At 70.9% G+C, this 105,852-nt stretch carries 90 protein-coding genes, 1 tRNA gene and 2 pseudogenes (1 of these 93 cut by a window edge); 48 read left to right on the top strand and 45 right to left on the bottom strand.

Going from position 1 to position 105,852, the window contains the following annotated elements; genetic code table 11:
- From ACIOHP_RS43005 to ACIOHP_RS42995, 3 genes are all read left to right on the top strand, one after another.
- Positions 1-374: CoA transferase (locus ACIOHP_RS43005; protein WP_401896126.1), on the top strand; the 374-nt coding region annotated here is incomplete at its 5' end.
- 101 nt (positions 375-475) lie between these two features.
- Positions 476-1,012, top strand: coding sequence for a beta-class carbonic anhydrase (locus ACIOHP_RS43000; RefSeq protein WP_401896123.1), 537 nt, complete (start codon positions 476-478; stop codon positions 1,010-1,012).
- A gap of 31 nt (positions 1,013-1,043) precedes the next feature.
- Positions 1,044-1,277: a hypothetical protein gene (locus ACIOHP_RS42995; RefSeq protein WP_401896122.1), complete on the top strand. Its 234-nt coding sequence runs from the start codon at positions 1,044-1,046 to the stop codon at positions 1,275-1,277.
- A gap of 93 nt (positions 1,278-1,370) precedes the next feature.
- On the opposite strand, the gene ACIOHP_RS42990 is transcribed toward ACIOHP_RS42995, so the two are convergent.
- The gene (locus ACIOHP_RS42990; RefSeq protein ID WP_401896119.1) at positions 1,371-2,063 is read right to left on the bottom strand and encodes a GntR family transcriptional regulator; all 693 of its coding nucleotides are present in this window, start codon (positions 2,061-2,063) and stop codon (positions 1,371-1,373) included.
- A gap of 218 nt (positions 2,064-2,281) precedes the next feature.
- On the opposite strand from ACIOHP_RS42990, the gene ACIOHP_RS42985 reads away from it, so the two are divergent.
- Positions 2,282-3,070, top strand: a complete 789-nt coding sequence (locus ACIOHP_RS42985) for an acyl-CoA dehydrogenase family protein (RefSeq protein WP_401896118.1) — start codon at positions 2,282-2,284, stop codon at positions 3,068-3,070.
- A 42-nt stretch (positions 3,071-3,112) separates the two neighbouring features.
- Here the strand turns inward: ACIOHP_RS42985 and ACIOHP_RS42980 are convergent, their stop codons facing one another.
- On the bottom strand, positions 3,113-3,802 hold the full coding sequence (locus ACIOHP_RS42980) for a GntR family transcriptional regulator (protein ID WP_401896116.1): 690 nt from the start codon (positions 3,800-3,802) through the stop codon (positions 3,113-3,115).
- 295 nt (positions 3,803-4,097) lie between these two features.
- On the opposite strand from ACIOHP_RS42980, the gene ACIOHP_RS42975 reads away from it, so the two are divergent.
- From ACIOHP_RS42975 to ACIOHP_RS42955, 5 genes are all read left to right on the top strand, one after another.
- Positions 4,098-4,571: an NAD(P)H-dependent oxidoreductase subunit E gene (locus ACIOHP_RS42975; protein WP_361543771.1), complete on the top strand. Its 474-nt coding sequence runs from the start codon at positions 4,098-4,100 to the stop codon at positions 4,569-4,571.
- 2 nt (positions 4,572-4,573) lie between these two features.
- Entirely contained in the window at positions 4,574-6,253 is a 1,680-nt protein-coding gene (locus tag ACIOHP_RS42970) for a formate dehydrogenase beta subunit (RefSeq protein WP_401896114.1), read from the top strand.
- Positions 6,250-9,066, top strand: coding sequence for a formate dehydrogenase subunit alpha (gene fdhF, locus ACIOHP_RS42965; RefSeq protein ID WP_401896111.1), 2,817 nt, complete (start codon positions 6,250-6,252; stop codon positions 9,064-9,066). The genes ACIOHP_RS42970 and fdhF overlap by 4 nt, the downstream gene beginning before the upstream one ends.
- Position 9,067: 1 nt before the next feature.
- Positions 9,068-9,280 carry a formate dehydrogenase subunit delta gene (locus ACIOHP_RS42960; protein WP_401896109.1) on the top strand — a complete coding sequence of 71 codons (213 nt, stop codon included), beginning with the start codon at positions 9,068-9,070 and terminating at the stop codon, positions 9,278-9,280.
- Between the two features lie 168 nt (positions 9,281-9,448).
- A complete protein-coding gene (locus ACIOHP_RS42955; RefSeq protein WP_361494170.1) occupies positions 9,449-10,381 on the top strand; it encodes a LysR family transcriptional regulator in 933 nt (310 codons plus the stop codon).
- A 21-nt stretch (positions 10,382-10,402) separates the two neighbouring features.
- Here ACIOHP_RS42955 and ACIOHP_RS42950 read toward each other — a convergent pair whose 3' ends face one another.
- A complete protein-coding gene (locus ACIOHP_RS42950) occupies positions 10,403-11,983 on the bottom strand; it encodes a FadD7 family fatty acid--CoA ligase (protein ID WP_401896107.1) in 1,581 nt (526 codons plus the stop codon).
- Between the two features lie 257 nt (positions 11,984-12,240).
- On the opposite strand from ACIOHP_RS42950, the gene oxc reads away from it, so the two are divergent.
- Positions 12,241-13,989 carry an oxalyl-CoA decarboxylase gene (oxc, locus tag ACIOHP_RS42945; RefSeq protein WP_401896106.1) on the top strand — a complete coding sequence of 583 codons (1,749 nt, stop codon included), beginning with the start codon at positions 12,241-12,243 and terminating at the stop codon, positions 13,987-13,989.
- A 29-nt stretch (positions 13,990-14,018) separates the two neighbouring features.
- Positions 14,019-15,275, top strand: coding sequence for a formyl-CoA transferase (gene frc / locus ACIOHP_RS42940; protein ID WP_401896104.1), 1,257 nt, complete (start codon positions 14,019-14,021; stop codon positions 15,273-15,275).
- 72 nt (positions 15,276-15,347) lie between these two features.
- Here the strand turns inward: frc and ACIOHP_RS42935 are convergent, their stop codons facing one another.
- Entirely contained in the window at positions 15,348-15,773 is a 426-nt protein-coding gene (locus ACIOHP_RS42935; protein WP_401896102.1) for a PAS domain S-box protein, read from the bottom strand.
- 259 nt (positions 15,774-16,032) lie between these two features.
- A complete protein-coding gene (locus tag ACIOHP_RS42930) occupies positions 16,033-17,004 on the bottom strand; it encodes a 2-dehydropantoate 2-reductase (protein ID WP_401896100.1) in 972 nt (323 codons plus the stop codon).
- A 303-nt stretch (positions 17,005-17,307) separates the two neighbouring features.
- Here ACIOHP_RS42930 and ACIOHP_RS42925 point away from each other — a divergent pair, with 303 nt between their 5' ends.
- Positions 17,308-17,982: a GntR family transcriptional regulator gene (locus tag ACIOHP_RS42925; RefSeq protein ID WP_401896135.1), complete on the top strand. Its 675-nt coding sequence runs from the start codon at positions 17,308-17,310 to the stop codon at positions 17,980-17,982.
- Positions 17,983-18,200: 218 nt separating this feature from the next.
- A tRNA-Leu gene (locus ACIOHP_RS42920) sits at positions 18,201-18,288 on the top strand.
- Positions 18,289-18,451: 163 nt separating this feature from the next.
- Here the strand turns inward: ACIOHP_RS42920 and ACIOHP_RS42915 are convergent.
- From ACIOHP_RS42915 to ACIOHP_RS42900, 4 genes and pseudogenes are all read right to left on the bottom strand, one after another.
- Positions 18,452-19,153 (bottom strand): annotated as a pseudogene (locus ACIOHP_RS42915) (EamA family transporter); the annotation flags it as partial.
- A 62-nt stretch (positions 19,154-19,215) separates the two neighbouring features.
- A complete protein-coding gene (locus ACIOHP_RS42910) occupies positions 19,216-20,550 on the bottom strand; it encodes a hypothetical protein (protein ID WP_401896098.1) in 1,335 nt (444 codons plus the stop codon).
- 4 nt (positions 20,551-20,554) lie between these two features.
- Complete coding sequence (locus ACIOHP_RS42905; RefSeq protein WP_401896097.1) at positions 20,555-21,520, bottom strand: hypothetical protein; 966 nt, start codon at positions 21,518-21,520, stop codon at positions 20,555-20,557.
- A gap of 45 nt (positions 21,521-21,565) precedes the next feature.
- Positions 21,566-22,618 carry a zinc-binding dehydrogenase gene (locus ACIOHP_RS42900; RefSeq protein WP_401896095.1) on the bottom strand — a complete coding sequence of 351 codons (1,053 nt, stop codon included), beginning with the start codon at positions 22,616-22,618 and terminating at the stop codon, positions 21,566-21,568.
- Between the two features lie 706 nt (positions 22,619-23,324).
- Between ACIOHP_RS42900 and fusA the strand changes: the two genes are divergently transcribed.
- From fusA to ACIOHP_RS42865, 7 genes are all read left to right on the top strand, one after another.
- Positions 23,325-25,376 carry an elongation factor G gene (gene fusA / locus ACIOHP_RS42895; protein WP_401896092.1) on the top strand — a complete coding sequence of 684 codons (2,052 nt, stop codon included), beginning with the start codon at positions 23,325-23,327 and terminating at the stop codon, positions 25,374-25,376.
- Between the two features lie 191 nt (positions 25,377-25,567).
- Entirely contained in the window at positions 25,568-26,884 is a 1,317-nt protein-coding gene (locus tag ACIOHP_RS42890) for an ABC transporter substrate-binding protein (RefSeq protein ID WP_401896090.1), read from the top strand.
- Positions 26,884-27,861, top strand: a complete 978-nt coding sequence (locus ACIOHP_RS42885; RefSeq protein ID WP_361543726.1) for a sugar ABC transporter permease — start codon at positions 26,884-26,886, stop codon at positions 27,859-27,861. The genes ACIOHP_RS42890 and ACIOHP_RS42885 overlap by 1 nt, the downstream gene beginning before the upstream one ends.
- 7 nt (positions 27,862-27,868) lie before the next feature.
- Complete coding sequence (locus tag ACIOHP_RS42880; RefSeq protein ID WP_361494545.1) at positions 27,869-28,708, top strand: carbohydrate ABC transporter permease; 840 nt, start codon at positions 27,869-27,871, stop codon at positions 28,706-28,708.
- Positions 28,709-28,728: 20 nt separating this feature from the next.
- Positions 28,729-30,087: a GH1 family beta-glucosidase gene (locus ACIOHP_RS42875; RefSeq protein ID WP_401896133.1), complete on the top strand. Its 1,359-nt coding sequence runs from the start codon at positions 28,729-28,731 to the stop codon at positions 30,085-30,087.
- A gap of 135 nt (positions 30,088-30,222) precedes the next feature.
- Positions 30,223-31,062, top strand: a complete 840-nt coding sequence (locus ACIOHP_RS42870; RefSeq protein ID WP_401896087.1) for an alpha/beta fold hydrolase — start codon at positions 30,223-30,225, stop codon at positions 31,060-31,062.
- Between the two features lie 36 nt (positions 31,063-31,098).
- A complete protein-coding gene (locus ACIOHP_RS42865) occupies positions 31,099-33,426 on the top strand; it encodes a DUF4132 domain-containing protein (RefSeq protein WP_401896084.1) in 2,328 nt (775 codons plus the stop codon).
- 48 nt (positions 33,427-33,474) lie between these two features.
- Here ACIOHP_RS42865 and ACIOHP_RS42860 read toward each other — a convergent pair whose 3' ends face one another.
- The gene (locus ACIOHP_RS42860) at positions 33,475-33,867 is read right to left on the bottom strand and encodes an SCO5389 family protein (protein ID WP_266820594.1); all 393 of its coding nucleotides are present in this window, start codon (positions 33,865-33,867) and stop codon (positions 33,475-33,477) included.
- A gap of 55 nt (positions 33,868-33,922) precedes the next feature.
- On the bottom strand, positions 33,923-34,867 hold the full coding sequence (locus ACIOHP_RS42855) for an ATP-binding protein (RefSeq protein ID WP_401896081.1): 945 nt from the start codon (positions 34,865-34,867) through the stop codon (positions 33,923-33,925).
- Between the two features lie 141 nt (positions 34,868-35,008).
- Between ACIOHP_RS42855 and ACIOHP_RS42850 the strand changes: the two genes are divergently transcribed.
- From ACIOHP_RS42850 to ACIOHP_RS42835, 4 genes are read left to right on the top strand one after another with little or no spacing between them, the layout of a single operon-like run.
- Positions 35,009-35,545: a GNAT family N-acetyltransferase gene (locus ACIOHP_RS42850; RefSeq protein ID WP_401896079.1), complete on the top strand. Its 537-nt coding sequence runs from the start codon at positions 35,009-35,011 to the stop codon at positions 35,543-35,545.
- Between the two features lie 5 nt (positions 35,546-35,550).
- Entirely contained in the window at positions 35,551-37,041 is a 1,491-nt protein-coding gene (locus ACIOHP_RS42845; RefSeq protein ID WP_401896077.1) for an ABC transporter substrate-binding protein, read from the top strand.
- Positions 37,042-37,044: 3 nt separating this feature from the next.
- Positions 37,045-38,832, top strand: a complete 1,788-nt coding sequence (locus ACIOHP_RS42840; RefSeq protein WP_401896074.1) for an ABC transporter permease subunit — start codon at positions 37,045-37,047, stop codon at positions 38,830-38,832.
- On the top strand, positions 38,829-40,058 hold the full coding sequence (locus ACIOHP_RS42835) for an MDR family MFS transporter (RefSeq protein WP_401896072.1): 1,230 nt from the start codon (positions 38,829-38,831) through the stop codon (positions 40,056-40,058). The genes ACIOHP_RS42840 and ACIOHP_RS42835 overlap by 4 nt, the downstream gene beginning before the upstream one ends.
- Before the next feature lies 1 nt (position 40,059).
- On the opposite strand, the gene ACIOHP_RS42830 is transcribed toward ACIOHP_RS42835, so the two are convergent.
- The gene (locus ACIOHP_RS42830; RefSeq protein WP_266885840.1) at positions 40,060-40,818 is read right to left on the bottom strand and encodes a CDP-alcohol phosphatidyltransferase family protein; all 759 of its coding nucleotides are present in this window, start codon (positions 40,816-40,818) and stop codon (positions 40,060-40,062) included.
- Between the two features lie 107 nt (positions 40,819-40,925).
- Between ACIOHP_RS42830 and ACIOHP_RS42825 the strand changes: the two genes are divergently transcribed.
- The 5 genes and pseudogenes from ACIOHP_RS42825 to ACIOHP_RS42805 form a co-directional block, all read left to right on the top strand.
- Positions 40,926-41,909 carry a dehydrogenase gene (locus tag ACIOHP_RS42825; protein ID WP_401896069.1) on the top strand — a complete coding sequence of 328 codons (984 nt, stop codon included), beginning with the start codon at positions 40,926-40,928 and terminating at the stop codon, positions 41,907-41,909.
- Between the two features lie 116 nt (positions 41,910-42,025).
- Positions 42,026-42,424, top strand: a complete 399-nt coding sequence (locus ACIOHP_RS42820; RefSeq protein WP_266820580.1) for a 6-pyruvoyl tetrahydropterin synthase family protein — start codon at positions 42,026-42,028, stop codon at positions 42,422-42,424.
- Positions 42,421-43,611, top strand: a complete 1,191-nt coding sequence (locus tag ACIOHP_RS42815) for a glycosyltransferase family 4 protein (protein WP_361543698.1) — start codon at positions 42,421-42,423, stop codon at positions 43,609-43,611. Before ACIOHP_RS42820 ends, ACIOHP_RS42815 begins: the two co-directional genes overlap by 4 nt.
- 80 nt (positions 43,612-43,691) lie before the next feature.
- Positions 43,692-44,660: a class I SAM-dependent methyltransferase gene (locus ACIOHP_RS42810; RefSeq protein ID WP_401896066.1), complete on the top strand. Its 969-nt coding sequence runs from the start codon at positions 43,692-43,694 to the stop codon at positions 44,658-44,660.
- A pseudogene (locus ACIOHP_RS42805) lies at positions 44,657-45,874 on the top strand (lysylphosphatidylglycerol synthase transmembrane domain-containing protein); the annotation flags it as partial. The gene ACIOHP_RS42810 and the pseudogene ACIOHP_RS42805, both read left to right, overlap by 4 nt.
- A 38-nt stretch (positions 45,875-45,912) precedes the next feature.
- On the opposite strand, the gene ACIOHP_RS42800 reads toward ACIOHP_RS42805, so the two are convergent.
- Positions 45,913-46,683: a creatininase family protein gene (locus tag ACIOHP_RS42800; RefSeq protein ID WP_361543692.1), complete on the bottom strand. Its 771-nt coding sequence runs from the start codon at positions 46,681-46,683 to the stop codon at positions 45,913-45,915.
- Positions 46,684-46,724: 41 nt separating this feature from the next.
- Between ACIOHP_RS42800 and ribA the strand changes: the two genes are divergently transcribed.
- The 4 genes from ribA (at position 46,725) to ACIOHP_RS42780 (ending at position 50,799) form a co-directional block, all read left to right on the top strand.
- On the top strand, positions 46,725-47,384 hold the full coding sequence (gene ribA / locus ACIOHP_RS42795) for a GTP cyclohydrolase II (RefSeq protein WP_266820573.1): 660 nt from the start codon (positions 46,725-46,727) through the stop codon (positions 47,382-47,384).
- 64 nt (positions 47,385-47,448) lie between these two features.
- Positions 47,449-48,594, top strand: a complete 1,146-nt coding sequence (locus tag ACIOHP_RS42790; RefSeq protein ID WP_401896064.1) for an NAD(P)/FAD-dependent oxidoreductase — start codon at positions 47,449-47,451, stop codon at positions 48,592-48,594.
- Complete coding sequence (locus tag ACIOHP_RS42785) at positions 48,591-49,652, top strand: saccharopine dehydrogenase (RefSeq protein WP_401896062.1); 1,062 nt, start codon at positions 48,591-48,593, stop codon at positions 49,650-49,652. Before ACIOHP_RS42790 ends, ACIOHP_RS42785 begins: the two co-directional genes overlap by 4 nt.
- Complete coding sequence (locus ACIOHP_RS42780) at positions 49,645-50,799, top strand: saccharopine dehydrogenase family protein (RefSeq protein WP_401896061.1); 1,155 nt, start codon at positions 49,645-49,647, stop codon at positions 50,797-50,799. The genes ACIOHP_RS42785 and ACIOHP_RS42780 overlap by 8 nt, the downstream gene beginning before the upstream one ends.
- Here the strand turns inward: ACIOHP_RS42780 and ACIOHP_RS42775 are convergent, their stop codons facing one another.
- The 3 genes from ACIOHP_RS42775 to ACIOHP_RS42765 all read right to left on the bottom strand — a co-directional run bounded on the left by ACIOHP_RS42775 (position 50,800) and on the right by ACIOHP_RS42765 (position 53,956).
- Positions 50,800-52,026 (bottom strand): serine hydrolase domain-containing protein, encoded by a 1,227-nt coding sequence (locus ACIOHP_RS42775; protein WP_361543680.1) that lies wholly within the window; start codon positions 52,024-52,026, stop codon positions 50,800-50,802.
- A 65-nt stretch (positions 52,027-52,091) separates the two neighbouring features.
- Positions 52,092-53,384 (bottom strand): MFS transporter, encoded by a 1,293-nt coding sequence (locus ACIOHP_RS42770; protein ID WP_401896058.1) that lies wholly within the window; start codon positions 53,382-53,384, stop codon positions 52,092-52,094.
- Positions 53,381-53,956: a TetR/AcrR family transcriptional regulator gene (locus ACIOHP_RS42765; RefSeq protein WP_401896056.1), complete on the bottom strand. Its 576-nt coding sequence runs from the start codon at positions 53,954-53,956 to the stop codon at positions 53,381-53,383. Before ACIOHP_RS42765 ends, ACIOHP_RS42770 begins: the two co-directional genes overlap by 4 nt.
- 86 nt (positions 53,957-54,042) lie before the next feature.
- On the opposite strand from ACIOHP_RS42765, the gene ACIOHP_RS42760 reads away from it, so the two are divergent.
- Together ACIOHP_RS42760 and ACIOHP_RS42755 are read left to right on the top strand one after the other, a co-directional pair.
- Positions 54,043-54,492, top strand: a complete 450-nt coding sequence (locus tag ACIOHP_RS42760; protein WP_401896055.1) for a PPOX class F420-dependent oxidoreductase — start codon at positions 54,043-54,045, stop codon at positions 54,490-54,492.
- Between the two features lie 449 nt (positions 54,493-54,941).
- Positions 54,942-55,352 carry a VOC family protein gene (locus tag ACIOHP_RS42755; RefSeq protein ID WP_401896053.1) on the top strand — a complete coding sequence of 137 codons (411 nt, stop codon included), beginning with the start codon at positions 54,942-54,944 and terminating at the stop codon, positions 55,350-55,352.
- Positions 55,353-55,664: 312 nt separating this feature from the next.
- Here the strand turns inward: ACIOHP_RS42755 and ACIOHP_RS42750 are convergent, their stop codons facing one another.
- Complete coding sequence (locus tag ACIOHP_RS42750) at positions 55,665-58,052, bottom strand: ATP-binding cassette domain-containing protein (RefSeq protein ID WP_401896050.1); 2,388 nt, start codon at positions 58,050-58,052, stop codon at positions 55,665-55,667.
- 99 nt (positions 58,053-58,151) lie between these two features.
- Positions 58,152-58,559, bottom strand: a complete 408-nt coding sequence (locus ACIOHP_RS42745) for a VOC family protein (RefSeq protein ID WP_361543662.1) — start codon at positions 58,557-58,559, stop codon at positions 58,152-58,154.
- Positions 58,560-58,669: 110 nt separating this feature from the next.
- Here ACIOHP_RS42745 and ACIOHP_RS42740 point away from each other — a divergent pair, with 110 nt between their 5' ends.
- On the top strand, positions 58,670-59,011 hold the full coding sequence (locus tag ACIOHP_RS42740; protein WP_401896048.1) for a VOC family protein: 342 nt from the start codon (positions 58,670-58,672) through the stop codon (positions 59,009-59,011).
- A 68-nt stretch (positions 59,012-59,079) separates the two neighbouring features.
- On the opposite strand, the gene ACIOHP_RS42735 is transcribed toward ACIOHP_RS42740, so the two are convergent.
- Both ACIOHP_RS42735 and ACIOHP_RS42730 read right to left on the bottom strand, forming a co-directional pair.
- Positions 59,080-60,420, bottom strand: coding sequence for an MFS transporter (locus ACIOHP_RS42735; protein WP_361543657.1), 1,341 nt, complete (start codon positions 60,418-60,420; stop codon positions 59,080-59,082).
- A 197-nt stretch (positions 60,421-60,617) separates the two neighbouring features.
- Entirely contained in the window at positions 60,618-61,283 is a 666-nt protein-coding gene (locus ACIOHP_RS42730) for a TetR/AcrR family transcriptional regulator (protein ID WP_361543654.1), read from the bottom strand.
- A 146-nt stretch (positions 61,284-61,429) separates the two neighbouring features.
- Between ACIOHP_RS42730 and ACIOHP_RS42725 the strand changes: the two genes are divergently transcribed.
- Both ACIOHP_RS42725 and ACIOHP_RS42720 read left to right on the top strand, forming a co-directional pair.
- On the top strand, positions 61,430-62,308 hold the full coding sequence (locus tag ACIOHP_RS42725; RefSeq protein ID WP_401896045.1) for a shikimate dehydrogenase: 879 nt from the start codon (positions 61,430-61,432) through the stop codon (positions 62,306-62,308).
- A gap of 117 nt (positions 62,309-62,425) precedes the next feature.
- The gene (locus ACIOHP_RS42720; protein WP_401896043.1) at positions 62,426-64,219 is read left to right on the top strand and encodes a bifunctional sugar phosphate isomerase/epimerase/4-hydroxyphenylpyruvate dioxygenase family protein; all 1,794 of its coding nucleotides are present in this window, start codon (positions 62,426-62,428) and stop codon (positions 64,217-64,219) included.
- A gap of 74 nt (positions 64,220-64,293) precedes the next feature.
- Here ACIOHP_RS42720 and ACIOHP_RS42715 read toward each other — a convergent pair whose 3' ends face one another.
- The 7 genes from ACIOHP_RS42715 to tkt are packed head-to-tail and all read right to left on the bottom strand — an operon-like array spanning position 64,294 to position 73,178.
- A complete protein-coding gene (locus ACIOHP_RS42715; RefSeq protein WP_401896041.1) occupies positions 64,294-64,881 on the bottom strand; it encodes a histidine phosphatase family protein in 588 nt (195 codons plus the stop codon).
- 6 nt (positions 64,882-64,887) lie between these two features.
- Entirely contained in the window at positions 64,888-65,766 is an 879-nt protein-coding gene (gene gnd / locus ACIOHP_RS42710; protein WP_327722668.1) for a phosphogluconate dehydrogenase (NAD(+)-dependent, decarboxylating), read from the bottom strand.
- Between the two features lie 10 nt (positions 65,767-65,776).
- The gene (gene pgi, locus ACIOHP_RS42705) at positions 65,777-67,423 is read right to left on the bottom strand and encodes a glucose-6-phosphate isomerase (protein ID WP_401896039.1); all 1,647 of its coding nucleotides are present in this window, start codon (positions 67,421-67,423) and stop codon (positions 65,777-65,779) included.
- Positions 67,423-68,349, bottom strand: coding sequence for a glucose-6-phosphate dehydrogenase assembly protein OpcA (opcA, locus tag ACIOHP_RS42700; RefSeq protein WP_401896037.1), 927 nt, complete (start codon positions 68,347-68,349; stop codon positions 67,423-67,425). The genes pgi and opcA overlap by 1 nt, the downstream gene beginning before the upstream one ends.
- Positions 68,346-69,941 (bottom strand): glucose-6-phosphate dehydrogenase, encoded by a 1,596-nt coding sequence (zwf, locus tag ACIOHP_RS42695; protein WP_401896034.1) that lies wholly within the window; start codon positions 69,939-69,941, stop codon positions 68,346-68,348. The genes opcA and zwf overlap by 4 nt, the downstream gene beginning before the upstream one ends.
- Entirely contained in the window at positions 69,938-71,083 is a 1,146-nt protein-coding gene (gene tal, locus ACIOHP_RS42690) for a transaldolase (RefSeq protein WP_401896032.1), read from the bottom strand. The genes zwf and tal overlap by 4 nt, the downstream gene beginning before the upstream one ends.
- A gap of 19 nt (positions 71,084-71,102) precedes the next feature.
- Entirely contained in the window at positions 71,103-73,178 is a 2,076-nt protein-coding gene (gene tkt, locus ACIOHP_RS42685) for a transketolase (protein WP_401896030.1), read from the bottom strand.
- A gap of 146 nt (positions 73,179-73,324) precedes the next feature.
- Between tkt and ACIOHP_RS42680 the strand changes: the two genes are divergently transcribed.
- Complete coding sequence (locus tag ACIOHP_RS42680; RefSeq protein WP_401896028.1) at positions 73,325-74,230, top strand: helix-turn-helix domain-containing protein; 906 nt, start codon at positions 73,325-73,327, stop codon at positions 74,228-74,230.
- A gap of 39 nt (positions 74,231-74,269) precedes the next feature.
- Here the strand turns inward: ACIOHP_RS42680 and ACIOHP_RS42675 are convergent, their stop codons facing one another.
- Complete coding sequence (locus tag ACIOHP_RS42675) at positions 74,270-75,655, bottom strand: glycoside hydrolase family 16 protein (RefSeq protein WP_401896026.1); 1,386 nt, start codon at positions 75,653-75,655, stop codon at positions 74,270-74,272.
- A 249-nt stretch (positions 75,656-75,904) separates the two neighbouring features.
- Between ACIOHP_RS42675 and ACIOHP_RS42670 the strand changes: the two genes are divergently transcribed.
- Positions 75,905-76,654, top strand: coding sequence for a helix-turn-helix transcriptional regulator (locus ACIOHP_RS42670; protein ID WP_361543621.1), 750 nt, complete (start codon positions 75,905-75,907; stop codon positions 76,652-76,654).
- 6 nt (positions 76,655-76,660) lie between these two features.
- Here the strand turns inward: ACIOHP_RS42670 and ACIOHP_RS42665 are convergent, their stop codons facing one another.
- From ACIOHP_RS42665 to ACIOHP_RS42655, 3 genes are all read right to left on the bottom strand, one after another.
- Complete coding sequence (locus ACIOHP_RS42665; protein WP_401896024.1) at positions 76,661-77,896, bottom strand: Ig-like domain-containing protein; 1,236 nt, start codon at positions 77,894-77,896, stop codon at positions 76,661-76,663.
- 124 nt (positions 77,897-78,020) lie between these two features.
- Positions 78,021-78,179 carry a hypothetical protein gene (locus tag ACIOHP_RS42660; protein WP_401896022.1) on the bottom strand — a complete coding sequence of 53 codons (159 nt, stop codon included), beginning with the start codon at positions 78,177-78,179 and terminating at the stop codon, positions 78,021-78,023.
- Between the two features lie 71 nt (positions 78,180-78,250).
- Positions 78,251-80,353, bottom strand: coding sequence for an MMPL family transporter (locus tag ACIOHP_RS42655; protein ID WP_401896129.1), 2,103 nt, complete (start codon positions 80,351-80,353; stop codon positions 78,251-78,253).
- A 199-nt stretch (positions 80,354-80,552) separates the two neighbouring features.
- Here ACIOHP_RS42655 and ACIOHP_RS42650 point away from each other — a divergent pair, with 199 nt between their 5' ends.
- Complete coding sequence (locus tag ACIOHP_RS42650) at positions 80,553-80,963, top strand: VOC family protein (protein ID WP_327720618.1); 411 nt, start codon at positions 80,553-80,555, stop codon at positions 80,961-80,963.
- Here the strand turns inward: ACIOHP_RS42650 and ACIOHP_RS42645 are convergent.
- From ACIOHP_RS42645 to ACIOHP_RS42625, 5 genes are all read right to left on the bottom strand, one after another.
- Positions 80,960-81,628, bottom strand: coding sequence for a response regulator transcription factor (locus tag ACIOHP_RS42645; RefSeq protein ID WP_361543615.1), 669 nt, complete (start codon positions 81,626-81,628; stop codon positions 80,960-80,962). The two genes, ACIOHP_RS42650 and ACIOHP_RS42645, sit on opposite strands and share 4 nt — an antisense overlap.
- Positions 81,625-82,806: a sensor histidine kinase gene (locus ACIOHP_RS42640; protein ID WP_401896020.1), complete on the bottom strand. Its 1,182-nt coding sequence runs from the start codon at positions 82,804-82,806 to the stop codon at positions 81,625-81,627. Before ACIOHP_RS42640 ends, ACIOHP_RS42645 begins: the two co-directional genes overlap by 4 nt.
- A 95-nt stretch (positions 82,807-82,901) precedes the next feature.
- Entirely contained in the window at positions 82,902-83,672 is a 771-nt protein-coding gene (locus ACIOHP_RS42635; protein WP_361543609.1) for an IclR family transcriptional regulator, read from the bottom strand.
- Positions 83,669-85,042: an alpha/beta hydrolase family protein gene (locus ACIOHP_RS42630; RefSeq protein WP_401896017.1), complete on the bottom strand. Its 1,374-nt coding sequence runs from the start codon at positions 85,040-85,042 to the stop codon at positions 83,669-83,671. The genes ACIOHP_RS42635 and ACIOHP_RS42630 overlap by 4 nt, the downstream gene beginning before the upstream one ends.
- A gap of 89 nt (positions 85,043-85,131) precedes the next feature.
- Complete coding sequence (locus ACIOHP_RS42625) at positions 85,132-85,557, bottom strand: MarR family transcriptional regulator (RefSeq protein WP_361543817.1); 426 nt, start codon at positions 85,555-85,557, stop codon at positions 85,132-85,134.
- A gap of 220 nt (positions 85,558-85,777) precedes the next feature.
- Between ACIOHP_RS42625 and ACIOHP_RS42620 the strand changes: the two genes are divergently transcribed.
- The 4 genes from ACIOHP_RS42620 to ACIOHP_RS42605 are packed head-to-tail and all read left to right on the top strand — an operon-like array spanning position 85,778 to position 89,577.
- Entirely contained in the window at positions 85,778-86,695 is a 918-nt protein-coding gene (locus ACIOHP_RS42620; RefSeq protein WP_401896015.1) for an SDR family NAD(P)-dependent oxidoreductase, read from the top strand.
- A 29-nt stretch (positions 86,696-86,724) separates the two neighbouring features.
- Positions 86,725-87,600, top strand: coding sequence for an amidohydrolase family protein (locus ACIOHP_RS42615; protein ID WP_401896127.1), 876 nt, complete (start codon positions 86,725-86,727; stop codon positions 87,598-87,600).
- Between the two features lie 10 nt (positions 87,601-87,610).
- The gene (locus ACIOHP_RS42610; RefSeq protein ID WP_401896013.1) at positions 87,611-89,125 is read left to right on the top strand and encodes a long-chain fatty acid--CoA ligase; all 1,515 of its coding nucleotides are present in this window, start codon (positions 87,611-87,613) and stop codon (positions 89,123-89,125) included.
- Positions 89,122-89,577 (top strand): MaoC family dehydratase, encoded by a 456-nt coding sequence (locus tag ACIOHP_RS42605; RefSeq protein WP_046256236.1) that lies wholly within the window; start codon positions 89,122-89,124, stop codon positions 89,575-89,577. Before ACIOHP_RS42610 ends, ACIOHP_RS42605 begins: the two co-directional genes overlap by 4 nt.
- Here the strand turns inward: ACIOHP_RS42605 and ACIOHP_RS42600 are convergent.
- From ACIOHP_RS42600 to ACIOHP_RS42560, 9 genes are read right to left on the bottom strand one after another with little or no spacing between them, the layout of a single operon-like run.
- Complete coding sequence (locus tag ACIOHP_RS42600; protein ID WP_401896011.1) at positions 89,568-90,398, bottom strand: PaaX family transcriptional regulator C-terminal domain-containing protein; 831 nt, start codon at positions 90,396-90,398, stop codon at positions 89,568-89,570. The two genes, ACIOHP_RS42605 and ACIOHP_RS42600, sit on opposite strands and share 10 nt — an antisense overlap.
- Positions 90,399-90,421: 23 nt before the next feature.
- On the bottom strand, positions 90,422-91,273 hold the full coding sequence (locus ACIOHP_RS42595; protein ID WP_401896009.1) for a hypothetical protein: 852 nt from the start codon (positions 91,271-91,273) through the stop codon (positions 90,422-90,424).
- Positions 91,273-92,940 (bottom strand): histidinol-phosphatase, encoded by a 1,668-nt coding sequence (locus tag ACIOHP_RS42590; RefSeq protein ID WP_401896006.1) that lies wholly within the window; start codon positions 92,938-92,940, stop codon positions 91,273-91,275. Before ACIOHP_RS42590 ends, ACIOHP_RS42595 begins: the two co-directional genes overlap by 1 nt.
- A 19-nt stretch (positions 92,941-92,959) precedes the next feature.
- On the bottom strand, positions 92,960-94,783 hold the full coding sequence (locus ACIOHP_RS42585; RefSeq protein ID WP_401896004.1) for a LamG-like jellyroll fold domain-containing protein: 1,824 nt from the start codon (positions 94,781-94,783) through the stop codon (positions 92,960-92,962).
- Between the two features lie 36 nt (positions 94,784-94,819).
- The gene (locus ACIOHP_RS42580; RefSeq protein ID WP_401896003.1) at positions 94,820-97,753 is read right to left on the bottom strand and encodes a glycoside hydrolase family 2 TIM barrel-domain containing protein; all 2,934 of its coding nucleotides are present in this window, start codon (positions 97,751-97,753) and stop codon (positions 94,820-94,822) included.
- Positions 97,750-98,589, bottom strand: coding sequence for a carbohydrate ABC transporter permease (locus ACIOHP_RS42575; RefSeq protein WP_401896000.1), 840 nt, complete (start codon positions 98,587-98,589; stop codon positions 97,750-97,752). Before ACIOHP_RS42575 ends, ACIOHP_RS42580 begins: the two co-directional genes overlap by 4 nt.
- Before the next feature lie 12 nt (positions 98,590-98,601).
- Positions 98,602-99,552, bottom strand: a complete 951-nt coding sequence (locus ACIOHP_RS42570) for a carbohydrate ABC transporter permease (protein WP_401895999.1) — start codon at positions 99,550-99,552, stop codon at positions 98,602-98,604.
- Complete coding sequence (locus ACIOHP_RS42565; protein ID WP_401895997.1) at positions 99,552-100,838, bottom strand: ABC transporter substrate-binding protein; 1,287 nt, start codon at positions 100,836-100,838, stop codon at positions 99,552-99,554. The genes ACIOHP_RS42570 and ACIOHP_RS42565 overlap by 1 nt, the downstream gene beginning before the upstream one ends.
- Positions 100,839-100,888: 50 nt before the next feature.
- Complete coding sequence (locus ACIOHP_RS42560; RefSeq protein WP_361543539.1) at positions 100,889-101,908, bottom strand: carbohydrate kinase family protein; 1,020 nt, start codon at positions 101,906-101,908, stop codon at positions 100,889-100,891.
- A gap of 152 nt (positions 101,909-102,060) precedes the next feature.
- Here ACIOHP_RS42560 and ACIOHP_RS42555 point away from each other — a divergent pair, with 152 nt between their 5' ends.
- From ACIOHP_RS42555 to ACIOHP_RS42545, 3 genes are all read left to right on the top strand, one after another.
- Positions 102,061-102,825, top strand: a complete 765-nt coding sequence (locus ACIOHP_RS42555; protein ID WP_361543536.1) for a DeoR/GlpR family DNA-binding transcription regulator — start codon at positions 102,061-102,063, stop codon at positions 102,823-102,825.
- Positions 102,822-104,159, top strand: coding sequence for a 6-phospho-beta-glucosidase (locus tag ACIOHP_RS42550; RefSeq protein WP_401895993.1), 1,338 nt, complete (start codon positions 102,822-102,824; stop codon positions 104,157-104,159). The genes ACIOHP_RS42555 and ACIOHP_RS42550 overlap by 4 nt, the downstream gene beginning before the upstream one ends.
- Before the next feature lie 92 nt (positions 104,160-104,251).
- Positions 104,252-105,852, top strand: the 5' portion of a protein-coding gene (locus ACIOHP_RS42545; protein ID WP_401895992.1) for an alpha-mannosidase. 1,450 nt of this gene lie beyond the right edge of the window; the window shows 1,601 of its 3,051 coding nt (coding positions 1-1,601); it begins with the start codon at positions 104,252-104,254; its stop codon lies beyond the right edge, outside the window.

Raw genomic sequence — 105,852 nt, 5'->3', positions numbered from 1 at the left:
AATGGGCCACCCCCGAGGCCCGCCTTCCCAAACTCGCCAAAATGTTCCAGCTGATCGAGGAATGGACCGCCACCCAGCCCAAATGGCAGGTCCTGCACCAGCTGAACGCCCACGACATTCCGTGCGGGCCGATCCTGTCCACCAAGGAGATCATCGAGGACCCCTCGCTGTCCGCGAACGAGATCGTCGTCGAGGTCGAACACCCCCAACGCGGCACCTTCACCACCGTCGGCAACCCCCTCAAACTCTCCGACTCCCCCACCCACATCACCCCCTCCCCCCTCCTGGGCCAACACACCGAAGAAATCCTCATCGGCGAACTCGGCATCGATGAAGCCGAGTTGCCGCTGCTCAAGGCACAGGGCGTGATCTGACCGACGGCGGCCCACGCCGCTTCCACTCCGTCCCGGGCGAGCCGCGACCGCTCCCCGGGACGGTTTCCGTGAGTACCCGAACCGGAGTGAGGTAGCCCAGCATGTCGACACACGCACCCCGTATCGCCCCGCCCGTCGGCGACTCCGTCATCGACCGGCTCGTGGAGTCCAACCGCGCCTACGCCGCAGGGTTCGTGGACCCGGGCATGGGAGCCCGTCCGGTCCTGCGCGTGGCCGTCGTGGCCTGCATGGACGCCCGTATCGATCTGCACGCCGCGCTCGGCCTGCGACTCGGCGACTGCCACACCGTCCGCAACGCCGGCGGTGTGGTCACGGACGACACCATCCGTTCCCTGACGATCAGTCAGCGGGCCCTGGGCACCCGCAGTGTCGTCCTCATCCACCACACCGGCTGCGGTCTGCAGACGCTGACCGAGGAGTTCCGGCACGAGCTGGAGATGGAGGTGGGGCAGCGCCCGGCGTGGGCGGTGGAGGCCTTCCGGGACGTCGACCAGGACGTACGGCAGTCCATACGGCGCGTGCGCACCTCCCCGTTCCTGCCCCGCACCGACGATGTGCGCGGTTTCGTCTTCGACGTGACGTCGGGACTGCTCCGGGAGATAGAAGCGGGGGCCTGATCCGGCTCAGGGGCCATGGGAGTATCTCGGCATGCGCCTGACAGCTGACGGGGCCACGCCGATCCCGCGGTCGGTATGGGCGGAGGATCTCGAGACCGACGACGGCCATGCCTTCGAGCTTGTGCGCCCGCTCTTCCTGACCGCGGGTGACCGCATCGGGTTCGAGGGCGACGGCCTCGTCGTCGTGCGGTCCTGCGGAGCGCGGCTGACGGCGGAGGGCAGCTGGTCCACTCGTTGCGGACCGGGCGTCGGAGTCCGCCAGTAGGCGCTCGGGGGAGGCCCGTCCCGGTCCGCCCACCGGTCCTCCCGGCTCGCTCCTGCTCTCGAAGCCGGGTCGGCCTTGACCCTCGCCTGGTCGTCACCCGCCCCGGCCGGCCATCGCGGCGATCTGCTCGCAGTAGAAGTCGGTCGTGTTCGCGGTGTGCCGGCGCATGAGCTCCTCGGCGTCGCCGGGGTCGCCGTCGGCGATGGCCTCGATGATCAGGGCGTGCTCGTTCCAGGCGTCCGTGCCGCGGGGCTTGGCGATGGGCATGTAGTACCAGCGCACACGCCGGTCCACCTGGGGGATGAGTTCGGCGAGGACCGCGTTGCGCGAGAGGTGGGTGATGTGGGCGTGGAGGGCGGCGTTCGCCTCCACGATGGCCCGGGCGTCACCGGCAGCGAGCGCGGTGAGGCCGGTCCGCTGCAGTTCCCGCAGCCGGGCGACGTCGGCGGGAGTGGCGTGCTGGGCGGCCCCGCGCGCGGAGTGGGTCTCCAGGACGGCCCGGACGCTGAGGAGTTGGGCGCACTCCTCGGCGGTGGGGCAGTGGACGAAGGCGCCCTGCGAGGGGCGCAGATCGACCCAGCCGGCGGTGTGGAGCCGTTGGAGAGCTTCGCGGATGGGCTGACGGCTGACGCCGAGGTGCTCGGCGAGGTCGGCCTCGACGAGGTGCTGGCCGGGCTTGAGGGAGCCGTTGATGATCAGCTCGGTCAGGGCGTCGTAGACCGCCTGGCGCAGCGGGGCGGGCCGGGTGATCGGGCCGCGGGCTGCCACGGTGGGTGTGTCGGGCATGGACCCTCTCCCTCGTTCGACTGCGGACGGCAAGCATCGACTACGGGATACTGAGTTTAGTATGCAATAGCCATTCCTGTGTCGCCTGCGTCGCTGACTCCCGGGAATTGCCTCGGCGCCACCCCTGGCGTCGACCGGTCGAGGGATGCAAAATACTGTATGCAATCTTCGTCGCCGCCTGACAGCGGACCGGACACCGCTCCCGAGGGGGTCACTCCGTGTCGTACCGCACCACGCTCGCTGAAGTCCTCGCCCGCGCCGTCGCACCCTGCGCCGAACTGACCGGTGCGGAAGGCAGGTTCCCCCGTGGCGCCGTAACGGCCTTCGGGGCCACCGGACTGCTGGGACTCACCGTCGCCACCGAGTTCGGCGGCGCCGGTCTCGGGCTGCCGGAAGCCGCCGAGGTGGTGGCGCGGACCGCGTGCGTCTGCCCCGCCACGGCGACCGTGCTCCAGGCCCACTACACGGCGGTCGCCGTCATCGAGGCGTACGGCAGCCCCTGGGTGCGCGGAGAGATCGCCGCCGGACGCCACCTCGGCAGCCTCGCCCTCGCCGAGGATGACACGGGCGGGTACGGGGAGGAGGCCCAGCTCCTCACGCCACGCTGCACCGCGGTCCGTTCCGGTGGCGTGGTCGCGCTGCGTGCGCGCAAACGCCAGGTGGTCGCGGCGGGGGAGGCGGACAGCTACCTCTGGTCCTCCCGCCCGCTCGGCGCGCGGGACGGCCTCAGTCTCTGGGGGGTTCCGGCGCACGCCCCGGACCTGTTCGTCCCGGCCCGGCCGGACGCCGTGGGGCCGTCCGGCAGCGCGACCTCCACCGTGCTCGCCGATCCGGTGCTGGTGCCCGCCGACGCGATGCTCGGCGAGGACGGCGGTGGGCTCGACATCGTGCTGCGCACGGTCCTGCCCTGGCTGCTGGAGCTGCGGGCCGCCGCCGGAGAGGAGGGGCTGCGCCTCGCGGCCGCCGACGTGGTGCGCCGGCCCGCCGGCTCGCTCGCCCCGTCCTGAACTCCCGCCCGGGCAAGGCCTGTTCAGCGGTGGCCCGTGCGGTCAGGCCTGGCTCGAGCCGGACGCGATCTGCTTGCGGTAGAAGTCGCTCGTGCGCTCGGTGTGCTTGCGCATCACCTCGCCCGCGCGGTCCGCGTCCCCCTTGGCGATGGCCTTGATGAGCTGGGTGTGCTCGTTCCAGGCCTCCTTGCCGCGGGGCTTGGCGATGGGGGTGTAGTACCAGCGCACCTTCTGGCCCACCTGCGCGAGCAGTTCGGCCAGGACGTCGTTGGCGGCCATGGAGGTGACGAAGGCGTGCAGGGCGGTGTTGGCCGCGACGAGGCGTTCGACGTCGCCCTCGGCGAGCGCGTCGACGCCTTCCTGCTGGAGCTCACCGAGACGTTCGATGTCCTCGGGTCGGGCGTTCTGTGCGGCGAGCTGGGCCGAGTAGGTCTCCAGTACCGAGCGGACGCCGAGGAGTTGGGCGGCCTCCTCCTCGGTGGGGGAGTGCACGAAGGCGCCCTGGGCGGGGCGCAGGTCGACCCAGCCGGCCGTCTGCAGTCGCTGCAAAGCCTCGCGGACCGGCTGGCGGCTGACGCCGAGGTGTTCGGCGAGTTCGGCCTCGACCAGGTGCTGGCCGGGCTTGAGGGAGCCGTTGATGATCAGCTCGGTCAGGGCGTCGTACACGGCCTGGCGCAGTGGTGCCGGGCGGGCGACGCGCCGGGACGCTGCGGCCGTGAGTGCCTCGCGCATGGTTGTCCCGTTCTGCCGCCGGGCCGACGGCTTTGCCAAGTGGTGGCCGCCGAGTGGGTTGCCGACGGCGGCTTCAGCATACAGGTTTTGGTATGCAACATGGTGTCGGCTGTTGACTGTGAGGTCGGGCTCGACCGAGGCTCCGGGTCTCATCCGTGTACCTCGTGTGCCTCGTGGGCGGAACCGGCACGGGCATCTTTACGACTGTCGTCTGTATACAGAAGCCTGTATGGGGTATTGTCTCAGTCTCCTGCAACCCTCGCCGGGGACCCGTGTGACGGAAGGCGAAGCGATCATGACGACCAGCGGGAGCGATGTGACGGTCGAGAGCGTGGTCCGGAGGGTGGTGGCCGATCACCGGGGTCAGCGCGGCGCGCTGCTGCCCGTACTGCACGCCGTACAAGCCGAGTTGGGCCATGTGCCGCAGGAAGCGGTCCCGGTGCTCGCCGACGAGCTCAACCTCTCCAGGGCGGACGTCCATGGAGTGGTGACCTTCTACCACGACTTCCGCCGTGAGCCCGCGGGCCGCACCACGGTCCGCATCTGCCGCGCCGAAGCCTGCCAGGCGCTGGGCGCCGACCGCCTGGTGAGCTACGCACGCGAGGCCGGACTCACCCTGGGCGAGACGGCACCCGACGGTTCCGTGACCGTCGAGCAGGTCTTCTGCCTGGGCAACTGCGCGCTGGGGCCGTCGGTGGAGGCGAACGGGCGGCTGTACGGACGAGTGGGCCCGGCCCGACTGGGCTCGATCCTCGACGGGACGGTCTGATCATGAACAACTCCTCCCCGGCCGACGCCTCGGCCGGCATTCCGACCGGCGACCCGGCGGACATCCCGGTCGGCGCCCCCTCGCACTCCACGACGACGGTCTACGTCCCCCGCGACTCGGCGGCCAGGTCCGTCGGCGCCGACGAGGTCGCCACCGCCCTCCAACGCGCCGCCACCCGCGGAGACTTCGCCATCGACGTCGTACGCAATGGATCGCGCGGCATGCTCTGGCTGGAGCCGATGGTCGAGGCCGTGACGCCGCGGGGCCGTGTCGGTTACGGCCCGGTGACCCCCGAGGACGTCGACGGCCTCCTGGCCGCCGGCCTGCTCGACGGGGCGGACCACCCGCTGCGGCTCGGCCTCGTGGACGAACTGCCCTGGCTGGCCCGCCAGAACCGGGTCACCTTCGCCAGAGTCGGCGTCACCGACCCCCTCTCGCCCCAGGACTACGTCGAGCACGGCGGCCTCGCCGGACTGCGCGCCGCCCTCGAACTCGCCCCCGCGGACGTGGTCGCCGAGGTCACCGAGTCCGGACTGCGCGGGCGCGGCGGCGCCGGATTCCCGGCCGGTGTCAAGTGGAAGACGGTGCTGGACTGCGCTGACGAGCTGAAGTTCGTCTGCTGCAACGCCGACGAGGGCGACAGCGGGACCTTCGCCGACCGCATGGTCATGGAAGGCGACCCGTTCCTGCTCATCGAGGGCATGACCATCGCCGCGCACGCGGTCGGCGCGAGCGAGGGGTACGTCTACATCCGCTCCGAGTATCCGGACGCGATCGCCACGATGCGCGAGGCGATCGAACTCGCCCGTGGGCGAGGCTGGTTGGGCAAGGGCGTCCTCGGCTCCGCGCTCGACTTCGACCTGCACGTACGCGTCGGGGCGGGCGCGTACATCTGCGGCGAGGAGACCTCCATGCTGGAGAGCCTGGAGGGCAAGCGCGGCATGGTCCGCGCGAAGCCGCCGATCCCGGCGATCGAGGGCCTGTTCGGCAAGCCGACCGTGGTGAACAACGTACTGACCCTCACCACCGTCCCCACGGTCCTCGCGAACGGCGCCAAGGCGTACCAGGACCTCGGCATCGGCCGCTCCCGCGGCACCCAGGTCTTCCAGCTCGGCGGCAACATCGCCCGCGGCGGCATCGTGGAGACGGCCTTCGGCATCACCCTGCGCGAGCTGATCGAGGAGTACGGAGGCGGCACCCACACGGGCCGACCGGTCCGTACCGTGCAGGTAGGCGGACCGCTCGGGGCGTATCTGCCCGACTCGCTGTTCGATCTGCCGATGGACTACGAGGCGTTCGCCGAGGCCGGCGCGATGCTCGGGCACGGCGGGATCGTGGTCTTCGACGACACCGTCGACATGGCGGCCCAGGCCCGCTTCGCGATGGAGTTCTGCGCCGAGGAGTCCTGCGGCAAGTGCACTCCGTGCAGGGTCGGTTCGGTCCGCGGTGTCGAGGTGATCGACAAGATCGTCGCGGGCACGCACCGGGACGAGAACCTGGCCCTGCTGGAAGACCTCTGCGACCTGATGACCGACGGCTCGCTGTGTGCGATGGGCGGACTGACTCCGATGCCCGTGCGCAGCGCCCTCACCCACTTCCCCGACGACTTCCACGGCGGCCGCCGGCTCCTGGAGATCCAACCCGTGAACGCCACTGGCATGAGGACGGAGGGCACGGCATGAGCCTTCTCAAGGAACCCGACTACGGAACCCCGGAACGGCCCGGCCCGGCAACGGTGTCGGTGGAGATCGACGGCCTGCCGGTGAACGTCCCCGCGGGCACCTCGGTGATGCGCGCGGCGGCACAGGCCGGCGTCGAGATACCCAAGTTGTGTGCCACCGACAGCCTGGAGGCGTTCGGCTCCTGCCGCCTGTGCGTGGTGGAGATCGACGGGCGGCGCGGTACTCCGGCGTCGTGCACCACCCCGTGCTCCGACGGGATGAAGGTGAGCACCCAGACACCGAAGGTGGAGAAGCTCCGCCAGGGCGTCATGGAGCTCTACATCTCCGACCACCCCCTGGACTGCCTCACCTGCCCCGCCAACGGCGACTGCGAACTCCAGGACATGGCGGGCGTGGTGGGCCTGCGGCAGGTCCGCTACGGCTACGAGGGCGAGAACCACCTCGACGCCGAGAAGGACACCTCCAACCCCTACTTCGACTTCGACCCCGCCAAGTGCATCGCCTGCTCCCGCTGCGTCCGCGCCTGCGGCGAGGTCCAGGGCACCTTCGCCCTCACCATCGAGGGCCGCGGCTTCGACTCCAAGGTCTCGGCCGGCGCCGGTGAGTCCTTCATGGACTCCGAGTGCGTCTCCTGCGGCGCCTGTGTCCAGGCATGCCCGACGTCCACGCTCCAGGAGCGCTCGGTCGTCGAACTCGGCATGCCGACGAGGTCGGTCGTGACCACGTGCGCGTACTGCGGAGTCGGCTGCTCCTTCAAGGCCGAGCTGCGCGGCGACGAACTCGTGCGCATGGTGCCGTACAAGGACGGCGGTGCCAACGAGGGGCACTCCTGTGTGAAGGGCCGCTTCGCCTTCGGCTACGCCACCCACCCCGACCGCCAACTCAAGCCCATGGTCCGCGAAAGGATCACCGACCCCTGGCGCGAGGTCGAGTGGGACGAGGCGATCGGCACCGTCGCCCGGCGGATGCGTGAGCTCCAGGACCGGTACGGCACGAGCTCCGTCGGCGCCATCACCTCCTCGCGCTGCACCAACGAAGAGGTCTACGTCGTCCAGAAGATGGTCCGCGCTGCCTTCGGCAACAACAACGTCGACACCTGCGCCCGCGTCTGCCACTCCCCGACGGGGTACGGCCTCAAGCAGACCTTCGGTGAGTCGGCGGGCACCCAGGACTTCCGTTCGGTCGCCGAGGCCGATGTCATCATGGTGATCGGCGCCAACCCCACCGACGGGCACCCGGTGTTCGCCTCCCGGATGAAGCGCCGGCTGCGCGAGGGCGCCAAGCTGATCGTCGTCGACCCGCGCCGCATCGACCTCGTGCGCTCGCCGCACGTCGAGGCCCGGCACCACCTTCAGCTCAGGCCCAGCACCAACGTCGCCGTGGTCAACGCGATGGCCCACGTGGTCGTCACCGAAGGCCTGGTCGACCGCTCCTTCGTGGACGCCAGGTGCGAAGGCTTCGACGACTGGGCGGAGTTCATCGCCCGGCCGGAGAACAGCCCGGAAGCGGTGGAACCCGTCACCGGCGTCCCGGCCGGCGAACTGCGCGCCGCAGCAAGGCTGTACGCCGAGGCCCCCAACGGCGCCATCTACTACGGACTCGGCGTCACCGAGCACAGCCAGGGCTCCACCATGGTCATGGGAATGGCGAACCTGGCGATGGCGTGCGGCAACATCGGCCGCGACGGCGTCGGCGTGAACCCGCTGCGCGGACAGAACAACGTCCAAGGGTCCTGCGACATGGGCTCCTTCCCGCACGAGCTGCCCGGCTACCGGCATGTCTCCGACGACGCGGTACGCACCGTCTTCGAGAACCTCTGGGGCGGAACCCTCCTCGCGGAGCCGGGACTTCGTATCCCCAACATGTTCGACGCGGCCATCGACGGAACCTTCCGCGGACTCTTCGTCCACGGCGAGGACATCGCCCAGTCCGACCCCAACCTCCAGCACGTCACCGCCGCGCTGAAGGCCATGGAACTCGTCGTCGTACAGGACCTGTTCCTCAACGAGACGGCCAAGTTCGCCCATGTCTTCCTGCCTGGCGCCTCCTTCCTGGAGAAGGACGGCACCTTCACCAACGCCGAACGCCGTATCAACCGCGTCCGTGCGGTCATGAAGCCCAGGACGGGCAAGCACGAGTGGCAGATCGTCAGTGAGATCGCCACCGCCATGGGGTATCCGATGGCCTACGACCATCCGAGCCGGATCATGGACGAGATCGCCTCGGTCACACCGACGTTCACCGGTGTCTCCTTCGACCTCCTCGACAAGCTCGGCAGTGTCCAGTGGCCGTGCAACGAGGAGGCTCCGGAGGGAACGCCCATCATGCACGTGGACGAGTTCGTGCGCGGCAAGGGCAAGTTCGTGGTCACTTCCTATGTGCCGACCAACGAGCGCAGCACCCGACGCTTCCCGCTGGTCCTCACCACCGGACGGATCCTCAGCCAGTACAACGTCGGCGCGCAGACCCGGCGCACCGGCAATGTCGCCTGGCACCCCGAGGACATCCTGGAACTGCACCCCCACGACGCCGAGGACCGCGGGATCAAGGACGGTGACATGGTCACCCTGGCCAGCCGCGTCGGGCAGACGACCCTGCGCGCGGAGATCTCCGACCGGATGCCGACCGGCGTCGTCTACACCACCTTCCACCACCCGGTGACCGGGGCCAACGTGGTGACCACGGAGAACTCCGACTGGGCCACCAACTGCCCCGAGTACAAGGTGACCGCCGTCCAGGTGGGACTGGCCCGCCCGGACCGGGCCGACGAGGGTGAAGGCGCCGAGAACGATCTCGTGACGGTGGTGGACTGAGATGACAGCGACCGTGCCGTCCGAGCTCCGGATGGCGAACGACATCGCCCGCAACCTCGGCCATCTGCCGGGGGAGCGGGCCGCCGAGGAGATCGCTGGCCACATCGGCAGGTTCTGGGACCCGCGGATGCGCACCAGACTGTACGAGTACGTGGACGCCGGCGCGGAGGGCCTCGATCCCCTGGTGGTGGCCGCGGTGCAGCTCCTGCGCTGAACAGACCGCGCCTGCGCCCGCTGCGGGGACGTGCAGCGGGCGCAGGCGCTCTCATGCCGGACGGCATACAGTTCGTGCACCGGGCACGACTCCCTCCCCTGTACATATCCCAAATACTGCATACAGTATGGAGCTAGTGGGGCGGCCTCGGGCAGAGAGGAGTCGTTCATGCTGTTCCGGCAGCTCGAGTACTTCGTGGCGGTGGCGCGGGAACGCCACTTCGCCCGGGCGGCGGAAGCCTGCTACGTCTCCCAGCCCGCGCTCTCGGCGGCGATAGCCAAGCTGGAGCGGGAGCTGAACGTCACGCTCATCAATCGCGGGCACAACTACCAGGGCCTCACCCCCGAGGGCGAGCGGCTCGTCGTCTGGGCCAAACGGATCCTCGCCGAGCAGGACGCGTTCAAGGCGGAGGTGGCCGCCGTGCAGTCCGGCATCACGGGCACGCTGCGGCTCGGCACGGACCCCACGGCGTCCACGACCCTGGCGCTCCCCGTGGCCGCGTTCTGCGCCGCCCATCCCCTCGCCAAGGTGCAGGTGCGCTCCCGGCTGTCGACGAAGGAGCTCCACCGTCAGCTGCGCGACTACGAACTCGACGTGGCGATCGCCCACTTCGACCCCGGCGACCAGGAGGGCCTCCAGGTCGTACCCCTCTACCAGGAGCGCTACATGCTGCTGGTGTCGGACGACCATCTGGCGGCGCAGTCCTCGACCGTGACCTGGGCGGACGCCGCCCAGTTGCCGCTCGCGCTGCTGACGCCCGACATGCGGATCCGGCAGATCGTGGACACCGTGTTCGCGGAGAAGGGGTTCGTGGTCACCCCGCAGGTCGAGACGGACTCCATCGCCTCCCTCTACGCGCACGTCGGCGGCGGCGAGTGGGCCAGCATCGTGCCGCACACCTGGCTGCGGGCGATGCCCGTCATCGGCCGCACCAGAGCGCTGCCCCTGGTCGACCCGGAGGCCGGCGCACAGGTGTCCGTGGCGATCCACGCCGCGACCCCCGGCTCGGTGGCCGCCCGCGCCTTCGTCAACGCGGCGACCGGCCTGTCCCTGGACGACTTCTTCGCCCGCCCGCTGCCCAGCGAGCACCGCGTGCGCTGAGCCCGCCGTCCGGAGCCGGTGTCAGGGTGCGTAGCGCGCCTGCACCGCCTTCCGGTCCAGTCCGCCCTTCGCGGTGTACGGCAGCGCGGTGACCAGCTCGAGCCGGTCCGGCACCTCGAACGCGGCCAGCCGGTCACGGCAGTACCGCAGGATCTCCCCGGGCCCCACGCCCTCGCCCTCCCGCACCACCACGGCGGCGCCCACCCGCTGCCCGTACACCGTGTCGGGCACGGCGAACACGGCCGCGTCGGCGACCCCCGGGCACCCGGTGAGGATGTCCTCGACATGCTCGGGCGAGATCTTCTCGCCGCCGCGGTTGATGAGGTTCTTGATACGCCCGGTCAGGGACAGGTACCCGTCCGCGTCCAGAGTGCCCAGATCGCCGGTGCGCAGCCAGCCGCCGACGAAGGTGTACGCCGTCTCCTCCCGGTCGCCGAGATAGCCGCGCGCGACGGTGGGACCGTGCACCCACAACTCGCCCTCGACACCCACCGGACAGGCCCGCCCGCCGCGGTCGAGCACCCGGATCTCGACACCGGTCGGCCGCCCGACCGAACCGTGCTTCAGCGCACCCCGCCCCGGCAGCGGCTCGCTGGCCGCCTGGTGCGAGGACTCCGTCATCCCGTACGCGGACAGCAGCGGCGCCCCGAACGTGCGCTCCAGCGCCCGCTGTGTCGCCGGGTTGAGAGGAGCGCTGCCACTGCGCACGAACTTCAAAGCCGGCACGTGCGGGCCCGGGTACTCCCGTTCCGACCGCTCCAGCAGGATCTCGTGGATGGCCGGGGCCGCGGTGAACCAGGTGGCGCCCACGGCGCGCATGTCGTCCCAGAACGTGCCTGCCGTGAACCGGCCCCGCTCGGGCAGCAGCACACAGCCGCCGCTGGCGAGGGAGGCCAGCAGTGCCGCGAACAGCCCGTGACCGTGGAAGAACGGCATCACCGCGACCGTGGCGTCGCCGGGCCCCAACTCGTAGGTGGCGCAGAGGCAGTGGACGGACGCGGCCACGTTGGCGTGGGTGAGCGGGACCATCCTCGCTCGCTCGGTGGTACCGGCGGTGAAAAGAACGAGCGCGTCCTGGACCGACAACTCGCCCGCCGCACCGCCGACTTGGGACGCGGCACACGCGCCGGGTTCGAACGTGACGGCCGCCGTCCCCGCACGGGAGACGTCCACACGCAGCGGCCAGGCCGGAACCGGCAGCGGGGCACCCGTCGCGGCCGGGCCCAGCAGGACCGCCCGGGCCCCCAACGCGTGGACGCGTGACGAGAGTTGGGTCGCGGGCAGCGCCGGGTCCAGGGGAGCGACCACCAGTCCGGCCCGCGCCGCTCCCAGCAGCGCGACGACGAACTCCGCGGAGTTGGCGCAGATCAGGCCGACCGCGTCACCGCGGCGCAACCCCGTACCGCCGAGCCGTGCCGCCACGCCGTCCGCCAGGGCCGCGAGACCCCGGTAGGACAGATGCACCCGCTCCCCGGTGACCACCAGGGCCCGGGCGTAAGGGCGGTCACGCACCTGCGCGTCGAGAAGATCGACGAGGCCCGTGACCGTCACAGGCCGGTACCGGTTCGCGTCGCGCACGGATGCCGCGGCCGGAACGGCCATGACCCCACCCCCTCGCGCCCAGGTCCGTTGCTTCGGTCCTCTGCGAGCCTGCGGTGACCTGCGACGCACGTCCAATACCCACTGGCGAACGGCCGATAGCAGGCGTCTATCAAGGCAGTTGCGAGGGCCCTGAGCGGCCGTCGATAGAAGTTGCTTATCGGCTGGTCGCCGATGGGTCTTGGACGCCGGCGGACGCGCTGCGGATGGTGAGAGCAGTAGCCGCTCCGGCAGGACCTGCCCAAGGAGGACCTCGGACCATGACCGCCCCCTCGCCACTGGAGACCGCGGCAGCAGCCGACGTTGCGACCGAGCTCACCGACGGGTATCACCTGGTCGTCGACGCGCTCAAGATGAACGACGTCGACACCATCTACGGCGTGGTCGGCATCCCGATCACCGACCTGGCCCGCCTCGCCCAGGCCCAGGGAATCCGTTACATCGGGTTCCGTCACGAGAGCAACGCCGGACACGCGGCGGCCATCGCCGGCTACCTCAACAAGAAGCCCGGCGTCGCCCTGACGGTGTCCGCCCCCGGCTTCCTCAACGGCCTGGTCGCGCTGGCGAACGCGACCACCAACTGCTTCCCCATGGTCCAGATCTCCGGCTCCAGCGAGCGCCATCTCGTCGACCTCAAGCAGGGCGACTACGAGGAGATGGACCAACTCTCCGCCGCCCAGCCCTTCGTGAAGGCCGCCTACCGGGTCAGCCGTGTGGAGGACATCGGCCGCGGTATCGCCCGCGCCCTGCGCACCGCGATCTCCGGGCGCCCCGGCGGTGTCTACCTCGACATCCCCGCCGCGGTGCTCGGCGCCATCATGCCCAAGGCCGAGGGCGACCGCACCCTGAGCCGTCTCGTCGACCCCGCGCCGCGCCAACTGCCCGCGCCGGAGGCCGTGGACCGCGCGATCGAGCTGCTGGCCGCCGCCGAACGCCCGCTGGTGGTGCTCGGCAAGGGCGCGGCGTACGCCCAGGCGGACGCCAAGGTACGGGAGTTCGTCGAGTCGACCGGCATCCCCTACGTACCGATGTCGATGGCGAAGGGCCTGCTGCCCGACGACCACCCGCAGTCGGCCGCCACCGCCCGTTCCCTGGCGCTGAAGAAGGCCGACGTCGTGATGCTGATCGGCGCCCGCCTCAACTGGCTGCTGGGCCACGGGCAGACGGGGTGGAACCCCGACGCCAAGTTCATCCAGATCGACATCGACCCCAAGGAGATGGACAGCAACCAGCCCATCTCCGCCCCCCTCGTCGGAGACATCGAGTCGGTGCTCGACGTGCTCGCCGAACGGACCAAGCCCGGCCAGATCCAGGCCCCTTCGGCCTGGCGCGACGAACTGGGTGAGCGCTCGGCGCAGAACGTCGCCAAGATGGCCGAGCGCCTGGAGGCCGACCCGCACCCCATGCAGTTCATGGGCGCCCTCAAGGCCGTACGCGACGTCGTGCGCCGGCACCCGGAGACGTACATCGTCAACGAGGGCGCCAACGCCCTGGACATCGCGCGCAACGTCATCGACATGCACGTGCCGCGCCACCGCCTGGACAGCGGCACCTGGGGCGTCATGGGCATCGGCATGGGGTACGCCATCGCCGCCGCCGTCGAGAGCGGCGCACCGGTCGTCGCCATCGAGGGCGACAGCGCCTTCGGGTTCAGCGGCATCGAGATCGAGACGATCTGCCGCTACCGGCTGCCCGTCGTCACCGTGATCATGAACAACGGCGGTGTCTACCGCGGCGACGACGTCAACCCGTACGACGACGCGCCCTCGCCCACCACCCTGATGTCGGCGGCCCGCCACGACCTGCTCATCGAGTCGTTCGGCGGCAAGGGCTACCGCGCCACCACCCCCGCCGAGGTCACCGCCGCTCTGACCGAGGCCCTCGCCTCAGGCGGCCCGGCGCTCATCGATTGCGTGATCGACCCGTCGGCCGGCACCGAGAGCGGCCACATCTCCCACCTCAACCCCAAGGGCATCACCGTCGGCAACATCACGCCGGCCAAGAAGTGACCACGCAACTTCACGAAAAGGAAGCACACATGAGTGAAAAGCCGCTCGCCGGAATCAAGGTGATCGACTTCACCGGGGTCCAGGCCGGCCCCGCCTGCACCCAGATGCTCGCCTGGTTCGGCGCCGACGTCCTGAAGGTGGAGCGTCCCAACGGCGGCGATGTGACACGCCGCCAGCTCCGGGACATCGAGGACCTCGACGCGCTCTACTTCACGATGCTCAACAGCAACAAGCGCTCCCTCGCCATCAACACCAAGACCGCCGAGGGCAAGGAGGTCCTGGAGAAGCTCATCGAGGGCGCCGACGTCCTGGTGGAGAACTTCGCCCCGGGCGCCCTGGACCGGATGGGCTTCACCTGGGAGCGCATCCAGGAGCTCAACCCGCGCCTGATCTTCGGCTCGGTCAAGGGCTTCAACGACCAGTCGTCCTGGAACGACCTCAAGGTCTACGAGAACGTCGCCCAGTGCGCGGGCGGCGCCGCCTCCACCACCGGCTTCTGGGACGGCCCGCCGACCATCTCCGGCGCCGCCCTCGGCGACACCAACACCGGGATGCACCTGGCGATCGGCATCCTCACCGCGATCATTGACCGGGGCAGGACCGGCAAGGGCCAGAAGGTGTCCGTCTCCATGCAGGACGCCGTCCTCAACCTCTGCCGGGTCAAGCTGCGCGACCAGCAGCGGCTGGAGCGGGTCGGCTACCTGGAGGAGTACCCGCAGTACCCGAACGGCGAGTTCACCGACGTGGTGCCGCGCGGCGGCAACGCGGGCGGCGGCGGCCAGCCCGGCTGGGTGCTCAAGTGCAAGGGCTGGGAGACCGACCCGAACGCGTACATCTACTTCACGGTCCAGGAGCAGAACTGGAAGCGCACCGCCGAGGTGATCGGCCGCCCCGAGTGGGCCGAGGACCCGGAGTACGCCACCGCGCGGGCTCGCCAGTCGCACATCTTCGAGATCTTCGAGGAGATCGAGAAGTGGCTCGCGGACAAGACCAAGTACGAGGCCGTCAACATCCTGCGGGAGTGGGAGGTGCCCTGCGCCCCCGTGATGAGCATGAAGGAGATCGCCTACGACGAGGACCTGCGCCGCAGCGGCACCGTCGTGGAGGTCGAGCAGAAGGAGCGCGGCACCTATCTGACGGTCGGCAGCCCGGTGAAGTTCTCCTCCTTCAAGCCGGACGTCACCGGCGCCCCGCTGCTCGGCGAGCACAGCTCCGAGGTCCTGGTCGAGCTCGGCTACGACGAGGAGACCATCGGCCGGCTGAAGGAGAGCGGCGTCATCGTCTGACCTGAGTCCGACGACGCGGAAGCGGCCGTGGCCCGAAGGCCACGGCCGCTTCCGTATGCGGTCCGCCGGGGCTCAGACCGAGGCCTCGGCCCGTCGCCGCATCAACTCCCGCTCCCGCTCACGGCGAGCGGTCACGTCCCGGATGACCGCACCGACGTACGTGCTGCCGTCGGGTCCCGGCAGCAGCACCACGCTGAACTCGATGGACAGCTTGCGGCCGTCCGCCGCCAGTGCGGGCACGTTCAGCACATCCGCGTCCCCGTACTTGCTGTACCCCCGCTCCATGGCCTCCTCGAAGCCCTCCTGGTGCCGCTTCCGGTGTCGCTCGGGAATGATGACGTCCAGGCTGCGACCGTCCACGTCGGCCGCCGGGAACCCGAAGATGCGCTCCGCACCCCGGTTCCAGTAGCGGATCAGTCCTTCGCCGTCGACGATCACGATGCCGTCGGGCGCCTGGGCGGCCATTCCCAGCACCACATCGGGATTCAGGTCTTCCATGTCGCCTCCGAGCCGGGGCCGTTGGATGCTGAACGAATACAAGTCGGCAGTATACAGAGGATCGTATACAGGATCCAGGCCTCAAACGACTGAGGCGGGACCCCTCCGGCGCAGGGGGCGCTCCCCGCCGGTAGAGGCCCCGCCGTCGTGCAGCGGAGGGCCGGTCAGCCCTGGGTGGCCGCGCCCCGCAGGGTGATGCGGTCCGCTTCCGCGTGCACGTTCATGGAAGTGCCGTCCCGTGGCGGCGAGTCGGGCCGTCTCATGCGGCGGTCCGGTGGGCGAGGAGGTCACTGATGGCGTGGACGGTTCTCAGCGTGGGCACGTCGACGCCCGTGATGTCGGCCAGCTCCGCGACCGCGGCGAGGAGGACGTCGAGTTCGAGAGGCTTGCCCGCCTCCAGGTCCTGGAGGGTGGAGGTGCGGTGGTCGCCGACGCGTTCGGCGCCGGCCAGCCGTCGCTCGATGGAGATCCCGATGTCGCAGCCGAGTGCTTCGGCGACGGCCAGGGTCTCCCGCATCATCGTCTCGATGACTTGGCGGGTGCCGCCGTGGTGGCACATCTGGCGCATGGTGGCGCGGGCCAGGGCGCTGATCGGGTTGAAACTGATGTTGCCGAGCAGCTTGAGCCAGATGTCGTTGCGCAGGTCCTTCTCGACGGGGCACTTGAGTCCGCCGGCCTGCATGGCCTCGCTGAAGGCCTGACAGCGCTCGGAGGCCGACCGGTCGGGTTCGCCGATGGAGAAGCGGGTGCCTTCCAGGTGGCGGACGACGCCGGGACCCTCGAGTTCGGTGGCGGCGTAGACGACGCAGCCGATGGCGCGTTCGGGGGCGAGCACCGCACTGACCGCCCCGCCCGGATCGACGCTCTCGATGCGCTGTCCGTCGTGGGGTCCGCCGTGGTGGTGGAAGTACCACCAGGGGATGCCGTTCTGGGCCGCGATCACGGCCGTGGTGTCGTTCAGGAGTGGCTCGATGAGCGGCCCGCACGCCGCGTACGAGTTGGCCTTGAGCCCGAGGAAGACGTAGTCGACGGGCCCGATCTCCTGTGGGTTGTCGGTGGCGTGGGCGTGGGCGGTGAAGTCCCCGCGGGGGCTGAGGACCTGTACGCCGTTGCGCCTCATGGCCGCGAGGTGCGGTCCACGGGCGATGAGGTGGACGTCGGCGCCCGCGCGGTGCAGGGCGGCGCCGACGTAGGCGCCGATGGCTCCGGCGCCGAGGACTGCGACTTTCACTGGGTGGCGCTCCGTTCGGTCGAGGGTGTACCGCGGAACTGTCGAAATCTGTCGACGAAATATTGTCTACAGGATGGAACGTGCGCCAGCAAGAGTTTGGGACGGCACCCGGACGGCCGTCCGTGGCGTGTGGGAAGCACGGGCTGTTTGCTCATCCGCGCTCGTGAGCTGCTGGTACGGCCTGCCGGGAAAGGCCCAACTCCCGGGTGTCCAGCGGTTTGTGCGCCGTAGACTGTAGGCGAAAGCCAATCCATACTTGGCTCTCGCATACAGCGATGACGCTGCTGAGGAGGGCCCGTGATGTTGTCGACGACAGGACTGCCGCAGGGTGCGGTGCCCAAGCTCGAACGCCCCGGCCCGCTGCGCGACCGTGTCTACGAGGCGCTGCTCGAACTCATCACCACCCGTGCTCTGCAGCCCGGCCGGCATCTGGTCGAGAGCGAGCTCGCCGGCCACCTCGGCGTCTCCCGCCAGCCCGTGCGCGAGGCACTGCAGCGCCTCAGCACCGAGGGGTGGGTGGATCTGCGGCCCGCGCAGGGCGCGTTCGTGCACGAGCCCACCGAGGAGGAGGCCGACCAGCTCCTCACCGTCCGCACGCTGCTGGAGGCCGAAGCCGCCCGGCTCGCCGCGGCCGACGCGTCCAGGGCCGCCATCGGCGTGCTCGAGGAGATGTGCGCGGAGGGCGAGCGCGCGGTAGCCGCCGACGACGTGGACCGCGCGGTCGCGATGAACGCCCGGCTCCACGCGAAGATCATGGAACTGGCCGGCAACGCCGTCCTCGCCGAACTGGCGGCACAGGTCGACCGCCGGGTCCGCTGGTACTACACGCCGGTCGCCCGGCAGCGCGGACAGCAGTCCTGGATCGAGCACCGCGAGCTGATCGCGGCGATCGCGGACCGCGACGAGCAGCGCGCCACGGCGGTCATGCGGGCCCACACGGAACACACGCGGAAGATGTACCACGAGCGCGACAAGTAGGGGTCCGACCGGCCCCGGGTACAGGTCCCCGCATGTCCGACGATCAGAGACCCCGCGTAATCAATCCGTAGCTCCTGGTGAGTCGCCGGGAACGCCCCGCACCGGGGCCCGGCAGCGCCGCCCGAGGCACGGATATGCAGGTGAAAGGCACTCCCAAAGCTTGGTATTGTTGTCCATGTCGCCGCGGGGAACACCCCCGGCCAGGCGGCAGACACCTCGTCCGGGTGGCGGAATGGCAGACGCGCTAGCTTGAGGTGCTAGTGCCCTTTATCGGGCGTGGGGGTTCAAGTCCCCCCTCGGACACCAGCTGGGACCCCTGTTCATCAGGGGTCTTTTGCTTTGGCCCGGAACTCTCGTGGCCGATGTCGCCCGCGGTCTGCCGGGCCTCGCTGCGCACCGCCCCCATCCCGGCGACGGTCACCAGCACGATGCCCGCGCTCTGGGCCCACGAGGGCTGTTCGGCAAGGAGTGCGAAGCCGACGACGGTCCCGATGGCGGGTTCCAGGCTCATCAGGGTGCCGAAGACCGTCGTGGGCAGATTGCGCAGGGCGACCATCTCGGCGGCGTACGGCAGGATCGGCAGCAGCAGCGCCGCCAGGGCGGACAGGGCGAAGGCCCGCGGGTCCATGTGACCGACGATGTGACCGGCGCCGGCGAACGGCAGGGTCACCGCGGAGGCCGCCGCCATGGAGACGGCCAGGCCGCCGAGGCCGGTGAACTGGGCGCCGACCCGTTTGGTCAGCAGGATGTAGCCGGCCCAGCCCGCCGCCGCCCCGAGCGCGAAGCCGACTCCGGCCAGATCGACCTCACCGCTCCAGGGCCGGGTCAGGGCGACCACGCCGGCCGCCGCGGTGAGCGGCCACAGGACGTCGATCCGGCGCCGCAGGCCCGCCACGGCCACCCCCAGCGGGCCGAGGAACTCCAGGGCCGTGGCGGTGCCGAGCGGGATGCGGACCACGGCCTCGAAGTAGAGCAGGGTGAGCAGCCCGCTGACCGCACCGAGCAGCAGGGCGGTGCCCACCTCGCGACGGTCGCGGCCGCGCAGGCGGGGCCGGGCGATGAGCCACAGCACGACTGCCGCCCAGGTCAGGCGCAGCCAGGCGGTGCCCGCGGGCGTGAACTTGTCGAAGAGGTGACTCGAGGTGCCTGCCCCGGTCTGCACGCTGGCCATGGCCACGAGGGCGAGCGCCGTCCCCCGGTAGCGGGAACCTGTGTCCGGGTGGTGCGGGAGCTTCATGAGGCGCGCGCTCCGTCGGCTGGGAGACCTGCCGGGTCGGCGGGGTCGGCGGGGTCCGGCAGGTGGGCGATCAGGGCGGCGACCGGGTGCGCGCCGGCGTCCCCGAGGCCCGCCAGGGCCACCTCGTGGCGGCCCTCGGCGAGGGCGAGCAGCCACGCGCCGACCTCGGGGACCCAGGGCACGCCCAGTGCCTCGGCGTCGCGCCGCACGCGCTGCGGCCGGGTGGCCGCCTGCCGGGCGAGGTAGAGCTGTGCGCGATCGGGGTCGACGGCGGGCAGCGTGGTGAGCCGGGCGGCGACGAAGTCGAGCCACGGGGCGTCGCCGTCCTCCAGGGCGTCGCCGAGCAACCCCCGCGCGTCCTCGGTGCGCAGCGGCAGTCCGCCGCGCTCGCACGCCAGCCTGACCAGGAGACGGTCGCCGGACGAAACGCCCAACGCATAGGCGTCCGGAGCCTGTCGGGCGAGCAGGTCGGCGTCGTCGCAGCGCTCGAAGGCGAAGCGTACGGCGGGTGCGCTGCCCGACGTCAGCAGTCGGCGCCACATGCGGGCATCGAGAGCCTGCCAGTCGGCATCCGCGAACACCGTGAACAGGGGCGGGAGTTCGGCGAAGCGTGCCTCGGACGCCAGGCGTCGGAACACCGCGGTGAAGCCCTCGATGCGAGGTGAGGGGCGCAGACAGGCGAGGGCCGCGGCCAGGTCGTGCAGGGTGCCGTCGGTGACGGCAGCGGCGACGGCGCGGTGGATCTCCCGGGCGTCGAGGCGGACCTCGACGTCGGCGAGACGGGCCAGCTTGCGCAGCGGACCGTGGCGGCCGCTCGCCAGGAGCGCGCGGATGCCGGTGGCCGCGGCGTCCGCGTCGAACCGCACGGGCACGCCGGAGAGCTGACGCATGTAGTCCACGGCGCCGAGGCGGCCGGCGGCCACCAGGACGTTGTACGACCGCAGGACCGTCTCCTCGTCGAGAACGGGGCGCACTCCGGTCGCCCCGATGATCTGCTCGATGCCGCCGGCGTTGCCGCGGCGCGCCAGACGGGCACAGGCCCGGTCGATGCGGGCGGCATCCGGACGCCCGTCCGACGGCAGGTGCGCGTACAGGAAGCAGAAGTCGTCGACCACACCCCGCTCCAGTGCCCGGTCGGCCGCGCGGGCCACGGCCTCCGTGGCCAGTGCGGCCATGACGGGAACGTATTTGTTCACCTGCTCGAGGACGTATATCTCATCCCTTTCGAGCAGCCATCGCGTCTGCTCGGCGAGGAATTCCGCGGGCAGCCGGGTGAGCTTCTCCGGGGCGTCCTCGGACAGTTGCTTGAGGAGATTACGGTACGCGCGCACAGCCCTACCCCGCCAGCGCCAACTGCGCCGGCGCGAAAGGCAGCAGGTGGCTGAAGTCGTGGTCGCGGTTGAAACGGACCATGGCCTTGCGCAGTTCGGGGTCGTAGCCCTCGCGGCCGCGGAAGTCGGTGCTCTCGTCGGCGAGTTCCTCGCTCCACAGGCCCGTGTAGACGGGCAGCCCCAGGGAATGTCCGGCCACCACGACATCGAAGATTCCCTGAATGGTGGGCGGGGTCCAGTCGCCCGGCTGTGTGGTCTGCTGCAGATAGGAGCCCTCGGCCACATAGGTCGGCGTCAGATAGATCACCAATTCGGTGCCGTGACGGTCGCAGAGCTCCTTCAGGTACTCCATCGTGGCGACGGCCTCGCGCACCCCGTGTTCGTCCGTCATCCGCGGCGCCGGCTTGATCAGGACGTACGAGGTGAGCCGGATCCCCAACTCGCCGAGGAGCGCGACCCGGTCCTCCATCACCCGGCGGGAGATCTTCTTCCTCAGGACCGTCTGCCGGATGAAGTCGTCCTGCGTCTCGAAGCCGACCGTCACGTCGAGCCGGGGCGCGTGGGTGGTCCTGGCGATGTGCTCCAGGTAGTCGCGCTTGACGTACTCGGGGCGCGTCTCGATGGACAGGACCTCCAGGTTCTCCATCTCCCGGGCGCGGTGCAGCAGATGGTCGACGGACTCGCGGTGGAAGCGCCGCGGATCGAGAGCGGAACCCTCGTTGCCGAAGCACAGCTGGCGGAAGCCGCCCAGTTCACCGGCCTTGGAGTCGAAGACGTGGTCGATCTGGTTGTTGATCTGCTCGGCCGTCACCTCGAACGACGCCGAGCGGGTGGGCAGCGCGCAATACGTGCACTGGAACTGGCATTTCGTCGTGTAGAACGACAGGACCAGGTCACGCTTTCCGAGGAACTTCCGGGTGCCGACATAGAGCGGTGTGTTCGGGTCGTGGGTCTCGTTGTTCTCGGACATCCTCAAACCTCCGTGGGTGTACGGCCGTTCGGCTCAGGCGGGCGTTCAGCGCCACGGATGCAGAATGATCTTTCCGCATTCCCTGGTGAGCTGGAGTTTCCAGGCCTGCTCGATCTCGTCGAGCGGAAAGGTGTGCGTGATGAACCGGTCGATGAGCGGTCCCGTGCGGGAAATGGCGTCGAGCATTCCCGGGGCGTGCTGCAGATACAGATCGAGACTGCCGTAGAGGGTGACGCCCTTCTGGATCAGGTCCTGGTCGACGTGGAGCGACAGTTCGCCGGACTCCCCGAGGAAGGTGACCCGTCCGCCGCGCCCCGCGGCGTCGAGTCCGAACCGCTGGTGGCCGGGCTGTGCCGAGCAGTCGATGACATGGTCGACGCCCTTGCCCCCGGTGAAGTCCCGTACGGTGGCCAGGGCCGCGTCCGGTGTCCCCAGGTCGACGATCAGTTCCGCGCCCAACTGCCGTGCCAGCTCCCTGCGGTAGGGGCTGCGGCCGGCGCAGATCACCCGGGCACCCCTGGCCTGCCCGTTGATCACGGCGCCGAGCCCCACCTGACCGAGGCCGGTGACCAGGACCGTGTCGCCGGCGGCGACCCCCATGTTCTCCATCGCCGTGTACGTCGCGCCCATCCCGCAACAGGCCATCGCGGCATGCTCGTACGGCATCCCGTCGGGGATCCGGAGCAGCAGACGCTCCCGCTTGATCATGTACTGCGCGAAGCCGCACTCACCCGATTCGCCCGAGCACACCGCGAGGGGGTCCTCGGTGTCGGCGCAGTGCGCGTACCGCCCGGAGACACACAGCGCGCAGCGCCCGCACGGATAGCCGCTGAGCACGACCACCCGGTCACCCGGCCGGAACGGGCTGCCGGCACGGGCCTCAACCACCTCGCCGGCCGCCTCGTGCCCGAGGGAGTCCCAGCGGTTGCGGTCACGGAAGTCCCCGTGCTCGTACGCCAGATGCTCATTGCACATCGGGGCCGCGACCACCCTCACCAGGACGTAGTCCTCGGCGATCCGCGGCAACGGCTTCTCGATGATCCGGCTGACGCCGGGTCCGTCCAGTGCGGCGACTTTCATGCGTGCCTCTTCGGCCATGGTCGGTGCTCCAGGAGGTCGGGGAGGGCTTCGGTCCGGGCCCGGGGGCAGCGCGAACGGCCCTGATGGCATGCCTGATCGGCGATCCGGGGGACGGTGCGCGCGCACCGTGCGCTGCTCGTACGCGACCGGCGCACCGCGGGGTGGGGGTGCGGCCGGCGACCGCCGCCGCGCAGCTTTCACGGCACGCGGATCCCGACGCCTTGTCCGGAGGCCGGCTGGTGCGGGGTCCCTCGCCGCGCCCGGATCCGCTGGACCGATCGCTTAGAGTCTCTGCGGATCCGCTAGGGGACGACTCGACCGACGGAGGAGCCCTCGCCCCGACCGCCGGGAGCTGCCGTGCAGCCGCCCTCACCGGGGCGACGGAAAATCGGGTGACCCGACCGTCCCCGTCTCCCTACACTCGCCACGCGTCGCACACCGCCCCCACCGGGCCGGTGCGCGTGACCTGACGAGGACCGACGAGTGAGGGGAGACCGGCCGTGTGTGACCGCGCCGCTGTTCTCGTTCCCCCGTCGTCGTACGACGTGATCCTCGTGTCCTGCTCCGTCCGGTGCCCGCTGCGCGGCCGGTACCGGATGCCCCGGACACACGCCTGACCATCAACTGACCTGGCACGTCCATGTGTTGACGTGCAATCAGATCAGTCCGGCCCGTCCCGGGAATCGCGCCGCCCTGTCACACGTCATCCGAAAGGCCATGGGCCGTGCGCATCAACCTCGACACCCTCGCCGTCGTCCGCAACCTGGGCATCCTCGCCCACGTAGACGCCGGCAAGACCACCGTCACCGAACGGATCCTGTACGCCACCGGAACCACCCACCGGCGCGGCGAGGTCCATGACGGCACCACCGTCACCGACTTCGACTCGCAGGAGCGCGACCGCGGCATCACGATCTTCGCCGCGGCCGTCAGCTGCGCCTGGGACGGCCACCGGATCAACCTGATCGACACCCCGGGACACGTCGACTTCGCCGACGAGGTGGAGCGTTCGCTGCGGGTGCTCGACGGGGCAGTCGCGGTGTTCGACGCCGTCGCCGGCGTCGAGCCGCAGAGCGAGTCGGTCTGGCGGCAGGCCGACCGGTACGGCGTACCGAGGATCGCCTTCGTCAACAAGCTGGACCGCGCGGGCGCCGACCTCGACACCGCCGTCGAGTCCATCCGGGAGCGACTGCACCCGGCCCCGCTGGTCCTGCAGCTGCCCATCGGCGCGGAGGACGCGTTCCGCGGGGTCGTGGACCTGGTGCACATGCGGGCGCTGACCTGGACCGACGGCGGCGACATGGTCGTGGCGGACCTTCCCGGGGATCTGCGCGAGGAAGCGCGGCGACGGCGTCGGCTGCTGGAGGAGGCGGTGGCAGAACTGCATCCGGACGCACTGGAGGAATTCTGTATGCGGTCGGCACTCGACACGAGGACCCTCGTCGGCGCCCTGCGCGACCTCACCCGCACCGGCGACGCCGTCGTCGTCCTGTGCGGCTCGGCCTACCGCAACCGTGGGATCGAGCCGCTGCTGGACGCGGTCGTGGCGTATCTGCCGTCGCCGCTCGACGTGCCGCCCGTGCGCGGCACCCTCGGCGACACCCGGCAGGAACGGCCCGCCGACCCGGCGGCGCCCTTCGCGGCACTGGTGTTCAAGGTGAACGCCACGCCGACCGGGCGGCTCACCTACCTCCGGGTGTACTCCGGAACGATCGAGAAGGGGGACATGGTGATGGACGCGGGTGCGCGGCGCGGCGAGCGCGTCGGACGGATCCTGCGCGTACAGGCCGACCGGCACGCCCAGCTGGACCGGGCCGTCGCCGGCGACATCGTCGCGGTCGTCGGGCTGAAGTCCGCCCGCGCCGGGTCGACCCTCTGCGCGCCGGACGCCCCGCTCGTCCTCGAACCGCCGAGCGTCGCCGAACCGGTCGTCTCCGTCGCGGTCGAGGCCGTCAGGTCCACCGACACCGACCGGCTGGCCTCGGCGCTCGCGAGGCTCGCCGAGGAGGACCCGTCGCTGGTCGTGCGGACCGACCCGGAGACCGGGCAGACCGTGCTGTCCGGCATGGGCGAACTGCATCTCGAGGTCGCGCTGGAGAAGGCGCGGCGGGACCTCGGGCTGGACGTCAACGCCGGCCGGCCCCGGGTCGCGCACCGCGAGACCGTCGGGCGCGGCGTGAGCGGACATGTCTTCCGGCACGTCAAACAGGACGGTGGCGCGGGGCAGTTCGCCCATGTCGTCCTCGATGTGGAGCCGCTGGACGTCGACGCCGGGTTCGAGTTCCGCTCGGCCGTCGTCGGCGGACGGGTGCCGCAGGAGTACGTCCGGGCGGTCGAGGCCGGCTGCCGGGACGCCCTGGCCGAGGGGCCCCTCGGCGGTCACCCGGTGACGGGGCTGCGGGTCACCCTCACCGACGGGGCGACGCATGTGAGGGACTCCTCCGACACGGCCTTCCGCACGGCGGGCCGGTTCGGACTCCGGGAGGCTCTGCGGGCCTGCGCGATGGTCCTGCTGGAGCCGGTGGCCGAGGTCACGGTCACGGTGCCCGACGCCGCCGTCGGGGGAGTCCTCGGCGACCTGGCGGCTCGGCGCGGCCGGGTCTCCGGCTCGGTGACACGGTCCGGCTCGGCGGTCGTCACCGCCACCGTGCCGCTGGCCGAACTCTTCGGCTACGCGACCCGGTTGCGCAGCCGGACCCAGGGCCGCGGCACCTTTACGGCCCGGCCCACCGGATACGCGCCGGCGCCGGCGACCGTGGCACCGGCCCAGAGGTAGCGGTACCAGGGCGGCCCCTTCCGCACGGGAGGGGCCGCCCGCTCTCCGTTCAGGAAGTGAACGACCCGGCACCGAGCCGCACGATCCATCGAACTCCCGCCGCTCAACCCCTTGACGTCCCGAACCCGTGGCAGTTAACTCACGTCCTAAATTAAGCCGTGAGTGCATTCCCTGAAGGGACACCAGGAGCCATGCGCAGCATCCGAGCCGCGGCCGTAGGCGCCGTCACCCTGTCTCTCGCCCTGGCCGCAACGGCCTGCGGAGGCGGTTCGTCGAACGGCGGCGGGTCCAACGACTCGCCGAAGACGCTCACTTACTGGGCCTCCAACCAGGGGGCGAGCATCGAGGTCGACAAGAAGGTCCTCCAGCCCGAGCTCGACAAGTTCGAGAAGCAGACCGGCATCAAGGTGAAACTGGAGGTCGTGCCCTGGTCGGACCTGCTCAACCGCATCCTCACCGCGACCACCTCGGGCCAGGGCCCCGACGTCCTCAACATCGGCAACACCTGGAGCGCCTCGCTGCAGGCCACCGGCGCACTGCTGCCGTGGGACGCCAAGAACTTCGCGAAGATCGGCGGCAGGGACCGCTTCGTCGACTCCGCGCTCGGCTCGACGGGCGCCGAGGGCAAGGACCCCTCCGCGGTGCCGCTGTACTCGATGGCGTACGCCCTCTACTACAACAAGAAGATGTTCGCCGAGGCGGGCATCGACCAACCACCGGCCACCTGGGCGGAGTTGGCCGCCGACGGCAAGAAGCTCTCCAAGGACGGCAAGTGGGGCCTGGGAGCGGAGGGTTCGAACCCGTCGGAGAACATCCACCACGTCTTCGTCTTCGCCCAGCAGCACGGCGCCGACTTCTTCACCGCCGACGGAAAGCCCGACTTCACCAGCGACGGGGTCGTCACCGCGGTCAAGCAGTACGTCGATCTGATGGCCAAGGACAAGGTCATCGCGCCCGGCAACGCCGAGTACGCCCAGAACCAGTCCGTCAGCGACTTCGCCAAGGGCAGGACGGCGATGCTCCTGTGGCAGTCCGCCTCCGCCAACCTCACGTCCCAGGGCATGAGCGAGGACGACTACGGCATCGCTCCCGTGCCCGTGCAGTCCGGCACCCCGGGCACCGGCGCCCAGGTCAACTCGATGGTCGCGGGCATCAACCTGGCCGTCTTCAAGAACACCGACAACCTCGACGGCGCCACGAAGTTCGTGAAGTTCATGACCAGCGACGCGGAGCAGAAGATCCTCAACACCGCGTACAGCTCGATACCGCCGGTCAAGACGGCCCAGACGGACGGCGCCTTCAACACGCCCGCCAACGCCGTCCTGAAGGACACCCTCGCCAAGAGCGCCGCCGCGCTGCCCCAGGTCGCCGACGAGTCCCAGTTCGAGACGGCGGTCGGTACGGCCGTCAAGGGCCTGTTCGCCGACGCGGCCGCCGGACGCGCCATCACCACCGACTCGGTGAAGGCGGCACTGGAGAAGGCCCAGCAGCAGATGCCGGCCGCCTGATGACTACCACTCTGGAACGCGCCGAACCCAAGGCGCCGTCCGGCGAGAAGCGCACCCCGCGCCCCGGCCGCATCCGCCGCGTCGGACTGCCGTATCTGCTCCTGCTGCCCGCCCTGCTCCTCGAACTCCTGGTCCACCTGGTGCCGATGGGCGTCGGCATCGTGATGAGCTTCAAGGAGCTCACGCAGTTCTACATCCGCGACTGGGGCACCGCGCCCTGGTCCGGGCTCGACAACTTCAAGGTGTCGGTGGACTTCGACGCCCCCGTCGGCGAGGCCCTGCTGCACTCCTTCCTCGTCACCGTCGCCTTCACCCTGCTGTCGGTCGCCCTGTGCTGGCTGATCGGCACCGCGGCCGCGGTCTTCATGCAGGACACCTTCCGCGGCCGGGGTCTGCTGCGGGCGCTGTTCCTGGTGCCGTACGCCCTGCCGGTCTATGCGGCCGTCATCACCTGGGTGTTCATGTTCCAGCACGACAACGGCCTGGTGAACCACGTCCTGCACGACCAGCTGCACCTCACCGACAAGCCGTCCTTCTGGCTCATCGGCGACAACAGCTTCTACGCCCTGCTGATCGTGTCGGTGTGGAAGGGCTGGCCGTTCGCCTTCCTCATCGTCATGGCCGGACTCCAGAACATCCCGAAGGAGTTGTACGAGGCGGCCGCCCTCGACGGCGCCGGAGTGTGGCAGCAGATCCGCCGCATCACCCTGCCGTCGCTGGGCGCCGTCAACCAGGTGCTGATCCTGGTCCTGTTCCTGTGGACGTTCAACGACTTCAACACGCCGTACGTCCTGTTCGGCCGGACCGCCCCCGAGGCCGCGGACCTCGTCTCGGTCCACATCTACCAAGCCTCGTTCGTCACCTGGAACTTCGGTACCGGTTCCGCCATGTCCGTACTCCTGCTGCTGTTCCTGCTGCTCGTGACGGGCGCCTATCTCGCCGTCACCTCGCGCGGACGGAGGGCCTCGCGTGCATGACTCCCCGATGGCTCCGCCGCGTTCGTTCCTCTGGTCCCGGCGGATCTTCCTCACCCTGCTCGGCGGCTTCGTGCTGGTGCCCGTGTACGTGATGGTCTCCAGCTCGCTGAAGCCCCTCGCGGACGTCACCGGCAAGTTCCGCTGGATACCCAGCGAGCTGACGATCCGCCCGTACATCGACATCTGGTCCACGGTCCCGCTCGCCCGGTACTTCGTGAACTCGCTGATCGTGGCGGGCGCGGCGACGGTCTGCTCGGTGGTGATCGCGGTCTTCTCCGCGTACGCGGTGAGCCGCTACGACTTCCGCGGCAAGCGCGTCTTCACGGTCACCGTCCTGTCGACGCAGATGTTCCCGGGCATCCTCTTCCTCCTGCCGCTGTTCCTGATCTACGTCAACATCGGCAACGCCACCGGTATCGCCCTGTTCGGCTCGCGCGGCGGTCTGATCCTGACGTATCTGACCTTCTCCCTGCCGTTCTCGATCTGGATGCTGATCGGGTACTTCGACTCGGTGCCGCGCGACCTGGACGAGGCGGCGCTGGTCGACGGGTGCGGGCCGCTGCGGGCGCTGTTCCGGGTCGTGGTGCCGGCCGCGATCCCCGGCATCGTCGCGGTCGCCGTCTACGCCTTCATGACCGCCTGGGGCGAGGTGCTCTTCGCGTCGGTGATGACCAACGACACCACCCGCACCCTCGCCGTCGGACTCCAGGGCTACTCCACGCTCAACGACGTGTACTGGAACCAGATCATGGCCGCCTCGCTGGTCGTCAGCGTGCCGGTGGTGGCCGGCTTCCTGCTCCTGCAGCGCTATCTCGTCGCGGGGCTGACGGCGGGTGCCGTCAAGTGACCGACCTCGAAAGGGATTTCGTGACCATCGACCTCGCCGCACTCCCGCACGACTTTCTGTGGGGCACGGCCACTTCGGCGTACCAGATCGAGGGAGCCGTGGCGGAGGACGGCCGTTCGCCGTCGATCTGGGACACCTTCTCGCACACCCCCGGGAAGATCGCCGGCAACGACCACGGCGACGTCGCCTGTGACCACTACCACCGCTGGCGCGAGGACATCGCGCTCATGCGTCAACTCGGCACCAACGCCTACCGGTTGTCGATCGCCTGGCCGCGCGTGCTGCCGGGCGGCGACGGACCGGTCAACGCCAAGGGCCTCGACTTCTACGACGAGTTGATCGACGGACTGCTGGACGCGGGCATCACCCCGTCCGTCACCCTCTACCACTGGGACCTGCCCCAGGCGCTCCAGGACCGGGGCGGCTGGCCCGAGCGGGAGACCGCCGAGCACTTCGCCGCGTACGCCTCGGTCGTGGCCGCGCGCCTGGGCGACCGGGTCAGCCACTGGACCACGCTCAACGAGCCCCTGTGCTCCGCGTGGATCGGCCACCTCGAAGGCAAGATGGCCCCCGGGTTCACCGATCTGACCGCCGCGGTGCGCGCCTCGTACCACCTCCTGCTGGGCCACGGACTGGCGACCCAGGCCATCCGGGCGGCCGTCCCCGCCGCCGAGGTCGGCATCGTCAACAACCTCTCCACCGTGCACCCGGCCACCGACCGTCCGGAGGATCTCGAGGCCGCCCACCGGATGGACGGCCACACCAACCGCTGGTGGCTGGACCCGGTCCACGGCCGCGGCTTCCCGGAGGACATGCGGAAGCTGTACGGCGTCGAACTGCCTTCTCAGGACGGCGACTTGGAGACGATCGCCACCCCGCTGGACTGGCTCGGCCTCAACTACTACTTCCCGGCCACCGTCGCCGACGACCCCAGCGGCCCGGCCCCGTACGCCCGTTCCGTACGCCGCGTCGGCGTGCCCCGCACCGGAATGGACTGGGAGATCGACGCGAGCGGCATCGAGACCCTGCTGCTCCGCCTCACCGACGAGTACGGCGCCCGCAAGCTGTACGTCACCGAGAACGGCTCCTCCTACCCGGACGTCGTACGCCCCGACGGCGCCGTCGACGACCCCGAGCGGCAGGACTACCTGGCCGGGCACCTCGCCGCCTGCGCCTCCGCCGCCCGCCGGGGCGCCCCGCTGGCCGGCTACTTCGCCTGGTCGCTGCTGGACAACTTCGAGTGGGCCTACGGATACGACAAGCGTTTCGGACTGGTCCACGTCGACTACCGGACCCAGGCCCGCACCATCAAGGGCTCCGGACACCGGTACGCGCAGATCATCCGCGACCATCGGGGACGCGCGCGGCACGCGGCCTGAGCAGGCGGGCGGCGGGGACGGAAGTCCTTGGCCAAGGGGCCCCTGGGGCGGGGGCGCACTCCCGCCCCGGGGCTCCGCCGCCCCCGGTGCACCTAATGCGTTGCCGCAGATCAGGTCGGGTGAAAGCCTCACGCCATGCCCACCTTCACCACCCCCGACGGCACCACCCTCGCCTACCACGTGACCGGCGAGGGCCCGCCCCTGGTCTGCCTCCCCGGCGGTCCGATGCAGGCCTCGGCCTACCTCGGCGACCTCGGCGGCCTCAGCGCCCACCGCACCCTGATCCGCCTGGACCTCAGAGGTACCGGCGACTCGGCGACCCCGGAGGACCCGGCGTCGTACCGCTGCGACCGTCAGGTCGACGACGTCGAGGCACTGCGCGAGGAACTCGGCCTGGACCGCTTGGACGTGCTGGCCCACAGCGCGGGCGCCGGCCTGGCCGCCCTCTACACGGCCCGCCGGCCCGACCGCGTCGCACGCCTCGCCCTGATCACGCCGAGCGTCTACGCGGTCGGCATCACCGTCACCGCCGAGGACCGTCTGAGCACGGCCCGTCTGCGCCGTGACGAGGAGTGGTTCGGCCCGGCGTACGCGGCCCTGGAATCCCTCAACACGGGCCGTCCCGCCCCCGGCGCCTGGCAGGCCGTCGCTCCCTTCTGGTTCGCCCGCTGGGACGAGGCGGCTAAGGCGTTCCGTGCGGCCGAGGACGAGCAGCGCAACGACGAGGCGGCGGCGGTCTACGGCTCCGAGGGCGCCTTCGACCCGGAGGCGACGCGGGCGGCGCTGGCCGGGTTCGCGGGACGTGTGCTGGTGCTGGCCGGGGAGGTGGACGTGGCCGGGCCCCGGCGGGCGATGGCCGAGTACGCCGGGCTCTTCCCGGAGGCCGAGTCGGTGGTCCAGGACGGGACGGCACACTTCCCCTGGCGGGACGACGCACGGCGGTTCGTGGCGGAGACCGCGAGGTTCTTCGCGTAGATCGCGTTGTCAGTGCCGCCTGTCATGATCCGGGGCATGCTCTACGACGACTTGGTCCGGGCACTGACCGACCCTGACTTCGCACTCGACGTCCGCGCGGCCGACCTCTCGGGACTCTCCGACGAGGAGGTCGGTGGGCTGCTCGCGACGGCCTACCGGGCCCGGCCCGGGGCCACGGACGCGATGAAGGGCGTGCGGGTGGCGGTGCACCAGGCGGTCAGGGACAGGGAACCGCGCTACACGCCCGACGCGTGCCGCCGGATGTTCGAGGCGGTCGTCGCCTGCACCGAGGACCCCGACGACGTGGTGATCCTCCGGCCCGTCGTGGACGCGCTGACGCACTGCACGGGGCCCTGGCCCGACCTTTCCGGCCCGGCTCGCGCCTTGGCCGATTTCCTGGTGGGGAAAGGGGATGCCACCGACCCGTACTCGCTGCTCATGGTGGGCGGCCTCGGGGGCCACGAGACGCTGCGGGCGGCAGCCGACCTCCTGCGACGCGACGGCGGAGCCATAGCCATGGACGGGATCGACGTCGTCATCGGGCTCACCCCTGCCGAACAGGCACTGCTCGTCCGGATCGACCGGCTCAACACCTACGACCCGCCGCCGGACGCACCGGACCTCTGGCGGCAGGTGGCCGGCATCCCGGCCTACGTCGCCTTCGCCCGCCGTGCGCTGGAAGCCGCGGCCGACCGCGCCGACGCCCTCCAGCGCGGCGACATCCCCTACCGGGCCGACAAGGCGTTCACGCCCCGCGAGGTCGACATGCTCGGACAGGCCGCCCGCGTGGCCCTGCTGCGCGACGAGCCCTGGCTGCCGGACCTCCTCGACCGGCTGCTGCCCGGCATCGCCGTCGCCCCGACGCCCGCGAAGACGGTCCCCTCGCAGGCCCTGCTGTACGAACTGGTCCGCGCCGCACGGGACTTCCCGACGCCGGAGCTGGTCACCGCGATCCGCACCGCACGCTCGGTGACCCGCCACGCCGGAATACCCCGGCAACTCGACAAGCTGCTCAAGCAGGTCGAACCGGCCCTGGCCGAGCGGACCGAGGTGGCCCTGCGGCTGTCGAGGGAGGGATTCGACGACAGCGGTGTCCTGCGCAGAGAGGCGGGCGGCGGGTACACGGCCGTCGTCACGGTCACCGAGACCGCCGACCTGAACTGGGAGAAGGACGGCCGCCCCCTGAAGAGCGTCCCCGCGCCCGTCCGCCGCGACCACGCCGGCCTGGTCAGGGAACTGCGCGACCTGACGAAGCGGGTGAACATCCAACTCGGCACCCTAGCCCGGGCGTTGGAGGGCGGGTTCACCGTCGACGCCGTCCACCCGTACGGCTGGTGGCGCGCGGAACTGGCCGGGCATCCGCTCGCCCGGTCCGTCGTACGCCGGCTGATCTGGGAGATCGAGGTCGCGCCGGGTCGGTGGCGGGAGGTCCTGCCGTCGACCGAGGACCTCCCCGACGCGCCCGACGACGCCTGCGTACGGCTGTGGCACCCGCTTCGCTCCGACGCCGACGCCGTACGGGCCTGGCGGGACCGGCTCGTCGACGGGCAGCTGAGACAGCCGTTCAAGCAGGCGTTCCGGGAGATCTACCGGCTCACCCCGGCGGAGGAGGAGACCCGCGTCCACTCCCTGCGCTTCGCCGCCCATCTCGTGCACTACCGCCGGATGTTCGCGCTGTTCCGGGCCCGGGGCTGGACGAGCCGGCTGCTCGGACCCTGGGACGCCGGAGACGGGGACGCGGCCCTGCGGACCCTGGGCGCGGGGGAGTGGCGGGCCGCCTTCCGCCACACCTACGTGGACTGGGCGGACGGCGACGGGGTGGCCTCGACCGACCGGGTCCGCTTCGAGCGCCGGGTGGCGGGTGCCTGGCGGGAGGCGTCCCTCGCGGAGGTGCCGCCGCTGGTGTTCAGCGAGGCGATGCGCGACGTGGACCTCTTCGTCGGTGTGACCTCGATCGCCGCCGACCCCGACTGGACCGAGCACGGACCGGCCCGCGCCTACTGGGAACGGGCCGGGTTCGCCGAGCTGAGCGAGAGCGCCGAGGCCCGCCGCGACGCCCTCGCGCGGATCCTGCCACGCCTGAAGATCGCCGACCGGTGCACCCTCGACGGCCGCTTCCTGGTGGTCCGCGGCGACCTGCGCACGTACCGCATCCATCTCGGCTCGGCGAACATCCTGATGGAGCCCGACAACTCCTATCTGTGCATCGTCCCTTCACGCGGCAAGGTGGGCGGCAAGGTCTTCCTGCCGTTCGAGGACGACCGGCTCACCGTGATCCTCAGCAAGGCCCTGCTGCTGGCCGCCGACACCGAGATCACCGATCCGTCCATCCTCACGCAGTTGGGGAAGGGGAGAGCGGGCTGACGGGGCGCGGAACCGCCGTCGGGGGAGGGCGACGGTTCCGCGGGCGGGTCAGCAGTCCCTGAACTCCGGCGACTGGTTCAGGATCTGTGAACGCGTCGAGGTGAAGCGCGCGTAGGTCTCGCTGTCCTGGGCGCCCGGCCGGAACGCCGCCACCCGGTGGCAGTTCTGGAAGGCCAGGGCCACCCCGAAGTGCCGCTCCAGGCTGCCGCGGATCGCGTCGCTGGCCAGGGCCCGCAGCAGCTGGCCGCGCTCCTTCTCGGACGGCGGGGGCGTCTGGTTGTCGGTGAACTCGGCCTTGCCGTCGTGGAGTTCGCCGGCGAGGGAGGCGATCAGGTCGTAGGCGTACGGGAGGGACGTGCGGACGGTGTCCACGAAGTCCTCCTCGCGGACGGCGCCGTTCTCGGCTTCGGCGAGGAGCTTCGGGGAGACGTCGAGAGACATGAAGGTGCGTGTCCTGTCTGTGCGTTGAGTGGGGGGTGAGGGGGAGGGGGGTGTGTCAGATGAGGGAAGCGGGACCCGGTACGAAGCCGGGGTCGACCTGGGCGGCCAGGTCCTCGCCCGCCCAGGCCCGGGCGTTGCGCAGATGGAACTCGACGGCGTGGCGATGGAGCGTCGCCCAGTCGCGCGGACAGGCGTCCACGGTCTCCCGCAGAACGTTCAGGGCATGCCGGTTGTGCGGCTCCAGGGACTCCGGGCCGCCCCGTTCGCGGCCCTGTTCGGCGGCCCGTACGAACGGTGAGTGGACCAGGTGGGTCAGCAGGTCGTCCCCCACCTCCTCCTTGAGGAAGAGCAGATCGTCCTCGCCGGTCACCTTGTTGCCGACGACGGCGATCCGGATGCCGAACTCACGGGCGTGGTCGCGGTACTGGCGGTAGACCGAGACGCCCTTGCGGGTGGGTTCCGCCACCAGGAACGTGAGGTCGAAGCGGGTGAAGAGACCGGAGGCGAACGCGTCCGCGCCCGCCGTCATGTCCACCACCACGTACTCGCCGGGACCGTCGACGAGATGGTTGAGGTAGAGCTCCACCCCGCCGAGCTTGGAGTGGTAGCAGGCCACCCCGAGGTCGCTCTCCTCGAACTCGCCGGTCACCATCAGCGGCACGTCGCCGACCCGCCGGACGTGCCGGGCGTGCAGTTCGTCGTCGCCGAGCAGGGTCAGCAGCCGGGAGCCGCGGCCCGGCGGGGTGGTCTTGATCATGGCCTCGGCGGAGGCGATGCGCGGGTTGGTGCCGCGCAGTTGGTCCTTGACGGCGTTCAGGTGTGCGCCCAGCGGAGGGGCGGCCGGCAGATCCCCGGCGTGGCCCAGCGCCTCGGCCAGATGCTGGTTGATGTCCCCGTCCACGGCGAGCACGGGAGCGCCGGACCGCGCGAGGTGACGGGAGAAGAGTGCCGACAGGGTGGTCTTGCCGCTGCCACCTTTGCCGACGAAAGCGATGCGCATCAGCACCCCGCCCTTTCGGATAAGGGCTTTTTGAAAATGGATGTCATGTCGGTAGATTTGTAGGGCGTCGCCGCGGCGCTGTCAAACCGCCACCCGGGAGGCGTTGATCAAGCCCCTCCGCTTAATGCATATGATGTGCAAGTGCGTGACTACAGCATCAGGGCCGCGGGCCCGGACGACCTCGACGGCGCGCGAGCCGTGATGCTCGACACCGTCTACCGCGACTTCGGTTCCGGCTATGTGCCCCGCTGGCACGGCGACATCATCGACCCGGCCGCCGCCTACCTGGCCCCCGAGCGCCACACCCTCCTCGTGGCACTCGACCCGCACAGCGGCGAGGTCGTCGCCACCGGCGCCCTGGACTCCCGGGGCCCGGCCCACCCGCCGAACCCGCGCCATGTCGCCGAGCGCTACCCCTCGGGGCCGACCGCACAACTGCGCCGCGTCTACGTCCGCCCCGAGCACCGCAGGCGCGGCCTCGCCCGGCGGCTGGTCGCGGAGCTGACGGAGTTCGCCGCCGCCGAGGGCGGCTACCGCTCCGTGTATCTGCACACCGACCCGGCCGTCCCGGGCGCCGAGGCCTTCTGGCGCTCGCTCGGCAAGCTCGTGCACGACGAGCGCGAGGACCCCGGGGGCGCGTCCGGCGTCCTGCACTTCGAGATCCCGATGGGGCGATGACCCGCATGACCCGACCGCGCTTCCTCCTCGCCCTCCTCCTCGCGCCGGCCCTCACCGGCTGCTTCGCCTCCACCGGCTCGGGCGGTTCGTCCGACGACGCCGGTGACGGCTCCCGGCTGCGGGTCGCCCTCGCCTTCCCGCCCGCCGAGAACCTCTCGCCGTACGGCGCCGACGCCACCCTCCTCAGCCGCCTCGGCGTCACCGAGGGCCTGACCGCCCTGGACGCCAACGGCGCCGCGGCCCCCGCGCTCGCCGCGTCCTGGACCCGCGAGAACGACCGCACCTGGCTGTTCACCCTGCGCGAGGCCACCTTCCAGGACGGCACCGACGTCACCCCGGCCACCGTCGCCACCGCCCTCACCCACGCGACCGAGGCCAGGCCGGCCCCCGCCGCCCTCTCCGGCGTGACCCTCACCGCGAAGGCCGAGGGCACCACCGGCGTCCGGGTCACTACGCAGGACCCCGACCCCGCCCTGCCGCTGCGGCTGTCCAGCCCCGGCCTCGCCGTTCTCTCCCCGAAGGCCTACGGCAAGGCGGACCGCGTCGACCCGGTCGGCCACGCCACCGGTCCCTTAGAGCTCACCAAGGTCATGGGCGCCACCGCCGCCACCCTCGACCGCTACGACGACTACTGGGGCGGCCGCGCCCAGGCCCAGGGCATCGACGTGAAGTTCGTCGCCGACGGCACCGCCCGTGCGAGCGCGCTCCGCACCGACCAGGTCGACCTCGCGGAGGCGATCCCCGTCGCCCAGGCCGCCACCCTCGACAAGGGCATCCGCAAGGCCACCGCCACCACGCGCACCACGAGCCTGCTCCTCAACACCGAGTCGGACGTGTTCGAGGACGCCGGCCTGCGGGCCGCCGCACGGGAGGCGGTCGACACCTCCGCACTCGCCGAGGGCGTCTACGAGGGGTACGCCGACCCCGGCGCAGGTCTCTACGGACCCGCCGTGACCTGGGCCGAGGGCAAGCGGACCGCGCCGGCCGGCCGGGCGAGGGCCACCGAGCCGGACGGGGCCACGATCACCCTCGCGACGTACGACAACCGGCCCGAACTCCCCGAGGTCGCCCAGGTGCTGAAGCAGCAGCTGGAGAAGGCCGGCTTCGAGGTGGAGCTGGAGGTGCGCGAGTACTCGCGGCTGGAGAGCGACGTGCTGGAGGGCAGGTTCGACGCCTTCGTCGGCGCCCGCAACAGCCTCCTCGACACCGGCGACCCCGTCTCGCTCCTCGCCAGCGACTTCACCTGCGACGGCAGCTACAACCTGGCGCTGCTGTGCGACAAGGACGTCGACAAGGCGGTGCGGAAGGCCGAAGGCGTCACCGACATCGCCCAGCGCCAGGACGCCGCCATGGCGGCCGAGGCGAAGATCCTCGGCACCGACGCCGTCGTCCCGCTGGTCCACCAGCGTGTCATCACCGGCGTCGGCCCCAAGGTCGGCGGCGCTCTCCTCGACCCGTACGAGCGCACCCTCGTCGGCCTCGGCACCCGGCGCTGACGCGTGCGGCAGCAAGCGGCCACGCTCCTGTGGCGGGCCGGGATCGCCGCCGCCCTCGTGTGCGCCATCGGCCTGCTGCCCTGGCTCACGCGCACGGACCCGGCGCTGACCGTGCTCAAGGCCCGGTCGGCCGAGCGCGACCCCGACCCGCAGGTGCTGGCCGACATCCGGGACCGACTGGGCCTGGACGACGGCCCGTTCCGTCTCCTCGGGCAGTGGCTGGGCGGACTGTGGCGCGGGGACGCCGGACGCTCGTGGATCTCCGGCACCGAGGTCGCGCCCGCCGTGCTCCAGGCCCTGGGGGCGTCCCTGCTGCTGATGGCGGTGGCCCTCGTGTGCGCCACCGTCACCGCCGCGCTGATCTGCGCGCGCACCCTGTGGCTCGGCGCGCACCACCGGCTCGCCGGACGCGGGGCCGGCGGCAGCGGGTCCGCGGTCCTCGCGGCGCTGCCCGAGTTCCTCACCGCGTCCGTGCTCGCCACCGTCGTCGGCGTCCAGCTCGGCTGGCTGCCCGCCCTCGGCTGGTACGGGCCGAAGTGGACGATCCTGCCCGCCCTCGCCCTCGGCCTGCCCGCCGGGGCCGTGCTCGGCCGCCTTCTCGACGACCTGCTGCCCGGCGCCTTCGCCGAACCGTGGGCGCTGGCCGCCGCCGCGCGCGGACTGCCCGGCCGCGGCATCGCCCGCCAGGCACTGCGCCGCTGTCTGCCCGCACTCCTGCCGAACACCGGCCTGTTCGCGGTCGGCCTCACCGGCGGCTCGGTCGCCGTCGAGCAGATCTTCGACATACCCGGCCTCGGCCGCACCACCCTCCAGGCCGCCCTCGCCCAGGACCTCCCCGTCCTCCAGGCCGGCACCCTCGCCCTCGTCCTTCTCGCCGCCGCCTTCGCGGGCCTCGCCGCCCTCGCCACCCGCCTGCTCATCGGCACCGCCCTCCGGGACGGCGCCCTGCCGTCACTCCACGGACCGAAGCCGCCGGCACGCGGTGGACAGCCGATCGCATACGGTGCACTGCTGGCCGTCGTCATCGCGCTCGGACTGCCCCGCGACCCGCTCGCCCTCGACACGGAACAGCGCCTCCGAGCCCCGTCCCGCGCGCACCCCTTCGGCACCGACGCGCTCGGCCGCGACGTCCTCGCCCGCGTCGGCCACGGCGCCCTGGAAACCCTCCTGCTCGCCCTCACGATCGGTACGGCCGCACTGCTCATCGGCGTCCTGCTCGGACTGCTGCCCCGCCTGTCCGGCCCGCTCGTCGACACGGTCACCGCACTGCCGCCGGTCCTCGCCGCCCTCCTCGTCACCGCCGTCGCCGGCAGCGGCCCCGCCACCCCCGCGCTCGCCGTCGGCGCCGTCGCCTGGGCGCCCCTCGCCGCCCACACCTCCGCACTGCTCCGCCAGGAACGCGCCGCCCTCCACATCACCGCCACCCTCGGCCTGGGCGCCGGCCCCTGGCACCTCCTGCGCCACGAACTCCTGCCCGCCGTCCTGCCGCCCGTCACCCGCCACGCCCTGCTGCGGCTCCCCGGCATCGCCCTCGCCCTGGCCTCCCTCGCCTTCCTCGGCCTGGGCGCCCAGCCACCCTCCCCCGAGTGGGGCCTGCTGCTCGCGGAGAACCAGCCCTACGCCGAGCGCGCCCCCTGGGCCGTCCTCGCCCCGGCCGCCGTCCTCGCCCTGCTCGGCGCGCTGGCGGTCAGCGCGGCGGGCGGAGTACGCAGGCCGCGCCGCACCCCGCGCCCACCCGTGACCGAACCCGAACAGCGGCCTCGTACAAGGGAAGTGGTGGAAGCCCGATGAGCGGCTCGCTGTCGACCGCCCTGCGCGGGACGCCGGACCGTACGCGCCTGACCCCCCTCCTGCGGCTGCTGATCCTCACCCAACTCGCCTTCAATGTCGGCTTCTTCGCGGTGCTGCCGTTCCTGTCCGAGCACCTCGGCACGGCGGTGGGCATGGCGGGCTGGACGGTCGGGTTCGTCCTGGGACTGCGGACCTTCAGCCAGCAGGGGCTGTTCGTGGTGGGCGGGGCGCTCGCCGACCGGTACGGGATCCGGCCGGTCGTGCTCGCCGGCTGCGCGCTGCGGATCGCCGGGTTCGCCTGGCTCGGGTACGCCGAGGCGACCGGGGCGGTCATCGGGGCCGTGCTGCTGATCGGGTTCGCCGCCGCGCTGTTCTCGCCCGCGGTCGAGTCCGAGGTGGCCCGGCAGGCCGTCGTCCATGAGGAGCAGGGCGGCGGATCCCGGACCCGGGTGCTCGCGCTGTTCACCGTGGCCGGACAGGCGGGGGCGTTTGTCGGACCGCTGCTCGGCGCGCTGCTGCTGTCGGTGGACTTCCGGAGCGTGTGTCTGGCCGGTGCCGGGATCTTCGTGCTCGTCCTCGCCGGGCACGCGTGGCTGCTGCCGCAGCACATTCCGGGACGTCGGCGGGTCCACGTCAAGGGCGGGATACGAGTGCTGGTGCGCAACCGGCGCTTCCTCGCGCTGTGCTGCGCGTACGGCGCCTATCTGCTCGCCTACAACCAGCTCTATCTCGCGCTGCCCGCCGAGGTGGAGCGGGCCACCGGCTCCCAGTCCGCGCTGGCCTGGCTGTTCGCCCTGTCCTCGCTGCTGGTGGTGACCGCCCAGCTGCCTGTCACCCGCTGGGTGGGGGACCGGCTCGCCCTGCGCCGCTCGATGGCGGCCGGACTGCTGCTCATCGCCGCCGGGTTCGCGGTCGTGGCGCTCGCCCGGCCGGCCGGCTGGACCGGGACGGCGGGGCTGCTGCCCGCGGCCGGGTTCGTCGTCCTGCTCACCCTCGGCCAGATGCTCGTCGCCCCCGTGGCCCGCGCCTGGGTCCCCGACCTCGCCGAGGAGGGGCGGCTCGGCCTCTACACCGGTGCGCTGTCCTCGGTCTCCGGTCTGATCGTGCTGGCCGGCAGCTCACTGACCGGCACACTCCTCGACAGCGGGCTGCCGGCGGCCGTGCCCTGGCTGGTACTGGCCGCCGTACCGGCCGCGGCGATCGCGCTGCTGCCGCGCCGTCCGTAGGTCATCCGGCGACCAGCTCGCGCACGTCCTCCAGCAGGACCTCCTCGATCCGGGAGGTGCGCAGCAGCCACAGGATGTCCCGGCCGAACGACCACACCAGCGCGCCCAGCGCCGTCGCGACGACCCCGAACTCCAGCGCGTACGGCAGCAGGCCCGAGGCGGCCAGGAGCAGGAACACACCCTGGAGGGCGGCCACCGTCTTGCGGGCCGTGCTCGGCGGGAGCGGGGCGTTCAGCCACGGCCAGACACGGGCGGCGGCGACGAAGGCGTAGCGCATGCCGCCGATCAGCAGGACCCACGGGCCGTGCGCCATGGACACGTAGACGCTGAGCACCAGGATCAGGAAGGCGTCGACCTCCATGTCGAAGCGGGCGCCGAGCGGGGTGGAGGTGCCGGTGCGGCGGGCGACCTTGCCGTCGACGCCGTCCAGGATCAGGGCCACGGCCGTCAGACCGACGAAGAGGGTGACCGGCGGCGAGCTCTGGAAGGAGTCGGCGACCAGGGCGGTGACCCCGCCGACCAGGGTGGCCCGGCCGAGCGTGACCCGGTTGGCGGGGCCGAAGGAACGCGGACGGTGGCGGTGCAGGGCCCGGGAGAGCACCGCCCAGGTGGCGACGGCGAAGACGAGGCCGGTCAGCCAGCCCGCCGGTCCCATACCGATCGCCGTCCCGAGCAGAGCCAGCAACAGGATCTGCAGACCCGCTCCCACAGCGGTCTCCTGCTGGACCAGCCTTGCGTCGTAAGTGTTGTTCAGGGCCACCGAACATCCTCCGGCCGTGTGACAGAGTCGATCAACGCCGCGTACTGTGCGCGACCTGTGCACACCTCGGTACGTGAACCACTTCCCAAGCGTTCAGGAGGATGCCGATGAAGCGCACCGCGAATGCTTTCTGGCTCAACAGCCCCGGTGCCGGTGAGATACGTGAGGTCACCCTCCCGGCTCCCTCCGAGGGGGACGTGCTGGTCCGGGCCCTGTACTCCGGCGTCAGCCGCGGCACGGAGACGCTCGTCTTCCGCGGCGGGGTCCCCGAGAGTCAGCACGCCGCCATGCGGGCGCCCTTCCAGGAGGGCGACTTCCCGGCTCCCGTGAAGTACGGCTATCTCAGCGTCGGAGAGGTCGAGGAGGGCCCGGCGGACCTCGTGGGCCGTACGGTCTTCTGCCTCTACCCGCACCAGACGCGCTACGTCGTCCCGGTGACCGCCGTGACCTTGGTGCCCGAGAACGTGCCCGCCGAACGGGCGATCCTCGCCGGCACGGTGGAGACCGCCGTCAACGCCGCCTGGGACGCGGCGCCGCTGGTCGGCGACCGGATCGCCGTGGTCGGCGGCGGCATGATCGGCTGCTCGGTCGCCGCACTGCTGGCCCGCTTCCCCGGCGTACGGATCCAGCTGGTCGACGCCGACCCGGCGCGGGCGAACGTCGCGAAGGCCCTGGGCGTCGACTTCGCGCTGCCGCGGGACGCGCTGGGGGAGTGCGACCTCGTCGTCCACGCCAGCGCCACCGAACAGGGACTGGCCCGCTCCCTGGAACTGCTGACACCCGAGGGCACGGTCCTCGAACTCAGCTGGTACGGCGACCGGAAGGTCAGCCTTCCACTCGGTGAGGCCTTCCACTCCCGACGGCTCGTCATCCGCAGCAGCCAGGTCGGCACCGTCTCCCCGGCCCGCCGCTCCAGCCGCACGTACGCCGACCGGCTGGCCCTCGCCCTCGAACTGCTCGCCGACCCGGCGCTTGACGCGCTCATCACGGGGGAAAGCGCGTTCGAGGAGCTGCCGCAGGTGATGCCCAGGCTCACTTCCGGGGAAATTCCGGCTCTTTGTCACCGCGTGAGGTATGGCAAGAGCGCCTGACCTGAGAAAAGAGTGAGATACGGCTGAACGCGGGGAAGCGAAGGGCCGTACTACTCGGCATCCCCGCCGGCGATCAGCCGGGGGGATCAGACGTGCCGCACCTGGAGGGTCGTCCGTTGTTCAGTGTCACCGTCCGCGATCACATCATGATCGCCCACAGCTTCCGCGGCGAGGTCTTCGGACCCGCGCAGCGCCTGCACGGAGCGACGTTCCTCGTGGACGCCACCTTCCGGCGGGAGCAGTTGGACGACGACAACATCGTCGTCGACATCGGACTGGCCACGCAGGAACTCGGAGCCGTCGTCGCCGAGCTGAACTACAGAAACCTCGACAACGAGCCCGACTTCGCCGGGATCAACACGTCGACGGAGTTCCTGGCCAAGGTCATCGCCGACCGGCTCGCCGAGCGGATCGAGAAGGGCGGGCTGGGCGAGGGCGCCCGGGGCATCGCCGCGATCGCCGTCACCCTGCACGAGTCGCATGTCGCGTGGGCGAGTTACGAGCGTGCGCTGTGACCGACGTGACCCTGGAGAAGGCCCCGCAGGCGCCCCTGGGCTATGTGCCCGTGCAGCATTCGGCTCTCAAGAACGCGGACATCGTCCCCATGGCTCTGCGCTCCGTGCACTTCGTCATGCCCGGTGGTGTCGACGACCCGTCCGCGCCGAGCGGCGGCAACGCCTATGACCGGCGCGTGAGTCTGGACCTGCCGGGCTTCGGCTGGCAGGTCCACAAGCACGCGGTGGCGGGCGAGTGGCCCCGGCCGGGCGCCTCGGCCCGAGCGGAACTGGCCGGTGTGCTGCGGGGGCTGCCGGACGACACCGTGGTCCTGATGGACGGCCTGGTCGCCTGCGCGGTCCCGGAGATCGTCGTACCGGAGGCGGAACGGCTGCGGCTCGCGGTCCTCGTCCACCTTCCGCTCGGCGACGAGACCGGCCTCGATCCGGTCCTGGCCGCCGAGTTGGACGCGAAGGAGCGCGCGGTGCTCCGCGCGGTCCCCGCCGTCGTCGCCACCAGCGACTGGGCGGTCCGCCGCCTCGTCTCCCACCACGGCCTCGCCCCCGACCGGGTCCATGTCGCCGCCCCCGGCGCCGACATCGCCCCCCTCGCCTCCGGCACCGACGGCCTGTCCCGGCTGCTGTGCGTCGCCGCGGTGACCCCCCGCAAGGGACAGCACCGCCTGGTGGAGGCGCTGGCCACGGTCCGGGACCTGCCGTGGAGCTGCGTGTGCGTGGGCGGCCTCGCCCAGGACCCGGAGTACGTGGCCGACCTGCGGTCCCTGATCGCGAAGTACGGCCTGGAACACCGGCTGCACCTGGCCGGACCGCAGGCCGGCGCCGAACTCGACGCCAGCTATGCCGCCGCCGACCTGATGGTCCTCACCTCCTACGCCGAGACCTACGGCATGGCGGTCACCGAGGCCCTGGCCCGCGGCATCCCGGTGCTGGCCACCGACGTCGGCGGTCTGCCCGAGGCGGTCGGCCGCGCCCCCGACGGTGGCGTGCCCGGCATCCTCGTCCCGCCGGAGGACCCCGCCGCCCTCGCCGCGGAACTGCGCGGCTGGTTCGGCGAGGCGGACGTACGACGCCGGCTGAAGGCGGCTGCCCGGGGCCGACGGGCCGCCCTGGACGGCTGGGCGACCACGGCCCGCAGCCTGGCCGGAGTACTGGGCCGACTGCCGAGCGAACCCAGGAGGGCGGCATGAGGAAGACGGCTACGACACAGCGCGCGGGAAGGATTCCGGCGCAGGCGGGACCGAGGGACGTGGCAGGAGTGGAGTCCGAGATGGGGAATCCGACGTCCTCGGTGTCATCGGCGTCCACGGGCCCCGGCACCGACGCGGAATCCGTGATCCCCGGCGCCGGCCCCGCGGCCCGCCCCGGCGAGCGGCCCACCGTACGGCTGCGCGAGGACGGGCCCGAGGAGCAGCCCCGGTACGCGCCCGAGTGGCTGGAGCTGCGGGAACCCGCCGACGCCGATGCGCGGTCGCTCGATCTGCTCGACCCGCTGCGGATCCGGCTGGCCAACCTGCCCGGCAAGGCCGGGGTGACCGTGCACGACCTCGGGTGCGGTACCGGGTCGATGGGCCGCTGGCTCGCGCCCCGGCTCGACGGCCCCCAGCACTGGGTGCTGCACGACCGCGACCCCTACCTGCTGCACTTCGCGGCCGTCGCCTCCGCGCGGGTCGCCGCGGACGGCAGCAGGGTCACCGTCGAGACCCGGCGCGGTGACGTCGGCCGGCTGACCCCGGACGCCCTCGCGGGCGCCGACCTGGTGACGGCCTCCGCACTCCTGGACGTCCTCACCCGCGAGGAGATCGAGACCCTGGCCGCCGCCTGCACCGGCGCCGGCTGCCCGGCCCTGCTCACGCTCTCCGTGGCCGGCCGCGTCGACTTCTCCCCGTCCGACCCGATGGACACCGAGATCGCCGAGGCGTTCAACGCCCACCAGCGGCGTTCGGGCCTGCTCGGCCCGGACGCGGTCACGGTGGCCTGCGAGGCCTTCTCCGAACTCGGCGCGACGGTACGGCTGAACCCGAGCGCCTGGCGGCTGGGGCCCGCCGAGTCCGCGCTCACGGCCCAGTGGCTGCGCGGCTGGGTCGGCGCCGCGGTGGAACAGCGCCCGGAGCTGCGCGAGCGCGCGGACCGTTACCTCCGTGCCCGCCTGGAGGCCTGTGAGGCGGGCGAGTTGAGCGTGACCGTCCACCACACCGACCTGCTGGCACTGTCCCGCCCGACGGGCGGGGCGGCATGAGCGTGGAGACGGTACGGGCGGCCCACGCGGGCCTGCGGGGGCCGGGCCGACGCAGGCGGTGGGCCGGGGTGACACGGGGGCGCGGCCGCGTCGCGGTGACGCCGGTGGAAGCGACCGCGTCGGTGCTGGGCGTGGCCGGCTTCCCGGCCCGTACTACGGTGGAGGAACGGTACGCCGACACGGCGGCCGGCGCAGCACGTCCCGAGGCCGGCTCGGCCACCGTCGCCCTCCCGCCCGCCAAGGCGGTCCCGCCGCCGCCCGTCGCCGTCTCCGGGGACCGCATCGGCGTGATCGTCTCCGCGCCGCGGCCCACCACCGCCCAGCCGGCCCCCGGCGCCTCCCGGTGGCGAAACGTTCTCGCCCGCCTCAAGTCCCCCGCCGTACGCACCCACGTCGGCAGCGCCGTCGGCGTGATCATCCTCGCCGTTCTGCTGTGGCGGCTCGGCACCGGCGTCTTCCTCGACGGGTTGCGCCGGATCGACGGGAAGACCCTTGTGGCCGCGCTCGGGATCGGCGTGGTCACCACCGTCTTCAGCGCCTGGCGCTGGCAGCTGGTCGCCCGGAGCCTGAAGATCCGGCTGCCACTGGGTGCGGCCGTGGCCTCGTACTACCGGGCCCTGTTCCTCAACGCCGCCCTGCCCGGTGGCGTTCTCGGCGATGTGCACCGGGCGGTACGGCACGGGCGCAGCACCCAGGAGCTCGGGCGCTGTGTGCGGGCCGTCGTCCTCGAACGGGTCGCCGGGCAGCTCGCGTTGGCGGTCGTCGGCGCCGCGGTGCTGCTGACCATGCCGTCACCGGTGCTCTCCCAGGCCCGCCATCTCGCGCCGCTGCTCGTGTTCGCCACGCTGGGCGCGCTGGCCGTCGTCCTCGCCCTGCGGATGAACCGGGCGCCCTCACGGGCCGGCAAGGCCCTGCGCGAGGCCCGCGAGGGGCTGCTGTCGCGGCAGAACGGGCCCGGTGTGGCCCTGTCCTCCGCCGTCGTCCTCGCCGGACACCTCGCGATGTTCGTGCTCGCCGCCCGCGTCGCCGGTTCCGCCGCCTCCGTCGCGGTCCTGCTGCCGATCGCCGTGCTCGCCCTGCTCGCCATGGGCCTGCCGCTCAACGTCGGCGGCTGGGGCCCCCGCGAGGGCGTCACCGCCTGGGCGTTCGGCGCCGCCGGTCTGGGCGCCGGCAGCGGGCTGGCCGTCGCCGTCGTCTACGGGGTGCTCTCGCTCGCGGCCAGCCTGCCCGGCGTCATCGTCCTGCTCGCTCGCTATCCGCGCGCCGAATCGCCGTCGGAGGTGAGCAGTGAGAAATACGTGCCGAAGGAATCCGCCAGGCTCGCCAGCAGTGCTTTGCCCTTTTCCGCCGAACCCAGCGAAGGACGGCCGATGACACCGGAATCGGTATAGGCGGACATACCGAGGGTGAGCAGATGACGTCGGTCGTCGGCGACGAAATCGGATGTCTCATAACCGGGTCGGACGAATTCGGGATGAGCGTGCAGAAGGATGGAGGTCTCGATTTCCCCCGCATGCATGTCGGTGAGCAGCGAGGTGACCACCCCCGCCTGCTCCCGGGCCGCCTCCCAGTCCTCCGAGGCCGGGAACAGCGCCATTCGCTCGCCGCGGGCGGAGGATTCCTGAACGACGTTGCCCAGTACGTAGTTTCCGCCGTGCCCGTTGACCACGACCAGGGTCTCGACGCCGGACCGGCGGAGCGAAGACGCTATGTCCCGTATCACCGAGTGAAGGGTCACCGAGGAGATGCTGACGGTTCCCGCCCACGCCGCGTGCTCGTGCGAGCAGGAGATCGTCACGGGAGGGAGAAGGTGTACCGGGTATGCCGCGGCGATCTCCCGGGCGACGGCGCAGGCGACGAGCGTGTCGGTCGCCAGCGGAAGGTACGGGCCGTGCTGTTCGAAGCTCCCGACGGGAAGGACGGCGATCTGTCGTGAGACACCCTCGCCCCGCGCCCGTACGTCTTCCGTGGTGTCCGCCGGCAACGTACCGTGCTCCGCCGACCGCGTTTGCGAACCACTCATTCTTTCACGGCCTTTCGTCTCTGCTTAGGAACTCGAGAATCATGACAGAAAAAGTTGGCGTACTCGGCAAGAAGACTCCACAGCGCACGGGCGTGGAACGCGTCGTGAATGCTCCGCTGCCCACCGTGTACGGTGAATTCAGGGCGGTCGGTTACCTCGACCACGACCGCGGTGACGAGCAAGTGGCCCTGGTCTACGGCGAGATCGGCACGGACGAGGTCCTGACCCGGCTGCACTCGGAATGCCTGACCGGTGACGCCTTCGGCTCCCGGCACTGCGAGTGCGGCGAACAACTCGACTCCGCACTGCGGGCCGTCGTCGCCGAGGGCAGCGGCATCGTCGTCTACCTGAGGGGCCACGAGGGCCGCGGCATCGGACTGCTCGCCAAGCTGCGTGCCATGGCCCTGCAGGCGGAGGGGCTGGACACCGTAGAGGCGAACCTCGCCCTCGGCCTGCCGGTGGACGCCCGCGACTACGGTGTCGCCGCCGGGATGCTGCACGACCTCGGCGTGCGCTCGGTGCGTCTGATGTCCAACAACCCGGACAAGCGCGCGGCGCTGGTGCGCCACGGCATCGAGGTCGCCGAGACCGTCCCGCTGCTGATAGCGCCGTGCGAGAGCAACATCACCTACCTGCGCACCAAGCGGGAACGGCTGGACCACCACCTGCCGCATCTGGACGCGGTGGCCCACCTGTCCTGATGGCGGGCACCGGAGTCCGGACAGGAAGAGGGGACCGGCCCCGACACCCCTGGGAGGCTCGCTCGTGAGGACGCAGGCAAACGCCGTGGTGATCGGCGGCGGAGTGATGGGCGCGAGCATCGCCTACCACCTCGCCGCCGCCGGTGTCCGCGACGTCGTCCTCGTGGAGCGCGACGAGCTGGCCTCCGGGTCCACCTCGAAGGCGGCCGGAGGGGTGCGGGCCCAGTTCTCCGACGCCCTCAACGTGCAGCTCGGCGCGCGCAGCCTGGAGGCGTTCGGCCGGTTCCACCAGGAGGTCGGCCACGACATCGGACTGCACCGCGTCGGCTATCTGTTCCTGCTGTCGACGCCCGAGGACGTGGCCTCCTTCGAGGCGGGGGTGCGCCTGCAGAACTCCCTCGGCGTGCCCAGCCGCATGCTCACCCCGAAGGAGGCACGCAAGCTCTCCCCGCTGATCACCACCGACGGGCTGCTGGCCGCCTCCTTCTCGCCGGACGACGGCCACTGCACCCCCGAGGCCGTCGTCCACGGCTACGCCTCCGCCGCCCGCGACCTGGGCGCCCGCGTCCTGCGGCACACCGAGGTCACCGGCATCACCGTGCGGGACGACACCATCAGGGCCGTCGAGACGACACTCGGCACCATCGCCACCGACACGGTGGTCTGCGCGGCCGGCGCCTGGTCGCGCGCGATCGGGAAGATGGTCGGCGTGGACCTGCCGGTGGAGCCGCTGCGCCGCCAGATCGCGGTCACCGAGCCGGTCCAGGGTCTGCCGCCCGGCCTGCCGATGACCATCGACTTCAGCAGCACCCTCTACTTCCACCGAGAGGGCCCCGGCCTCCTCCTGGGCATGTCCGACCCCGATGAGCGTCCCGGCTTCGCCACCGACACCCACGACCGCTGGATCCCCCGCCTCGCCGCCGCCATGGAGCACCGCGCCCCCTCCCTCCTGGACCTGCGCCGCACCGGCGGCTGGGCGGGTCTGTACGAGGTCACCCCGGATCACAACGCCCTGATCGGCGAGGCGACTTCGGTATCCCGTTTTCTGTATGCGACCGGCTTCTCCGGTCATGGCTTCCTCCAGGGCCCGGCCGTCGGCGAGGTCGTCCGTGACCTGTGCCTGGGCCGCGTACCCTTCGTGGACGTCAGCCCGTTGAACGCCGGCCGGTTCGCGGCCGACGCCCCGCGCCCGGAGGCCAACTGCGTATGACCGAGCTCCATCTGTGGCTGCGCCACGAGGACCGTCCCACCGAACGGCGCTCACCGGTCGTGCCGTCCGACGCACGCAGGCTCGTCGAGAGCGGGGTGACCCTGACCGTCGAGGAGTCCCCGCAGCGGATCTTCCCGATCGAGGAGTACGAGGCTGTCGGCGCCCGGGTCGCGCCCACGGGCTCATGGGTGGCGGCGCCGACGGCGGCGGTCGTCCTCGGTCTGAAGGAACTCCCCGACGCGCCCGCCGAGTTGCCGCACCGGCACATCTTCTTCGGGCACGCCTACAAGCGGCAGCCGGGCGCCGCGGACCTGCTCCGCCGGTTCGCCGCCGGGGGCGGGGCACTCCTCGACCTGGAGTACCTGGTCGACGACCACGGGCGCCGGCTCGCCGCCTTCGGATACTGGGCGGGCTATCTGGGCGCGGCGCTGGCGGTGCTCCAGCACCGGGGCCGGCTCGTCGCGCCGCTCACGCCCACCTCGAAGCAGGAGCTCGACGAGATCCTCCGGCCCGTCGCCGGGGACGAGGAGTTCACCGCGCTCGTCATCGGCGCCCTGGGCCGCAGCGGACGCGGTGCACGCGTCGCCCTCCGGGCTGCCGGGCTTGACCCCACCTGCTGGGACCTGGAGGAGACCCGCGACCTGGACCGCGCGGCCCTGCTGGAGCACGACGTGATGGTGAACTGCGTCCTCGCCACCACTCCGATCCCGCCGTTCGTCCGGGAAACGGACCTGGACGACCCCGCCCGCCGGCTGCGCACCCTCTCCGACGTCACCTGCGACGTCGGTTCGCCCCTGAACGTCCTGCCGGTCTACGACCGCACCACCGAGTGGGACGAGCCGGTGCGCCGGCTCCGCAAGGAGCCGCCGCTGGACCTCATCGCCATCGACAACCTGCCGTCGCTGTTGCCGAAGGAGTCCAGCGAGGGCTTCTCGGAGCAGTTGCTGCCGCTGCTGCTGGACTTCGGGGCCGCCGGGCCGTGGGGGCGCTGTCTGGACCGGTTCCGTGCGGCCTGCCGGGAACTCGGCATCGTGGAAGGGGAGTCGCGCCATGTCTGAGCTGGTTCCGGCGAGCGGCACCGTCCACTGGATCGGCACCGGACTGTCCACGGGCAGCGGGCTGGCCCGGGTGTGCGGGGCGGCCGAGCGGGTGCGGGTGTGGCACCGCACCGAGGAGCGCGCGGCCGAGGCCCTGGACCGGCTGGGTCTCACCGGTCGCGCCGAGCCCCGCGCGTACACCCTTCCCGCGCTGACGGCCGAACTCGCGCCCGGGGACGTCGTCGTGTCGATGCTGCCCGCACCGGAGCACGCCGGGATCCTGGCCGCGTGCGTCGCACAGAAGGCGCACTTCGCCTGCTCCAGCTATGTGTCGGACGCCGTGCTGGAACAGGTGCCCGCGGCCCTCGCCGCCGGGGTCGTCGTCCTCACCGAGGCCGGGCTCGACCCGGGCATCGACCACCTCTTCGCGCACAGCCTCGTCGCCCGCGCCCGGGACGTGATCGGCGACGGTACGGCGGCCTCGTACCGCCTCACGTCCTACTGCGGCGGCATCCCCGCGGTGCCGAACGACTTCCGGTACCGCTTCAGCTGGGCGCCCCTCGGAGTCCTGGGCGCCCTGCGCTCGCCCGCCCGTTACATCGAGGACGGTGCCGAGACCACCGCCGCGCGGCCGTGGGAGGCGACCCGGCGCCATGTCGTCGACGGGGAGGGCTTCGAGGTCTATCCGAACCGCGACAGCGTGCCGTTCGTCGAGCAGTACGGGATGCCGCCCGCCTGGAAGGCGCGGTCCTTCGTGCGGGGCACCCTGCGGCTGGAGGGGTGGCTGCGGGCCTGGGACGCCGTCTTCGAGGAGCTCAAGGGCGGTGACGACGCCCGGATCGCCGCGCTGGCACGGGAGTTGGCGGCGGCCTACCCGACCACGGACACCGACCGGGACCGGGTCGTGCTCGCCGTGTCGCTGGATGTGCGCGGCCCGGCGGGACAGACGTGGGCGGGCAGCTATCTGCTGGACCTGGTGGGGGACGAGGAGGAGAGCGCGATGGCCCGCTGTGTCTCCCGCACCCTCGCCCTCGGCGTGGGCCACGTCCTGGACGGCTCGCTGCCGCCCGGCCTCGGCCGGGCCGCCGAGACGGCGACCCGGTCGGAGGAGTGGCTGCGGGAACTCGCCCTGGAGGGCGTGGAGTTCACGCTGCGTGTGGACGCCTGATCACTCGACCAGGGCCTCGTGCACCAGCCGCCTGAGGTCCGGGTTGAGTTTCAGTGATTTCGGCCGTACCTGGGTGTAGAACTGCACGGTCAGATCGTGGCCGGGATCGACCCAGAAGGTCGTGGAAGCGGCTCCGCTCCAGCCGAACGTGCCCGGGCTCGTGGGCGCGAGCGTCCGGGCGGGGTCGATCACCACGGAGACGCTGAGACCGAAGCCGACTCCGTCGTTGTTGGGCTCGTCGTGGGCAGGTCTGCTGCCGAAGGCACGCAGGTCGGCGCCGCCGGGAAGCTGGTTCCTGGCCATCAGGTCGACCGTTTCGGGGGCGAGCAGCCGGGTGCCGTCGAGTTCGCCGCGACGGCGCAGCAACTCCATGAAGCGGTGCATGTCGTGCGCGGAGGCCGCCATCCCGCCGCTGCCGGAGAGGAACCGGGGCCGGCCGCGGAGCGGAAGCCCGGGGACCGGCTCGATGCCGCCGTCGTCCTTCTCGCCGTACAACTCGGAGAGTCTGGGCGCCTGTTCGTCCGTCACGCTCAGGCCGGCGTCGGTCATGCCGAGCGGTCCGAAGACCCGCTCGGCGAAGAAGGTGTCCAGCGGCTGTCCGGACACCACCTCGATGACCCGGCCGAGCACGTTGGAGGCGACCGAGTAGTTCCACTGCGTGCCCGGCTCGAACTGGAGCGGCAGGCTCGCGTACACGTCGACCGTCTCGGCCAGGGTCGTGCCCGGCACCACCGACGACTCCAGACCGGCCTCGCGGTACAGGGCGTCGACCGGGTGGGAGTGATAGAAGGCGAAGGTCAGACCTGCCGTGTGAGTCATCAAGTGCCGTATGAGCATGGGCTGTTCGGCGGGCCGGGTGACCATGTCGGAGCCCGAGCCGCTGACATGGACCCGGGCGTCGGCGAAGGCCGGCAGATACCGGGCGACCGGGTCGTCCAGCGACAGCTTCCCCTCCTCCACCAGGATCAGCGCGGCCACCGCGGTGACGGGCTTGGTCATGGAGTAGATCCGCCACAGGGTGTCCGGCTCGACGGGGAGTCCGGCGGCGAGATCGCGGTGGCCGTGCGCCGTGAGGTGGGCGACGCGGCCGCCGCGGGCGACGGCCACGAGGAAGCCGGGCATGCGTCCCTCGTCCACGTAGTGGGCGAAGTGCTGGTCGAGGCGGTCCAGCGCCTTCGCGTCCAGTCCGGCCTCACCCGGGTCGACTTCCTGCCGCAGCTGTGCCATCGCTCTCCTCCGCTCGCGTTCGTCGAGGTGCGATCCGGCATACCCCGCCGCGATGACCTCAGACCTCATCGTCGCGCAGGAATCTCCGAACGATCGCCCGGTCGACCTCGATCGGTGATCGTGGCACGGAAACCCGCCGCCGGCACCACGCCCGCCAGCGCCACAGCGGCGAACGTGACGAGTGACACCTCCGTGGCGGCAAGGGCCACCCCGAGCGTCGGCCCGACGTTCATCGCGGTCTGCTGCAGCCCGCCCGCCACCCCGGCCGACCCGACCGGACTCTCCCGTACGACGACATGGGTGGCCGCCACCATGACGGTCCCGAACCCCGCCCCCAGCAGGGCGAATCCCGCGCCCAGCGCGAGCGCGCCCGACGCGTGGGAGAGCACCAGGATCCCGGCGGCGAGGACCGCCGTCGCGGTCGCCGTCGTGCGGCGGGCTCCCGCCCGGCGCAGCAGCACGGGGCACATCGCGGCGGCGGCCACCATCAGCACCGCCAGCGGGAGGCAGCGCAGGGCGCTCTGGAAGGGGTCGAGGCCGAGCGTGTACTGCAGGGCGTACGTGCTCACGAACAGCGTGCCCGACAGGGCGGCCGACGCGGCGACCAGGACGCCGAGCGGTGCGCCGGGGACGGCACGCGGTATCAGTGGGCTCGCGGTGCGGCGCTCGTGGCGTACGAAGGCGACGCCGGCCACCGCGGTCACCGCCACGCCGAGCCAGTGCGGGGAGACCAGCGTATGGACCAGGAACCCCAGGGTCACCGCGAGCAGGGCGGCACCGGGCAGGTCCAGCCGGACCTCGGCGGCCCGCTCCGGCTCCCGCACCCGCAGGGCGAGCACACCGAACACCAGCGCGGGCACGACGTTGACGAAGAACACCGCCCGCCACCCGGCCCCGGCCACCAGCACTCCGCCGAGCAGCGGGCCGGCCGCGGCGGCCACCCCGATCGCCGCGGTGCGCACGGCGATGGGCCCCCGGAGCCGGTCCGGCGGGTAGGCGACGCGCAGCATGCCGAGGGTCGCGGGTTGCAGCAGCGCCCCGAACACCCCCTGGACGACCCGCAGTCCGATCACCCAGCCGACGCCGGGCGCCAGTCCGATGCCCGCCGACGCCACCCCGAAGCCGAGCATGCCGATCCCGAAGAGCCGCCGGTGCCCGTACCGGTCGCCGAGCCGCCCCGCGAACACCAGCAGACTCGCCACCGCGATGAGATAGCCGGTGCTGGTCCACTGGACCTGGGCGAAGGAGGTGTGCACATCCCTTTGCAGGGAGGGCTGGGCGATGGTGAGGACCGTGCCGTCGAGGGCGACGATCACGGCTCCGGTCACACTGCCCGCGAGGACGAGACGAGGGTTCACCCGCCCTCCCGGCCGAGGTGCGCGTCGAGGGCGTGGCGCAGGAGAGGCCCGAAGTCGTCCGCGCCGGTGGCCAGTTGGAGGCTGCCCCAGCCCCAGAGCTGGGCGATGCCGTGCAGGTTCGCCCACAACGCCCCGGCGACGAGGCGGGCGTCCGCGTCCGGGCGGGCCAGGGCGACCAGCTCCACCAGGCGGCCGAAGAGGGGCAGGCTGGTGTCCCTGAGGCCCAGACGGCCGCTCTCCAGCAGATCGTGACGGAACATCAGCTCGTACATGCCGCGGTTGTCCAGGGCGAACCGCAGATAGGCCCGCCCCAGCCCCGTCAGCCGGTCGCGCGGGCTCGCGGTGCCGTCGTCGGCCGCCCCCGCCCGCTCCGCCAGCTCGCCGAAGCCCCGGCGCGCGATGGCCGACAGCAGCTCCAGATGGGTCGGGAAGTAGCGGCGCGGCGCACCGTGCGAGACGCCCGCCCGGCGGGCGATCTCCCGCAGGGTCAGCGCCTGCACGCCCTCCCGGGCCACCAGCTCCACCCCGACGTTGACCAGCCGGGCCCGCAGCCCGCTCTCCGACTCACGCATAGACACTGTCTACCAGTGCTCGTAGACAGTGTCTACCGACCTCCTGTCCGGGAATGCGCGCACCCCGCGTGCCGGTTGATCCAGGCATGACTCAGGACGCGACGCAGAACGCATTGCTAGGGCTGCTCTCCGAGGGCCACGGCGGGGTGCTGGTCACCCTCAAGCGCGACGGCCGGCCCCAGCTGTCGAACGTCAGCCACGCCTACTACCCCGACGAGCGGATCATCCGGGTCTCGATCACGGACGACCGCGCCAAGACCCGCAACCTGCGCCGCGATCCGAGGGCGTCCTACCACGTGACCGCCGCGGACCGGTGGGCGTACACGGTCGCCGAGGGGACGGCCGAGCTCACGCCGGTGGCGCAGGAGCCGTACGACGAGACCGTCGAGGAACTCGTCCGGCTGTACCGCGACGTCCTGGGCGAGCACCCCGACTGGGACGACTACCGGGCCGCGATGGTCCGCGACCGGCGGCTGGTGCTGCGGCTGAAGGTGGAACGGGCGTACGGGATCCCCGCGGGGGCCAACCGGGGCTGAGGCACTGGGCGTCGCGGCCGGGCCGGGATCCTGGCGGCGACGCCGTTCCCTCTCGCGCGGCGACGTACATCACCGCGAGGGCCGTCCGCCGGCCCAGTTCCGCCGATATACGTCCCCGGTGGGCGCCCCACCCGCACGCCGGTCATGGCGACCGCGACGGCCCGGTCCTGGAGCCGGGCCCGACCGGGTCGGCATCTCCGCGCGTACCGGCCGCCCCTGAATCCGGCCGGTACGCGCGGAGCCCTCCCCCCGGACCGGCTGCGCGCGACGAGCGCCTGTTCTTTTCTGCTCGTTGCGGCCGATGTTCTTGCCGAAAACGTCAACTGTCAACGGGGTGGAGCGGTTCGCGTGGTCCTAGGACCCGGGGCGCAGGGCGGACGACCGATGGTTTCGCGATCAAGCGCTGCCTAGGCTGGCCGAGGAGACGCCACGCTCAGGAAGAGGTCACCATGCCGGTCCACGGCCGCAGTCACATCCGTATCGCCCGCCCGTCCCGCGACCTCGCCGCCGCGGAGCGTTTCTGGGCCGACGGGCTCGGTCTGACCGTCGTGTGGCGGGCCGAGGGCGGCGCCGAACCGGGTCACCACGACCTGCTCATGCTCGGCTGGCCCGACGCCGCCTGGCACCTCGAACTCGTCCACGAGCCGGCCCACCCCGTCGAACCCCGGCCCACGGAGGAGGACCTCCTGGTCGTCTACGTCGACGGTCCCGTGCCGCAGGACCTGGTCGCCCGACTCGAACAACACGGCGGCAAGCGGGTCTCCTCGCCCAACCCCTACTGGAACGAGTGGGGCGTGACGATCGAGGACCCGGACGGATACCGGCTGGTGCTGTGCGAGCGGGCGTGGTCCAACTCGTAGTGCGGCAGACCCGGCTGGGCGAAGGACGGCGGGGTCACTCGGCCGGGGGTCCGGCGTGGCCCGGGCCCGACCCGGCTCAGGCCCCGGGCCGCCTTGCCGTCGGGTGTCCCGGCTCGGGGGGCGCGCTGCCTCGGCTCGCGCGGCGTCGGTCCGACTAGTGGTCTCACTGTGTCGACTTGCGCGACCACCCGCCCGACTCGCCTGTGGACCAGTCCCGTTCGCGGGCGTCCGCGCCTCGGTTCGACGCGGGGACGCCCGACGGGAATCGGGCCGATCCGACGTGCGGCCGTCCGGCCCGGCTCCCCGCCCCGTTCAGGCCCCGACGTACTCCGCCAGGTGCTGGCCCGTGAGCGTGGAGCGGTCCGCGATCAGCTCCGTCGGGGTGCCCTCGAAGACGATCCGGCCGCCGTCGTGGCCGGCGCCGGGGCCGAGGTCGATGATCCAGTCGGCGTGCGCCATGACCGCCTGGTGATGCTCGATGACGATGACCGACTTCCCGGAGTCCACCAGCCGGTCCAGCAGGCCCAACAGCTGCTCCACATCCGCGAGATGGAGCCCGGTCGTCGGCTCGTCGAGCACGTAGACCCCGCCCTTCTCGCCCATGTGGGTGGCCAGCTTCAGCCGCTGCCGCTCACCGCCCGACAGTGTCGTCAGCGGCTGTCCGAGGGTGAGATAGCCCAGCCCGACGTCCGCGAGCCGCTCCAGGATCTTGTGCGCGGCCGGCGTACGCGCCTCGCCCGCGCCGAAGAACTCCTCCGCCTCGGACACCGGCATCGCGAGCACCTCGCTGATGTCACGGCCTCCGAGGTGGTATTCGAGGACCGCCGCTTGGAACCGCTTGCCCTCGCACTCCTCGCACGTGGAGGCCACCCCGGCCATCATCGCCAGGTCGGTGTAGACGACGCCCGCGCCGTTGCAGGTCGGGCAGGCGCCCTCGGAGTTGGCGCTGAACAGGGCCGGCTTCACGCCGTTGGCCTTGGCGAACGCCTTGCGGATCGGCTCCAGCAGGCCGGTGTAGGTCGCCGGGTTGCTGCGCCGCGAGCCGCGGATCCCCGTCTGGTCGACCGTGATCACACCGTCCTGCCCGGACACCGAGCCATGGATCAGCGAGCTCTTGCCGGAACCGGCGACCCCGGTGACGACGACCAGCGCGCCCAGCGGGATGTCGACGTCGACGTCCTGGAGGTTGTTCGTGCCTGCGCCGCGCACCTCCAGCACCCCTGACGGCTCGCGCACCGCGGACTTCAGCGAGGCCCGGTCGTCCAGGTGCCGTCCGGTGAGCGTGTCGCTGGAGCGCAGCCCCTCGACGGTGCCCTCGAAGACCACCTCGCCGCCTGCGGTGCCGGCGCGCGGGCCGAGGTCCACGACATGGTCGGCGATCTCGATCGCCTCCGGCTTGTGCTCCACGACCAGCACGGTGTTGCCCTTGTCGCGCAGTTGCAGCAGCAGTTCGTTCATCCGGCGGATGTCGTGCGGGTGCAGCCCGATCGTCGGCTCGTCGAAGACGTACGTCACATCGGTGAGCGAGGACCCGAGGTGGCGGATCATCTTGGTGCGCTGCGCCTCGCCGCCGGAGAGGGTGCCCGAGGGGCGGTCGAGACTGAGGTAGCCGAGCCCGATCTCGACGAACGAGTCCAGCGAGTGCCCCAGCGCTGCCAGCAGCGGCGCCACCGACGGCTCCTTCAGGTCCCGGACCCAGTCGGCCAGATCGTCGATCTGCATCGCGCAGACGTCGGCGATGTTCCTGCCCTTGATCTTCGAGGCCAGGGCCTCCGCGCTGAGCCGGGTGCCGTCGCACTCGGGACAGGTCTGGAACGTCACCGCCCGCTCCACGAAGGCACGGATGTGCGGCTGGAGGGCGTCGACGTCCTTGGAGAGGAAGGACTTCTGGATCTTCGGGATCAGTCCTTCGTACGTGAGGTTGATGCCCTCGACCTTGATCTTGGTCGGCTCCTTGTGGAGCAGGTCGTGCATCTCGCGCTTGGTGAACCTGCGGATCGGCTTGTCCGGGTCGAAGAGGCCGCAGCCCCGGTAGATACGGCCGTACCAGCCGTCCATGCTGTAGCCGGGGATCGTCAGCGCGCCCTCGTTGAGCGAGAGGCTGTCGTCGTACAGCGCCGTCAGGTCGAAGTCGCTGACCGAGCCCATGCCCTCGCAGCGCGGACACATGCCGCCGAGCCGGTGGAACGTGGCCTTCTCCGCCTTGGTCTTGCCACCGCGCTCCACGGTGATCGCACCGCTCGCCGACACCGACGGCACGTTGAACGAGTACGCGTTGGGCGGGCCGATGTGCGGTGTGCCGAGCCGGCTGAAGAGGATGCGCAGCATCGCGTTGACGTCGGTCACGGTGCCGACGGTCGAGCGGGCGTTGGCCCCCATCCGCTCCTGGTCGACGATGATCGCCGTCGTCAGTCCGTCCAGTACGTCGACCTCGGGCCGCGCCAGCGTCGGCATGAAGCCCTGTACGAAGGCGCTGTACGTCTCGTTGATCAGCCGCTGCGACTCCGCGGCGATCGTGTCGAACACCAGCGAGCTCTTGCCCGACCCGGAGACACCGGTGAACACCGTCAGCCTGCGTTTGGGGATCTCGATGCTGACGTCCTTGAGATTGTTCTCGCGCGCGCCGTGCACGCGGATCAGATCGTGGCTGTCGGCGGGGTGCGACGCGGTCGGCTGCGGGGTCGTCCTCTTGGTGGCCATGCTGACTGTTCTCCATCGTTCGGCTCGATCTCACCGGCTCCGAGCATTAGGACTGATTTCCCTGCGGGAACAAAGCGTTCCGCGTCGTTTCGCGCCTGGTCAGTTCCGTTCCTGGATACGGACCAGATTGCCCGCGGGGTCACGGAAGGCGCAGTCACGCACGCCCCACGGCTGCTTGATCGGCTCCTGGACCACATCGGCCCGTGCCTGAAGCCGGTCGAACACGGCGTCGAGGTCGCCGGTGGCCAGCACGATGCCCGCGTAGGTGCCCTTGTCCATCATCCCGAAGATCGCGCGGCGCTCGTCCTCGGTGACATCGGGGTCGATGCCCGGCGGATGCAGTACGACCGAGGTGCCGGGCTGACCGACGGGACCGACCGTGATCCAGCGCATCGAGCCCTTGCCGACATCGCCGCGCACCTCGAAGCCGAGGAGATCCCGGTAGAAGGCCAGCGCGGCGTCCGGGTCGTCCTGCGGGAGGAAGCTCGCGTGAAGGGTGAGGTCCATGGACTTCACGCTAGGCGCGTCCCCGGGGCGGGTGCTTCTCGAAAACTGACGGGGCCGTGGCGCAGGCGGCGGTGCTTGCCCACCGGGCCCCGCCTCATTAGCCTCCGCGCGTGATCAATGGGACACATGTGGTGATTCACAGCCGTGACGCCGAGGCGGACCGTGACTTCCTGCGGGAGGTGCTGGGCTGGTCCCACGTCGACGCCGGGCACGGCTGGCTGATCTTCAAGGCACCTCCGACGGAGGTCGCCTGCCATCCCACGCGGGGTGCGGCGGCGTACGAGCTGATGCTGATGTGCGACGACATCGAGGCCACGACCGCGGAACTCGAGAACAAGGGCGTCGGGTTCAGCCGCCCGCTCCAGGAGGCCTCCTGGGGACGGGTGACCGGCTTCCGGCTTCCGGGCGGCGCCGAGGTCGGCCTGTACGAGCCGCGTCATCCGCGGGCCTAGGCGGGCGAAAGCCCGGGTCCCCGGAGCCGTCACGGCGTCCGGGGACCCGGGAGTCCTGCGAGCGGAGGTCAGGCGGTCACGGTCTCTCGCTCCGCCGCCGGCTTCGGCGTGCGCTCGCCGAGCTGCTGCGTGGGGATGCTGTGGGTCTCGCGGGCCGTGAGGGCGGCGATGACCGGCGGGACGCACAGCGCGGCGGTGAAGAACGCGACCGCCGACCAGTCGCTGCCGTCCGGGCCGGCGATCTGCGCGGCGAAGGTGACCGCGAACCCGGCCACGGCGAAGCCGATCTGGGTGCCGATCGCCATGCCCGACAGCCGGACGCGGGTCGAGAACATCTCGCCGTAGAAGGCGGGCCACACCCCGTTCGCGGCGCTGTAGACGACACCGAAGGTGACGATGCCCAGCACCAGGGTCAGCGGGTAGTTGCCCGTGGAGATCGCCCAGAGGTACACGAACATCATGACCGCGCTGCCCGCGGCGCCGATCAGGAAGACCGGGCGGCGGCCGATACGGTCCGAGAGCGTGGCCCACACCGGGATCGCGCCGAGGGCGACCAGGTTGGCCAGCGCGCCCACCCACAGCATCGAGGAGCGGCTCATCCCGACCGAGTCGCTGGTGGCGTACGCCAGCGCCCAGACCGTGAAGATCGTCGAGACCGAGGCGATCAGCGCACCCGCGATCACCCGCAGGACGTCCGCCCAGTGGTTGCGGGCCAGGAACGCGAGCGGCATCTTCACGACGCCCTCGGAGGCGGTCTGCTGCTCGAAGGCCGGGGTCTCCTCCAGCTTGCGGCGGATGACGTAGCCGACGACGGCGACCGCGATGCTCAGGAAGAACGGTATCCGCCAGCCCCAGGACAGCAGCTGGTCCTCGGGGAGCGCGGCGATCGGGATGAAGGCCAGCGTGGCGAGGAGCTGGCCGCCCTGGGTGCCGCTGAGGGTGAAGCTGGTGAAGAAGCCGCGCCGGTTCGGCGGCGCGTGTTCGAGCGTCATGGAGTTGGCGCTCGCCTGCTCGCCGGCGGCGGAGATGCCCTGCAGGACACGGCACAGCACCAGCAGGACCGGTGCGAGCGTGCCGACCTGGTCGCGGGTGGGCAGACAGCCGATGAGGAAGGTCGACAGACCCATCAGGATCAGCGTGAAGACCATGATCTTCTTACGGCCGACCTTGTCACCGAAGTGGCCCAGGAAGAGCGCGCCGATCGGCCGGGCGGCGTACGCCACACCGAAGGTGGCCAGCGACAGCAGGGTCGCGGTGGCCGGGTCGGACTTGTCGAAGAAGATCTCCGGGAAGATCAGCGCGGCCGCGCTGCCGTAGATGAAGAAGTCGTAGTACTCCAGCGCGCTGCCGATCCAAGCGGCAGTGGCCGCCTTTTTCGGCTGCCCGACGGCGTCGGCGGGGACGGACACGAGTGTGCTCCTTCGAGGGAACTCCAACGTATGCGGAGTGAGCGGCGGGGGAGAAGTGCCTGAGCCCTGGGGTGCTGGGTCGGCCGCGCTGGGTCCTCGGGGCTGCGGTTAATTAACCCACTAGGTAGTTAGTAGCGCTTGGGTAGGGATGTTGCGCTCGCGTTTCCCACGTGTCAAGAGGCCCTGCCGAAGGATCTTCAGTCGGCGATGCGCTCCGCCGTCAGGTAGGCGATCACCATGTCGCCCAGCATGTTCCGGTAGTGCTCGCGCTGTGCGGGGGCGATGAGGTCGCGGCCGAACAGGGCGCCGAAGGTGTGCCGGTTGGCGACCCGGAAGAAGCAGAAGGAGCTGATCATCGCGTGCAGGTCGACGGCGTCCACGTCGGCCGTGAACAGGCCGGACTTCTGGCCCGACTCCAGGATCCGGCGGATCACGTCCAGGGCGGGCGAGCCGATCTTGCCGAGCTTCTCGGAGGCGGCGATGTGCTCGGCCTCGTGGATGTTCTCGATGCTGACCAGGCGGATGAAGTCGGGGTGCTGCTCATGGTGGTCGAAGGTGACCTCGGCGAGCTTGCGGATGGCCGCGACCGGGTCCAGGTGCTCGACGTCCAGCTCCTGCTCGGCCTCCCGGATCACGCCGTACGCCCGCTCCAGGACGGCCGTGAACAGCTGCTCCTTGCCGCCGAAGTAGTAGTAGATCATCCGCTTCGTGGTGCTGGTGAGGGCGGCGATGTCGTCGACCCGGGCCCCCGCGAAACCGACCCGGGCGAACTCGCGGGTCGCGACGTCCAGGATCTCGGCCTTGGTGCGCGCGGCGTCACGGGTGCGCCCGTTGGGTCGTGCCGGTTCTTCCACGCTGGTCATCGGGTTCCTTCGGGTGGCGGCCAGTGCCGCGATTCTAGAAGCCCGCTCGCCCCGCGCGGCGGGCCAGGGCTTCCCAAGCGTGCTTTCCGGGTGCTATGACTAACTCACTAGTTCGTACATTAGTGAGCCGCTCAGGAGGTCCGCCCGTGGCCAAGGACTCGTATCTCGTCGGACTGATCGGTGCGGGCATCGGCCCCTCGCTCAGCCCCGCCCTGCACGAGCGGGAGGCCGACCGCCAGGGTCTGCGCTATCTGTACCGGCTCATCGACATCGACGTCCTCGGCGTCGGCCCGGAAGCGGTCGGCGATCTGCTGCGGTCCGCCCGGGACACGGGCTTCGACGGGCTCAACATCACCCACCCCTGCAAGCAGCTGGTCATCGAGCACCTCGACGCGCTCTCCCCGCAGGCCGAGGCGCTCGGCGCGGTCAACACCGTCGTCTTCGAGGACGGCCGGGCCATCGGCCACAACACCGACGTGACCGGTTTCGCCGCCTCCTTCGCCCGTGGCCTGCCCGACGTGCCGCTGGAGAAGGTCGTCCAGCTGGGCGCGGGCGGCGCGGGAGCGGCCGTCGCGCACGCCACGCTCACCCTCGGCGCGGAGCGGGTCACGGTCGTGGACGCGCTGGCCGACCGGGCCGCCGGCCTCGCCGCCTCCCTGAACCGCCACTTCGGCGAAGGCCGGGCCGCCCACGCGACCCCGGACCGGCTCCCGGAACTGCTCGCGAGCGCCGACGGAATCGTTCATGCCACCCCCACCGGCATGGCCGCCCACCCCGGCCTCCCCTTCGCCGCCGAACTCCTGCACCCCGGCCTGTGGGTCGCCGAGGTCGTCTACCGCCCCCTCGAGACCGAACTCCTGCGCACCGCCCGCGCGGTTGGCTGCGCCACTCTGGACGGGGGCGGGATGGCGGTGTTCCAGGCCGTGGACGCGTTCCGTCTGTTCACCGGGCGTGAGCCCGACAGAGTTCGCATGCTGGCCGACATCGCGGAGATGGCCGGGGTCGTCGAGAGCTCGGCGGGCTAGATCGTATCGATGCTGCGGGCCGTCAATGGCTGGTCGCGCCCCGCGGCGGAGCCGCATATGTACACAGCCCCGCGCCCCTGACGGGGCGCTGGACCGCAGGTCGAAGGAGCTTGTCCCATGCGTACGTCCATCGCCACCGTCTCGCTCAGCGGGTCCCTCACCGAGAAGCTCACGGCCGCCGCCCGGGCCGGCTTCGACGGCGTGGAGATCTTCGAGAACGACCTCCTGGCCAGCCCCCTCACCCCCGAGGAGATCCGCGCCCGCTGCGCCGACCTCGGTCTGGGCATCGACCTCTACCAGCCGATGCGGGACATGGAGGCGGTGCCCGAGGAGCAGTTCGCGAGCAACCTGCGCCGGGCCCGGCACAAGTTCGAGCTGATGGGCCGGCTCGGCACCGACACGGTCCTCGTCTGCTCCAGCGTCCACCCCCTCGCCGTGGACGACGACGCCCTCGCCGCCGAACAGCTGAGCCGACTGGCCGACCTGGCCCGGGAGTTCGGCATCAAGGTCGCCTACGAGGCACTGGCGTGGGGCCGGCATGTGAGCACCTACGACCACGCCTGGCAGATCGTCCGCGCGGCCGACCACCCGGCGCTCGGCACCTGCCTGGACAGCTTCCACATCCTCTCGCGGGGCTCCGAACCCAAGAGCCTCGAAGCCATCGCGGACATCCCCGGCGAGAAGATCTTCTTCCTCCAGCTCGCCGACGCCCCACTGCTCGCGATGGACGTCCTGCAGTGGAGCCGCCACTACCGCTGCTTCCCCGGGCAGGGTGGATTCGATGTGGCGGATCTTGTACGCCGTGTATTGCATACCGGCTACGACGGTCCGCTCTCCCTCGAAGTCTTCAACGACGTCTACCGACAGGCCGACGCCGGACCGACGGCCGTGGACGCGCACCGCTCGCTGCTGGCGCTCCAGGAGGCGGTCGGCGTCGCACCCCTGCCCGAGCCCGTCGTCCCCACCGGCGTCGCCTTCGCCGAGCTGGTCACACCCGATGCCGGGCCGGTCACGGCGGTGCTCGGCGCGCTGGGCTTCGCCCGCACCGCGCGCCACCGCAGCAAGCCGGTGGACCTGTGGCAGCAGGGCGAGGCCCGACTGCTCCTGAACACCGGCCCGGCCGGCCGCCGCGACGGCACGGGCCTCGCCGCGATCGGCCTGGAGTCCCCGGACCCGACGGGTGCGGCCCGGCGCGCCGAGTCCCTGCTGGCCCCGGTCCTGCCCCGCCGCCGCGCCGCGGAGGACGCCCCGCTGGACGCCGTCGCGGCGCCCGACGGCACGGAACTCTTCTTCTGCGCGACCGGCCGTCCCGAACTGCCCAACTGGCGGGCCGACTTCGAGGACGTGCCGCACGAGGCCGGGGCGGCGGGCGTGCGGCGCATCGACCATCTGGCCCTCGTCCAGCCCTGGCACCAGTTCGACGAGGCGGCGCTGTTCCACCGCAGTGTGCTCGGGCTGCACGCGCAGGAGAGCGTGGACGTCGCCGACCCGTACGGCCTGATGCGCAGCCGGGCGGTGACCAACCCGGACGGCAGCGTCCGGATCGCGCTGAGTGTCGGCGCGGCACCCACGGACGACACGGTGCACGCCCAGCACATCGCGTTCGCCACCGACGACGTGGTCACGGCGGTCCGCCGCTTCCGGGACGCGGGCGGCCGCGTCCTGCCGATCCCCGCGAACTACTACGACGACCTCGCCGCCCGCTTCGCGTTCGCCGACGGCGAGCTGGAGACGTACCGCGAGCTCGGCATCCTCTACGACCGGGACGCGTACGGCGAGTTCCGCCACTGCTACACCCGCACGGTCGGCCGGGTCTTCTTCGAACTCGTCCAGCGCGACGGCTACCGCGGTTACGGTGCCCAGAACGCCCCCGTGCGGCTGGCCGCACAGCACGGCGTCACGGGCGGCTGACCGCCCGGACCGGGCGTGGGCGAGCGCCTGTGGGACCGCCCTCCGGGCCAGGGCCCGGAGGGCGGGTCAGGCCTCTACGGCCGGGTGTTCCACTCGGCGATGACCGGTCGGCCGTGTTCCGTGGACAGCCGGCTGACCGTGCCCGTCGCCAGCTGGAAGAGCCGTCCGTCGGCGGGCACCAGACCCAGCCGGCGAGCCGTCAGCACCCGCAGGAAGTGGGCGTGCGCCACGAGGACCACGTCCCCGTCCGGGAGCGCCGCGTCCACCCGGGCCAGCACCCGGTCGGCGCGTGCCCCGACCTCGGCGGGCGACTCACCGGGGTGACCCTCGGGGCCGGGCGGCACGCCGTCGGTCCACAGGTACCAGTCGGGCCGGGTCCGGTGGATGTCGACGGTGGTGACGCCTTCGTAGCCGCCGTAGTCCCACTCATGGAGGTCGTCATAGGGCGACACCCCTGACAGACCGGCGAGTTCGGCGGTGCGTATCGCACGGCCCAGCGGACTGCTGAGCACGGAGGCGAAGGCCCGTCCGGAGAGAAGCGGAGCGAGGGCCTTGGCCTGTTCCTCACCGTGCCCGGTGAGGGGCAGGTCGGTCCAGCTGGTGTGCTGGCCCGACACGCTCCACTCCGTCTCTCCGTGGCGGACCAGCAGAAGATCCCCCACGGTGCGCTACTCCTTCGACTCGACGGCGTGGCCGCCGAACTGGTTGCGCAGCGCCGCGATCATCTTCATCTGCGGCGAGTCGTCCTGACGGGACGCGAACCGCGCGAACAGGGAGGCCGTGATCGCGGGCAGCGGTACCGCGTTGTCGATGGCCGCCTCGACGGTCCACCGGCCCTCGCCGGAGTCCTCCGCGTAACCGCGCAGCTTGTCCAGGTGCTCGTCCTCGCCCAGGGCGTTGACCGCCAGGTCCAGCAGCCAGGAACGGATGACCGTGCCCTCCTGCCAGGACCGGAAGACCTCGCGCACGTCGGTGACGGAGTCGACCTTCTCCAGGAGCTCCCAGCCCTCGGCGTAGGCCTGCATCATCGCGTACTCGATGCCGTTGTGGACCATCTTCGCGAAGTGCCCGGCGCCCACCTTGCCCGCGTGGACGAAGCCGAAGTCGCCTTCGGGCTTGAGCGCGTCGAAGACCGGCTGCACCTTCGCGACGTGCTCGGCGTCGCCGCCGACCATGAGGGCGTAGCCGTTCGTCAGACCCCACACACCGCCCGAGACACCGGCGTCGACGAAGCCGATGCCCTTGGCCGCGAGCTCCTCGGCGTGCTTCTCGTCGTCCGTCCAGCGGGAGTTGCCGCCGTCGACGACCGTGTCGCCGGGGGAGAGGAGGTCGCCGAGCTCGTCGACGACGGACTGGGTCGGGCCGCCGGCCGGCACCATCACCCAGACCACGCGGGGGGCTTCGAGCTTCTCGACGAGTTCGGCGAGGCTCGCCACGTCGGAGACCTCGGGGTTGCGGTCGTAGCCGATGACGGTGTGTCCTGCGCGGCGGACCCGCTCGCGCATGTTGCCGCCCATCTTGCCGAGGCCGATGAGGCCGAGCTGCATCGACGTCATGTCAGCGCACTTCCTTCAGTTCACGGTATGCGGCCACGAGGGCGGCGGTTGACGCGTCGAGGCCGGGTACCTCGGCGCCTTCGGTGAGGGCGGGCTCGACCCGCCTGGCGAGCACCTTGCCCAGCTCGACACCCCACTGGTCGAAGGAGTCGATGTTCCAGACGGCGCCCTGGACGAACACCTTGTGCTCGTACAGGGCGATCAGCTGACCGAGGACCGACGGGGTCAGTTCCTTCGCCAGGATCGTCGTGGTGGGGTGGTTGCCCTTGAACGTCTTGTGGGTGACCAGTTCCTCGGGGACACCCTCGGCACGCACCTCGTCCGGTGTCTTGCCGAACGCCAGCGCCTGCCCCTGCGCGAACAGGTTGGCCATCAACAGGTCGTGCTGCGCCTTGAGTTCGTCGCTCAGCTCGGCCACGGGCCGGGCGAAGCCGATGAAGTCCGCCGGGATCAGCTTGGTGCCCTGGTGGATCAACTGGTAGTACGCGTGCTGCCCGTTGGTGCCGGGCGTGCCCCACACCACCGGTCCGGTCTGCCAGTCGACGGGCCGGCCGTCGCGCTGCACCGACTTGCCGTTGGACTCCATGTCGAGCTGCTGGAGGTACGCCGTGAACTTCGACAGGTAGTGGCTGTACGGCAGTACCGCGTGCGACTGGGCGCCCAGGAAGTTGCCGTACCAGATGCCCAACAGGCCCAGGAGCAGCGGGGCGTTGGCCTCGGCGGGGGCGGTGCGGAAGTGCTCGTCGACGATACGGAAGCCGTCGAGCATCTCCCGGAAGCGGTCCGGACCGATGGCGATCATCAGCGAGAGGCCGATCGCGGAGTCGTACGAGTAGCGGCCGCCGACCCAGTCCCAGAACTCGAACATGTTGTCCGGGTCGATCCCGAACTCGGTGACCTTGCCGCCGTTCGTCGACAGCGCCACGAAGTGCCGGGCGACCGCCTTCTCGTCGCCGCCGAGGCCGTCGAGCAGCCAGGAGCGGGCCGAGGTGGCGTTGGTGATCGTCTCGATGGTGGTGAACGTCTTGGACGCGACGATGAACAGCGTCTCCGCCGGGTCCAGGTCGCGGGTGGCCTCGTGGAGGTCGGAGCCGTCGACGTTGGAGACGAACCGGAGGGTGAGCGAGCGGTCCGTGAACGCGCGCAGCGCCTCGTACGCCATCGCCGGGCCCAGGTCGGAGCCGCCGATGCCGATGTTGACGACATTGCGGATACGGCGGCCCGTGTGGCCGGTCCACTCGCCGGAGCGGACCCGGTTCGCGAAGTCGCCCATCTTGTCGAGCACGGCGTGCACCTGCGGCACGACGTTCTCGCCGTCGACCTCGACGACCGCGTCGGCCGGGGCGCGCAGCGCGGTGTGCAGGACGGCCCGGTCCTCGGTGAGGTTGATCCTCTCGCCGCGGAACATGGCGTCACGCAGGCCGAACACGTCGGTGGCGGTGGCCAGTTCCTGGAGCAGGGCCAGCGTCTCGTCCGTGATCAGGTGCTTGGAGTAGTCGATGCGCAGATCGCCGACGCGCATCACGTACCGCTCCGCGCGTCCCGGGTCCGTCGCGAACAACTCCCGCAGCTGCGAGAGCCCCTCGGCGCGGTGGTCCTCCAGGGCGGTCCACTCGGGCCGCCGGGTGAGGTTCGGGGTGTCGGACATCAGCCGTTCTCCTTGGTGGCCTCGCCCCGCAGGGCGACGGCGTACATCTCGTCCGCGTCGAGGCGCCGCAGCTCCTCGGCGATCAGTTCGGAGGTGGTGCGGACCTTCAGCGCGAGGGTGCGCGAGGGCTGGCCGGGCAGCGACAGCGTGGCCAGCGGGCCCTCGGGGCGGTCGATGACGATCTCGCCGTTCGCGGTGCCCAGCCGGACGGCCGTGACGACCGGACCGTCGGTGACCACGCGGTTGACGCTGACGCCGAGGCGGGCCTCCAGCCAGCGGGCCAGCAGCTCGGCGGCCGGGTTCTCCTCCTCGGCCTCCACGGCCGCGGAGGTGATTTTCGCGCGGGCCTGGTCGAGGGCGGCGGCCAGCATCGAACGCCACGGTGTGAGCCGGGTCCAGGCGAGGTCGGTGTCGCCGGGCGAGTAGGAACGGACCCGGGCCTTCAGTACGTCCAGGGGGTTCTCCACGGCGTACAGGTCGGTGATCCTGCGCTGCGCCAGGGCGCCCAGCGGGTCCTTCGCCGGGTTGTCCGGGGCCTCCACCGGCCACCACACCACGACCGGCGCGTCCGGCAGCAGCAGCGGCAGCACGACGGAGTCGGCGTGGTCGGAGACCTCGCCGTAGGTCCGCAGGATCACGGTCTCGCCGGTGCCGGCGTCGGCGCCCACCCGGACCTCGGCGTCGAGGCGCGAGCTGGTGCGGTCGCGCGGGGTGCGGGCGTGCCGCTTGATGACGACCAGGGTGCGCGAGGGGTGCTCGTGCGAGGCCTCCTCGGCCGCCTTGATCGAGTCGTAGGCGTTTTCCTCGTCCGTGACGATGACCATCGTCAGGACCATGCCCACGGCAGGGGTGCCGATGGCGCGCCGCCCCTGCACCAGCGCCTTGTTGATCTTGCTTGCCGTGGTGTCGGTCAGGTCGATCTTCATGGCCTGCGCCAGCTCCGTCCGTCTCGTGCGAGCATCTCGTCGGCTTCCTTCGGACCCCAGCTGCCCGACGCGTACTGCGCCGGCTTGCCGTGCCGTGCCCAGTACGCCTCGATCGGGTCGAGGATCTTCCAGGACTCTTCCACTTCCTGGTGACGGGGGAACAGGTTGGCGTCGCCCAGGAGGACATCCAGGATGAGTCGCTCGTACGCCTCCGGGCTGGACTCGGTGAACGACTCGCCGTAGGCGAAGTCCATCGAGACGTCCCGGATCTCCATCGAGGTGCCCGGCACCTTGGAGCCGAACCGCACCGTCATGCCCTCGTCCGGCTGGACGCGGATGACGATGGCGTTCTGCCCGAGCTCCTCGGTGGCCGTGGAGTCGAAGGGGGAGTGCGGGGCGCGCTTGAAGACGACCGCGATCTCGGTGACCCGGCGGCCCAGGCGCTTGCCGGTGCGCAGATAGAACGGGATGCCCGCCCAGCGCCGGTTGTCGACCTCCAGCTTGATGGCCGCGTACGTGTCCGTCTTGGACTGGGGGTCGATGCCCTCCTCCTGGAGGTACCCGGGCACCTTCGCGCCGCCCTGCCAGCCCTCCGCGTACTGCGCCAGCACGGTGTGCTCGCCGATCTTCTCCGGCAGCCGCACCGACTTCAGCACCTTGAGCTTCTCGGTGAGCAGCGACTCGGCGTCGAAGGCGATCGGCTCCTCCATGGCGGTGAGGGCCATGAGCTGGAGGAGGTGGTTCTGGATGACGTCACGGGCGGCGCCGATGCCGTCGTAGTAGCCGGCGCGGCCCCCGATGCCGATGTCCTCGGCCATCGTGATCTGCACGTGGTCCACGTACGACCGGTTCCAGACGGGTTCGTACATCTGGTTGGCGAAGCGGAGCGCCAGGATGTTCTGGACGGTCTCCTTGCCGAGGTAGTGGTCGATCCGGAACACCTGCTCCGGGTCGAACACGTCGTGCACGAGCGCGTTGAGATCCCGCGCGCTGGCCAGGTCGCTGCCGAACGGCTTCTCGATCACCGCGCGCCGCCAGGAGCCCTCAGGGGCCTTGGCCAGTCCGTGCTTCTTCAGCTGCCGGACGACCTTCGGGAAGAACTTCGGCGGTACGGAGAGATAGAAGGCGTAGTTGCCGCTGGTGCCCCGGGAGGCATCCAACTCGTCGACCGCGGACCGCAGTTGCTTGAAGGCGGTGTCGTCGTCGAAGTCACCGGGGATGAACCGCATGCCCTCGGCGAGCTGCTGCCAGACCTCCTCACGGAACTCCGTCCGCGCGTGCTCGCGCACCGAGTCGTGCACGACCTGCGCGAAGTCCTGGTCCTCCCAGTCCCGCCGGGCGAACCCGACGAGCGAGAAGCCCGGCGGCAGCATGCCGCGGTTGGCCAGGTCGTAGACGGCCGGCATCAGCTTCTTGCGGGACAGGTCACCGGTGACACCGAAGATGACGAGCCCGGACGGACCGGCGATGCGGGGCAGGCGCCGGTCGCCGGCGTCGCGCAGCGGGTTCACCCAGTCGAAGGCCTCGTCCGCCACGACGGTGTTGCCGGTCGTGACGGCCTCGACGATCTCGTCGGCGGGGGTCTCGCTCATTCCGCGTCCACCCCCTTGCTGTCCAGCGACTTGGTGACGGTGGCCAGCAGGTCGTTCCAGGCCGCTTCGAACTTGGCGACGCCCTCGTCCTCCAGCTGCTGCACGACCTCGTCGTACGAGATCCCGAGAGCCTCCACGGCGGCCAGGTCGGCGCGTGCCTGGGCGTAGCCGCCGGTGACGGTGTCGCCGGTGATCCGGCCGTGGTCGGCGGTGGCGTTCAGCGTCGCCTCCGGCATCGTGTTGACGGTGCCGGGCGCGACCAGCTCGTCGACGTACAGAGTGTCCTTGTACGCCGGGTCCTTCACACCGGTCGAGGCCCACAGCGGGCGCTGCCTGTTGGCCCTGGCGCCCGCGAGGGCGGTGAAGCGCTCACCGTCGAAGACCTCCTCGTACGCCTCGTAGGCGAGCCGTGCGTTGGCGAGCGCGGCCCTGCCCTTGAGGGCGAGGGCCTCGTCCGTGCCCAGGACGGTGAGCCGCTTGTCGATCTCGGAGTCGACGCGGGAGACGAAGAAGGAGGCGACGGAGTGGATGGTGGAGAGGTCGACGCCGTTCGCGGCGGCCTTCTCCAGACCGGCCAGGTAGGCGTCCATGACCTCGCGGTAGCGCTCCAGCGAGAAGATCAGCGTGACGTTGACGCTGATGCCGAGGCCGATGACCTCGGTGATCGCGGGGAGGCCGGCCTTCGTCGCCGGGATCTTGATCATGGCGCCCGGACGGTCGACGAGCCAGGCGAGCTGCTTGGCCTCGGCGACGGTCGCCGGCGTGTTGTGGGCGAGGCGGGGGTCGACCTCGATGGAGACCCGGCCGTCGCGACCGTTCGACGCCGTGTACACGGAAGCCAGGATGTCGGCGGCGGCACGCACATCGGCCGTCGTCATCATCCGGACGGCCTCCTCGACCGTGACGCCCCGCAGCGCGAGGTCGGTCAGCTGCTCCTCGTACCCCTCGCCGGAGCCGATGGCGGCCTGGAAGATGGACGGGTTGGTGGTGACACCCACGACGTTCTTGTTCTCGACGAGTCCGGCGAGGTTCCCGGACTCGATCCGCCGCCGTGACAGGTCGTCCAGCCAGATGGAGACGCCCTCGTCGGACAGGCGCTTGAGTGCTCCCGCGGTCGCGGTTGCTTCGGTCACAGTGATCATCTTCTTTCTGGCGATCGGATCAACCGCGCGCGGCGGCGAGGGATTCCTTGGCTGCTGCGGCGACGTTCTCGGCGGTGAAGCCGAACTCGGCGAAGAGGGTCCTGGCGTCGGCGGAGGCGCCGAAGTGCTCGAGGGAGACGATGCGTCCGGCGTCGCCGACGTACCGGTACCAGGTCAGCCCGATCCCGGCCTCGACCGCGACACGCGCCTTCACGGCCGGGGGCAGCACGCTCTCGCGGTACGCGCGGGGCTGCTCCTCGAACCACTCCACGGACGGCATCGACACCACGCGGGTGCCGAGCCCCTCGGCCTCCAGCAGCTCCCGGGCGGCCACGGCGAGCTGCACCTCGGAGCCGGTGGCGATCAGCACGACGTCCACGGCTGCGGACGAGGAGTCCTTCAGCACATACCCGCCCTTCGCCGCGTCGGGGTTCACGGGATACGTCGGCACACCCTGACGCGTGAGCGCGAGACCGTGCGGGGCCGGGCTGGTGGCGTGCCTCTTCAGGATCTCGGCCCAGGCCACGGCCGTCTCGTTGGCGTCCGCCGGGCGGACGACGTTCAGGCCCGGGATGGCCCGCAGCGACGCGAGGTGCTCGACCGGCTGGTGGGTGGGACCGTCCTCGCCGAGACCGATGGAGTCGTGCGTCCACACGTACGTGACGGGCAGCTGCATCAGCGCGGCCATCCGGACGGCGTTGCGCATGTAGTCGGAGAACACCAGGAAGGTGCCGCCGTAGATCCGCGTGTTGCCGTGCAGCGCGATGCCGTTCATCTCGGCGGCCATCGAGAACTCGCGGATGCCGAAGTGGACCGTACGGCCGTACGGGTTCGCCTCGGGCAGCGGGTTGCCCTCGGGGAGGAAGGAGGAGCTCTTGTCGATGGTGGTGTTGTTCGAGCCGGCCAGGTCGGCGGAGCCGCCCCACAGCTCGGGCAGGACCCCGCCGAGGGACTGGAGGACCTTGCCGGAGGCGGCGCGGGTGGCGACGGCCTTGCCCTCTTCGAAGACCGGGACCGAGGACTCCCAGCCCTCGGGGAGCTGGCCGGCGACCACGCGGTCGAAGAGCTCGGCCCGCTCCGGCTGGGCGCCGCGCCACTCGTCGAGCTGCTTGTCCCAGGCCGCGTGCGCCTCGGCACCCCGGTCCAGGGCCCGGCGGCTGTGGGCGAGGACCTCGTCGCCGACCTCGAAGGCGCGCGACGGGTCGAAGCCGAGGAGGCGCTTGGTGGCCGCGATCTCGTCGTCGCCGAGGGCGGAGCCGTGGGAGGCCTCGGTGTTCCGCGCGTTCGGGGCGGGCCAGGCGATGATCGTGCGCATCGCGATGATGGAGGGCCGCCCGGTCTCGCCCTGGGCGGCCTTGAGCGCCGCGTGGAGGGCGGGTACGTCGATGTCGCCGTCGGCGGCGGGCTCGATGCGCTGGGTGTGCCAGCCGTAGGCCTCGTAGCGCTTCAGGACGTCCTCGGAGAAGGCGGTCGCGGTGTCGCCCTCGATGGAGATGTGGTTGTCGTCGTAGAGGAAGACCAGGTTGCCGAGCTTCTGGTGGCCCGCGAGGGAGGAGGCCTCGGCGGAGACGCCCTCCTCCAGGTCGCCGTCGGAGACGATCGCCCAGATGGTGTGGTCGAAGGGGGACTCGCCCTGCGAAGCCTCGGGGTCGAACAGGCCGCGCTCGTAGCGGGCGGCCATGGCCATGCCCACGGCGTTGGCGGCGCCCTGCCCGAGCGGCCCGGTGGTGGTCTCGACGCCGGCGGTGTGCCCGTACTCGGGGTGGCCGGGCGTCTTGGAGCCCTGGGTCCGGAACGCCTTCAGGTCGTCGAGCCCGACCTCGTACCCGGCCAGGTAGAGCTGGGTGTAGAGGGTGAGCGAGGTGTGGCCGGGGGACAGGACGAACCGGTCACGGCCGGTCCACTCCGGGTCCGCCGGGTCGTGACGCATCACCTTCTGAAAGAGCGTGTACGCGGCCGGGGCCAGGCTCATCGCGGTGCCCGGGTGTCCGTTCCCGACCTTCTGCACGGCATCGGCCGCCAGCAGGCGGGCGGTGTCGACGGCACGCCGGTCGAGTTCGGTCCATTCGAAGCTGTCCGGTGTCTGCGTGCTCATCTTCAAGAAGTCCTCGGTTGGAGCGGGGGAGCTGCTCTGACGCGTTCAAATCTAAAAGTCTGACTTTTACGGGGGAAGGTCGAGGTGTGTCAGCCTGTGGTGAAAGTGGGACACGGACGGCTTGAGCAAGGCGGCACGAGTAGGATATGGCGGACAGACCCATCCAAGGCGGAGACGGCGACGGCGGTGTGAACGGGATCAGAACCTTCCCCTTTCCCATCGAGCTCAGCGTCGGCGGCGTCGGCATGCAGGTCGGCCCGATGGGTCCGCACCGCACCTGGCACGCGGACGCCCCGCTGCACCGCGTCCACCGGATCGACTTCCATGTCGTGATGCTCTTCGACAAGGGCCCGGTCCGCCACATGATCGACTTCGCGGAGTACGAGGCGTACGCCGGCGACGTGCTCTGGATCCGCCCGGGCCAGGTCCACCGCTTCTCCAAGGCCAGCGGGTACCGCGGAACCGTCCTCACCATGCAACCGGGCTTTCTGCCGCGGGCGACGGTGGAGGCGACCGGGCTGTACCGCTACGACCTGCCGCCGTTGCTGCACCCCGACACGGCGCAACTGGCGGGGCTGGGGGCGGCGCTGGCGCAGCTGCGGCGCGAGTACAAGGACACGGCGACCCTCCCCCTGAGCCTGCACACGGCCGTGCTCCGCCACTCCCTGACGGCCTTCCTGCTGCGCCTGGCCCATCTGGCGGCGAGCTCGCAGGAGGCGGCACAGGGGCAGTCGGACACGACCTTCACGCTGTTCCGGGACGCGGTGGAGAAGGACTTCGCGACGAACCACAGCGTCAGCGCGTACGCCGACGCCCTCGGCTACTCCCGCCGCACCCTGGTCCGCGCGGTGCGCGCCGCGACCGGGGAGACGCCCAAGGGGTTCATCGACAAGCGGGTCGTCCTGGAGGCGAAACGGCTTCTCGCGCACACCGACCTGCCGATCGGGCGGGTGGGCGCGGCGGTGGGGTTCCCGGACGCGGCGAACTTCTCGAAGTTCTTCCAGCTGCACGCGGGGCAGACACCGGTGGGGTTCCGGGCGGAACTGCGATGAGGGGCCCCGACCCGCGGAGCCCCTCACCCAAGTGATGCGTCAGTGACCGAAGGTGAACCAGTTCACGTTGGCGAAGTCCGACGGCTGCCCGCTCGTGAAGGTCAGATAGACGTCGTGCGTGCCCGTCACCGGGCTGATGTTCGCCGGCACGGTCCGCCAGGTCTGCCAACCGCCCGTGCCCGCCAGCGAGAAGCTCCCGACCGGCGCGTTGCTCCGGCTGTCCAGACGGACCTCGACCAGCCCGCTCACGCCCGAGGCCGCACCGCTGGCGACCCGGGCGACGAACTGGGTGGCCGCCGTGGAGCCGAAGTTGACGTTCTGGTAGAGCGCCCAGTCGCCGTTGGCGAGGTAGCCGATGTTCTGGCCGCCGCCGGTGTCGGTGGTGGTCTCGGTGCTCACACCGCTCTGGCTGTTGTACGACTCGGCCTGGATGGCCGAGTAGGCGTCACGCGAGCCCGTCGGAGGCGGCGTGGTGCCGCTCCCGGCGGCCGACAGCACCTGGACGTAGTCGACGGTCATCGGTACGCCGGACTGGGTGCCGCTGTCCAGGCCGCCGCCGAACGCGTCCGGGAAGGCGCCGCCCATCGCCACGTTGAGGATGATGAAGAAGCCGTGGTTGGTGGCGTTGGACCAGGTCGTCGCGTCCACCTGGCTCGCGTTGACGGAGTGGAACTGGGTGCCGTCCACGAGGAAGCGGATGGTCTCCGGAGTGACCGAGCGGTCCCATTCCATCGTGTAGGTGTGGAACGCCGACTGGCAGGTCGAGCCCGGACACGGGGTGTTGTTGCCGATGCCCGTCGTCTCGTTGCACGGGCCGCCGGGGTTGGTGCCGCAGTGCATCGTGGCCCACACGCGGTTCATGCCCTGGACGTTCTCCATGATGTCCAGCTCGCCGACGCTCGGCCAGTTCTGGTAGTTGCCCCGGTAGGGCGCGCCCAGCATCCAGAACGCCGGCCAGTACCCCTCGGCCGCCGTGCCGGTGACGTTGGGCATCTGGATGCGTGCCTCGACGCGCAGCTTCCCGCCGGACGGGGGCTGGAAGTCGGTGCGGTTGGTCTCGATGCGGCCGGACGTCCAGTTGCCGGCCGCGTTACGGAGCGGGGTGATGCGCAGGTTGCCGTTGCCGTCGAGTGAGACGTTGGACGTGCTGTTCGTCATCGTCTCGACCTCGCCGGTACCCCAGTTGGCGGGGCCGCCCGGGTAGCCGGTGCCGGTCGCGTACTGCCAGTTGGAGGTGTTGACGCCGGTGCCCGCGGCGCCGTTGAAGTCGTCGACGAAGACCTGCGTCCAACCCGTGGGCGGCGTGGGCGCGTTGGCGTTCGCGGGCAGGGTCGCGGCCGTGGCGAGGGCCGCCGCGAGACCGAACGTGGAGAGTACGGCGATCAGGGCGCGCCGGCGTCTGGATGGTCCGGAGGGTGCACTCATGGGGTGTGCCTCTCGGGTACGGGGTGGGATGCGCGGGTGACTCGACAGCGCGCTCGGAACCGCCTGAGAGCGCTCTCAAAGTGGGCCCAATGTGCTCTCGGCCACTGCGGCCGTCAAGAGGTGTAACCGTGAAAGTCCTTCGAGGGCGGGGGAGTTCACCCCATGAAGCCGCGAATGTGCCGCGAGGCCGGCTCGCCGGGGCGCGGGCGGGCGTACCGTCGGACCTGGCCCCGAAGAAGTGGGGGAGCCATGAGCCGGCATTCCGTCACCGCACGCCATCTGAGGCTGATGCTCGACGTCGTGGACGAGGCACGGCACGACGTATCCGACGAGTTCCCGCCACCGTCCCTCCTCAGGGGGCTGGGGCGACTGGTCTCCTGCGACCTGGCCGAGTTCAGCGAGGTCGACCTCCCCACCCGCCGGGGGCTGGGCTACCAGGCGGTGCAGTACGGCGGCCCCTACCCGGAGTGGGACGACGAGGTGTGGTGGCTGTGGAAGCACCAGCACCCGCACTGCGCGGACGTGGAGCGCCGCCACGGGCACATGGAGGTCGCCCAGTTGACGGACTACATGCCGACCCGGGAGTTCCGTGACACGGCGCTCTACACCGACTACATGCGGCCCTTCGCCACCATGATGGTCGTCGCCCTGCCGACGGCGCCGGGACGCATCCGCATGTACTCCGTCTCCCGTGATCGCGACCGCCCGTTCAGCGACCGCGACCGGCTGACCCTCCAGCTCCTGCGTCCGCACATCGACGCCGTCCACCGCGAGGCGGCCCGCCGGCGACGCGAGCCGGTGCGGCTCACCCCGCGCGAACTCGACGTCCTGCGGGCCGTGGCCAACGGGTGGGGGACCGAGGACATCGCGGGGCAGTTCGTGGTGGCGCCGAGCACGATCCGCAAGCACCTGGAGAACATCTTCCGCAAGCTGGACGTCTCCAGCCGCACCGCGGCCGTCGCCCGTGTCTTCCCGGAACCCGAGGTGCCCCCGCCCTGACCGGCCCTACAGCGCGCTGCCCGCCTTCCAGTCCTCCCAGGACAGGTTCCAGCCGTTGAGTCCGTTGGCCGGATCCACGGTCTGCTCGCCGGAGTTCCTCACGATCACGACGTCGCCGAGCATCGAGCTCTCGTAGAACCTGTAGCCCGCGACCGAGTTGTCGTCCGCGCCCTTCGCGTCACGCAGGCCGACACAGCCGTGGCTGGTGTTCCGGCTGCCGAACACCGAGGCGGACGCCCAGTAGTTGCCGTGGACGAAGGTGCCGGAGGTGGTGAGGCGCTGGGCGTGCGGGACGTCGGAGATGTCGTACTCGTCGCCGAGCCCGACCGTGGAGGACTCCATCCGGGTCTCCTTGAACCGCTCGCTGATCACCATGATCCCGGACCAGGTGGTGTGGTCGGCGTCGCCGCCGGAGACGGGGTAGGTGGCGTACGTCGCGCCGTCCCGCTTCACCACCATCTCCTTGGCGGCCAGGTCGACCGTGCTGATCTGCTCACGGCCGATGTGGAAGGTGACGTCCTTCGACTGCGTACCGTATACACCATCCTGTCCCTGGACGTCCTTCAACCGCAGGCCGAGGGTGATCGTCGTGCCGGCCGCCCAGTACGTCCGCGGCCGGAAGTCGAGCCGGGTGTCGCCGAACCAGTGGCCGACCACCTCAACCGCTGGCTCCGCCGTCACCGTGATCGCCTTCTCCACGGCGGCCTTGTCGGACACGGCGTGCGTGAAGTTGACCGACACGGGCATGCCCACGCCGGAGGTCGAGTCCGCCTCGGGCGTGAAGTAGCCGACGAAGGTCTCGCCCGGGGACCTGGTGGTGAAGGTCGCGGTCCGTGCGTCGCCGCCCTCGGCCTGCGCGGTGACCGTGTACTTGGTTCCCGAGTACGGGTTCCGCGTCGACGTCCACCTGGTCTTCGCGTCGTTGTACGTCCCGGCCAGCGCGGAGCCGTCGTTGCCGGTGACCTCGACGGAGGCGAGCGTGCCGTCGGTGACGGTGACCTCGACGGGGTCGCCGAACCCGGCCTTCCTGGTGTCGTCCGCCGGGCTCACCGAGACGACCGGCTTCTTCGTCGCGGCGGCCTTCGCCGACGCCGACGGCTTCGCTTCCTCCGAGGCGTCCGCCGATCCGCCGCACCCGGTCAGCACCGCGGCCGGGACCACGCCCAGCACGGTGAGCACCCCGCGCCGCGACCACCTCTCCAAGGGCTGGTCGGACCGGTTCGATATGTGCGAGACGCCCACGGCAGGCCTTCCTGAGATATCCGCCTTTGCGTGTGCATCCTGCGCCGCGCGGATGTGCTGATCCTTTGAATCCCCGGGCCGCTTCCTGAGATTCCGGTGAGGACCCGCTCGACGGCGGCCGCTGTCAGAAGTCCAGGAACTCCAGGACGGCGTTCAGGATCCGGTTTCTGCGGCGGTGGGACTTGCCGCAATAGCGCCGGCGGCGCCAACGGCTTCTCGGCTGTTCGACCGGCTTGCCGCACCACTTGCACGGCCGCGTCGGCCGGTTCCCCCCGTTGCCCATGGCGGCACTGTAACCACCCCTTGGGACGGGGACCCGGCCCTCGGGCCAGGTCCCCTGTGCGCCGACCGCTGTCAGACGTTCATCGGCACCTGCGGTTCGGGTGTCTCCTCCTCGCTCAGCCCGAACCGGTCGTGCACCCGGCGCAGCGGCTTCGGTGCCCACCACGCCCGGCGCCCGAGCAGCGCCATCGTCGCCGGGACGAGCAGCATGCGGACGACGGTGGCGTCGATCAGCACCGCGAGGGTGAGGCCGAGTCCGATCTGGAGGATGGGGGAGAAGCCGCCCGTCATGAAGGCCCCGAAGACCACGGCGAGCAGGAGCGCGGCGCAGGTGACGACCCGCCCCGAGCGGCGCAGTCCGGTGACCACGGCCTCCTGGTCGTCGCCGGTGCGGCGCCGGGCCTCGCGCATCCGGGCCAGGATGAACAGCTCGTAGTCCATGGCGAGGCCGAACGCGATCGCGATGATCAGCGGCGGGGCGGTCAGGCTCAGCGCACCGAGGCCCTCCGCGCCCAGCAGCCCGGCCAGGTGACCGTCCTGGAAGACCCACACCACCACACCGAGCGCGGCACCCAGGCTGAGCAGGGTCGTGGCGATCGTGCGCAGCGGGATCAGCACCGACCCGGTGAACGCGAACAGGAGGAGGAAGATGCCGGCCAGGACGGTCACGGCCGCCCACGGGGCCCGTTCGGCGAGCATCGCGCGGAAGTCGACGAGCCGTGCCGCCGGTCCGGTCACCTCGACCGGCTCGTCGCCCCGGATGTCCCGTACCCGCTCCACCAGGGCGGTGGCCCCGTCGCCGTCCACGCTGCCGGGCGGCGGCAGTTCCACGACGGTGATGCCGCCCGGCACGTCCCGGGACTCGGCGCGGGGGCTGAGCGACTGTATGCGTTCGACGGTCGACTGGTCCGTGCCCGGCTTCAGGACGACCGTCACCGGTGACACCCCGGTCCCGGGCGGGAAGTGGGCGTCGACGGTGTCGTACAGCTGTCGTGCCTCGGTGCTCGACGGCAGCTGCTGGGCGTCCCCGATGTTGATCCGCATGCCGGCGACCGGCAGGGCGAGCACCAGCAGGGCCGGGACGATCACCGCGAGGACGGCGATCCGGTTGCGGGCGGAGAAGTGGGCCAGCCGGGCGAAGACACGGCCCTCCTCGCCCTCCGGACGCACCTTCGCCGGCGGGATCTTCCCGCCGAAGCGGGTGAGCAGCGCGGGCAGCAGGGTGAGCGCGGCCAGCATGTCGACGACGACCACCGCGGCCACGGCCAGACCCATGCTGCGCAGGAACACGCTGGGGAAGACCAGCAGTCCGGTCAGGCTGACCGCCACGGTGAGTCCGGAGAACAGCACGGTCCGCCCGGCCGCGGCGACCGTGCGGTGCACGGCCTCGGTCACGTCGTGGGTGTTGCGGCGCTCCTCCCGGAAGCGGACCAGCATCAACAGGGCGTAGTCCACGGCGAGTCCGAGGCCCAGCATGGTGGTGACCTGGATCGCGTACACGGAGATGTCCGTGACCTCGCTGAACAGGAACAGGGCGAGGAACGCGCCCGCGATGCCGCTCACCGCGATCACCAGGGGCAGCGCGGCCGAGCGCAGCCCGCCGAACACCACGAGGAGCAGGGCGAGTACGACGGGCAGGGAGATCAACTCGGCGTTCTTCACGTCCTCCTGGGCCTTCTCGCCGATCTGCAGACCGAGCAGCAGGCCGCCGCTGACGTGGACCTCGGGCGCGTCGATCTCCTTGATGCGGTCGGCCGCGTCGTCGACCGCCCGTTCCTCGGCGTCGTCGTCCAGTCCGCCCTCCAGGGCGACGGGGATGATGAGTGCCCGCCCGTCCTCGGCGAGCAGGCCGGGCGTCTCGTACGGATCGGGTACGGCGGCGACCCCGGCGATCTCCCGGACCTCGGCGACGGCCCGCTCGACCTGGGCGCGGAGTCCCGGGTCGGAGACGGCGGTTCCCTCGACGACGGCCGTGATCGACTCACCGGCGGGGTCGACCCGGTCGAGATACTGCGAGGCGGCCTCCGACTCGGTGCCGGGGACTTCGGGCACGTTGTCCGACAGGCGCCCGAAGACGCCCGTCCCGAGCCCGAAGCCGAGCAGCAGGAAGATCACCCAGAGCGCGATGACGGTCAGCGGACGGCGCGTGGCCGTCCGGGCGAGTGTGGCGAGCACGGTCCCTCCCGGCGGGGCATCGGTTGACATGCCCTCAGGCTCCTGCGGGAGGGGATGGTGCCGGATCGCCGGAGGGAGTGGTTTCCGGGGCTCCGTCGCGCGGGGGAGACGACCCTCCGTCTCACTCCCCGGAGGGAGGAATGGATCGCACTGGTAAGGGAGTTGATCACATCACCATCCACGATCCCGAGGAGCCGCCATGTCCGACGCGCCCGCCGTCCGCGAACTCCGTCTCGTCGTCACGGCCGACGACTACGACGAGGCCCTGCGCTTCTACCGCGACGTCCTCGGCCTGCCCGAACGCGCCGCGTTCTCCTCGCCCGACGGCCGGGTCACCATCCTCGAGGCCGGCCGGGCCACGCTGGAGATCACCGACCCGAACCACGCCGCGTTCATCGACGAGGTCGAGGTCGGGCGCCGCGTGGCCGGACCCATCCGGGTCGCCTTCGAGGTCGACGACTCCACCGCCACCACGGCGAGACTGGCCGAGGCCGGCGCCGAGGTGATCGCCGAACCGACCCGCACCCCCTGGAACTCCCTCAACTCCCGCCTGGAGGCGCCGGGCGCGCTCCAGCTCACCCTCTTCACCGAGCTGGGCGACCAGGCCTAGGACGCGCCCGGCGTCACCAGCCCGGTCTCGTACGCGCAGATCACCGCCTGCACCCGGTCCCTGAGCCCCAACTTGCCGAGCACATTGCTGACATGGGTCTTCACGGTGTGCTCGCTGACGAACAGGGACGTGGCGATCTCGGCGTTGGACAGGCCGCGGGCGAGCATCCGCAGGGTCTCCACCTCGCGCGCGGTCAGCACGTCGAGGCGGCGCGGGGTGACGTCGGCCGCGGCCTCCTCCCGGCGCCGCTTCACGATGTCCGCGACCAGCCGCCGGGTCACCGCGGGCGCGAGCAGCGAGTCGCCGGCCGCGACCACCCGTACCGCGTGCACCAGGTCGTCGCGGCGCACGTCCTTCAGCAGGAAGCCACTGGCGCCCGCGTACAGCGCCTCGTACACGTACTCGTCCAGGTCGAACGTGGTCAGCATGACGACCTTGCACGCGGACTGCGCGCACACCCGCCGGGCCGCCTCGAGGCCGTCCATCACGGGCATGCGGATGTCGAGCAGCAGTACGTCGGGCGTGTGCCGCTGCACCGCGGCGACCGCCTCCGCGCCGTCACCGGCCTCGGCGACCACCTCGATGTCCGCCTGCGCCTCCAGGATCATGCTGAAGCCGCTGCGGACCAGCTCCTGGTCGTCGGCGACGACCACCCGGATGCTCACCCCGGCGCCGCCTGCCGGTCCCCCACGGGAAGGCGTACGAAGACCCGGAAACCGCCGTCCGGACCCCGCCCGGTGCGCGCGTCACCGCCGCAGGCCGCGGCCCGCTCCCGGATGCCGATCAGCCCGTGCCCACCGCCAGGGACCGTGATGCCCCGCCCGTCGTCCGTCACCGTCAGCGTCAACGCCTCCTCCGTCCAGTCGAGTTCTACGGTCGCGGAGGAAGCGTACGCGTGCTTGACCGTGTTGGTGAGGGCCTCCTGGATCACGCGGTAGACCGCGATGTCGGTGTCCGGCGGCAGCGTCCGCGGCTCACCCTCGGCGCGCAACTCGACGCGCAGGCCCGTCGAATCGCGGACCTGCCGGATGAGCACGGGCAGTGCCTTGACGCCCGGCTGCGGCGACGTCCCGTTGCGCTGGTCCTCCTTGAGGACACCGAGGATCCGTCGCAGCTGCGACATGGCGTCCCGCCCGGCCGCCGCGATCGCCTCGAACGCGGCCTCCGCACGCGCCGGATCACTGCGCACCACGACCGGACCGGCCTCGGCCTGCACCACCATCAGGCTCACCGCATGGGCCAGGATGTCGTGCATGTCCCGGGCGATCCGGGCCCGTTCCTGCGCCGTCGCCCGCGCGGTGTCCGCGTCCCGCTCCCGCTGCAACCGCCGCGCCCGGTCCTCCAGTTCGGCCGTGTAGGCGCGCTGCAGGCGGGAGAGCACCCCGAAGGCGTACGCGCAGGCGACGCCCATCAGCTGGAAGGCGTACTCGAAGGGCTGGGGTTCCTGCTTGTGCAGCATGACCAGCGAGACCCCGAGGAGCCAGCCCACCAGCATGAAACGACGCTGCCAGGGCTTGCCCCGGGCGGCCATCGTGTACAGGACGACCAGGCCGCCGTACATCACGTCCGGCGGCGGTGCGTGATGCAGTGCCTGGGCGGGCGTGGCCACCGACACCGCGCACGCCATCGCGAAAGGGGCGCGGCTGCGCCACACCAGGGGGACGGCCGTCGCCGCGCCGAGCAGCCAGCCCGCCCAGGTGAGCGGCTCGCCCCCCTCGTCGGGGAAGATCCACTGCAACGAGGCGGCGAACAGTACGAGCGCGGCGAGCGCCGTGTCGACGGCGTACCGATTCGCCGCGCGCAGCCGCGCGGCGACAGAGGTGAACCAGGACTGAGCGGACATGGGCGGCTCCTCGGGGCAAGGGCCGTACCAGTATCGCGACGGGTGTGCCGCCCGTGCCTCGCCGGTGAGAGGGATATCCGGCACCGGCCGAGCGGTCAGCCGCCGAGCTTCGAGGCACCCTTCTCCGGCTGCCACCCCAGCGCCCGCGATATCCCCCGCGCGGCCACCCGCACCGCCGGCACCAGCACCGGTACCTGTGCGTCGACCTGCGGCACCACGATCGACACCGCGGCCACCACCGCCCCGCCCGCCCCGCGTACGGGGGCGGCCACCGACAGGGCGTCGTCGGTGACCTGGCGGTCGCTCACCGCCACCCCCGTGCGCCGTACGTCGGCCAGGACCCGGCGCAGCTGTGCCGGGTCGGTGATGGTGTACGGGGTGAAGGAGGCCAACGGGCCCGCGCGGTACCGCTCCTGGAACTCCGGGCTCTCGTGCGCGAGCAGGGCGAGGCCGACGCCGGTGGCGTGCAGCGGCCAGCGGGCGCCGACCCGGATGTGGACGCCGACCGACGAACGGCCCGACAGCCACTCGATGTAGACGACCTCGGCGCCGTCCCGCACGGCCAACTGCACGTTTTCGTGGGTGGCTTCGTACAGGTCCTCCAGGTACGGCAGCGCGATCTGGCGCAGCGCGAGCCCGCGCGGGGCGAGCGCCGCGACCTCCCACAGCCGCAGTCCGACGTGGTACACGCCGGACTCGTCCCGTTCCAGGGCGCCCCACTCGGTGAGGGCGCCCACGAGCCGGTGGGCGGTGGTGAGGGTCAGCCCGGCCCGCCGGCTGATGTCCGTCAGGCTCAGTGCCGGGTGTTCGTGGTCGAACGCGGCGAGCACGGACAGCAGTCGGTCGGGCGCGGAGCGGAGGGTCATGGCCGGGCGTCTCCCGGGTGGGCGAGGTCGTACGGACGGGGGTAGGCGGTGGGGCGGAAGCTGACGTATCGGGGTTCCGTCGCGGAATCCTCTTGTTCGGCACGGGTGTTGAGTGCCTCCGGCGAGGCGTCCCAGCGGCCGGTGTCCAGGCGCTGTTCCAGGGTGTGCAGGGCGCCGAGTGTCTCACCGGTGGTGAAGGTGCAGTGGCCCGGCCCGTCGACATAGGCCTGGCTGAGCAGCTTGCCGGAGCCCGCCGCCGTGGCGGCCCGTCGGTAGGCGCTCTCGGCCTGGACGGGGATCAGCGCGTCGCCGGTGGTGTGGATGTTCAGCTGGGGGTCGGTGAGCCGCCCGGAGAGCGCGCTGGTCTGCCGCATCCACCGTACGGCCTTGGTGTCGGCGGATGTCCGGGGTGCGCGGTTGAGGGTCCTGAGGTCGGTGCGCAGGGCGAGGCCCGCCTCCTTGTAGAGCTCCGTCACCTCTTTGAACAGCGGGGACCGGGCGAGCATCGCCGTGTAGTCGACGCCCGTGTTCCAGGACATGTTGCCGCCCGCCCGGCTCTCGGCCTCCTGCCGCCAGCTGAAGGCGGGCAGGCTCAGGAGGCCGGAGACCGCCGCGTACTGGTTGGCCTGCTGGGCGTTCCAGTCGGTGGGGGCGGGCTCGGTCTGGGAGGGGTCGTTGTAGCCGGGGATGTTGTGGAGGGCGGCGGCCAGCGCGATACGGGCCCGGCCCTCGGGGGTCCGCTGGGCGTCGGCGACCTTCGCCGAGAGCGCGTTCGCGGCGCCGACGGCGGCCGACTGGTCGGCGAAACCGGTGAGTTGGATGTCGGCGTCCGGCGCGAGCAGCGTCTTGAGCGCGAACACCGGGTCCAGGGTGCTGTTCCAGTTCGCGACACCGCCCTGGACCAGACCGCACATCGACAGCGAGCCGTCGAACCGGTCGGCGTGCCGCTCGGCGAGGGCCGTCGTGACGAAACCGCCGTACGAGGTGCCCCAGGCGATGGTCTCGCGGGCCTTGCCGAACTTCTCCGTGAACAGGTCCAGTGTGGCCAGTTGGTCCGGCACGGCGTCCGTGATCGCCCAGCCGTTCGTCGCGTACGAGGAGCCGATGAGCGCGTAGCCCTCGTCGAGGAGCTTGGTGAGGGTGGCCGCACTGGGGGCGTTCTGCGCGGAGACGGGGGCGGCGGCGGGGCGGTAGCCGTGGCTGTAGAGCAGCACGGTGCCGTTCCAGTCGGCGGGGACGTCCATCAAGTACTTGGCGCCCGAGGCGAGTTGGCCCTCGAGGTGGGTGTCCGTGGCGGCGGCCTGGGCGGGGACGGCGACGGCTGTGCACAGGGTCGCGGTGAGTACGGCGAGAGCGGTGGGGGTTCTCAACACGGGGTCCCTTCCGATGCGGGGGCGGGAGTGCGGGACGCGAGTGAAGTTAGGCAACTCTCATATCGCCGTCAATCACTTGCACAACATCAGTTGAGTCCGTCCTCCGCGATCCGCAGCAGCAGTCCGTGCAGGACCTCCCGCTCGGCGGCGTCCAGCGGGTCCAGGAGCTCGTTCGTCACCCGCAGGCCCGCCTCGTCGGTGTCGCGCAGGAACGCGCGGCCGTCCTCGGTCAGGACGACGATCCGGCTGCGGCGGTCGTCGGGGGAGGGGCGCCGCTCGGCGAGGCCCAGCTTCTCCAGATCGTCGACCAGACCGACGATCGCGCTCGGGTCGTAGCCGAGTCGATGGCTCAGCTCGCGCTGGAGCGCGCCGTCGGAACCGGCGAGGAAGCGCATCAGCGCGTAGTGGCGCAGTCGCAGCCCCGACTCCTGGAGGAACGCGTTGAACAACTGCCCCGAGCGCAGCCCCAGGCGGTACAGCAGATAGCCCGCGTCGGCGTGCAGCCCGCGCATCCAGGGCTCGTCCGCGTCGATCAGGTTCGGGTTGGTGACGTGCTGGCGTGTGATGGCGGGCTCCCTGGGTCGGTCTGTCGTGCAGATTCCAGCATGACGCACCCGTAGGTCATCAACAACTATTGACGTCAACAATTATTGCTCTTAGCTTCGATCTCGGCAGCGGAGCCGCACGGCGGCCTCCGCACCACCCGCATCAGCTCGTGAAGGGACCTCCCCCGTGCCCAGCATCGATCTCTCCGGCAAGGTCGCCGTCGTCACCGGCAGTGGCCGGGGCCTCGGCCTCGCCTATGCGCACGCCCTCGCCGCCCACGGCGCGTCCGTGGTCGTCAACGACGTCGACGAGGCGGTGGCCGAGGCAGCCGTGAAGTCCATCACCGAGGCCGGCGGCAGCGCCGTCGCCGAGGTCGTCCCCGTCGGCACCACCGAGGCCGCCGAGCGGCTCGTGAACAGGGCCGTCGAGGAGTTCGGACGGATCGACATCCTGGTCACCAACGCGGGCATCCTGCGCGACAAGGTGCTCTGGAAGATGACCGACGACGACTTCGACGCGGTGATCACCACCCACCTCAAGGGCACCTTCACCTGCGCCCGTGCCGCCGCCGTCCGGATGCGCGAGCAGGGCGAGGGCGGCTCCCTGATCCTGGTCGGCTCCCCGGCCGGGCAGCGTGGCAACTTCGGGCAGACGAACTACTCCGCCGCCAAGGCCGGCATCGCCGCCTTCGCCCGCACCTGGTCCATGGAGCTGGGCCGCGCCGGCATCACCGTCAACGCGATCGTGCCGGTCGCCGCGACCGCGATGACCGAGACGATCCCGGCCTTCGCCCCGTACATCGACGCCATGAAGCAGGGCGAGCCGCTCCCGGCCTTCCTCCGCAAGGGCGAGGGCTTCGGCACCCCCGAGGACTGCGCGGCCCTCGTCCCCTTCCTCGCCTCCGAGGCCGCCCGGGGCATCACCGGCCAGGCCATCGGCATCGGCGGCGACAAGGTGGCACTCTGGTCGCATCCGCAGGAGATCAGGACGGCGTACGCCGACGGCGGCTGGACCCCCGACACACTGGCCGACGCCTTCCCGACGTCGGTCGGCGCCGAACTCCAGTCGGTCGGCATCCCGGCGCCGAAGCTTCCGGAGGCGTGATGACCCCCTCGACGAACACCGCTCCCTCGATGAACGTCGATGACCTGGTCGCCATCGACGTCCACACCCACGCGGAGGTCTCCTCCAAGGGGCACTCCTCGCTCGACGACGACCTGCACGATGCCTCCTCCGCCTACTTCAAGGTCGAGGGGAAGCGGAAGCCGACGCTGGAGGAGACGGCCGCCTACTACCGCGAGCGGAAGATGGCCGCCGTGATCTTCACGGTGGACGCGGAGTCGGCGACCGGCACCGCGCCGGTCCCCAACGAGGAGGTCGCCGAGGCGGCCGCCGCCAACTCCGACGTGCTGATCCCCTTCGCCTCCATCGACCCCTTCCGGGGCAGGGCCGGGGTCAAGCAGGCCCGCCGGCTGGTCGAGGAGTACGGGGTGAAGGGCTTCAAGTTCCACCCCAGCATCCAGGGCTTCTTCCCCAACGACCGCTCGGTGGCGTACGACCTGTACGAGGTCATCGAGGAGACGGGCACGATCGCCCTCTTCCACACCGGGCAGACGGGCATCGGCGCCGGAGTCCCGGGCGGCGGCGGGATCAGGCTCAAGTACTCCAACCCCCTCCACGTCGACGACGTGGCGGCCGACTTCCCGCACCTGAAGATCATCCTGGCGCACCCGTCCTTCCCCTGGCAGGACGAGGCCCTCGCCGTCGCCACCCACAAGCCGGGCGTCCACATCGACCTGTCCGGCTGGTCGCCGAAGTACTTCCCTCCGCAGCTGGTGCAGTACGCGAACACCCTGCTCAAGGACAAGGTCCTCTTCGGCTCCGACTTCCCCGTCCTCACCCCCGACCGTTGGCTCGCGGACTTCGAGAAGCTGTCGATCAAGGACGAGGTCAAGCCGAAGATCCTCAAGGAGAACGCCGCCCGTCTGCTCGGGCTGACGAAGCCGTAAGGGGCCCCGCATGCGCAACGAGGGACTGGGGTCATGGCCCGCACGCCGGGCCCGCAAAACCCCGCACCGCACGGCTCTGGTCCACGGCAAACAGTCGACCGACTACCGCACATTGCATACACGCACCACGCGCCTGGCCCACGCCCTGCGCGCCAGGGGCGTCCGCCGCGGCGACCGGATCGCCTACCTCGGCCCGAACCACCCCTCCTACCTGGAGACCCTGTTCGCGGCAGGCACCCTCGGCGCGGTCTTCGTCCCGCTCAACACCCGCCTCGCGGGCCCCGAGATCGCCTACCAGCTCGCCGACTCCGGGGCCAAGGCCCTCGTCTACGGCCCGTCGCACGCCGGACTGGTCGCCGGCCTCCCGGGCAGCACCGACGTGCGCATGTACGTCGAGGTCGGCGCCGAGTACGAGGAAGCGCTGGCGTCGGCCTCCGAGGAGGCCATCGACCAGCCGGTCACCCCGGACGACACCTGCATCATCATGTACACCTCGGGGACGACCGGCCGCCCCAAGGGCGCCATGCTCACCCACGGGAACCTGACCTGGAACGCGATCAACGTCCTCGTCGACACCGACCTGATCGCCGACGAACGCGCTCTGGTCTCCGCCCCGTTGTTCCACACGGCCGGGCTGAACATGCTGACGCTGCCGGTCCTGCTCAAGGGCGGCACCTGTGTCCTGGTCGAGGCCTTCGACCCGGCGGCCACCTTCGACCTCATCGAACGGCACCGGATCACCTTCATGTTCGGGGTGCCGACGATGTTCGAGCAGGTGGCCCGGCATCCGCGCTGGGCCGACGCAGACCTCTCCTCCCTGCGGATCCTGACCTGCGGCGGCTCCCCGGTGTCCACACCGCTGATCGCCGCGTACCAGGAGCGGGGTCTCACCTTCCTCCAGGGCTACGGCATGACGGAGGCGAGCCCCGGCACGCTGTTCCTGGACGCGGAGCACGCGCTCAGCAAGGCGGGCTCGGCGGGCGTACCGCACTTCTTCAGCGACGTACGGGTGGTCAGGCCCGACCTCACCCCCGCCGACGTCGGCGAGACCGGCGAGGTCCATGTCCGCGGACCGCATGTCATGCCCGGCTACTGGGGGCTGCCCGAGGAGACGGCCGCCGCCTTCGCGGACGGCTGGTTCCGCAGCGGGGACGCCGCCCGGGTCGACGAGGACGGTTACGTGCACATCGTCGACCGCATCAAGGACATGATCATCTCCGGTGGTGAGAACGTCTACCCCGCCGAGATCGAGGACCTGCTCCTCTCCCACCCCGACATCGTCGAGTGCGCCGTCATCGGCGTGCCGGACGACAAGTGGGGCGAGGTGCCGCGCGCGGTCGTCGTGCCCCGGGAGGGCGCCTCGCTCGACGCCGACGAGGTGCTGGCCGCCCTGTCCGGCCGCCTCGCCAAGTACAAGATCCCGAAGTCGGTGGTCATCGCGGACGAACTGCCGCGCACCGCCTCCGGGAAGCTCCTCAAGTCCCGTGTCCGTACCCGGTACGGCAACAGTGAAGGAACCTCATGAGCATCACCGTGAACGGCATCGACGAACTCAAGAAGCTGGCGGGCAGCGACCTCGGCACCAGTGAGTGGATCGAGGTCACCCAGGAGCGCATCAACACGTTCGCCGACGCCACGGGTGACCACCAGTGGATCCACGTCGACCCCGAGAAGGCAGCCGAGGGGCCGTTCGGGGCCCCCATCGCGCACGGCTATCTGACCCTCTCCCTCTTCATCCCGCTCTTCACCGAGCTGCTGGACGTCCAGGGCGTCACGACGAAGGTCAACTACGGCCTCAACAAGGTCCGTTTCCCCTCGCCGGTGAAGGTCGGCTCGCGCATCCGTCTGGTCGGCAGGCTGGCCGAGGTCGAGGACGTGGCGGGCGGGGTGCAGATCACCGTCGACGGCACGATCGAGATCGAGGGCGGGGCCAAGCCGGCGGCCGTGCTGCAGAGCCTGTCCCGCTTCTACGCCTGATCAGGGCGTACGGGCACCAGGTCGAGGAGACGTTCCGAGGCGTCCCGCGCCGGCGGCGTGAGCCGCTCGTGCACCGCGCGGAACGTCTTCTCCGCCTGCTCGGCCGGCCAGTCGTCCGGCAGATGCTTGACCGGGAGGCGAGGATCGCGGCGGATGGTCTGGAGCCACTCCGACTGCAGGACCAGTCGTCGGGCGAGTGCGTCCTCGGGGCTCGCCGCGGCCGTCTCCCAGGGCTGCCAGCGTCGTACGAACTGCTCGTAGCGCTCGGCCAGTTCGGCCAGTTCCCAGGTCTCGTCGATCATCGCGCCGATGTCCATGCCGGTGTCGGCGTGCGCGCGGAAGACCTTCACATGGGCGGACAGGCCCAGGTCGGCGACGAGCTCCGCGACGTCCACCTCGCCGGGTGCGATCCACAGACCGCTGAAGAGCGGGCCGAACCCGCTCCAGGTGAGCTTGGAGCGCAGGTCGTGGCGCTGCCGCTGCCAGGACTCGGGGAGCGAGAAGCCGAGCAGTGTCCAGGTGCCGTCCCACTGCCGGTTGACGGCGCCGGTCTGCCAGATGCGCCGCTCACCGTCGCGCAGGACGGCCTCGGAGTGCTCGGTCAGCCCGAAGTACATCCGGCGGCCCTCGCGCTGGCGGCGCAGCAGGCCGCGGTTCACCATCCGCGTCAGGGTCGAGCGCGTCGCCTGCTCGCCGATCCCGGCGCGGGCGAACACGTCGATGACGCTGCCCGAGTACACGCACACATCACGCCCGAGCACCTGGTCGCCCAGGAACGTGAGCATGAGGGACTGGGGCCGCAGCGACTCTTCCGTGGTCACGCGGCCACCGTACCTCGCCTCGATCAGCCTGTGACCTGCCGGTACGAGTACACCGCCGTGCTCACCGCGCACACGCCCGGCGGAATCACCTCCGCGCGGAGCGTGCCGCTGTGCGCGTCGTAGTCGACGCCCTCGGTCTCGAAGGCGCCCGTGCACACGCTGCGCTGCGGCAGCGCGAACAGACTCCTCACCGTTCCCGTGACCGGCTGCCCGTCGAGCTTGCGGGGCAGGTCGACCTGGAGCAGCGGACGGATCTGGGGGAACAGCGTCCCCGTGGCGTCGTTCGAGGCGCACACCAGCCGTGTGTCCGTCACGAAGTCACAGCCCTGGATGTCGCGCACCGGCTTGTCCAGGGTGATCTGCCAGGCCTCCGGCAGCGCCCCGCCGGTGGGCGGGGTGGCCGGGTTGAGCAGGGGAGCGGGGAAGACCTGGAGTCTGTTCTGGTCGCCCCACTCGCCCGACACCAGCCACTGCCCGTCCGGCGAGACGGTCGCGAAGGAGTTGTTCAGCTTCTCGCCCGGGTTGAGCCGGTGGACGTACTCGTAGCGCTTCCCGGCCGGCGTGGTGACGGCGAACATCTTCGACGTGGCCGTCTCCGGGCCCTGGTAGGCGTCGAAGACGTACCCGCGCGCGATGTCCGGGTCGCCGACGTGGTTCCAGCCCTTGAGCCGCAGCTCCAGCGGGACGGAGGCGAGCCCGCGGTACAGCAGTGTGCCGTCCGCGCGGCTCGCCAGTCCCTGACCGCCGCCGAGGGTGTCCGTGTAGGCGGTGCCGGTCTCGGCCCAGCGCGGTTCACCGGTCGCCGCCGCCGTGCCCGCCGCGCCGAGCGCGAGCGATCCCAATAAGCACCCCAGGGACAGAAGTTGACGCTTCATCAGGCACCTGCCACGTCGACGAATACGGGGTTGGAATAGAACCACGTATCCGCCCACGGGTCACCGTTCCCGGGCTCGTGCGGGATCGGCCCGTTCGGGTCGACCGAGGCACCGAGGTACCCCGCGCCGTGGCGGTTGCCGTCGCTGCCGCGCAGCCGGACGTAGAAGGACTCGTCCCCGGCGGTCAGCGGGATGCGCAGGGTGTACGTCCCCTTGCGGCCGCTGACATCCTTCGTGTGTACGACCTTGGTGTCCGGCGCCCGCCAGGTGTCCCGGTCGGTGACCGCGCCGCGCACCGCACCCCGGATCACGTCCACGTGCGCCAACTCGGGCAGGATCCCTTGCGGGTTCGGCCGGGACGCGGTCGTGACGGTGATGTACAGGCTGATCCGCTCGCCCTTGCGGACGCGCAGCCGGCCGCCCAGCGTGACGCCCCGCCCGGTGTCGCAGTCCCGCTTGACGCGTACGTCGAGCCCGTCGAGCAGATGCCCGTGGTCCAGCCAGACGCGGCCCGCGCGCAGGCCCGCCATGACCGCGCGGTAGCCGTAGCGGGTGACGCCCACGTGGGTGCGGCTGAACTGGCCGGGCCAGAAGTCGCTGCCGGGCTGCGGGGTGTCGGTGTTCACCGGGTCGGGCAGCTTGCCGGTGGTGTCGAAGTTCTGTCCGGTCGGCCAGTCGCCGTTCTTCCAGGTGTCGAAGACGGTCCGGTGGTTGTCGGAGTTGGTGGTGATCGAGAACAGCCTGCCCTCGGCCAGCAGCGCGTCCCACAGCCCCCCGACGGTCGCCGTCGCCCAGTCGAAGCCGCCGTAGGTCAGGTAGGCGTCCGCCGGATAGCCGGACCAGGACTGGGCGGTCGGCTTGTTCTCGTACTCGCCGCGGATCGAGGTCGTGCCGCGCCAGCCGGGGATGGCCGCGCCCTGGGCGCCCGGCGCGCCCTCCATGCCGATCATGATCTCGGGGGCCGCGTCCCGCCAGTTGCGCATCTCGTGCGGGGAGTCGATGCCGAGCCGCAGCGGGTGGTTGGCGAGGACGAGGACGTCGTCGACATAGCCCGAACGGCGCTGCTCGGCCAGCCACTTGATCGCCTTGACGGCATGCGCCTCGTTGCGGGCGGTGTCGGTCGCGCCGGCGGAGCCCTCGGTGTAGTTGAGCAGCTTGCCGTCGTAGGCGAGCTCGAACTGCGTCAGCAGGTCCACCTCGTGGGGGCCGGGCGCCGCGAACACCGTGCAGTGCTCGGCCGCCGGGATGTACCACTCGAGACCCTGGAAGATCAGCTGACGCGGGTTCTCCGCACGGGCCTGGAGGATCTCCTCGTGCTCCAGTTTCGCGCCGTGGTAGGCGTGTCCGAAGTTGGAGTGCTCGTTGAACACCATCCAGTCCAGGCCGTACTTGGCGGCCGCCTTCGCCTGCTGGGAGAAGGTGTACTTGGCGTCGTGGCTGTAGACGGAGTGGACGTGGTGGTCGCCCACCAGATACGCCAGCCTCGGATCGTCGCCGCCGAGGCGCTGCGGGGAGGCGGCGGCGGGCACGGCGGCCGAGCCGAGAGTGAAGGCGGCGCCGAACAGGCCCGCGCGGCGCAGGAGTCCGCGCCTGGACAGCCCTTGCGGATCGAGTGCGGCGGGCGAGACGGAGGGGTCGGCCCAGTCGGGCAGTTGCTGCTCGGTCATGGTGATCCTCGAGAAGGGGTCAGTGCGTCATGAAGGAGGTGACGGGCAGGGCCCGTTCGACGACGCGGACGTCACCGAGGTGTCCGTGCAGGATCTGGTCGATCTTCCCGCCGTACTCGTAGCCGCCCAGCAGCCAGGGGAGTCCGACGGAGGCGATGCCGATCGCGGTGGCCCTCGGATTGCGGACCACGGGGCAGCCCTCGACGTAGAGCGTGGTGTGTCTGCCGTCGTTGACGACCGCGAGGTGCCACCAGGTCTCGAGCGGGGTCTCCTGGCCCCAGTTGGTGGCGATGCCCTCCTGGTTGAGCGGGCGCATCGCCCACTGCGGCTCGCGGTCGTTGGACAGCGACAGTGTGGCCAGCGGCTCGTCGGGGTCGTCGCCCGTCTTGCCGGCGGCGCCGCCCGTGCCGGTGCGGCTGACGATGCCGGACCAGGCGTGATGGGAGGGGTCCCAGTCGGCGGGGAGGCGGTAGAAGGCCTCGATGGTGTAACCGGCCCTGAACGTCGCCGAGTTGATCGGGGCGCCGTCGACCGTGCGCAGATACGCGCCCTTCAGCGGGGACTTGAAGCCCTGGAACTCCAGGCTGCCGTGCCCGGGTTGGTCGGGGTGGTGGTCGGCGGACCAGCCCAGTGTGCCGCCGTCGACGGTGACCAGGGAGAGGTCGTTGCCGCGGCCCGACAGGTCGCGGACGGTGTCCTTCGCCGCCGAGTCGAAGCGCCAGTAGGCCACCGTGCCCGGAATCAGCAGCCGCGACACCGGACGCTCCGCCCGCGCGGGCACCGGGGCGAAGCCGGAGAATCGCTCGGCGAAGTCGACCTCGACCGTGAACCGGTCCGCTTCACCGCTGAGTTCGATCTCCTGTCGCTCCAGCTCGTTGAGGCCCTTGCCCGCCCGCCCCAGGATCCACGGGGAGACCGTCTCGACGTCGATGACGTTCCGATCGAGATCGAAACGGTAGAGGCGGATCATCGCCGCGCCGCCGAAGTAGCGGTTCTGGTAGTTCGTCAGATGAAGGTGGACGTCATGTCCCGCCGCGTTCTTACGGGTCGCGCGGCCGGCGGGCCAGTAGTGGCCGTTGAGGGTGAGGAAGATCTGGTCGTGGTCCTCGATCAGCCGGTCCCACAGCTGCTGGCCGTAGGCCGACAGGGTGTCGTCCTCGACGACCAGCTCGTGGGTGGTGAGGATGACGGGTGTCCTCGGATGCCGGGCGAGGACGTCCCTCGCCCACGCGTACCCCTTCGCCGACAGCCGCCAGTCCAGCGCCAGGACCATCCACTCGCGGCCCGCGGCCGTGAACAGGTGGAAGGTGTTGTAGCCGTCGGGAGAGGCGCCGCCGTAGGTCGGCTTGCCCTGGAACCGGTCCGGTCCGAAGGCGTCCAGATACGGCGACGAGCCACGCTGGTCGTCCGTCGACGACTTCACGTCGTGATTGCCCGCCAGGACGCTGTAGCCGACACCGCGCCGGTCCAGCAGCTTGAACGCCTCGCTGATCGCGGTGACTTCGGCCGCCGCGCCGTTCTGCGTGAGGTCGCCCAGGTGGGACAGGAAGACGAGGTTCTCGTCCTTTCCGTGCTCCAGGAGATAGCGCAGGGAGGCCTCGACAGGCGCCTTGTCGATGCTCGGCCCGTCGAAGAGGTACTGCGTGTCGGGCATCACCGCGAGGGTGAAGCGCCGACTGTCGGTGTCGGGCCGCCAACGGCTCTGCGCGGCGGCCTCGGCCACGCCCGGCAGCGCGACGCCGGCCGTGGCGGCGGCGCCGAGCAGCGCCGTCGCCCGGAGGAAACCACGGCGTCCGGCGCCCGCCTGGGCATGCTCGGACCCGTGCTCATGCGAAGTGCACACGTGTGCTCCGTAAAAGGGGTGAAATCCGGTGGAGTTTCAGAGAGTGCGCAGGGTCCAGCTCCAGCGGTGGACACCCGGTGCGACCAGGTAGGAGGGGAAGGTGTCGGGGCCGCACGAAGCCGTGCCGAGACCCCGGTGGGCCGCGTCGAGGTGCACCACGCACCCGGCCCGCGGCACCAGTTGGTCGTGATGGGTGGCGGAGGTGAGGTCCTCGGCCCGGTAGCGGGTCACGGAGACCTGGCGCGGCTCGTCGAGCGCGACCGTCAGCCCGGTCGCGTCGGGCGCCGAGAGCGTGAAGCGCCGTACGCCGTGGCGACCGCCGCTCTCCTGCGGACGCAGATAGGGGGTGAACAACTCGTCGACCGGCACGGAGTGACGGCCCACCGGCGCGCCCGCGCTCCGGTCGGGGTACGACTCCCAGGGTCCCTGCCCGAACCACTCCAGCAGGTCCAGGCCCGGCACCGTCTCGAACACCGACCCGACCCGCGCCACGTCGTCGAACTCCGACGGCAGCTCGGCCTCCTCGTCGATCCGGACGCCGCCCTCGACCGGCGTGAGGACCTGCCGGTGCCGCACGACGCCGAGGGTGCCGGCGTACTCCGCGACCACGGTGACCCGGCCGTCGTCCGCACGCACCGACACGGCCTTGCGCACCAGCGCGTCGAGCCCCCAGGTCCGCCAGCGCAGCGCCATGCCGCCCAGCTCGTCGTTGTCGGTGGGCGCCCGCCACAGGGACAGGGTGGGGGCTGCGGTGAGCAGGGGGTGGACGAGCAGCCCGTCGGCGTCGACCTCGACGGAACGGTTCTCCGGGGAAGCGGGGACCGGGGCCGCCTCCCGCAGCCGTACCTGCGGCAGACACACCACCGTGCCCCGCGGCGCCCATGCCTCGTCCCGCGCGGTCGTCACCCTGAGCGTCAACCAGGCCTCGCCGCCCTCACGAGGCACCTCGAAGGGCAGCGGTACGACCGCCGTCTCACCGGGCCGCAGATCCGGCAGCTCGGCGGGCGCGGTCAGGGTGTCACCGTCGGCGAGCGACAGCTCCCACTCGCCGGACAGCCAGTCCAGGCCGCGGAAGTGCTGATGGTTGCCGAGCACGATGCCCTCGTGCCTGAAGCACTCGATACGCACCGGCGCCGCGATCTCCCGGTGCTCGTACATCGCGGGCTTGGGAGTGCGGTCCGGGAACACGACGCCGTCGGCGATGAAGGCGCCGTCGTGGAGGGTCTCGCCGAAGTCGCCGCCGTACGCCCAGCGATATCCGGGCGCGGCGACACCGTTGTCATAGAGCCCGGCGCCCCCACGCCCGACCGGTCTTCCGTCGTTCACACGCTGGAGAATGCCGTGGTCCCAGAACTCCCAGATGAACCCGCCCTGAAGACCTGGCGTTGACTCGATGGCCGCCCAATGGTCCGCGAGCGTGCCGTTGCTGTTGCCCATCGCATGGGAGTACTCGCACTGGATGAGCGGTCTGGTCTGCTCGCCGGACAGGGCGTGGGCGACGCAGTCCTCCAGCGGCGCGTACATGGGGCAGGCGATGTCGGAGGCGTCGTCGGTGGCCGCCCAGTCGAGCTTGGCCGCACCCTCGTACTGGATCGGCCGCGTCGGATCGTGCCGGCGCGCCCAGCCCGCCGCGGCGTCGTGGTTCGCGCCGTAGTCGGACTCGTTGCCGAGCGACCAGATGATCACCGACGGATGGTTCTTGTCGCGGAGCACCATCCGCGAGACCCGGTCGACGAAGGCGTTCAGATAGCGCGGGTCGTCAGCGATCTCATGGGCGTGGTCGTGGGACTCGATGTCCGCCTCGTCGACGACGTAGAAGCCGAGTTCGTCGGCGAGGTCGTACAGCCCCGGGTCGTTCGGGTAGTGGGCGGTGCGGATCGCGTTGAAGCCGAACCGCTTCAGCAGGACGAGATCCGCGCGCATGTCGTCGTACGACACCGTCCGGCCCGTCAGCGGATGGAAGTCGTGCCGGTTCACGCCGCGGATGAACACCCGCTCGCCGTTGACCAGGAGGTTCCGGCCGACGATCTCGATGTCACGGAAGCCGATGCGGTGGTACGAGGTGTCGGCGACCGTCGCGTCGGCGCGGTGCAGGCGGACGGTCAGGCCGTACAGCTCGGGCGTCTCGGCGTTCCAGGTGCGCACGTCGGGGACGGTGGTGTGCAGCCGTACCTCGCCGAGGAAGTCGGAGACCCGCTCGTCCTCGACGTTGGCGCGGTCGAACTCCGCGTCCTGGGTGAGGAGCCGTCCGTCCAGCTCGCCGGTGACGTACCAGCCGTCGGGCAGCGCGCCGCCCGCGTCCCGCACCCGGCAGTCGACCCGCAGCTCACCGCTGTACGCGGCCCGCACGGTCACGTCCGCGAGATACAGCGGGTCGGTCGCGTACAGCAGCACCGAGCGGGTGATCCCCCCGTGCCACCACTGGTCCTGGTCCTCGATGTGCGAGGCGTCGGACCACTTGACGACGGTCAGGCGCACGGTGGCGCGCTCGCCGGGCCGGACGAAGGGCGTGAGGTCGAAATCGGCGGCGAGGTGGGAGTCCTTGGACATGCCGACCGGCCGCCCGTCCACCTGCACCAGCAGCACGCTCTCGGCGGCGCCGACCTGGAGCACGATCCGGCGGCCGGTCCACTCGGCGGGGATGTCGACCGTGCGCTCGTACACACCCGTCGGGTTTCTGTATACAGGCGACAGGGGCGGGAATTCCGCATAGGGCATACGGATGTTCGTGTACTGCGGAAGGTCGTCAGCGCCCTGAATGGACTGCATGGTCCAGACACCCGGTACGTACGCCGTCGACCACGGACCGCCGACCGGCGCGTCCGGAGCTGGCAGCAACCGGAAATTCCAGTCGCCGTCCAGGGGGAGTGCTCCGGAGCGCCGGTCGACGGCGTTCATGGGCAGCCGCCCCCAGGAGGTCACCTCGGGTGCCTCCCAGGGACGCAGGGCGAGCAGGGGATCGCTCGTCATCCGCGCACGGCTCCCTTCGCGAGGTCGCCGATGATCTGCTTGGCACCGACCGCGAACACGATCAGCAGCGGGATGAGGGCGAGCAGGGCGCCGGTCATCACGATGCCGTAGTCGGTGGTGCCGTGGGTGCCGTTGAGCTGGGACAGCGCGACCTGGAGGGTCACGTTGTCCGGGTTGGTGAGGGCGATCAGGGGCCAGGCGAAGTCGTTCCACTGCCCCATGAAGGTGAAGATGCCGAGGAAGGCGAGGCCGGGGCGGACCACCGGGAGCGCCACATGCCAGTACTGGCGCAGGAAGTTCGCGCCGTCGAGCCTGGAGGCGTCGAGCAGCTCGTCGTGGATGGCGGTCTTCATGTACTGGCGCATCCAGAAGATGCCGAAGGCGTTGGCCGCGGCCGGCACGATCAGCGAGGTCATCGAGCCGATCCAGCCGATCTTCGCCATGAGGACGAACTGCGGGATGACCGACAGCTGCGCCGGCACCATGAAGATGACCATGAGCAGCCCGAACAGAGGCCCCTTGCCGGGGAATGCGAACTTGGCGAAGACGAACGCGGCGAGCGAGTCGAAGAGCAGGACCAGGAAGGTCACCGACACCGCGACCAGCAGCGAGTTCCACATCGACCCGAAGAAGTCGATGGCGTCGAAGAGATTGCGGACGTTCTGAAGGAAGTGCGTCCCCGGCAGCAGCTTCGGCGGGTACGAGAAGATCTCCGTCGAGCTGTGCGTCGACATGATCACGGCCCAGTAGAACGGGAAGGCCGAGATCAGCGTGCCGAGGATCAGCGGGAGGTGCAGCGCGATCCCTCTGCGGCGGGACCCCTTGATGGATGCCATGGTGGGCCCTTCCTAGTCGCCCCGGCGCTGCACGAGGCGCCAGTTGATGATCGAGAAGAGGACGACGACGAGGAAGATGCCCCACGCCACGGCGGCGCCGTACCCGAAGTCGTTGTTGTCGAAGGTCTGCTGGAAGAAGTAGAGGACCATCGTCTGGCCCGAGTGGCCCGGACCGCCCGCGAACGTCGAGTCGTTGGACGAGGTCTGGAGCAGGACCTGTGGTTCGGAGAAGCTCTGCAGGCCGGTGACCGTCGAGACGACGAGCACGAAGAGGAGCGTGGGCCGCAGCAGTGGCAGCGTGATCCGGAAGAAGGTCTGGATCGGCCCGGCGCCGTCCATGCGCGCCGCCTCGTACAGATCGCTCGGGATCGTCTGGAGGCCGGCGAGGAAGATGATGGCGTTGTAGCCGGTCCACTGCCAGGTCATCAGGGCCGCGATGGTGACCTTGATGCCCCAGGGCGTGTTCAGCCAGGCCACCTGGTCGATCCCCACCCCGTGCAGGACGGCGTTCACCACACCGTTGTTGGTGGAGAAGATCGAGCCGAAGACGATGGCGATGGCGACGACCGAGGTGACGTTCGGCAGGAAGTACGCGACGCGGTACAGGCCCTTGAGCCGGACCGCCGAGTTGAGCATCACGGCCGTGATCATCGCCAGGAAGATCATGGGGAACGTGGCCAGTGCCCAGATGATGATCGTGTTGCCGATCGAGTTCCAGAAGTCGCTGTCGCTCAGCAGGTACTGGTACTGCGAGAGCCCGGCCCACTCCATCGTGCCGAGGCCGTCCCAGCGATGGAAGGACAGATAGAGCGAGAAGCCGACCGGGAAGAGGCCGAAGCCCAGGAAGATCAGATAGAAGGGGGAGATGGCGGCGTAGAGGTGCCAGTACTTGCGGAAGCCCTTCTTCGGTCCGACCGCGGAGGGCTGGGCCACGGCGGGCGGGGTCTGCTCGAGGACGGCCATCAGTAGCTCACCCCCAGGTGCTTCGCGATGCGACGGCACTTGCTCATGGCGTCACTCCAGGCCTTCTTGGGGTCCTTGCCGAGGACGCCGACGTTCTTGATCTCGTCCTTGATGGGCTGCCCGAGCGCGATGTCGTACGGGCTGTTGTAGGCGACCTCGATCTTCTGCGCGGCGGGTCCGAAGATGTCGGTCGTGACCTGGCCGCCGAAGAAGTCGTCCGGCTCCTGCATCTGCTTGAGGCCGTAGGAGGCGGGCGTGGAGGGGAAGAGGCCCGCGTCGACGTAACCCTGCGCCTGGTTGGCCGAGTTGAGCATCCAGGTGATGATCTCGAAGGCCTGCTCGGGCTCCCGGCACGCCTTGGTGATCGACAGGAACGAGCCGCCGTCGTTGGCGGGCCGCACCGGCATGTCGGCGACCCGGTACCTGCCCTTGGCCTTCGGCACACCGTTCTTGATGTCGAAGGCCGCCCAGGACGCGCCCAGTTCGCTGGGCAGCTTGCCGTCCTGCTTGGCCGACAGCTGGTCCGGGGTGCCGTTCACCAGGTCGGAGACGATTCCGCGGCGCTTGGCCTCCACGGCGAGCGCCCAGGCGTCGCGTACGTGCTCCTGGTCGCCGATGAAGTGGCGGTCCTTGTCGACGTACCGCTTGGAACCCTGCTGTACGACGTTCACGAAGACGGAGTTGACGTCGGTGAGGAGCATGGTCCCCGGGATTCGCTTCTTGAGCTGCTCACCCGCGGCGAAGAAGTTCTCCCAGGTGTTCAACTCCTTGGACACATCGGCCGGTTCGTACGGCAGCCCCGCCTTGCGGAAGATCTCGAACTGGTAGTAGTGCGCGACCGGCCCGCAGTCGATCGGGAAGCCGACCATCGTGCCGTCGTCGGCGATGCCCTGGTCCCACTTCCAGGACAGGTACTGGCTCTTGTACTTCTCCGCGCCGAGCGTGCGCAGATCGATGAACTGGTCCGCGTTGGGCAGATACGCGGCCATGTCCTCGCCCTTGAGCCCCGCGATGTCGGGGATGTGGGCCTTGCCGGTGATCGTCGTGATGAGCTTCGAGCGGTACTGGCCGCCGATTTGGATGGCGTCCAGGCTCACCGAACTGTCGTAGCGGGCCTTGGCGTTCTTGACGACGGTGTCGCTCAGGCCGCCGCTCCAGTACCAAAGGACCATGTTCCGGCCGGTCGAGCCGGTCGGAACGGCACAGCCGGACGCCAGGCCGCCGAGCGCCGTGGCGGCCGTACCGGCCAGGCCCGCGCGGAGCAGGCCTCTTCGTGAGAGCCGCACAGCTCCCACCGCCTTTCGGGGGTTTTCGGGTCTTCGCATATGTACGGGGGTCAGAACTGCCGTGCGGGGGGAGTGACGGGGGCGTACCGGACGGGGGGCCCGGGGTCGGCCGGGATCCGGTCGGACAGAAAACCGTATGCAGTCTTCAGTTCACGGTCGGCGAGCGACCGCCACCAGCGGTCGACGCCGTACCAGCCGGGTGCGGCCAGCGCCCCACCCGGATGCCGGACGGACAGCCCGGCCGCGAGCACCGCGAACCGCAGTCGCTCCTCCAGCGGCCAGCCGCCGAGCGAGGCCGCGACGAAGCTCGCGCCGAACACGTCCCCGGCGCCCGTCGCGTCCAGGACATCGATGTCGAGGGCCGGGACGTCCGCGTACTCGCCCGTGGTCTGGTCCACGGCCACCGCGCCGTCCCCGCCCCGTGTGACCACGGCGACGGGCACCAGCTCGGAGAGCGTGCCGAGCGCCGCGACCGCGCTGTCGGTGCGGGTGTAGGCCATCGCCTCGGTCTCGTTGGGGAGGAAGGCGTGGCACAGCTTCAGCTGGTCGAGGAGGTCGGTGGACCACTGCTGGGTGGGGTCCCAGCCGACGTCGGCGTAGATGTGGGTGCCGTTCGCGGCGGCTCTGGCGATCCACTCGCGGGGTTCGGCCTCCAGGTGTACGAGGGCCGTGCGCGCCTCGGGCGGGTCGCCCATCAGCGCGTCCTGCGAGTACGGGGGCTCCTGGCCGTGGGTGACCAGCGCCCGGTCGTCGCCGTGGGCGAGCGAGACGGTGACGGGGGTGGGCCAGTCGTCCGCGGTGCGGGAGAGCGAGAGGTCGACGCCCTCCTGGTCGTCGAGGACGTCCCGGCAGTACTCGCCGTAGAAGTCGTCGCCGAAGACCGTCGCCAGGGAGGTCCTGAGGCCGAAGCGGGACGCGGCGACCGCCAGGTTGGCGATGCCGCCGGGGCCGCAGCCCATGCCGGCCGTCCAGATCTCCTCGCCCGGCGTCGGCGGCCCGCCCAGACCCGTGAGGACGAGGTCGTAGAAGAGCAGCCCGGTCAGCAGTACATCGGGCCGGTCGTCGTCCACGCGCACATCCTCTCGTCCGGCGCTCCATGACGGAGCTCGTCAAAACTCTTCAATTTCGATGACCGGAATCGTGCGCCGCTCCGCGACATTGGTCAATACCTGAGCAGAAGTGAGCATGGAAATGATTGGCAATGACGAGTACTGTTCACGTCGTGCTGGCAGAACGACGACATCAACTCATCCTGCGGGCCCTGCGCTCCGGCGGTCCCGCGGCCGTGACCGACCTCTCCGAGCAGCTGGGTGTGAGCCCCGCCACGATCAGGCGTGACCTGGTCAAACTCGAGGATGACGGGCTGCTCACCCGCGTCCACGGCGGTGCCCGCGCCGAGGAGGGCGACCAGCCCTTCGCCGAGGTCGCCGAGGTGCGCGTGGCCGAGAAGGACGTCATAGCCGCGCATGCGGCGGGGCTGATCGAGGACGGTCAGTCGGTGCTGCTCGACATCGGCACCACCGCCTACCGCCTGGCCCGCCAGCTGCACGGCCGCCGTCTCACCGTGATCACCAGCAACCTGGTGGTCTACGAGGAACTCGCCGACGACGAGGGCATCGAGCTGGTCCTGCTCGGCGGCATGGTCCGCCGCGAGTACCGCTCCCTGGTCGGCTTCCTCACCGAGGACAACCTCCGCCAGCTGCACGCCGACTGGCTCTTCCTCGGCACCAGCGGAGTGCGCCCCGGTGGGCAGGTGATGGACACGACGGTCGTCGAGGTGCCGGTCAAGCGCGCCATGATCAAGGCGAGCGAGAGGATCGTGCTGCTCGCCGACACGGCGAAGTTCCCGGGCACGGGGATGGCGAAGGTCTGCGGTCCCGAGGACCTGGACGTGGTGGTGACGAACGCGCCGGTGAACGCGGCGACGCGGGCCTCCCTGGAGGAGGCGGGCGTCGAGGTGGTCGTGGCAGGAAAGGTTCAAGTGTGAAGCTGACGATTCTGGGCGGCGGCGGATTCCGCGTGCCGCTCGTGTACGGGGCGCTTTTGACGGACCGCGCCGAGGGGCGGGTCACGGAAGTCGTTCTGCATGATCTGGACGACAGCCGACTGTATGCAGTCGCCCGGGTACTGGCCGAACAGGCGTCGACCGTCGACGACGCCCCCACCGTCACCGCGACCACCGACCTCGACGAGGCACTCCGGGGCGCCGACTTCATCTTCTCCGCGATCCGTGTCGGCGGCCTGGAGGGCCGCGCCGACGACGAGCGGGTGGCCCTCGCCGAGGGCGTCCTCGGCCAGGAGACGGTCGGCGCCGGCGGTATCGCCTACGGTCTGCGCACGGTCCCCGTCGCCGTCGACATCGCCCAGCGGGTCGCCCGGCTCGCCCCGGACGCCTGGGTCATCAACTTCACCAACCCGGCAGGTCTGGTCACCGAGGCCATGTCCCGCCACCTCGGCAACCGCGTCATCGGCATCTGTGACTCACCGGTCGGCCTCGGCCGCCGTATCGCCCAGGTGCTCGGCGCGAACCCGAACGAGGCGTGGATCGACTACGTCGGCCTCAACCACCTCGGCTGGGTCCGCGGTCTGCGGGTCGCCGGCCGCGACGAACTCCCGCGGCTGCTCGCCGACCCCGGACTCCTCGGCTCCTTCGAGGAGGGCAAGCTCTTCGGCGTGGACTGGCTCCAGTCGCTCGGCGCGATCCCCAACGAATACCTGCACTACTACTACTTCAACCGCGAGACCGTCCGCGCCTACCAGCAGGCCGAGAAGACCCGCGGCGCCTTCCTCGCCGACCAGCAGGCCGCCTTCTACGAGGAGATGCGCCGCCCGGACGCGGCCGCCCTCACCGCCTGGGACCGCACCCGCGCCGAGCGCGAGGCCACCTACATGTCCGAGAACCGCGAGAGCGCCGGCGCCGGTGAGCGCGACGCCGACGACCTGTCCGGCGGCTACGAGAAGGTCGCCCTCGCCCTGATGCGGGCCATCGCCCGCGACGAGCGCACCACCCTGATCCTGAACGTCCGCAACCAGGGCACTCTCTCGGTGCTCGACAACGATGCCGTGATCGAGGTCCCGTGCCTCGTCGACGCCAATGGCGCCCACCCGGTCGCCGTCGCCCCGCTGCCCGACCACGCGAGCGGCCTGGTCTGCTCGGTCAAGGCGGTCGAGCGCGAGGTGCTGGCCGCCGCCGAGTCCGGCTCCCGTACGACGGCGGTGAAGGCGTTCGCGCTGCACCCGCTCGTCGACTCCGTGAACGTCGCCCGTCGGCTGGTCGAGGGCTACACCGAGGTCCATCCGGGCCTGGCGTACCTTAAGTGAGCACACGAGGGGAAAGCGCTTTCCCCTCGTGGTGCCCCGCCCGGCCCGCGCCCTCCGCTTCCACCCGCTCGCTCCCTTCCTGGAGACCTCTCATGCACGACGAACGCCGCCGGATCGAGGAACGCGTAGAGCGCCTCCACAACCAGCGCATCAAGCCCGCGATCTACGCGGCCACCGTCCCCTTCGAGGTCGAGGCCTGGCAGGCGCCGGGGGAGCCGGTCTCCTTCGAGGAAGCCGCGGCGGCCCGGTACGCGCCCTTCGCGATGGACACCCCGTGGGGTCCGCCCTGGGGCACCACCTGGTTCCGGATGCGGGGCGAGGTGCCCGCCGAGTTCGCCGGGAAGCGCGTCGAGGCGGTCATCGACCTGGGCTTCGTGGGCGACTGGCCCGGCAACCAGGCCGAGGCGCTGGTCCACCTGCCCGACGGCCGTCCCCTGAAGGCGGTCAACCCGCTCAACCAGTACGTGCCGATCGCCAACCCGGCGACGGGCGGGGAGCAGATCGACTACCTGGTCGAGGCGGCGTCCAACCCCGACATCCTGGCGAACAATTTCGCGGCCCCGACACTGCTCGGCGATGTACTGACGGCAGGCGACCGTCCACTGTATACATTCCAGCGCGCCGACATCGCCGTCCTCGACGAGGAGGTCTGGCACCTCGACCTCGACCTCCAGGTGCTGCTCGGCGTCATGGTCCACCTCGGTGATCACGAGCCGCGCCGCCACGAGATCATGCACGCCCTGGACCGGGCCATGGATGTTCTCGACCTGGACGACATCTCCGGCAGCGCGGCGGCGGTCCGCGAGGTGCTGGCCCCGGTCCTGGCCAAGCCCGCCCACGCCAGCGCCCACACCATCTCCGGCGTCGGCCACGCGCACATCGACTCGGCCTGGCTGTGGCCCATCCGCGAGACCAAGCGCAAGACGTCCCGCACCTTCTCCAACGTCACGTCCTTGGCCGACGAGTACGACGACTTCATCTTCGCCTGCTCGCAGGCCCAGCAGTACGAGTGGGTGCGCGACAACTACCCGCACGTGTGGGCCCGCATCCAGGAGTCCGTGAAGAAGGGCCAGTGGGCCCCGGTCGGCGGCATGTGGGTCGAGTCCGACGGCAACCTGCCCGGCGGCGAGGCCATCGCCCGCCAGCTCATCCACGGCAAGCGGTTCTTCATCGAGCACTTCGGCATCGAGACCAAGGGCGTCTGGCTGCCGGACTCCTTCGGCTACAACGCCGCCTACCCGCAGCTCGCGAAGCTCGCCGGCAACGAGTGGTTCCTCACCCAGAAGATCTCCTGGAACCAGACCAACAAGTTCCCCCACCACACCTTCTGGTGGGAGGGCATCGACGGCACCCGCATCTTCACCCACTTCCCGCCGGTCGACACCTACAACGCCCGCTTCAGCGGCGAGGAGATGGACCGCGCGGTCCGCAACTACTCCGAGAAGGGCGCCGGTTCACGCTCCCTGGCCCCCTTCGGCTGGGGAGACGGCGGTGGCGGCCCCACCCGCGAGATCATGGAACGCGCCCGGCGCCTCGCCGACCTGGAGGGCTCGCCCAAGGTCGTCGTCGAGCACCCCGACGAGTTCTTCGCCAAGGCCCGCGCCGAGTACGAGGACGCCCCCGTCTGGAACGGCGAGCTCTACCTCGAGCTCCACCGCGCCACCTACACCTCCCAGGCCCGCACCAAGCAGGG

Source organism: Streptomyces sp. NPDC087859, assembly GCF_044742595.1.
GTDB classification, from domain to species: Bacteria; Actinomycetota; Actinomycetes; order Streptomycetales; family Streptomycetaceae; genus Streptomyces; species Streptomyces canus_F.
This window is presented reverse-complemented; position numbering and strand designations above follow the sequence as displayed.

What these genes read in the sequence shown, in the direction of transcription:
- ACIOHP_RS43000 (WP_401896123.1), top strand. Translation starts at nt 476, where the DNA reads ATGTCGACACACGCACCCCGTATCGCCCCGCCCGTCGGCGACTCCGTC.
- ACIOHP_RS42995 (WP_401896122.1), top strand. Translation starts at nt 1,044, where the DNA reads ATGCGCCTGACAGCTGACGGGGCCACGCCGATCCCGCGGTCGGTATGG.
- ACIOHP_RS42990 (WP_401896119.1), bottom strand. Translation starts at nt 2,063, where the DNA reads ATGCCCGACACACCCACCGTGGCAGCCCGCGGCCCGATCACCCGGCCC.
- ACIOHP_RS42980 (WP_401896116.1), bottom strand. Translation starts at nt 3,802, where the DNA reads ATGCGCGAGGCACTCACGGCCGCAGCGTCCCGGCGCGTCGCCCGCCCG.
- ACIOHP_RS42975 (WP_361543771.1), top strand. Translation starts at nt 4,098, where the DNA reads ATGACGACCAGCGGGAGCGATGTGACGGTCGAGAGCGTGGTCCGGAGG.
- ACIOHP_RS42970 (WP_401896114.1), top strand. Translation starts at nt 4,574, where the DNA reads ATGAACAACTCCTCCCCGGCCGACGCCTCGGCCGGCATTCCGACCGGC.
- fdhF (WP_401896111.1), top strand. Translation starts at nt 6,250, where the DNA reads ATGAGCCTTCTCAAGGAACCCGACTACGGAACCCCGGAACGGCCCGGC.
- ACIOHP_RS42960 (WP_401896109.1), top strand. Translation starts at nt 9,068, where the DNA reads ATGACAGCGACCGTGCCGTCCGAGCTCCGGATGGCGAACGACATCGCC.
- ACIOHP_RS42955 (WP_361494170.1), top strand. Translation starts at nt 9,449, where the DNA reads ATGCTGTTCCGGCAGCTCGAGTACTTCGTGGCGGTGGCGCGGGAACGC.
- ACIOHP_RS42950 (WP_401896107.1), bottom strand. Translation starts at nt 11,983, where the DNA reads ATGGCCGTTCCGGCCGCGGCATCCGTGCGCGACGCGAACCGGTACCGG.
- oxc (WP_401896106.1), top strand. Translation starts at nt 12,241, where the DNA reads ATGACCGCCCCCTCGCCACTGGAGACCGCGGCAGCAGCCGACGTTGCG.
- frc (WP_401896104.1), top strand. Translation starts at nt 14,019, where the DNA reads ATGAGTGAAAAGCCGCTCGCCGGAATCAAGGTGATCGACTTCACCGGG.
- ACIOHP_RS42935 (WP_401896102.1), bottom strand. Translation starts at nt 15,773, where the DNA reads ATGGAAGACCTGAATCCCGATGTGGTGCTGGGAATGGCCGCCCAGGCG.
- ACIOHP_RS42905 (WP_401896097.1), bottom strand. Translation starts at nt 21,520, where the DNA reads ATGTCCGAGAACAACGAGACCCACGACCCGAACACACCGCTCTATGTC.
- ACIOHP_RS42900 (WP_401896095.1), bottom strand. Translation starts at nt 22,618, where the DNA reads ATGGCCGAAGAGGCACGCATGAAAGTCGCCGCACTGGACGGACCCGGC.
- ACIOHP_RS42890 (WP_401896090.1), top strand. Translation starts at nt 25,568, where the DNA reads ATGCGCAGCATCCGAGCCGCGGCCGTAGGCGCCGTCACCCTGTCTCTC.
- ACIOHP_RS42885 (WP_361543726.1), top strand. Translation starts at nt 26,884, where the DNA reads ATGACTACCACTCTGGAACGCGCCGAACCCAAGGCGCCGTCCGGCGAG.
- ACIOHP_RS42880 (WP_361494545.1), top strand. Translation starts at nt 27,869, where the DNA reads ATGGCTCCGCCGCGTTCGTTCCTCTGGTCCCGGCGGATCTTCCTCACC.
- ACIOHP_RS42870 (WP_401896087.1), top strand. Translation starts at nt 30,223, where the DNA reads ATGCCCACCTTCACCACCCCCGACGGCACCACCCTCGCCTACCACGTG.
- ACIOHP_RS42865 (WP_401896084.1), top strand. Translation starts at nt 31,099, where the DNA reads ATGCTCTACGACGACTTGGTCCGGGCACTGACCGACCCTGACTTCGCA.
- ACIOHP_RS42860 (WP_266820594.1), bottom strand. Translation starts at nt 33,867, where the DNA reads ATGTCTCTCGACGTCTCCCCGAAGCTCCTCGCCGAAGCCGAGAACGGC.
- ACIOHP_RS42855 (WP_401896081.1), bottom strand. Translation starts at nt 34,867, where the DNA reads ATGCGCATCGCTTTCGTCGGCAAAGGTGGCAGCGGCAAGACCACCCTG.
- ACIOHP_RS42845 (WP_401896077.1), top strand. Translation starts at nt 35,551, where the DNA reads ATGACCCGACCGCGCTTCCTCCTCGCCCTCCTCCTCGCGCCGGCCCTC.
- ACIOHP_RS42835 (WP_401896072.1), top strand. Translation starts at nt 38,829, where the DNA reads ATGAGCGGCTCGCTGTCGACCGCCCTGCGCGGGACGCCGGACCGTACG.
- ACIOHP_RS42825 (WP_401896069.1), top strand. Translation starts at nt 40,926, where the DNA reads ATGAAGCGCACCGCGAATGCTTTCTGGCTCAACAGCCCCGGTGCCGGT.
- ACIOHP_RS42810 (WP_401896066.1), top strand. Translation starts at nt 43,692, where the DNA reads ATGGGGAATCCGACGTCCTCGGTGTCATCGGCGTCCACGGGCCCCGGC.
- ACIOHP_RS42800 (WP_361543692.1), bottom strand. Translation starts at nt 46,683, where the DNA reads ATGAGTGGTTCGCAAACGCGGTCGGCGGAGCACGGTACGTTGCCGGCG.
- ribA (WP_266820573.1), top strand. Translation starts at nt 46,725, where the DNA reads ATGACAGAAAAAGTTGGCGTACTCGGCAAGAAGACTCCACAGCGCACG.
- ACIOHP_RS42785 (WP_401896062.1), top strand. Translation starts at nt 48,591, where the DNA reads ATGACCGAGCTCCATCTGTGGCTGCGCCACGAGGACCGTCCCACCGAA.
- ACIOHP_RS42780 (WP_401896061.1), top strand. Translation starts at nt 49,645, where the DNA reads ATGTCTGAGCTGGTTCCGGCGAGCGGCACCGTCCACTGGATCGGCACC.
- ACIOHP_RS42775 (WP_361543680.1), bottom strand. Translation starts at nt 52,026, where the DNA reads ATGGCACAGCTGCGGCAGGAAGTCGACCCGGGTGAGGCCGGACTGGAC.
- ACIOHP_RS42765 (WP_401896056.1), bottom strand. Translation starts at nt 53,956, where the DNA reads ATGCGTGAGTCGGAGAGCGGGCTGCGGGCCCGGCTGGTCAACGTCGGG.
- ACIOHP_RS42760 (WP_401896055.1), top strand. Translation starts at nt 54,043, where the DNA reads ATGACTCAGGACGCGACGCAGAACGCATTGCTAGGGCTGCTCTCCGAG.
- ACIOHP_RS42755 (WP_401896053.1), top strand. Translation starts at nt 54,942, where the DNA reads ATGCCGGTCCACGGCCGCAGTCACATCCGTATCGCCCGCCCGTCCCGC.
- ACIOHP_RS42750 (WP_401896050.1), bottom strand. Translation starts at nt 58,052, where the DNA reads ATGGCCACCAAGAGGACGACCCCGCAGCCGACCGCGTCGCACCCCGCC.
- ACIOHP_RS42745 (WP_361543662.1), bottom strand. Translation starts at nt 58,559, where the DNA reads ATGGACCTCACCCTTCACGCGAGCTTCCTCCCGCAGGACGACCCGGAC.
- ACIOHP_RS42730 (WP_361543654.1), bottom strand. Translation starts at nt 61,283, where the DNA reads ATGACCAGCGTGGAAGAACCGGCACGACCCAACGGGCGCACCCGTGAC.
- ACIOHP_RS42720 (WP_401896043.1), top strand. Translation starts at nt 62,426, where the DNA reads ATGCGTACGTCCATCGCCACCGTCTCGCTCAGCGGGTCCCTCACCGAG.
- gnd (WP_327722668.1), bottom strand. Translation starts at nt 65,766, where the DNA reads ATGCAGCTCGGCCTCATCGGCCTCGGCAAGATGGGCGGCAACATGCGC.
- pgi (WP_401896039.1), bottom strand. Translation starts at nt 67,423, where the DNA reads ATGTCCGACACCCCGAACCTCACCCGGCGGCCCGAGTGGACCGCCCTG.
- opcA (WP_401896037.1), bottom strand. Translation starts at nt 68,349, where the DNA reads ATGAAGATCGACCTGACCGACACCACGGCAAGCAAGATCAACAAGGCG.
- zwf (WP_401896034.1), bottom strand. Translation starts at nt 69,941, where the DNA reads ATGAGCGAGACCCCCGCCGACGAGATCGTCGAGGCCGTCACGACCGGC.
- tal (WP_401896032.1), bottom strand. Translation starts at nt 71,083, where the DNA reads ATGATCACTGTGACCGAAGCAACCGCGACCGCGGGAGCACTCAAGCGC.
- tkt (WP_401896030.1), bottom strand. Translation starts at nt 73,178, where the DNA reads ATGAGCACGCAGACACCGGACAGCTTCGAATGGACCGAACTCGACCGG.
- ACIOHP_RS42680 (WP_401896028.1), top strand. Translation starts at nt 73,325, where the DNA reads ATGGCGGACAGACCCATCCAAGGCGGAGACGGCGACGGCGGTGTGAAC.
- ACIOHP_RS42675 (WP_401896026.1), bottom strand. Translation starts at nt 75,655, where the DNA reads ATGAGTGCACCCTCCGGACCATCCAGACGCCGGCGCGCCCTGATCGCC.
- ACIOHP_RS42670 (WP_361543621.1), top strand. Translation starts at nt 75,905, where the DNA reads ATGAGCCGGCATTCCGTCACCGCACGCCATCTGAGGCTGATGCTCGAC.
- ACIOHP_RS42660 (WP_401896022.1), bottom strand. Translation starts at nt 78,179, where the DNA reads ATGGGCAACGGGGGGAACCGGCCGACGCGGCCGTGCAAGTGGTGCGGC.
- ACIOHP_RS42650 (WP_327720618.1), top strand. Translation starts at nt 80,553, where the DNA reads ATGTCCGACGCGCCCGCCGTCCGCGAACTCCGTCTCGTCGTCACGGCC.
- ACIOHP_RS42640 (WP_401896020.1), bottom strand. Translation starts at nt 82,806, where the DNA reads ATGTCCGCTCAGTCCTGGTTCACCTCTGTCGCCGCGCGGCTGCGCGCG.
- ACIOHP_RS42635 (WP_361543609.1), bottom strand. Translation starts at nt 83,672, where the DNA reads ATGACCCTCCGCTCCGCGCCCGACCGACTGCTGTCCGTGCTCGCCGCG.
- ACIOHP_RS42625 (WP_361543817.1), bottom strand. Translation starts at nt 85,557, where the DNA reads ATGCGCGGGCTGCACGCCGACGCGGGCTATCTGCTGTACCGCCTGGGG.
- ACIOHP_RS42615 (WP_401896127.1), top strand. Translation starts at nt 86,725, where the DNA reads ATGAACGTCGATGACCTGGTCGCCATCGACGTCCACACCCACGCGGAG.
- ACIOHP_RS42610 (WP_401896013.1), top strand. Translation starts at nt 87,611, where the DNA reads ATGCGCAACGAGGGACTGGGGTCATGGCCCGCACGCCGGGCCCGCAAA.
- ACIOHP_RS42605 (WP_046256236.1), top strand. Translation starts at nt 89,122, where the DNA reads ATGAGCATCACCGTGAACGGCATCGACGAACTCAAGAAGCTGGCGGGC.
- ACIOHP_RS42595 (WP_401896009.1), bottom strand. Translation starts at nt 91,273, where the DNA reads ATGAAGCGTCAACTTCTGTCCCTGGGGTGCTTATTGGGATCGCTCGCG.
- ACIOHP_RS42590 (WP_401896006.1), bottom strand. Translation starts at nt 92,940, where the DNA reads ATGACCGAGCAGCAACTGCCCGACTGGGCCGACCCCTCCGTCTCGCCC.
- ACIOHP_RS42580 (WP_401896003.1), bottom strand. Translation starts at nt 97,753, where the DNA reads ATGACGAGCGATCCCCTGCTCGCCCTGCGTCCCTGGGAGGCACCCGAG.
- ACIOHP_RS42575 (WP_401896000.1), bottom strand. Translation starts at nt 98,589, where the DNA reads ATGGCATCCATCAAGGGGTCCCGCCGCAGAGGGATCGCGCTGCACCTC.
- ACIOHP_RS42570 (WP_401895999.1), bottom strand. Translation starts at nt 99,552, where the DNA reads ATGGCCGTCCTCGAGCAGACCCCGCCCGCCGTGGCCCAGCCCTCCGCG.